108 protein-coding genes, 1 tRNA gene and 1 pseudogene (2 of these 110 cut by a window edge) are annotated in these 112,409 nt (G+C 57.0%); 61 read left to right on the forward strand and 49 right to left on the reverse strand.

Annotation, left to right across the window (positions count from 1 at the left end):
- The 3 genes in view from dapC to map are tightly spaced (at most 56 nt apart) and all read right to left on the reverse strand, a layout consistent with a single transcriptional unit that may run on beyond the window.
- A protein-coding gene (dapC, locus tag HBN68_RS11665) for a succinyldiaminopimelate transaminase (protein WP_169964181.1) crosses the window boundary here: on the reverse strand, positions 1 to 599 show its 5' end (the start). It extends 601 nt beyond the left edge of the window; 599 of the gene's 1,200 nt are visible here — the first part of the coding sequence; its start codon is at positions 597 to 599; its stop codon lies off the left edge, out of view.
- Positions 600 to 625: 26 nt separating this feature from the next.
- Positions 626 to 3,328 carry a [protein-PII] uridylyltransferase gene (locus HBN68_RS11670; RefSeq protein ID WP_169964183.1) on the reverse strand — a complete coding sequence of 901 codons (2,703 nt, stop codon included), beginning with the start codon at positions 3,326 to 3,328 and terminating at the stop codon, positions 626 to 628.
- Between the two features lie 56 nt (positions 3,329 to 3,384).
- Positions 3,385 to 4,167 carry a type I methionyl aminopeptidase gene (gene map / locus HBN68_RS11675; protein ID WP_094992426.1) on the reverse strand — a complete coding sequence of 261 codons (783 nt, stop codon included), beginning with the start codon at positions 4,165 to 4,167 and terminating at the stop codon, positions 3,385 to 3,387.
- 378 nt (positions 4,168 to 4,545) lie between these two features.
- Here map and rpsB point away from each other — a divergent pair, with 378 nt between their 5' ends.
- The 23 genes and pseudogenes from rpsB (at position 4,546) to ispD (ending at position 30,570) form a co-directional block, all read left to right on the forward strand.
- The gene (gene rpsB, locus HBN68_RS11680) at positions 4,546 to 5,286 is read left to right on the forward strand and encodes a 30S ribosomal protein S2 (RefSeq protein ID WP_047277214.1); all 741 of its coding nucleotides are present in this window, start codon (positions 4,546 to 4,548) and stop codon (positions 5,284 to 5,286) included.
- Positions 5,287 to 5,492: 206 nt separating this feature from the next.
- Positions 5,493 to 6,365, forward strand: coding sequence for a translation elongation factor Ts (gene tsf / locus HBN68_RS11685; protein ID WP_169964185.1), 873 nt, complete (start codon positions 5,493 to 5,495; stop codon positions 6,363 to 6,365).
- A 206-nt stretch (positions 6,366 to 6,571) separates the two neighbouring features.
- Positions 6,572 to 7,315: a UMP kinase gene (gene pyrH, locus HBN68_RS11690; protein ID WP_047277210.1), complete on the forward strand. Its 744-nt coding sequence runs from the start codon at positions 6,572 to 6,574 to the stop codon at positions 7,313 to 7,315.
- On the forward strand, positions 7,312 to 7,869 hold the full coding sequence (frr, locus tag HBN68_RS11695) for a ribosome recycling factor (RefSeq protein ID WP_047277208.1): 558 nt from the start codon (positions 7,312 to 7,314) through the stop codon (positions 7,867 to 7,869). Before pyrH ends, frr begins: the two co-directional genes overlap by 4 nt.
- Positions 7,870 to 7,884: 15 nt before the next feature.
- Complete coding sequence (gene uppS, locus HBN68_RS11700) at positions 7,885 to 8,640, forward strand: polyprenyl diphosphate synthase (protein ID WP_169964187.1); 756 nt, start codon at positions 7,885 to 7,887, stop codon at positions 8,638 to 8,640.
- On the forward strand, positions 8,640 to 9,446 hold the full coding sequence (locus tag HBN68_RS11705; RefSeq protein ID WP_094992423.1) for a phosphatidate cytidylyltransferase: 807 nt from the start codon (positions 8,640 to 8,642) through the stop codon (positions 9,444 to 9,446). The genes uppS and HBN68_RS11705 overlap by 1 nt, the downstream gene beginning before the upstream one ends.
- Positions 9,443 to 10,630: a 1-deoxy-D-xylulose-5-phosphate reductoisomerase gene (ispC, locus tag HBN68_RS11710; protein WP_094992422.1), complete on the forward strand. Its 1,188-nt coding sequence runs from the start codon at positions 9,443 to 9,445 to the stop codon at positions 10,628 to 10,630. Before HBN68_RS11705 ends, ispC begins: the two co-directional genes overlap by 4 nt.
- A gap of 44 nt (positions 10,631 to 10,674) precedes the next feature.
- Complete coding sequence (gene rseP, locus HBN68_RS11715; RefSeq protein ID WP_169964189.1) at positions 10,675 to 12,027, forward strand: sigma E protease regulator RseP; 1,353 nt, start codon at positions 10,675 to 10,677, stop codon at positions 12,025 to 12,027.
- A 75-nt stretch (positions 12,028 to 12,102) separates the two neighbouring features.
- A complete protein-coding gene (bamA, locus tag HBN68_RS11720) occupies positions 12,103 to 14,430 on the forward strand; it encodes an outer membrane protein assembly factor BamA (protein ID WP_094992420.1) in 2,328 nt (775 codons plus the stop codon).
- A 43-nt stretch (positions 14,431 to 14,473) separates the two neighbouring features.
- Positions 14,474 to 14,977 carry an OmpH family outer membrane protein gene (locus HBN68_RS11725; protein ID WP_016781988.1) on the forward strand — a complete coding sequence of 168 codons (504 nt, stop codon included), beginning with the start codon at positions 14,474 to 14,476 and terminating at the stop codon, positions 14,975 to 14,977.
- 2 nt (positions 14,978 to 14,979) lie between these two features.
- Positions 14,980 to 16,034 (forward strand): annotated as a pseudogene (lpxD, locus tag HBN68_RS11730) (UDP-3-O-(3-hydroxymyristoyl)glucosamine N-acyltransferase).
- 109 nt (positions 16,035 to 16,143) lie between these two features.
- On the forward strand, positions 16,144 to 16,584 hold the full coding sequence (gene fabZ / locus HBN68_RS11735) for a 3-hydroxyacyl-ACP dehydratase FabZ (RefSeq protein ID WP_047277196.1): 441 nt from the start codon (positions 16,144 to 16,146) through the stop codon (positions 16,582 to 16,584).
- On the forward strand, positions 16,581 to 17,357 hold the full coding sequence (lpxA, locus tag HBN68_RS11740) for an acyl-ACP--UDP-N-acetylglucosamine O-acyltransferase (protein WP_094992419.1): 777 nt from the start codon (positions 16,581 to 16,583) through the stop codon (positions 17,355 to 17,357). Before fabZ ends, lpxA begins: the two co-directional genes overlap by 4 nt.
- 2 nt (positions 17,358 to 17,359) lie before the next feature.
- On the forward strand, positions 17,360 to 18,490 hold the full coding sequence (gene lpxB, locus HBN68_RS11745) for a lipid-A-disaccharide synthase (protein WP_169964191.1): 1,131 nt from the start codon (positions 17,360 to 17,362) through the stop codon (positions 18,488 to 18,490).
- Between the two features lie 11 nt (positions 18,491 to 18,501).
- Complete coding sequence (gene rnhB / locus HBN68_RS11750) at positions 18,502 to 19,119, forward strand: ribonuclease HII (RefSeq protein WP_094992417.1); 618 nt, start codon at positions 18,502 to 18,504, stop codon at positions 19,117 to 19,119.
- A gap of 78 nt (positions 19,120 to 19,197) precedes the next feature.
- A complete protein-coding gene (dnaE, locus tag HBN68_RS11755; RefSeq protein ID WP_094992416.1) occupies positions 19,198 to 22,719 on the forward strand; it encodes a DNA polymerase III subunit alpha in 3,522 nt (1,173 codons plus the stop codon).
- Between the two features lie 184 nt (positions 22,720 to 22,903).
- Complete coding sequence (gene accA, locus HBN68_RS11760) at positions 22,904 to 23,851, forward strand: acetyl-CoA carboxylase carboxyl transferase subunit alpha (protein WP_094992415.1); 948 nt, start codon at positions 22,904 to 22,906, stop codon at positions 23,849 to 23,851.
- Positions 23,852 to 23,907: 56 nt separating this feature from the next.
- Positions 23,908 to 25,224 (forward strand): tRNA lysidine(34) synthetase TilS, encoded by a 1,317-nt coding sequence (tilS, locus tag HBN68_RS11765; RefSeq protein ID WP_169964193.1) that lies wholly within the window; start codon positions 23,908 to 23,910, stop codon positions 25,222 to 25,224.
- Positions 25,225 to 25,496: 272 nt separating this feature from the next.
- On the forward strand, positions 25,497 to 27,128 hold the full coding sequence (locus tag HBN68_RS11770; protein WP_094992413.1) for a CTP synthase: 1,632 nt from the start codon (positions 25,497 to 25,499) through the stop codon (positions 27,126 to 27,128).
- 5 nt (positions 27,129 to 27,133) lie between these two features.
- Complete coding sequence (gene kdsA, locus HBN68_RS11775; RefSeq protein ID WP_094992412.1) at positions 27,134 to 27,979, forward strand: 3-deoxy-8-phosphooctulonate synthase; 846 nt, start codon at positions 27,134 to 27,136, stop codon at positions 27,977 to 27,979.
- A gap of 153 nt (positions 27,980 to 28,132) precedes the next feature.
- Positions 28,133 to 29,422, forward strand: a complete 1,290-nt coding sequence (gene eno / locus HBN68_RS11780) for a phosphopyruvate hydratase (protein WP_094992411.1) — start codon at positions 28,133 to 28,135, stop codon at positions 29,420 to 29,422.
- 168 nt (positions 29,423 to 29,590) lie between these two features.
- Positions 29,591 to 29,869, forward strand: coding sequence for a cell division protein FtsB (ftsB, locus tag HBN68_RS11785; RefSeq protein WP_047277176.1), 279 nt, complete (start codon positions 29,591 to 29,593; stop codon positions 29,867 to 29,869).
- Positions 29,866 to 30,570: a 2-C-methyl-D-erythritol 4-phosphate cytidylyltransferase gene (ispD, locus tag HBN68_RS11790; protein ID WP_094992410.1), complete on the forward strand. Its 705-nt coding sequence runs from the start codon at positions 29,866 to 29,868 to the stop codon at positions 30,568 to 30,570. The genes ftsB and ispD overlap by 4 nt, the downstream gene beginning before the upstream one ends.
- Before the next feature lie 114 nt (positions 30,571 to 30,684).
- Here ispD and HBN68_RS11795 read toward each other — a convergent pair whose 3' ends face one another.
- A complete protein-coding gene (locus tag HBN68_RS11795; RefSeq protein ID WP_169964195.1) occupies positions 30,685 to 31,590 on the reverse strand; it encodes a LysR substrate-binding domain-containing protein in 906 nt (301 codons plus the stop codon).
- A gap of 108 nt (positions 31,591 to 31,698) precedes the next feature.
- On the opposite strand from HBN68_RS11795, the gene HBN68_RS11800 reads away from it, so the two are divergent.
- The 8 genes from HBN68_RS11800 to rpoS all read left to right on the forward strand — a co-directional run bounded on the left by HBN68_RS11800 (position 31,699) and on the right by rpoS (position 38,857).
- Entirely contained in the window at positions 31,699 to 32,811 is a 1,113-nt protein-coding gene (locus HBN68_RS11800) for an S-(hydroxymethyl)glutathione dehydrogenase/class III alcohol dehydrogenase (protein WP_094992408.1), read from the forward strand.
- A 44-nt stretch (positions 32,812 to 32,855) separates the two neighbouring features.
- Positions 32,856 to 33,707 carry an S-formylglutathione hydrolase gene (fghA, locus tag HBN68_RS11805; protein WP_169964197.1) on the forward strand — a complete coding sequence of 284 codons (852 nt, stop codon included), beginning with the start codon at positions 32,856 to 32,858 and terminating at the stop codon, positions 33,705 to 33,707.
- Positions 33,708 to 33,769: 62 nt separating this feature from the next.
- Positions 33,770 to 34,243 (forward strand): 2-C-methyl-D-erythritol 2,4-cyclodiphosphate synthase, encoded by a 474-nt coding sequence (ispF, locus tag HBN68_RS11810; protein ID WP_070412640.1) that lies wholly within the window; start codon positions 33,770 to 33,772, stop codon positions 34,241 to 34,243.
- Positions 34,240 to 35,298 carry a tRNA pseudouridine(13) synthase TruD gene (gene truD / locus HBN68_RS11815; RefSeq protein WP_169964199.1) on the forward strand — a complete coding sequence of 353 codons (1,059 nt, stop codon included), beginning with the start codon at positions 34,240 to 34,242 and terminating at the stop codon, positions 35,296 to 35,298. The genes ispF and truD overlap by 4 nt, the downstream gene beginning before the upstream one ends.
- A complete protein-coding gene (gene surE / locus HBN68_RS11820) occupies positions 35,286 to 36,035 on the forward strand; it encodes a 5'/3'-nucleotidase SurE (RefSeq protein ID WP_094992405.1) in 750 nt (249 codons plus the stop codon). Before truD ends, surE begins: the two co-directional genes overlap by 13 nt.
- 41 nt (positions 36,036 to 36,076) lie before the next feature.
- Positions 36,077 to 36,712 carry a protein-L-isoaspartate(D-aspartate) O-methyltransferase gene (locus HBN68_RS11825; protein WP_169964272.1) on the forward strand — a complete coding sequence of 212 codons (636 nt, stop codon included), beginning with the start codon at positions 36,077 to 36,079 and terminating at the stop codon, positions 36,710 to 36,712.
- A 207-nt stretch (positions 36,713 to 36,919) separates the two neighbouring features.
- Positions 36,920 to 37,747, forward strand: coding sequence for a peptidoglycan DD-metalloendopeptidase family protein (locus HBN68_RS11830; RefSeq protein ID WP_047278248.1), 828 nt, complete (start codon positions 36,920 to 36,922; stop codon positions 37,745 to 37,747).
- 105 nt (positions 37,748 to 37,852) lie between these two features.
- Positions 37,853 to 38,857: an RNA polymerase sigma factor RpoS gene (rpoS, locus tag HBN68_RS11835; RefSeq protein WP_094992403.1), complete on the forward strand. Its 1,005-nt coding sequence runs from the start codon at positions 37,853 to 37,855 to the stop codon at positions 38,855 to 38,857.
- Between the two features lie 683 nt (positions 38,858 to 39,540).
- Here the strand turns inward: rpoS and HBN68_RS11840 are convergent.
- The 3 genes from HBN68_RS11840 to HBN68_RS11850 are packed head-to-tail and all read right to left on the reverse strand — an operon-like array spanning position 39,541 to position 42,088.
- Positions 39,541 to 40,590: an alkene reductase gene (locus HBN68_RS11840; RefSeq protein ID WP_094992402.1), complete on the reverse strand. Its 1,050-nt coding sequence runs from the start codon at positions 40,588 to 40,590 to the stop codon at positions 39,541 to 39,543.
- Positions 40,591 to 40,607: 17 nt separating this feature from the next.
- Positions 40,608 to 41,774, reverse strand: coding sequence for an MFS transporter (locus tag HBN68_RS11845; RefSeq protein ID WP_094992401.1), 1,167 nt, complete (start codon positions 41,772 to 41,774; stop codon positions 40,608 to 40,610).
- A gap of 11 nt (positions 41,775 to 41,785) precedes the next feature.
- Positions 41,786 to 42,088: a metalloregulator ArsR/SmtB family transcription factor gene (locus HBN68_RS11850; protein WP_094992400.1), complete on the reverse strand. Its 303-nt coding sequence runs from the start codon at positions 42,086 to 42,088 to the stop codon at positions 41,786 to 41,788.
- A gap of 156 nt (positions 42,089 to 42,244) precedes the next feature.
- Between HBN68_RS11850 and HBN68_RS11855 the strand changes: the two genes are divergently transcribed.
- Entirely contained in the window at positions 42,245 to 42,823 is a 579-nt protein-coding gene (locus HBN68_RS11855; protein WP_169964201.1) for an ACP phosphodiesterase, read from the forward strand.
- Here the strand turns inward: HBN68_RS11855 and HBN68_RS11860 are convergent.
- Positions 42,805 to 43,650 carry a lysophospholipid acyltransferase family protein gene (locus HBN68_RS11860; protein ID WP_169964203.1) on the reverse strand — a complete coding sequence of 282 codons (846 nt, stop codon included), beginning with the start codon at positions 43,648 to 43,650 and terminating at the stop codon, positions 42,805 to 42,807. The two genes, HBN68_RS11855 and HBN68_RS11860, sit on opposite strands and share 19 nt — an antisense overlap.
- Positions 43,650 to 44,405 (reverse strand): L-ornithine N(alpha)-acyltransferase, encoded by a 756-nt coding sequence (gene olsB / locus HBN68_RS11865; RefSeq protein WP_094992397.1) that lies wholly within the window; start codon positions 44,403 to 44,405, stop codon positions 43,650 to 43,652. Before olsB ends, HBN68_RS11860 begins: the two co-directional genes overlap by 1 nt.
- A gap of 262 nt (positions 44,406 to 44,667) precedes the next feature.
- On the opposite strand from olsB, the gene HBN68_RS11870 reads away from it, so the two are divergent.
- The 4 genes from HBN68_RS11870 to HBN68_RS11885 all read left to right on the forward strand — a co-directional run bounded on the left by HBN68_RS11870 (position 44,668) and on the right by HBN68_RS11885 (position 48,544).
- On the forward strand, positions 44,668 to 45,258 hold the full coding sequence (locus tag HBN68_RS11870) for a YceI family protein (protein WP_094992396.1): 591 nt from the start codon (positions 44,668 to 44,670) through the stop codon (positions 45,256 to 45,258).
- A 1-nt stretch (position 45,259) separates the two neighbouring features.
- Positions 45,260 to 46,414 (forward strand): phosphatidylserine/phosphatidylglycerophosphate/cardiolipin synthase family protein, encoded by a 1,155-nt coding sequence (locus HBN68_RS11875; RefSeq protein ID WP_094992395.1) that lies wholly within the window; start codon positions 45,260 to 45,262, stop codon positions 46,412 to 46,414.
- 122 nt (positions 46,415 to 46,536) lie between these two features.
- The gene (locus HBN68_RS11880) at positions 46,537 to 47,172 is read left to right on the forward strand and encodes a LysE family transporter (protein ID WP_094992394.1); all 636 of its coding nucleotides are present in this window, start codon (positions 46,537 to 46,539) and stop codon (positions 47,170 to 47,172) included.
- 85 nt (positions 47,173 to 47,257) lie between these two features.
- The gene (locus HBN68_RS11885; RefSeq protein ID WP_094992393.1) at positions 47,258 to 48,544 is read left to right on the forward strand and encodes a diguanylate cyclase; all 1,287 of its coding nucleotides are present in this window, start codon (positions 47,258 to 47,260) and stop codon (positions 48,542 to 48,544) included.
- Positions 48,545 to 48,598: 54 nt separating this feature from the next.
- Here HBN68_RS11885 and HBN68_RS11890 read toward each other — a convergent pair.
- From HBN68_RS11890 to HBN68_RS11905, 4 genes are all read right to left on the reverse strand, one after another.
- Positions 48,599 to 48,672, reverse strand: a tRNA-Gly gene (locus tag HBN68_RS11890).
- 101 nt (positions 48,673 to 48,773) lie between these two features.
- Positions 48,774 to 49,622, reverse strand: coding sequence for an alpha/beta hydrolase (locus HBN68_RS11895; protein ID WP_094995182.1), 849 nt, complete (start codon positions 49,620 to 49,622; stop codon positions 48,774 to 48,776).
- Between the two features lie 103 nt (positions 49,623 to 49,725).
- Positions 49,726 to 50,418 (reverse strand): pseudouridine synthase, encoded by a 693-nt coding sequence (locus HBN68_RS11900; protein ID WP_169964274.1) that lies wholly within the window; start codon positions 50,416 to 50,418, stop codon positions 49,726 to 49,728.
- A gap of 33 nt (positions 50,419 to 50,451) precedes the next feature.
- Positions 50,452 to 50,676, reverse strand: a complete 225-nt coding sequence (locus tag HBN68_RS11905) for a cysteine-rich CWC family protein (RefSeq protein ID WP_169964206.1) — start codon at positions 50,674 to 50,676, stop codon at positions 50,452 to 50,454.
- Positions 50,677 to 50,825: 149 nt separating this feature from the next.
- Here HBN68_RS11905 and ung point away from each other — a divergent pair, with 149 nt between their 5' ends.
- On the forward strand, positions 50,826 to 51,518 hold the full coding sequence (ung, locus tag HBN68_RS11910) for a uracil-DNA glycosylase (RefSeq protein WP_094995185.1): 693 nt from the start codon (positions 50,826 to 50,828) through the stop codon (positions 51,516 to 51,518).
- A 96-nt stretch (positions 51,519 to 51,614) separates the two neighbouring features.
- Here ung and HBN68_RS11915 read toward each other — a convergent pair whose 3' ends face one another.
- Complete coding sequence (locus HBN68_RS11915) at positions 51,615 to 51,974, reverse strand: hypothetical protein (protein ID WP_094995186.1); 360 nt, start codon at positions 51,972 to 51,974, stop codon at positions 51,615 to 51,617.
- Positions 51,971 to 52,237, reverse strand: coding sequence for an ogr/Delta-like zinc finger family protein (locus tag HBN68_RS11920; RefSeq protein ID WP_094995187.1), 267 nt, complete (start codon positions 52,235 to 52,237; stop codon positions 51,971 to 51,973). Before HBN68_RS11920 ends, HBN68_RS11915 begins: the two co-directional genes overlap by 4 nt.
- 333 nt (positions 52,238 to 52,570) lie before the next feature.
- Here HBN68_RS11920 and HBN68_RS11925 point away from each other — a divergent pair, with 333 nt between their 5' ends.
- Positions 52,571 to 52,972, forward strand: a complete 402-nt coding sequence (locus HBN68_RS11925; RefSeq protein ID WP_094995188.1) for a helix-turn-helix domain-containing protein — start codon at positions 52,571 to 52,573, stop codon at positions 52,970 to 52,972.
- Between the two features lie 18 nt (positions 52,973 to 52,990).
- On the opposite strand, the gene HBN68_RS11930 is transcribed toward HBN68_RS11925, so the two are convergent.
- The 6 genes from HBN68_RS11930 to HBN68_RS11955 form a co-directional block, all read right to left on the reverse strand.
- Positions 52,991 to 53,344, reverse strand: a complete 354-nt coding sequence (locus HBN68_RS11930) for a hypothetical protein (RefSeq protein ID WP_169964208.1) — start codon at positions 53,342 to 53,344, stop codon at positions 52,991 to 52,993.
- A gap of 118 nt (positions 53,345 to 53,462) precedes the next feature.
- Positions 53,463 to 53,714: a helix-turn-helix transcriptional regulator gene (locus HBN68_RS11935; protein WP_169964210.1), complete on the reverse strand. Its 252-nt coding sequence runs from the start codon at positions 53,712 to 53,714 to the stop codon at positions 53,463 to 53,465.
- A gap of 134 nt (positions 53,715 to 53,848) precedes the next feature.
- Positions 53,849 to 54,880: an AbrB family transcriptional regulator gene (locus tag HBN68_RS11940; RefSeq protein WP_169964212.1), complete on the reverse strand. Its 1,032-nt coding sequence runs from the start codon at positions 54,878 to 54,880 to the stop codon at positions 53,849 to 53,851.
- The gene (locus tag HBN68_RS11945) at positions 54,873 to 56,387 is read right to left on the reverse strand and encodes a tripartite tricarboxylate transporter permease (protein WP_169964214.1); all 1,515 of its coding nucleotides are present in this window, start codon (positions 56,385 to 56,387) and stop codon (positions 54,873 to 54,875) included. The genes HBN68_RS11940 and HBN68_RS11945 overlap by 8 nt, the downstream gene beginning before the upstream one ends.
- A 1-nt stretch (position 56,388) precedes the next feature.
- The gene (locus tag HBN68_RS11950) at positions 56,389 to 56,847 is read right to left on the reverse strand and encodes a tripartite tricarboxylate transporter TctB family protein (RefSeq protein WP_094995193.1); all 459 of its coding nucleotides are present in this window, start codon (positions 56,845 to 56,847) and stop codon (positions 56,389 to 56,391) included.
- 57 nt (positions 56,848 to 56,904) lie between these two features.
- On the reverse strand, positions 56,905 to 57,882 hold the full coding sequence (locus HBN68_RS11955) for a tripartite tricarboxylate transporter substrate binding protein (RefSeq protein ID WP_094995194.1): 978 nt from the start codon (positions 57,880 to 57,882) through the stop codon (positions 56,905 to 56,907).
- Between the two features lie 455 nt (positions 57,883 to 58,337).
- Between HBN68_RS11955 and HBN68_RS11960 the strand changes: the two genes are divergently transcribed.
- Together HBN68_RS11960 and HBN68_RS11965 are read left to right on the forward strand one after the other, a co-directional pair.
- The gene (locus HBN68_RS11960; RefSeq protein ID WP_094995195.1) at positions 58,338 to 59,009 is read left to right on the forward strand and encodes a response regulator; all 672 of its coding nucleotides are present in this window, start codon (positions 58,338 to 58,340) and stop codon (positions 59,007 to 59,009) included.
- Complete coding sequence (locus tag HBN68_RS11965; protein ID WP_094995196.1) at positions 59,002 to 60,393, forward strand: sensor histidine kinase; 1,392 nt, start codon at positions 59,002 to 59,004, stop codon at positions 60,391 to 60,393. The genes HBN68_RS11960 and HBN68_RS11965 overlap by 8 nt, the downstream gene beginning before the upstream one ends.
- 12 nt (positions 60,394 to 60,405) lie before the next feature.
- Here HBN68_RS11965 and HBN68_RS11970 read toward each other — a convergent pair whose 3' ends face one another.
- Together HBN68_RS11970 and HBN68_RS11975 are read right to left on the reverse strand one after the other, a co-directional pair.
- Positions 60,406 to 61,227 (reverse strand): HDOD domain-containing protein, encoded by an 822-nt coding sequence (locus HBN68_RS11970; protein ID WP_094995197.1) that lies wholly within the window; start codon positions 61,225 to 61,227, stop codon positions 60,406 to 60,408.
- A gap of 39 nt (positions 61,228 to 61,266) precedes the next feature.
- Positions 61,267 to 62,208, reverse strand: coding sequence for a folate-binding protein YgfZ (locus tag HBN68_RS11975; protein WP_169964276.1), 942 nt, complete (start codon positions 62,206 to 62,208; stop codon positions 61,267 to 61,269).
- Positions 62,209 to 62,357: 149 nt separating this feature from the next.
- Here HBN68_RS11975 and HBN68_RS11980 point away from each other — a divergent pair, with 149 nt between their 5' ends.
- Positions 62,358 to 62,612, forward strand: a complete 255-nt coding sequence (locus HBN68_RS11980) for a succinate dehydrogenase assembly factor 2 (protein WP_094995198.1) — start codon at positions 62,358 to 62,360, stop codon at positions 62,610 to 62,612.
- Positions 62,596 to 63,048: a protein YgfX gene (locus tag HBN68_RS11985; RefSeq protein WP_169964216.1), complete on the forward strand. Its 453-nt coding sequence runs from the start codon at positions 62,596 to 62,598 to the stop codon at positions 63,046 to 63,048. Before HBN68_RS11980 ends, HBN68_RS11985 begins: the two co-directional genes overlap by 17 nt.
- On the opposite strand, the gene nadB is transcribed toward HBN68_RS11985, so the two are convergent.
- Positions 63,017 to 64,633, reverse strand: a complete 1,617-nt coding sequence (gene nadB / locus HBN68_RS11990; protein ID WP_169964218.1) for an L-aspartate oxidase — start codon at positions 64,631 to 64,633, stop codon at positions 63,017 to 63,019. The genes HBN68_RS11985 and nadB overlap by 32 nt on opposite strands.
- Positions 64,634 to 65,147: 514 nt before the next feature.
- Between nadB and rpoE the strand changes: the two genes are divergently transcribed.
- The 4 genes from rpoE (at position 65,148) to HBN68_RS12010 (ending at position 68,937) form a co-directional block, all read left to right on the forward strand.
- Positions 65,148 to 65,729, forward strand: coding sequence for an RNA polymerase sigma factor RpoE (gene rpoE / locus HBN68_RS11995; RefSeq protein WP_047277106.1), 582 nt, complete (start codon positions 65,148 to 65,150; stop codon positions 65,727 to 65,729).
- Between the two features lie 31 nt (positions 65,730 to 65,760).
- A complete protein-coding gene (locus HBN68_RS12000) occupies positions 65,761 to 66,351 on the forward strand; it encodes an RseA family anti-sigma factor (protein WP_094994207.1) in 591 nt (196 codons plus the stop codon).
- 5 nt (positions 66,352 to 66,356) lie between these two features.
- On the forward strand, positions 66,357 to 67,319 hold the full coding sequence (locus HBN68_RS12005) for a MucB/RseB C-terminal domain-containing protein (protein ID WP_094994208.1): 963 nt from the start codon (positions 66,357 to 66,359) through the stop codon (positions 67,317 to 67,319).
- A 229-nt stretch (positions 67,320 to 67,548) separates the two neighbouring features.
- On the forward strand, positions 67,549 to 68,937 hold the full coding sequence (locus tag HBN68_RS12010) for a DegQ family serine endoprotease (protein ID WP_249275374.1): 1,389 nt from the start codon (positions 67,549 to 67,551) through the stop codon (positions 68,935 to 68,937).
- 98 nt (positions 68,938 to 69,035) lie between these two features.
- Here HBN68_RS12010 and HBN68_RS12015 read toward each other — a convergent pair whose 3' ends face one another.
- From HBN68_RS12015 to arcD (HBN68_RS12070), 12 genes are all read right to left on the reverse strand, one after another.
- Entirely contained in the window at positions 69,036 to 69,527 is a 492-nt protein-coding gene (locus HBN68_RS12015; RefSeq protein ID WP_169964220.1) for an RDD family protein, read from the reverse strand.
- Positions 69,528 to 69,621: 94 nt separating this feature from the next.
- Positions 69,622 to 69,834, reverse strand: a complete 213-nt coding sequence (locus HBN68_RS12020) for a cold-shock protein (RefSeq protein WP_007977299.1) — start codon at positions 69,832 to 69,834, stop codon at positions 69,622 to 69,624.
- A gap of 387 nt (positions 69,835 to 70,221) precedes the next feature.
- Positions 70,222 to 71,346, reverse strand: coding sequence for a glycine cleavage system aminomethyltransferase GcvT (gcvT, locus tag HBN68_RS12025; protein ID WP_169964222.1), 1,125 nt, complete (start codon positions 71,344 to 71,346; stop codon positions 70,222 to 70,224).
- 17 nt (positions 71,347 to 71,363) lie between these two features.
- Positions 71,364 to 72,740, reverse strand: a complete 1,377-nt coding sequence (locus HBN68_RS12030) for an L-serine ammonia-lyase (RefSeq protein ID WP_094994212.1) — start codon at positions 72,738 to 72,740, stop codon at positions 71,364 to 71,366.
- A 90-nt stretch (positions 72,741 to 72,830) separates the two neighbouring features.
- Positions 72,831 to 75,689 (reverse strand): aminomethyl-transferring glycine dehydrogenase, encoded by a 2,859-nt coding sequence (gene gcvP / locus HBN68_RS12035; RefSeq protein WP_169964224.1) that lies wholly within the window; start codon positions 75,687 to 75,689, stop codon positions 72,831 to 72,833.
- 10 nt (positions 75,690 to 75,699) lie between these two features.
- Positions 75,700 to 76,083 (reverse strand): glycine cleavage system protein GcvH, encoded by a 384-nt coding sequence (gene gcvH, locus HBN68_RS12040; protein ID WP_094994213.1) that lies wholly within the window; start codon positions 76,081 to 76,083, stop codon positions 75,700 to 75,702.
- 357 nt (positions 76,084 to 76,440) lie between these two features.
- Positions 76,441 to 77,949, reverse strand: a complete 1,509-nt coding sequence (locus tag HBN68_RS12045; RefSeq protein ID WP_169964226.1) for a sigma-54-dependent transcriptional regulator — start codon at positions 77,947 to 77,949, stop codon at positions 76,441 to 76,443.
- 165 nt (positions 77,950 to 78,114) lie between these two features.
- Positions 78,115 to 78,474 (reverse strand): DUF5064 family protein, encoded by a 360-nt coding sequence (locus tag HBN68_RS12050; protein WP_094994216.1) that lies wholly within the window; start codon positions 78,472 to 78,474, stop codon positions 78,115 to 78,117.
- Between the two features lie 55 nt (positions 78,475 to 78,529).
- Positions 78,530 to 79,459 carry a carbamate kinase gene (arcC, locus tag HBN68_RS12055; RefSeq protein ID WP_070412606.1) on the reverse strand — a complete coding sequence of 310 codons (930 nt, stop codon included), beginning with the start codon at positions 79,457 to 79,459 and terminating at the stop codon, positions 78,530 to 78,532.
- A gap of 84 nt (positions 79,460 to 79,543) precedes the next feature.
- The gene (locus tag HBN68_RS12060) at positions 79,544 to 80,554 is read right to left on the reverse strand and encodes an ornithine carbamoyltransferase (protein WP_070412605.1); all 1,011 of its coding nucleotides are present in this window, start codon (positions 80,552 to 80,554) and stop codon (positions 79,544 to 79,546) included.
- 75 nt (positions 80,555 to 80,629) lie between these two features.
- On the reverse strand, positions 80,630 to 81,886 hold the full coding sequence (gene arcA, locus HBN68_RS12065; RefSeq protein WP_094994217.1) for an arginine deiminase: 1,257 nt from the start codon (positions 81,884 to 81,886) through the stop codon (positions 80,630 to 80,632).
- Between the two features lie 33 nt (positions 81,887 to 81,919).
- On the reverse strand, positions 81,920 to 83,347 hold the full coding sequence (gene arcD / locus HBN68_RS12070; protein ID WP_094994218.1) for an arginine-ornithine antiporter: 1,428 nt from the start codon (positions 83,345 to 83,347) through the stop codon (positions 81,920 to 81,922).
- A gap of 457 nt (positions 83,348 to 83,804) precedes the next feature.
- On the opposite strand from arcD (HBN68_RS12070), the gene arcD (HBN68_RS12075) reads away from it, so the two are divergent.
- Positions 83,805 to 85,232 carry an arginine-ornithine antiporter gene (arcD, locus tag HBN68_RS12075; RefSeq protein ID WP_169964228.1) on the forward strand — a complete coding sequence of 476 codons (1,428 nt, stop codon included), beginning with the start codon at positions 83,805 to 83,807 and terminating at the stop codon, positions 85,230 to 85,232.
- A gap of 49 nt (positions 85,233 to 85,281) precedes the next feature.
- Here the strand turns inward: arcD (HBN68_RS12075) and HBN68_RS12080 are convergent, their stop codons facing one another.
- The 7 genes from HBN68_RS12080 to gap all read right to left on the reverse strand — a co-directional run bounded on the left by HBN68_RS12080 (position 85,282) and on the right by gap (position 92,363).
- The gene (locus HBN68_RS12080; RefSeq protein ID WP_094994220.1) at positions 85,282 to 85,683 is read right to left on the reverse strand and encodes a YbaN family protein; all 402 of its coding nucleotides are present in this window, start codon (positions 85,681 to 85,683) and stop codon (positions 85,282 to 85,284) included.
- Positions 85,684 to 85,741: 58 nt separating this feature from the next.
- On the reverse strand, positions 85,742 to 86,350 hold the full coding sequence (locus tag HBN68_RS12085) for a biliverdin-producing heme oxygenase (RefSeq protein WP_094994221.1): 609 nt from the start codon (positions 86,348 to 86,350) through the stop codon (positions 85,742 to 85,744).
- Positions 86,351 to 86,462: 112 nt separating this feature from the next.
- Positions 86,463 to 89,066: a TonB-dependent receptor gene (locus HBN68_RS12090; protein ID WP_169964230.1), complete on the reverse strand. Its 2,604-nt coding sequence runs from the start codon at positions 89,064 to 89,066 to the stop codon at positions 86,463 to 86,465.
- Positions 89,067 to 89,184: 118 nt separating this feature from the next.
- Complete coding sequence (locus HBN68_RS12095) at positions 89,185 to 90,090, reverse strand: FecR domain-containing protein (protein WP_169964278.1); 906 nt, start codon at positions 90,088 to 90,090, stop codon at positions 89,185 to 89,187.
- Between the two features lie 167 nt (positions 90,091 to 90,257).
- A complete protein-coding gene (locus tag HBN68_RS12100; RefSeq protein ID WP_094994223.1) occupies positions 90,258 to 90,776 on the reverse strand; it encodes a sigma-70 family RNA polymerase sigma factor in 519 nt (172 codons plus the stop codon).
- A 116-nt stretch (positions 90,777 to 90,892) separates the two neighbouring features.
- The gene (locus HBN68_RS12105; protein WP_094994224.1) at positions 90,893 to 91,357 is read right to left on the reverse strand and encodes a methylglyoxal synthase; all 465 of its coding nucleotides are present in this window, start codon (positions 91,355 to 91,357) and stop codon (positions 90,893 to 90,895) included.
- Between the two features lie 4 nt (positions 91,358 to 91,361).
- A complete protein-coding gene (gap, locus tag HBN68_RS12110; RefSeq protein WP_094994225.1) occupies positions 91,362 to 92,363 on the reverse strand; it encodes a type I glyceraldehyde-3-phosphate dehydrogenase in 1,002 nt (333 codons plus the stop codon).
- Positions 92,364 to 92,570: 207 nt separating this feature from the next.
- Between gap and edd the strand changes: the two genes are divergently transcribed.
- From edd to HBN68_RS12130, 4 genes are read left to right on the forward strand one after another with little or no spacing between them, the layout of a single operon-like run.
- Complete coding sequence (edd, locus tag HBN68_RS12115) at positions 92,571 to 94,397, forward strand: phosphogluconate dehydratase (protein WP_094994226.1); 1,827 nt, start codon at positions 92,571 to 92,573, stop codon at positions 94,395 to 94,397.
- Entirely contained in the window at positions 94,394 to 95,350 is a 957-nt protein-coding gene (locus HBN68_RS12120; RefSeq protein WP_094994227.1) for a glucokinase, read from the forward strand. Before edd ends, HBN68_RS12120 begins: the two co-directional genes overlap by 4 nt.
- 42 nt (positions 95,351 to 95,392) lie before the next feature.
- Positions 95,393 to 96,130, forward strand: coding sequence for a response regulator transcription factor (locus HBN68_RS12125; RefSeq protein WP_169964232.1), 738 nt, complete (start codon positions 95,393 to 95,395; stop codon positions 96,128 to 96,130).
- Between the two features lie 19 nt (positions 96,131 to 96,149).
- Positions 96,150 to 97,580 carry an ATP-binding protein gene (locus HBN68_RS12130; RefSeq protein ID WP_169964280.1) on the forward strand — a complete coding sequence of 477 codons (1,431 nt, stop codon included), beginning with the start codon at positions 96,150 to 96,152 and terminating at the stop codon, positions 97,578 to 97,580.
- Positions 97,581 to 97,638: 58 nt separating this feature from the next.
- On the opposite strand, the gene HBN68_RS12135 is transcribed toward HBN68_RS12130, so the two are convergent.
- The gene (locus HBN68_RS12135) at positions 97,639 to 98,283 is read right to left on the reverse strand and encodes an AP2 domain-containing protein (protein ID WP_169964234.1); all 645 of its coding nucleotides are present in this window, start codon (positions 98,281 to 98,283) and stop codon (positions 97,639 to 97,641) included.
- A gap of 349 nt (positions 98,284 to 98,632) precedes the next feature.
- Between HBN68_RS12135 and HBN68_RS12140 the strand changes: the two genes are divergently transcribed.
- From HBN68_RS12140 to HBN68_RS12165, 6 genes are all read left to right on the forward strand, one after another.
- The gene (locus tag HBN68_RS12140; RefSeq protein ID WP_169964237.1) at positions 98,633 to 99,910 is read left to right on the forward strand and encodes an ABC transporter substrate-binding protein; all 1,278 of its coding nucleotides are present in this window, start codon (positions 98,633 to 98,635) and stop codon (positions 99,908 to 99,910) included.
- A gap of 106 nt (positions 99,911 to 100,016) precedes the next feature.
- Positions 100,017 to 100,925 carry a sugar ABC transporter permease gene (locus HBN68_RS12145; RefSeq protein ID WP_094994232.1) on the forward strand — a complete coding sequence of 303 codons (909 nt, stop codon included), beginning with the start codon at positions 100,017 to 100,019 and terminating at the stop codon, positions 100,923 to 100,925.
- Entirely contained in the window at positions 100,918 to 101,754 is an 837-nt protein-coding gene (locus HBN68_RS12150; protein WP_047277053.1) for a carbohydrate ABC transporter permease, read from the forward strand. Before HBN68_RS12145 ends, HBN68_RS12150 begins: the two co-directional genes overlap by 8 nt.
- A gap of 3 nt (positions 101,755 to 101,757) precedes the next feature.
- The gene (locus HBN68_RS12155; protein ID WP_169964239.1) at positions 101,758 to 102,918 is read left to right on the forward strand and encodes an ABC transporter ATP-binding protein; all 1,161 of its coding nucleotides are present in this window, start codon (positions 101,758 to 101,760) and stop codon (positions 102,916 to 102,918) included.
- Between the two features lie 86 nt (positions 102,919 to 103,004).
- On the forward strand, positions 103,005 to 104,342 hold the full coding sequence (locus HBN68_RS12160; RefSeq protein ID WP_262373509.1) for a carbohydrate porin: 1,338 nt from the start codon (positions 103,005 to 103,007) through the stop codon (positions 104,340 to 104,342).
- Between the two features lie 98 nt (positions 104,343 to 104,440).
- Positions 104,441 to 105,304: a D-hexose-6-phosphate mutarotase gene (locus tag HBN68_RS12165; protein WP_169964241.1), complete on the forward strand. Its 864-nt coding sequence runs from the start codon at positions 104,441 to 104,443 to the stop codon at positions 105,302 to 105,304.
- Between the two features lie 33 nt (positions 105,305 to 105,337).
- On the opposite strand, the gene HBN68_RS12170 is transcribed toward HBN68_RS12165, so the two are convergent.
- Positions 105,338 to 106,198 carry a MurR/RpiR family transcriptional regulator gene (locus HBN68_RS12170; protein WP_169835829.1) on the reverse strand — a complete coding sequence of 287 codons (861 nt, stop codon included), beginning with the start codon at positions 106,196 to 106,198 and terminating at the stop codon, positions 105,338 to 105,340.
- A gap of 209 nt (positions 106,199 to 106,407) precedes the next feature.
- Here HBN68_RS12170 and zwf point away from each other — a divergent pair, with 209 nt between their 5' ends.
- The 3 genes from zwf to HBN68_RS12185 are packed head-to-tail and all read left to right on the forward strand — an operon-like array spanning position 106,408 to position 109,260.
- A complete protein-coding gene (gene zwf / locus HBN68_RS12175; protein WP_094994237.1) occupies positions 106,408 to 107,877 on the forward strand; it encodes a glucose-6-phosphate dehydrogenase in 1,470 nt (489 codons plus the stop codon).
- The gene (gene pgl / locus HBN68_RS12180; protein ID WP_169964243.1) at positions 107,864 to 108,577 is read left to right on the forward strand and encodes a 6-phosphogluconolactonase; all 714 of its coding nucleotides are present in this window, start codon (positions 107,864 to 107,866) and stop codon (positions 108,575 to 108,577) included. Before zwf ends, pgl begins: the two co-directional genes overlap by 14 nt.
- Positions 108,578 to 108,594: 17 nt before the next feature.
- A complete protein-coding gene (locus tag HBN68_RS12185) occupies positions 108,595 to 109,260 on the forward strand; it encodes a bifunctional 4-hydroxy-2-oxoglutarate aldolase/2-dehydro-3-deoxy-phosphogluconate aldolase (protein ID WP_070412592.1) in 666 nt (221 codons plus the stop codon).
- An 80-nt stretch (positions 109,261 to 109,340) separates the two neighbouring features.
- Here the strand turns inward: HBN68_RS12185 and HBN68_RS12190 are convergent, their stop codons facing one another.
- Together HBN68_RS12190 and HBN68_RS12195 are read right to left on the reverse strand one after the other, a co-directional pair.
- Positions 109,341 to 110,528 carry an aminotransferase class V-fold PLP-dependent enzyme gene (locus tag HBN68_RS12190; protein ID WP_094994239.1) on the reverse strand — a complete coding sequence of 396 codons (1,188 nt, stop codon included), beginning with the start codon at positions 110,526 to 110,528 and terminating at the stop codon, positions 109,341 to 109,343.
- 12 nt (positions 110,529 to 110,540) lie between these two features.
- Complete coding sequence (locus HBN68_RS12195) at positions 110,541 to 110,777, reverse strand: DUF3820 family protein (RefSeq protein ID WP_019693207.1); 237 nt, start codon at positions 110,775 to 110,777, stop codon at positions 110,541 to 110,543.
- Positions 110,778 to 110,985: 208 nt separating this feature from the next.
- Here HBN68_RS12195 and HBN68_RS12200 point away from each other — a divergent pair, with 208 nt between their 5' ends.
- Positions 110,986 to 111,453, forward strand: a complete 468-nt coding sequence (locus HBN68_RS12200) for a PA2169 family four-helix-bundle protein (protein WP_094994240.1) — start codon at positions 110,986 to 110,988, stop codon at positions 111,451 to 111,453.
- A 57-nt stretch (positions 111,454 to 111,510) separates the two neighbouring features.
- Here HBN68_RS12200 and HBN68_RS12205 read toward each other — a convergent pair whose 3' ends face one another.
- Together HBN68_RS12205 and HBN68_RS12210 are read right to left on the reverse strand one after the other, a co-directional pair.
- Entirely contained in the window at positions 111,511 to 111,981 is a 471-nt protein-coding gene (locus HBN68_RS12205) for a MaoC family dehydratase (protein ID WP_094994241.1), read from the reverse strand.
- 71 nt (positions 111,982 to 112,052) lie between these two features.
- Positions 112,053 to 112,409, reverse strand: partial view of an alpha/beta hydrolase gene (locus tag HBN68_RS12210; protein ID WP_169964245.1) — the end only. It continues 588 nt past the right edge of the window; 357 of the gene's 945 nt are visible here — the last part of the coding sequence; the start codon falls outside the window, past its right edge — the gene reads right to left on this strand; it ends in the stop codon at positions 112,053 to 112,055.

Here is a 112,409-nt window from a genome sequence, read left to right on the forward strand (position 1 = left end):
TCGTGTTCATCGGCCAGCGCAATCAGCTTTTTCAGGGTTTCAAGCGGGATCAGTGCGCCTGTCGGATTGCCAGGTGAGCAAAGGAACAGGATCTGGCAACGCTTCCACTTGTCGGCCGAAACGGCGTCGAAATCGGGATTGAAGCCGTGTTCAGCCAGGCATGGCAGGTAGTGCGGCGTGGCCCCGGCCAGAAAGGCGGCGCCTTCGTAGATCTGGTAGAACGGGTTCGGGCTGATGACCAGCGCGTCGTCGCCACGGTTGACCACGGTTTGAGTGAAGGCGAACAGTGCTTCGCGGGTGCCGTTAACCGGCAAGATGTTGCGCGCCGGGTCGAGCCAGCCCGCGGGTACGTTGAAACGGCGCTCGGCCCAGTGGGCAATGGACTCGCGCAGGGCCGGGATGCCCAATGTGGTCGGGTAGACCGCCATCTGGTCAAGGTTGTCAGCCAGGGCTTTGGCCACGAAATCGGGGGAGCGGTGTTTCGGCTCGCCAATCGATAACGCAATCGGGCGCTTGTCGGCATTGGGCTGCACGCTGCCCAGCAAGGCGCGCAATTTTTCGAACGGGTAAGGCTGCAACTGGTTCAGAGCGTTGTTCATCGGGTGCGGATCTCACTCGGCGGCGCTTAAATGCTCAGGCGCCACGGTTCTGGGGCGGAATCTTTATTGACCGTTAATTGCTCGACGATTGCTTCCTGCAGCCGTATGCACAGTTGTGGGTCAGACAAGGGTTGGTTGTTCTCATCGGTAATGAAAAAAACGTCTTCGACGCGCTCGCCCAAGGTGGCGATCTTGGCGTTTTGCAGGGAAAGATCGAATTCCAGGAAGATCATGCCGATGCGTGCCAGTAACCCGGGCCGGTCGGGAGCGCTGAGTTCGAGCACCGTTACGGGGCGTTGTGCATCGTTATGGATCGTTACCTGCGGCGCGAAGGCAAAATGCTTGAGCTGGCGCGGTACGCGGCGCTGGATGATGGTCGGGTAGTCATCCGGGTTGCGCAGGGCTTCGGTCAGGCCCTTGCGGATCTTTTCGATGCGCTCGGGGTTGTTGCCAATCGAGTCGCCATCGTTATCGAGCACGATGTAGGTGTCGAGGGTGAACTGGCTGCTGGAGGTGATGATGCGCGCGTCGTGGATGTTCAGGTTGAGTTGGTCCATCGCCGCCACCGTCACGGCGAAGAAATCGTGCTGGTCGGGGGCGTAGATGAATATCTGCGTGCCGCCTTCGAAGTCGCGCTGGGTGGTTTCCTTGATCAGCACCAGCGGGCCGCCGTCTGCCGGTTGTTGCAAGATGGCCTCGGTGTGCCATGCCACATCGGAGGAGGTGTGGCGCAGAAAATAGTCATCCCCCAACTGCGACCAGAGCTGCTCGACATCGTCCTGATCGTTGCCATTGCGCACCAACGTGTCGAGCGCGGCGCTTTGGGTCTGGCGGATCTGCTCTTCGCGGTCGACCGGGTTTTCCAGCCCGCGCCGCAAAGCGCGCTTGGTCTCGGTGTAGAGCTGGCGCAACAAGCTGGCCCGCCACGAGTTCCATAGCGTCGGATTGGTCGCGTTGATGTCGGCTACGGTCAACACATACAGGTAGTCGAGGTGGGTTTCGTCGATGACCGTCTGGGCGAAATCGTGGATCACTTGCGGGTCGGACAGGTCTTTGCGCTGGGCGGTGGTCGACATCACCAGGTGGTTTTGCACCAGCCACACGATCAGGCGCGTGTCCCACTGCGGGAGTTGATGGCGGATGCAAAAGGCTTCGGCATCCACGGCGCCAATCTCGGAATGGTCGCCGTGGCGGCCTTTGCCGATGTCGTGGTAAAGGCCTGCCAGGTAAATGAGTTCCGGTTTCGGCAGCTTGGCCATCAACTTGCTGGCCAGCGGAAACTTATCGGACACCTGGGTGTACTGCAATTTGCGCAGGTGTTTGATCAGGTTAAGCGTGTGGGCGTCGACAGTGTAGATGTGGAACAGGTCGTGCTGCATCTGGCCGACGATAAAGCCGAATTCAGGCAAGTAGCGTCCGAGAATGCCGTAGCGGTTCATTCGTCGCAGGTTGCGGTGAATGCCGATTTTGCATTTGAACAACTCGATAAACAGGCTGGTGTTGCGGATGTCGTTACGGAAATCATCGTCGATCAGGTAGCGGTGTTCACGCAGCAGACGAATCGTATCGGCGCGCACGCCCTTGATTTCCGGGCGTTGGGCCATCAGCAGGAAGATTTCCAGCATGGCGAACGGTGTGCGTTTGAACACGTTGTCGCTGGTGGCTTCGATATAGCCGTCATGCAGCTGGAAGCGCGAGTTGATAGGGGTCGGCGGCGCTTCGTCGTCAGGGGCGAGAATCACCTCTTCGAAGTGCTGGATGATCAAGTCGCTGAGCTGCGCGATGCTCATGACCACCCGGTAATACTGTTGCATGAAGTTTTCGATGAGGTGCTTGGTGTCATCGCCGGTAAAACCCAGCAGTTCAGCGATGCTGCGCTGGTGGTCGAACAGCAGGCGGTCTTCGGCGCGCCCGGCCAGCATGTGCAGGGCGTAGCGAACCTTCCATAAAAACTCTTGGGAGGAGGCGAGCAGGGCGTGCTCGCTCTCCACCAGAAATCCCTGCCCGGCCAGTGCGCGCAGGCTCAGGGTGCCGTATTGGCGCCGTGCTACCCACAAGATGGTCTGGATGTCGCGCAGGCCGCCGGGTGAGCCTTTGACGTTAGGCTCCAGGTTGTATTCGGTGTCGTTGTACTTGTGATGCCGGGCTTTTTGTTCGGCATGCTTGGCCAGGAAGAAATCCTTGCTGGGCCACATGTGCGCGGTGCTGGTGACATCCAGCATGCGTTGGCGCAAATGTTCAGGCCCCGCCACGGTGCGGCTTTCCATCAGATTGGTGATGATGGTGAGGTCGGCCCGCGCCTGCTCGGCGCATTCGTCCACCGAGCGCACGCTCTGACCGACCTCCAGGCCAATGTCCCAAAGGAGTGTCAGAAAGCGCTCAATGGAGTCGCGAAAAATTTCGTGATCGGCGTTATCCAGCAGGATAAGCAGGTCAATGTCGGAGTAGGGGTGCAGCTCGCCACGGCCGTAGCCGCCCACGGCCACGAGGGCGATGTCAGCGTCGGTGCTCCAGCTGAACTGATCCCAGGCCTGATTCAGGATGCAGTCGACGAACCAGGCGCGATCTTCGATCAGGCGACGAATGTCGCGCCCTTTGCGAAAACGGTCGTCGAGCACTTCACGTGCCTGGCGGATCGCCTTTTTGAATGCGGCAATGGGGCTTGCCTTTAATGCCAGCTCGGCCTGGAACTGGCCACGGTCAAAAAGTTCGGGATCCACCTGCGGCATCGATTGGCTTTCCTATTGCTGGGTTGTGGCTATCTATAAAGAAGCGACTGCAAACATCAGGCCGAAACGCGCGGGATGGTGTCATCGCTGCGCAGGGTGAAGATTTCGTAGCCGGTGTCGGTCACCAGCAGGGTGTGCTCCCACTGGGCCGACAGCTTGCGGTCCTTGGTGATTGCGGTCCAGCCATCACCCAGTACTTTGGTGTCTGCCTTACCCTGGTTGATCATCGGCTCGATGGTGAAGGTCATGCCGGCCTTTAGCTCCATGCCGGTCCCCGCGCGGCCGTAGTGCAGGATCTGCGGCTCTTCATGGAATACCTTGCCGATGCCGTGGCCGCAAAACTCGCGCACCACTGAAAAACCGTTCTTTTCGGCGTGCTTCTGGATGACTTCGCCGATATCGCCCAGGCGGCAGCCCGGCTTGACGATTTCGATGGCTTTGTACATGCATTCCTGGGTCACTTGCGACAGGCGCTCGGCCCAGACCGGTACTTTACCGACGTGGAACATGCGGCTGGTGTCGCCGTGGTAGCCATCCTTGATCACCGTGACGTCGATGTTCAGGGTGTCGCCGTCCTTCAGGGCCTTGTCGCCCGGGATGCCGTGGCAGACCACGTGATTGACCGAGGTGCAGATCGACTTCGGGAAGCCCTTGTAATTGAGCGGCGCAGGGATGGCCTTTTGCACATTGACGATGTAATCGTGGCAAATGCGGTCCAGTTCTTCGGTGGTAACACCGGGTTTGACGTACTCGGCGATCATTTCCAGGACGTCGGCGGCCAGTTTGCCGGCGACTCGCATCTTTGCGATGTCCTCGGGGGTTTTGAGGGTGACGGTCATACGGGCTCTCTTCGCGCGCTAGCGCTCTTCAACGGGATTGCAGGTGTGAAGTGACAATTGGCGTCCCACACCGCGAAAAAACGAGATTCTAACAGACGGTCGGCGTTAATCATGAGCCTTGCGCCATCGCTTCTCTTAATGGAATGGCGCATTCTGGCGCTATTGCGCTGCTTGCGCAAAAGCGCGTAGAAGAAAGTCAGAATCCGTGTTTCGTTTTTTGGCTGTCTTGTGTTATAAAATGCGCCGCTTTCCGGGTATAGCCCGGTGAGCACAAACCCACACACGTGTCGACACGATGACCTGGGTGCCTTCAGCTCGAAGCTGCTGGTTGGTCATTGGGATACGTGGAGGCCTAACCCGACTTACTAAGGAACTATCATGTCCCAAGTCACTATGCGCGATATGCTGAAGGCCGGTGTGCACTTCGGTCACCAAACCCGTTACTGGAACCCGAAGATGGGTAAATACATCTTTGGCGCGCGTAACAAGATTCACATCATCAACCTTGAAAAAACCCTGCCAATGTTCAACGAAGCTCTGACTTTCGTAGAGCGTCTGGCTCAGGGCAAAAACAAGATTCTGTTCGTCGGCACCAAGCGTTCCGCTGGCAAGATCGTTGCTGAAGAAGCAGCACGCTGCGGTTCGCCGTACGTGGATCACCGCTGGTTGGGCGGCATGCTCACCAACTTCAAAACCATCCGTGCTTCCATCAAGCGTCTGCGTGACCTTGAAGTGCAGGCAGAAGACGGTACTTTCGCCAAGCTGACCAAGAAAGAGGCGCTGATGCGCACTCGCGATCTGGAAAAGCTGGATCGTAGCCTGGGTGGTATCAAGGACATGGGCGGTCTGCCAGACGCTCTGTTCGTTATCGACGTTGATCACGAGCGCATTGCGATCACCGAAGCTAACAAGTTGGGCATCCCGGTAATCGGCGTTGTCGATACCAACAGCAGCCCGGAAGGCGTTGACTACATCATCCCAGGCAACGATGACGCAATCCGCGCCATCCAGCTGTACATGGGTGCGATGGCTGACGCTGTTATCCGTGGCCGTAACCACGTTGCTGGCGGCACCGACGTTTTCGTCGAAGACGCTCCAGCTGCAGCGGTTGAAGGCTGAGTAATAAACGCCTAGCGTTTACTCAGTACGCAAAAAGGGGGCTTGGCCCCCTTTTTGCCACCTCGAAATCCATTTGTTGGACAGGCCTCTGTCGTTGCTGTATCAAATTGCGGCTGGCAGGGTTGCATCGAGGCAGGCTTCACACGAATTGAACGCCCGTTTGGTCGGGTGGAATGGTTGAAAACCTATCCAAGAGGAATTTTGAAATGGCAGAGATTACTGCAGCGTTGGTTAAAGAACTGCGTGAGCGTACCGGCGAAGGCATGATGGATTGCAAGAAAGCCTTGACCAAGGCTGGCGGCGACATCGAAAAAGCCATCGACGACATGCGTGCTTCGGGTGCCATCAAGGCCGCCAAAAAAGCAGGCAACGTTGCTGCTGAAGGCGCTATCGCAGTTAAAGTTGCTGACGATAACAAGTCTGCCGTTATTCTTGAAGTCAACTCGCAAACTGACTTCCTGGCTTTGCAAGACGACTTCAAAAAATTCGTGGCTGACAGCGTTGAAAAAGCGTTTGCAGACAAACTGACCGACGCAGCTCCGCTGATCGCCGCTCAAGAATCTGCTCGTGAAGCGCTGGTTGCCAAAGTTGGCGAGAACGTTAACATTCGCCGTCTGGTGCGTGTTGAAGGTGACGTGGTTGACGCTTACCTGCATGGCAACAAAATCGGTGTTGTGGTTTCGCTTAAAGGCGGCAACTCTGAACTGGCTCGTGACATCGCCATGCACGTAGCAGCTAGCAACCCTGAGTTCCTGCTGCCTTCGGAAGTTTCTGAAGAAGCAATCGAGCGCGAAAAAGCCGTGTTCCTGCAGCTGAACGAAGAAAAAATCAAAGGCAAGCCAGAAAACATTGTTGAAAATATGGTCAAAGGCCGTATCAGCAAGTTCCTGGCTGAAGCTAGCCTGGTTGAGCAGGCGTTCGTCAAGAACCCTGAAATCAAGGTCGGTGAGCTGGCCAAGAAGGCCGGTGCTGAAATCGTTTCCTTCACTTACTTCAAAGTAGGCGAAGGCATCGAGAAGCCAGTTGACAACTTCGCTGAAGAAGTTGCTGCTCAAGTGGCTGCAGCCAACAAGCAATAAGACGGTTTCAACTGTCGACCCCAAGAGGCTGCCCGCTCACGCGCGCAGCCTCTTTTCAAATGGGTGAAGGTTTTACCTTGCCCGGCGGAACCGGTTTACAAAATCGTGATCCGATGGTGCTGTTGTGCAGCACCGAGCTAGAGTAAGCGCAGGCTGAAAACGGCCTCGCACAGATTTTTTATAAAACGCGGCAGGAGAGATTCGCAATGGCTCAGCAGGGCAGTGGTTATCAAGCTCGCTATAAACGCATTCTACTCAAGCTAAGCGGCGAAGCCCTGATGGGCTCTGAAGAGTTCGGGATCGACCCCAAGGTGCTCGACCGCATGGCGCTGGAAGTCGGCCAATTGGTGGGTATCGGCGTTCAGGTAGGTTTGGTGATTGGTGGTGGCAACCTGTTCCGTGGCGCTGCGTTGAGCGCTGCGGGTATGGATCGCGTTACTGGCGACCACATGGGGATGCTTGCGACCGTGATGAACGCCCTGGCGATGCGCGATGCGCTGGAACGTGCGAATATCTCCGCCATCGTAATGTCGGCCATCTCCATGGTGGGTGTGACGGATCACTACGACCGTCGCAAGGCCATGCGTCACTTGAACGCGAAAGAAGTGGTGATTTTCGCTGCGGGCACCGGTAATCCATTTTTCACAACGGATTCTGCCGCTTGCTTGCGCGCCATTGAAATCGACGCCGATGTCGTGCTCAAGGCCACCAAGGTTGACGGTGTGTACACCGCTGATCCATTCAAAGACCCGCATGCCGAGAAGTTCGATCATCTGACTTACGATGAAGTGCTGGATCGCAAGCTGGGCGTGATGGACCTGACAGCTATTTGTCTGTGCCGCGACCACCAGATGCCATTGCGTGTCTTTAACATGAACAAACCCGGCGCCCTGCTCAATATCGTTCACGGCGGCGCTGAAGGTACTCTGATCGAGGAAGGTCAACAATGATCAACGAAATCAAGAAAGACGCACAAACGCGCATGCAGAAATCGCTGGAATCGCTGAGCCATGCATTTGGCCAGATTCGTACCGGCAAGGCTCACCCAAGCATCTTGGGCAGCGTAATGGTGCCGTACTACGGTGCTGATACCCCGCTGAGCCAGGTAGCTAACGTTACCGTTAAAGACTCTCGCACCCTGCAAGTCGTGGCTTTCGAGCGCAACATGCTTCAGGCCGTGGATAAAGCGATTCAAAGTGCTGGTTTGAACCTCAATCCGACCAACCTGGGCGAATTGCTGTTGATCTCCATGCCGGCCCTGACGGAAGAAACCCGTAAGGTATTCGCTAAGCAGGCGCGTGACGCAGCTGAAGATGCGCGTATTGCCGTGCGTAACATCCGTCGCGACGCGTTGAGCCAGTTGAAAGACTTGGTCAAAGAGAAGGAAATCAGTGAAGACGAAGAGCGTCGCGCTGCTGACGAGATCCAGAAACTGACCGACAAGGCTGTCGCGGATATCGAAACGGCTACCAAGCAGAAAGAAGCGGACCTGATGGCCGTATAAGGGTCAGGGCGTTTTATGGAAAAGACCAAGCAGGCTGTGTCGCCATCCGTGCCGCGACATGTCGCGATTATCATGGATGGCAATAATCGCTGGGCGAAGAAGCGCTTTATGCCGGGTGTCGCTGGGCATAAAGCTGGCGTGGATGCAGTCCGTGCCGTGATTGAGGTGTGTGCCGAGGCTAAGGTCGAAGTGCTCACCCTGTTCGCGTTTTCCAGCGAAAACTGGCAGCGTCCTGCGGCTGAAGTCAGTGCCTTGATGGATTTGTTCTTCAAGGCGCTGCGTCGTGAGGCCAAGCGTCTCAACGAAAACAACATCAGCCTGCGTATTATTGGCGATCGCTCCCGTTTTCATCCCGAGCTACAAGCAGCAATGCGCGAAGCGGAGGCGATCACCGCAGGCAGCGGGCGCTTTGTCCTGCAAATTGCTGCCAATTATGGCGGGCAGTGGGACATTGCGCAGGCTGCGCAACGTCTGGCGCGTGAGGTTCAGGCCGGTCATTTGCAGCCTGAAGACATCACGCCGGACTTGTTGCAAACCTGCCTGGTAACGGGTGATCTGCCTTTGCCTGATCTGTGTATCCGCACAGGGGGCGAGCACCGTATCAGCAACTTCCTGCTGTGGCAGTTGGCCTATTCCGAGCTGTACTTCTCCGACCTGTTCTGGCCGGACTTCAAACACGAAGCCATGCGTAATGCACTGGCTGATTTCGCTTCTCGCCAGCGTCGTTTCGGTAAAACGAGCGAGCAGGTTGAGGCTGGAGCCCGGGTTTAATGCTTAAGCAACGCATCATCACTGCACTTATCCTGCTGCCAATCGCTTTGTGCGGCTTTTTCCTTCTTGAAGGGTCCAACTTCGCGCTCTTCATCGGGCTGGTGGTCACCCTTGGGGCGTGGGAATGGGCGCGCCTTGCCGGATTTGCCGCTCAAACGGCACGTGTCGGTTTTGCATTCGTCGTGGCCTTGTTGCTGTTCGGCCTGCACCTGTTGCCTGACCTTGCCCCGTGGGTATTGGTGGCTGCAGTGGTTTGGTGGGCGTTGGCGACGTTTTTGGTCCTCACCTTTCCAGATTCCGCGTCACGCTGGTCCAGTACTGCAGTCAAGCTGGTAATCGGCTTGCTGATCTTGCTACCGGCCTGGCAAGGGTTGGTGATGATCAAGGCAATGCCGCTGGGTAATTGGCTGATCATGGCGGTGATGGTTCTGGTGTGGGGCGCTGATATCGGCGCGTACTTTTCCGGGCGCAAGTTCGGCAAGCGCAAGCTGGCCCCTAAAGTCAGTCCGGGTAAAAGTTGGGAAGGTGTTTTTGGCGGTCTGATACTGAGCTTGCTGATCACGGCGGTTGTCGGTGTGGTGCGCGGTTGGAGTGCGCCTCAGATGCTTGCTGCCTTGGCGGGCGCTGCCATCATCGTATTGATTTCAGTGGTGGGCGACCTCACAGAAAGCATGTTCAAGCGTCAGGCCGGCATTAAGGACAGCAGTAATTTGCTGCCGGGGCATGGCGGTGTGCTTGATCGCATCGACAGTCTGACCGCGGCCATTCCTGTGTTTGCCGTGTTGCTGTGGATGGCTGCGTCATGAGCCGTCCTCAACAGATTACAGTTCTGGGTGCTACAGGTTCGATTGGGCTTAGCACGCTGGATGTCATTGCTCGCCACCCTGATCGCTACCAAGTATTTGGGCTGAGCGGTTATAGCCGTCTCGCGGAACTGCTGGCCTTGTGCATTCAGCACAAGCCTCAGGTTGCAGTGGTTCCTGACGAGCGCTCCGCTCGTCAGCTGCAGGCTGACCTGCGCGCGGCGGGCCTCAACACCGAAGTGTTGGCAGGTGAGCAGGGTTTGTGTGAAATAGCGTCAGCGCCTTCAGTGGATGCGGTCATGGCAGCCATTGTTGGTGCTGCCGGGCTACGCCCTACTTTGTCGGCAGTCAATGCCGGTAAAAAAATCCTGTTGGCGAACAAGGAGGCGCTGGTCATGACTGGCGCCTTGTTCATGCAGGCGGTGCGTCGTAGCGGTTCGGTGTTGCTGCCCATTGATAGCGAGCACAATGCGATCTTTCAGTGTTTGCCGCAGGATTTTTCTCGTGGGCTGAGTCAGGTGGGCGTGCGTCGGATTTTGCTGACGGCCTCGGGTGGTCCTTTCCGAGAAACGCCATTGGCTGACCTTGAGCATGTCACCCCCGATCAGGCGTGTGCTCATCCTAACTGGTCGATGGGGCGAAAAATTTCGGTCGATTCGGCGAGTATGATGAACAAAGGCCTTGAGTTGATTGAAGCGTGCTGGCTGTTCGATGCCAAGCCTGCTCAGGTTGAGGTGGTGATTCATCCGCAAAGCGTCATTCACTCGCTGGTGGACTATGTAGACGGATCGGTGCTTGCGCAGTTGGGTAATCCGGACATGCGCACGCCGATTGCCAATGCCTTGGCGTGGCCAGAGCGTATTGATTCGGGGGTCGCGCCTCTGGATCTGTTTTCTGTTGCACGCCTGGACTTCCAGCGTCCGGATGAACAGCGCTTTCCTTGTCTGCGCCTGGCCCGTGAGGCTGCCGCCGCTGGTGATAGTGCGCCGGCCATGCTCAATGCGGCCAATGAGGTGGCGGTGGCGGCCTTCCTTGATGGGCGAATCCGCTACCCGCAGATTGCACAATTGATTGAAGACGTTTTAAGCACTGAGTCAGTGGTTCCCGTTAATGAGTTAGAGGCAGTATTTGCCGCCGATGCCAAGGCACGGGAGTTGGCTGATCAATGGTTGAGCCGTCAGGGCTGATCAGTGCTGCTTGCCGGAACCGGACAGGATCACGGAGAAAGTAGATGAGTGCGCTTTATATGATTGTTGGCACCCTGGTTGCGTTGGGGGTGTTGGTCACTTTTCATGAATTCGGTCACTTTTGGGTGGCGCGCCGTTGTGGCGTCAAGGTTCTGCGTTTCTCTGTGGGTTTCGGCACGCCCTTGCTGCGCTGGCACGACCGCCAGGGCACGGAGTTTGTAGTGGCAGCCATCCCGTTGGGCGGCTACGTCAAAATGCTTGATGAGCGAGAAGGGGAGGTGCCCGCTGAGCAGCTGGGTCAATCCTTCAATCGCAAAACAGTCGGGCAGCGTATTGCCATCGTTGCCGCGGGCCCTGTCGCAAACTTCATGCTGGCGATGGTATTTTTCTGGATTCTGGCCATGTTGGGCAGCCAGCAAGTCCGTCCTGTCATCGGTGCTGTTGAAGGCGGCAGTCTGGCAGCGCAAGCAGGTCTGGTTGCCGGGCAGGAAATCGTTTCGATTGATGGAGAGCCCACGTCGGGTTGGTCCAATGTAAATCTGCAGCTGGTGCGTCGCCTTGGCGAGAGCGGTTCGATTCAAGTGGCGGTTCGTGAGGCGGGAGGGACTTCCGAGTCCACTCATGAGCTGGTTCTGCATGACTGGTTGAAGGGCGCTAATGAGCCTGATCCAATCAGCTCGCTGGGAATTCGTCCTTGGCGTCCGGAGTTGCCAGCCGTATTAGCTGAGCTTGATCCAAAAGGGCCGGCACAAGCTGCGGGCCTCAAAACCGGTGACAAACTGCTGGCCATGAATGATCAGCCGATCAAGGACTGGCAGCAGGTGGTGGACTGGGTCCGGGTTCGTCCTGAGGCGAAAATCGTATTGCGCGTTGAGCGCGACGGGATGCCGATTGACATTCGAGTTGCACTGGCTGCTCGCGGTGAGGGCAAGGCAGCAACCGGTTATCTGGGGGCTGGGGTCAAAGGTGTGGACTGGCCGCCGGAGATGATTCGCGAGGTCAGTTACGGCCCGCTCGCCGCGATCGGCGAGGGCGCCAAACGGACTTGGACGATGAGCGTATTGACGCTCGACTCACTCAAGAAAATGTTGTTCGGCGAGCTCTCGGTAAAAAACTTGAGTGGACCGATAACCATTGCTAAAGTGGCGGGCGCTTCTGCCCAGTCGGGTGTCGCGGATTTCTTGAATTTCCTGGCTTATCTGAGTATCAGCCTTGGGGTTCTGAACTTGTTGCCCATCCCGGTACTGGATGGGGGGCATTTGTTGTTTTATCTGATCGAGTGGGCGCGTGGTCGTCCCTTGTCGGATCGGGTGCAGGGTTGGGGAATGCAGATCGGTATCAGTTTGGTGGTCGGGGTGATGTTGCTTGCCTTGGTCAACGATCTGGGACGTCTGTAAACGCTTCGCTGAATTGCGAATCTGCCGCATTTTGCGGCAGTTTGTTTATTGCCAGTTGGAATAAGAAAGGACTTCATGAAACGTCTGCTGCTAACTGCGGTTCTCACCGTACTGATGATCGCCGAAGTTCACGCCGAGTCCTTCACTATCTCTGATATTCGTGTCAACGGGCTGCAGCGGGTTTCCGCTGGTAGCGTGTTTGGCGCGTTGCCGCTGAACGTGGGTGAGGTAGCGGATGACCGCCGGTTGGTGGAATCCACTCGTGCGTTGTTCAAAACCGGTTTCTTTCAGGATATCCAACTGGGTCGTGATGGCAATGTGCTCGTCATTACGGTTGTCGAACGTCCTTCCGTTTCGAGCATCACCATTGACGGTAACAAGGCCATTTCCACTGATGACCTGATGAAAGGTCTGAAACAGTCGGGTCTTGCCGAAGGTGAAATCTTCCAGCGTGCCACCCTCGAGGGCGTGCGTAACGAACTGCAGCGTCAGTACGTTGCCCAAGGTCGTTACTCGGCAACGGTCGACACTGAAGTCGTGTCCGAGCCGCGCAACCGTGTTGCCCTCAAGGTCAACATCAACGAAGGCACCGTGGCGGCCATCCAGCACATTAACGTGGTGGGTAATACCGTCTTCCCGGAAGAAGACCTTGTTGACCTGTTTGAACTGAAAACCACCAACTGGTTGTCCTTCTTCAAGAATGACGACAAGTATGCGCGTGAAAAACTGTCCGGTGACCTAGAGCGCCTGCGCTCGTACTACCTCGACCGTGGCTATATCAACATGGATATCGCCTCGACTCAGGTGTCGATCACCCCTGACAAGAAAAACGTCTACATCACGGTCAACGTGAACGAAGGCGAAAAATACAATGTTGGCGAAGTGAAGCTGAGCGGTGACCTCAAGGTCCCTGAAGATCAGATCAAGTCGCTGTTGCTGGTGCAGCCGGGCCAAGTGTTCTCGCGCAAGCTGATGACCACAACTTCCGAACTGATTACCCGTCGTCTGGGTAACGAAGGCTACACCTTCGCCAACGTTAACGGCGTACCTCAGCCAAACCCTGAAGACCACACTGTAGCCATCACGTTCGTGGTTGATCCGGGCAAGCGTGCTTATGTCAACCGTATCAACTTCCGCGGTAACACCAAGTCGGAAGACGAAGTGCTGCGTCGTGAAATGCGTCAGATGGAGGGTGGTTGGGCATCGACATACCTGATCGACCAGTCAAAGGTTCGTCTTGAGCGTTTGGGCTTCTTCAAGGAAGTGAACGTTGAAACGCCGGCTGTGCCCGGTACAGACGACCAGGTTGATGTGAACTACGCCGTAGAAGAGCAGGCTTCCGGTTCGATCACCGCCAGCGTCGGCTTTGCCCAAAGCGCCGGTTTGATCCTGGGTGGTTCGATCACCCAGAACAACTTCCTGGGTACGGGTAACCGCGTCAGCGTAGGTTTGACCCGCAGTGAATACCAGAGTCGTTACAACTTCAGTTATGTCGATCCGTACTGGACCGCTGATGGCGTGAGCCTGGGTTACAACGCGTTCTACCGCACGACCGACTACAAAGACCTTGATGTTGATGTAGCGAACTACTCGGTTGACAGTCTGGGCGCCGGTATCACCATGGGGTATCCGATCAGTGATACCTCGCGCCTGACCTATGGTCTGAGCGTGCAGCAGGATGAAATCAGTACAGGCACTTACACCGTTGACGAAATCTTCGATTTCATCAACAAGGAAGGCGACAAGTTCCTGAACTTCAAGGCCTCTGCGGGCTGGTCCGAATCGACCCTGAACAAAGGCGTGTTGCCGACTCGCGGCAGTTCGCAAAGCCTGACGCTTGAAACAACGATTCCGGGCAGCGACCTCCAGTTCTATAAGCTGGACTACCGTGCCCAGTTGTTCCAGCCGTTGACCGATACCTACACCATGCGTCTGCACACAGAGCTGGGTTATGGTGACAGTTATGGTTCGACCTCGGGTCTGCCGTTCTATGAGAACTACTATGCCGGTGGTTTCAACTCGGTTCGTGGCTTCAAAGACAGTGCGCTGGGCCCGCGCAGCACGCCCAACAAGAGCGACCCGGATCAAGATCCGCTACCGTTCGGTGGTAACGTGCTGATCCAGGGCGGTGCCGAAGTCCTGTTCCCTATGCCGTTCGTCAAAGATCAACGCTCCCTTCGCACGTCGGTGTTCTGGGATGTGGGTAATGTGTTCGACACAAACTGCAAGTCGACCACCAAAGATTGCGATATCAGCTTTAGTAATATGGCCAGCTCTGTGGGTGTTGGCGTAACGTGGGTGACTGCACTTGGCCCGTTGAGCTTCAGCTTGGCCATGCCGATCAAGAAACCGGATGACGCAGATACCCAGGTGTTCCAGTTCTCCCTCGGCCAGACTTTCTAAAAGCCTGACTTTAGATAAACAACGGATTTAGTAGGAGTGCATCGTGCGTAAGTTGACTCAATTGGTTCTCCTGGCTTCGGTTCTGGTAGCAGGTCCGGCGTTTGCCGACATGAAAATTGCTGTGCTGAACTATCAGATGGCGCTACTGGAATCTGACGCTGCCAAGCGTTACGCCGTAGATGCCGAGAAGAAATTCGGTCCGCAACTGACCAAACTGAAGTCCCTGGAAAGCAGTGCCAAAGGCATTCAGGATCGTCTGGTCAAAGGCGGCGACAAAATGCAGCAAGGCGAGCGTGAGCGTCTGGAGCTTGAATTCAAGCAAAAGGCTCGTGATTTCCAGTTCCAGTCCAAGGAACTGAACGAAGCCAAAGCCGTTGCTGACCGTGAAATGCTGAAACAGCTGAAGCCAAAACTGGACAGCGCTGTTGAAGAAGTCATCAAGAAAGGCGCTTATGACCTGGTGTTCGAGCGTGGTGCAGTGATTGATGTCAAACCTCAATACGACATCACTCGCCAAGTCATTGAGCGCATGAATCAGCTGAAGTAATTATGACTGCGACTATAAAACTCGGCCAATTGGCCGAGTTCCTCGGTGCCACCTTGCGTGGCAGCGCGGAGAAAGAAATCACTGGGCTAGCCACTTTACAAGAGGCTGGCCCAGCTCAGTTGAGCTTTCTGGCCAACCCGCAGTACCGCAAATTCCTGGTCGATTGCCAGGCTGGAGCCGTTTTGCTCAAGCCGGACGACGCGCAAGAATATGCCGGTGATGCTTTGGTGGTACCGGACCCTTATCTGGCCTACGCCCGTATTTCCCACCTGTTTGACCCCAAGCCCAAGGCAGTTGCCGGTGTGCATCCTTCGGCTGTGATTGCGGCTGATGCAGTGGTAGATCCTGCGGCCAGCATCGGCGCCTTTGCAGTGATTGAAAGCGGCGCACGAATTGCGGCGGGCGTGACTGTCGGGACTCATTGCTTTGTCGGTGCTCGCTGTGTAATCGGCGAGGGTGGCTGGCTGGCTCCGCGTGTGACGCTTTATCACGATGTTCGCATCGGTAAGCGCGTCGTGATTCAGTCGGGTGCCGTGCTGGGTGGCGAAGGTTTTGGTTTTGCCAACGAAAAGGGTGTCTGGCAAAAAATTGCCCAGATCGGCGGCGTGACCATTGGGGATGATGTCGAGATCGGTGTGAACACTGCCATCGACCGTGGTGCCCTGGCGGATACGGTCATTGGCAATGGCGTCAAACTCGACAACCAGATTCAGATCGCGCACAACGTGCAGGTCGGTGACCATACGGCGATGGCCGCGTGTGTCGGGATTTCTGGTAGTACTAAAATCGGCAAGCACTGCATGTTGGCCGGTGGTGTCGGTTTGGTGGGGCATATCGAGATCTGCGACAACGTTTTCCTCACCGGAATGACCATGGTGACTCACTCTATTACCGAACCAGGCGCGTATTCGTCCGGAACGGCGATGCAGCCGGCAGCTGAATGGCGCAAGAGTGCGGCACGTATTCGTCAGTTGGACGATATCGCGCGACGATTGAAACAACTGGAAAAACGCGTCGAGAAGTGACCCCCGACGGTATCGCTTCATCTGAAAGCTAATACTATTTCCATATCAAGAGCGCAGGGCCAAGGGTTTGCGTTCTTGATTTGCTAGAGGAGCGTGCCTTCGTAGCGCGCGCCCAATCTTTATTACAGGCTTCCCCACGAAATGATGGACATCAACGAGATTCGCGAATATCTGCCTCACCGTTACCCTTTCCTGCTGGTGGATCGAGTGGTGGATCTGGATGTCGAGAACAAGCGCATTCGTGCTTACAAGAATGTCAGCATCAACGAGCCGTTCTTCAACGGTCACTTTCCGGCGCATCCGATCATGCCCGGCGTGTTGATCATCGAAGCCATGGCGCAAGCTGCGGGCATTCTGGGTTTCAAGATGCTGGACGTGAAACCTGCAGACGGGACGCTGTATTACTTCGTCGGTTCCGACAAGCTGCGCTTCCGTCAGCCAGTCTTGCCAGGCGATCAGTTGATCCTGGAAGCCAAGTTCCTGAGCTGCAAGCGCTCCATCTGGAAATTCGAGTGCCAGGCAACAGTTGATGGCAAGCCGGTATGCTCTGCTGAAATTATCTGTGCGGAACGCAAACTATGAGTTTGATTGACCCTCGCGCAATCATCGATCCGACGGCCATATTGGCCGACGACGTCGTGGTCGGCCCTTGGTCGATCGTCGGCGCAGGTGTGGAAATCGGCGAGGGGACAGTGATTGGGCCGCATGTAATTCTCAAAGGCCCAACCAAAATCGGTAAGCACAATCGTATCTACCAGTTTTCTTCGGTGGGCGAAGATACCCCCGATCTCAAGTACAAGGGCGAAGAAACACGCCTGGTGATCGGTGATCACAATGTGATCCGCGAAGGCGTCACTATCCATCGCGGCACGGTTCAGGACCGTGCCGAGACGACCCTTGGCGATCACAACCTGATCATGGCTTATGCCCATATCGGGCATGACAGCGTGATCGGCAACCATTGCATTCTGGTCAACAACGCCGCGCTGGCGGGCCATGTGCACATGGGGGACTGGGCGATTCTCTCGGGTTTCACGCTGGTTCATCAGTTCTGTCACATTGGTGCTCACAGCTTTTCAGGTATGGGCACTGCTATTGGCAAAGATGTTCCGGCCTTTGTCACAGTGTTTGGCAGCCCTGCCGAAGCCCGCAGCATGAACTTTGAAGGCATGCGCCGTCGTGGCTTCAGTGAAGAGGCTATTCACGCCCTGCGCCGAGCCTACAAAGTGGTTTATCGCCAGGGTCTGACGGTAGAACAAGCGCTTGCCGAATTGGCTGAGCCCTCTGTGCAATTCCCTGAAGTCGCGCTGTTTGTGGAATCCATTCGTTCCTCGACCCGCGGCATTACCCGCTGATCATGGCCAAGTTGCGTGTTGCGCTGGTGGCAGGTGAAGCCTCCGGTGACATTTTGGGCTCAGGCCTGATGCGGGCGCTCAGGGCTCAGCACCCGGAAATCGAATTTATCGGTGTGGGCGGTCCGCTGATGGAGGCAGAGGGCATGCGCTCTTACTTCCCGATGGAGCGTCTCTCTGTGATGGGGCTGGTTGAAGTGCTCGGCCGTCTGCGCGAGCTGCTCAAGCGCCGTAAAGAACTGGTTCAGACCCTGATTGCCGAAAAGCCTGATGTGTTCATCGGAATCGATGCGCCGGACTTCACCCTCAACATCGAACTTCAGCTGCGCCGTGCCGGGATCAAGACCGTGCATTACGTCAGCCCGTCCGTGTGGGCGTGGCGGCAAAAGCGTGTGCTGAAAATCCGTGAAGGCTGCGACTTGATGCTCACGTTGCTGCCTTTCGAAGCCAAATTCTACGAAGAGCACGGTGTGCCCGTGCGTTTCGTTGGCCATTCGCTGGCTGACACCATTCCACTTGAAGCCGATAAAGCTGCTGCACGTGCAGAGCTAGGATTACCTGGCGGACCGTTGGTCGCTCTGATGCCAGGCAGTCGTGGCGGGGAAGTGGGCAAGCTGGGCGGTTTATTCCTCGACGCTGCGCAGAAAATTCGCGAAGCACGACCTGAGGTTAGCTTTGTACTACCTTGCGCCAGTGCTGCACGCCGCGAGCAAATCGAGCAGTTGATGGTAGGGCGCGATTTGCCCTTGACCATGCTCGACGGGCGTTCGCACCTGGCATTGGCTGCCTGTGACGCAGTGTTGATTGCCTCGGGCACCGCAACCCTTGAAGCGTTGCTGTACAAGCGCCCGATGGTGGTGGCTTATCGCCTGTCGCGGGTTACGTTCTGGATTCTCAAGCGTCTGGTAAAAAGCCCTTACGTGTCATTGCCCAACTTGCTGGCTCAGCGGATGCTGGTGCCCGAGTTGCTGCAGGATGCTGCAACCCCCGAGGCATTGGCCAGCACGCTGTTGCCACTGTTGGACAATGGTCAGGATCAAACCCGGGGTTTCGACGAAATTCATCGAACATTACGTCTCGACGCGTCCAATCAGGCCGCTAAAGCAGTGCTTGAGCTGATCGCACAATCCAAGTGAGTAAAGTGACTATGCAAATCGGATTGGACTTCAATCTGGTCGAAGACCTTGTGGCCGGTGTGGACGAAGTCGGTCGCGGCCCGCTGTGTGGTGCAGTGGTCACGGCAGCTGTGATTCTGGATCCTGCACGGCCGATCGCCGGTCTTAATGACTCAAAAAAGCTGACAGAAGCCCGCCGTGAAAAGTTGTACGACGAAATTCGCGAAAAGGCCCTGAGCTGGTGCATTGCCCGCGCAGAAGTCGAAGAAATCGACGAGCTGAATATCCTGCATGCCACTATGTTGGCGATGCAGCGCGCCGTAGAAGGCTTGAGCATCACCCCGAAACTGGCGATGATCGACGGCAATCGTTGTCCCAAACTGGCCATGCCGGCTGAAGCCGTAATCAAGGGTGATAGCAAAGTACCAGCCATTGCTGCTGCGTCGATTCTGGCCAAGGTCAGCCGTGACCGCGAAATGGCAGCCTTTGAGCTGCAATACCCAGGTTATGGCATTGGCGGTCATAAAGGTTATCCGACGGCGGTACACCTTGAGGCGCTTGAGCGTCTGGGGCCTACACCGATTCATCGCAAATCCTTCGGTCCGGTGCGTCGTGCCTGCGAAGCGCGCGAGGGCTTGACCGAGGTTTAGCCGCAAGGCTGATGTTTTTGCCAAGGCCCGGTACAATCCGGGCCTTGTTGTTTCCCAAAGCTAATAGACAGGATCACCATGCCGGCTTCATTCGTTCACCTGCGCCTGCACACTGAGTATTCCCTGGTCGATGGCCTGGTGCGGATCAAGCCGCTGATCAAAACCTTGGCGGGTATGAACATGCCTGCCGTGGCTGTGACTGATCAGAACAACATGTGTTCGCTGGTCAAGTTTTATAAAGCGGCCATGGGTGGCGGCATCAAGCCGATCAGTGGCGCGGATCTGTGGCTGTCCAATAAAGACCCGGAAAACCCGTTGAGTCGCATCAGCCTGCTGGCGATGAACGGCGTGGGTTATCGAAACCTGACGGAGCTGATTTCTCGGGGTTTTATTGATGGGCAGCGCAATGGCCAGGTCATCATCGAGCGTGAATGGGTCGCCGAAGCCGCCGAAGGGCTGATCATGCTGTCGGCAGCCAAGGAAGGCGAGATCGGTGTCGCGTTGATCAGTGGTAACACTGAGGAAGCCGAGACGCTGGCTCGCGAATGGATGGATGTGTTTCCTGACCGCTTTTACCTGGAAGTACAGCGTACTCATCGTCCCAACGATGAAGAGCATCTGCACGCCGCCGTGGCATTGGCCGACAAGATTGGTGCACCGTTGGTGGCGACCAACGATGTGCGCTTTCTCAAACAGCAGGATTTTGAAGCCCATGAAACCCGCGTCTGCATTGGCGAGGGACGAGCGCTGGACGATCCGCGCCGCTCCAAGAACTACAGTGACCAGCAGTACCTGAAAAGCGCTGAGGAAATGGCTGAGCTGTTCAGCGATTTGCCGGAAGCACTCGAAAATACCGTCGAAATTGCCAAGCGGTGCAATATTGAAGTGAAGTTGGGCAAGCACTTTTTGCCTAACTTCCCGATTCCCGATGGCATGACCATCGACGAGTATTTCCGCAAAGTTTCGTTTGATGGTCTTGAAGAGCGCCTCAGCGTTCTGCTGCCCAAGGACACTACCGACGATTACGACGCCAGGCGGCAGGTGTATGTCGACCGGCTGAATTTCGAACTGGACATCATTATCCAGATGGGATTTCCCGGTTACTTTCTGATCGTGATGGACTTCATCCAGTGGGCCAAAAGCAACGGCGTGCCGGTAGGTCCTGGGCGGGGGTCGGGTGCCGGTTCTCTGGTGGCTTATGTGCAGAAGATCACCGACCTTGATCCGTTGGAATATGACCTGCTGTTCGAACGATTCCTTAACCCGGAACGGGTATCGATGCCCGACTTCGACGTCGACTTCTGCATGGATGGTCGGGACCGGGTCATTGAATATGTGGCAGAAAAATACGGCCGCAACGCTGTAAGCCAGATCATTACCTTCGGTTCGATGGCGGCCAAGGCTGTGATTCGCGACGTTGCGCGTGTGCAAGGCAAGTCTTACGGCCTGGCAGATCGTTTGTCGAAGATGATTCCGTTTGAAGTCGGCATGACGTTGGAAAAGGCCTACGAACAGGAAGAGATCCTGCGCGACTTCATCAAAGTGGATGAAGAGGCTGCCGAAATCTGGGAAATGGCGCGCAAACTCGAAGGCATTGTGCGTAACGTTGGTAAGCACGCCGGTGGTGTGGTGATTGCACCGACCAAGCTGACTGACTTCTCGCCGATTTACTGCGATGAAGAAGGCGACGGCCTGGTTACTCAGTTCGACAAGGATGACGTTGAAGCCGCGGGCCTGGTGAAGTTCGACTTCCTCGGCTTGCGCACGCTGACCATTATTGACTGGGCGCTGAAAACCATTAACCGCGACCGTGCCAAGGTCGACGAGCCGCCGCTGGATATCGCGTTTATTCCGCTGGATGACAAGCCGACCTACCAGTTGCTGCAAAAAGCCGAGACGACGGCCGTGTTCCAGCTTGAGTCGCGCGGCATGAAAGAGCTGATCAAAAAGCTCAAGCCCGACTGTCTGGAAGACTTGATCGCACTGGTGGCCCTGTTCCGTCCGGGGCCGCTGCAATCGGGCATGGTGGATGACTTCATCAACCGTAAGCACGGTCGCGCTGAACTGGCATACCCGCATTCGGATTATCAGTACGAAGGCCTGAAACCGGTTCTGGCCCCGACCTACGGCATCATCCTGTACCAGGAACAGGTGATGCAGATTGCGCAGGTGATGGCAGGTTACACCCTCGGCGGCGCGGACATGCTGCGTCGAGCCATGGGTAAGAAAAAGCCTGAAGAAATGGCCAAGCAGCGCGGCGGTTTCATTGAGGGTTGCGCCAACAACAACATTGATCCTGACCTTGCCGGTAACATTTTTGACCTGGTAGAAAAATTCGCCGGTTATGGTTTCAACAAATCTCACTCGGCCGCCTACGGGTTGGTTTCATACCAAACTGCGTGGCTGAAAGCGCATTACCCGGCACCGTTCATGGCGGCCGTGCTGTCGGCGGATATGCACAACACCGACAAGGTCGTGACCTTGATCGAAGAAGTGCGCACGATGAAGCTGCGTCTCGACGCACCGGACGTGAATGCCTCCGAATACAAGTTCACGGTGAACGACGAAGGTCGCATCATTTACGGGCTCGGGGCGATCAAGGGCGTGGGCGAGGGGCCGGTCGAGGCGATTACCGAAGCGCGTCAGGACGGGCCGTTCAAGGATCTGTTCGATTTCTGTGCGCGGGTTGACCTCAAGCGCATTAACAAACGCACCCTTGACGGTTTGATCCGCAGTGGCGCGCTGGACCGTCTGGGGCCTTGCTTCCATGACGAGCCAAAAGCCTATCAGGCGAGCATTGATCAGAACCGTGCGGTTTTGCTGGCGGCGCTGGAAGAGGCGATCAAAGCGGCCGAGCAAACGGCGCGTACACACGACAGTGGCCACGATGACCTGTTCGGCGGCGTGTTTGTTGAAGAAGACGCCGATGTTTATGCCAACCATCGCAAGGCCAAGGAACTGACGCTCAAGGAACGTCTGAAGGGTGAGAAAGACACCTTGGGCCTGTACCTGACGGGCCATCCGATCGACGAGTATGAAGGCGAAATTCGCCGTTTCGCCCGTCAGCGCATTATCGATTTGAAACCTGCCCGCGATACGCAGACGGTTGCCGGCATGATCATCGCCCTGCGGGTGATGAAGAACAAAAAAGGCGACAAGATGGGGTTCATCACGCTGGATGATCGTTCCGGCCGGATTGAAGCCTCATTGTTTGCTGAAGCGTTCCATTCCGCTCAGTCGCTGTTGCAGACCGATGCGATGGTGGTGGTTGAAGGGGAGGTCAGTAACGATGACTTCTCGGGCGGCTTGCGCCTGCGGGTCAAGCGGGTCATGAGCATGGAAGATGCGCGTACCAGCCTGGCCGAGAGCTTGCGCCTGAAAGTCCATCACGCGGCGCTCAAGGGTGATCAGTTGCGGCAGTTGGGCGAGGTGCTGAAGAAGCATCGCGGCGCCTGTCCGATCACCATGGAGTACACCGGCGGGGATGCGAAGACCCTGTTGCAGTTTGGCGAGAACTGGAGAATCGATCCGGCAGACAGCTTGATTCAAGCCTTGCGTGACCAGTTTGGGCGAGACAACGTCTTCCTCCAATACCGTTGACGGTCAGGGGCGTGAGACGCGTCCTGATCTCGACCTGAATTTTTAATCTCGACCTGAGAGCGCCTGTCCCTTAAGGTAGGCGCGATACAGATCAACCGGCTGCCCCAGTCGGGTTGAAAGTGCCAGTCAAGACTGGGCTTTCTGCCTGCTGGCATGCTTTGCCGCCGACCCAAGACGGATGCTTATGAACCCGAATTTTCTTGATTTCGAACAGCCGATTGCTGACCTGCAAGCCAAAATCGAAGAGTTGCGCCTGGTCGGTAATGACAATTCGCTGAACATCAGCGATGAAATCTCTCGCCTGCAAGACAAAAGCAAAACGCTGACTGAAGATATTTTCGGCAAGCTGACCAGTTGGCAGATCGCCCGTTTGGCCCGTCATCCGCGTCGTCCTTACACGCTGGATTACATCGACCACATCTTTACTGAGTTCGATGAGCTGCATGGCGACCGTCATTTCTCCGACGATGCTGCCATTGTGGGCGGTATCGCGCGTCTGGACGATCAGCCAGTGATGGTGATTGGTCATCAGAAAGGCCGCGAAGTGCGTGAGAAAGTTCGTCGCAACTTCGGTATGCCCCGCCCTGAAGGTTACCGTAAGGCGTGCCGTTTGATGGAGATGGCAGAGCGCTTCAAGATGCCGATCCTGACCTTCATCGACACGCCGGGCGCCTACCCGGGTATTGATGCTGAAGAGCGCAACCAGAGCGAAGCCATTGCCTGGAACCTGCGGGTCATGGCGCGCCTGAAGACCCCGATCATTTCCACTGTTATTGGTGAAGGTGGTTCGGGCGGTGCGTTGGCCATTGGCGTCTGCGATCAGTTGAACATGTTGCAGTACTCCACCTATGCTGTGATTTCGCCTGAAGGTTGCGCGTCGATTCTGTGGAAAACCGCTGAGAAAGCGCCGGATGCCGCCGAGGCGATGGGGATTACCGCTGAGCGTCTCAAAGGCCTGGGCATCGTTGATAAAGTCATCGGTGAGCCATTGGGTGGCGCGCATCGCGACCCTGTAGCCGCGTCTGCAACGATTCGCGCAGAGCTGATTTCTCAGTTGGACATGTTGAAGAAGCTGGACAACGAAACTTTGTTGCAGCGTCGTTATGACCGTTTGATGAGTTACGGTCTGTAATCAAGGCGAGACTGACAGATGCAGGGGCGATCCCGTCGCTTCTGCAGGATTGTGCGATGTCAAACCTGACAATCCAGTTGCTCGAAGCGCTCAAGCCGTGGCGCAATGCCTCGGCTTGGCGGATTGCCCTTTCCGGCGGTCTCGACTCGACTGTCCTGCTGCACCTTCTCGCTCACCTGCACCCAACCCATTCATTTCCCCCGCTGACTGCCATCCATGTTCATCACGGCCTACAGGCGGTAGCGGATACGTGGCCGGCGCACTGTCAGTTGCTGTGTGATGCCCTGAGCGTGCCGCTCACGGTTGTGCATGTTCAGGTGCCAGCAGGTGCAAGCATCGAGCGGGCGGCGCGGGAGGCACGCTATGGGGCGTTCGAGACCCTTATCCGGCCTCAGGAAGTGCTGTTCACGGGGCAGCATCGCGATGATCAGGCTGAAACCCTGCTGTTTCGGTTGTTGCGCGGTGCAGGTGTTAGCGGGCTGTCTGGCATGCCGCGTGAGCGCAGTTTGGGTCAAGGGGTATTAGGGCGTCCGTTATTGGACATTTCGCGTGCCGATCTTGAGGCTTACGCACAAGCTAACGGTCTGCATTGGGTTGAAGATCCATCCAATGAGTACATCGGTTTGTCCCGCAATTACTTGCGCCATGAAGTAATGCCTGTGCTGTCAAGGCGTTGGCCGCAGGTCACTACTACGTTGTCGCGGGCGGCTGATCATTGTGCCGAAGCGCAAGGGTTGCTGAGCGAACTCGCTGAGCAGGATCTGGCAGCTGCCGCTGTCGAGACAGCGTTTGCCTGGCTGGGTTTGCCATCTCTGACGCTTGATCCTATCGACCGTTTGTCGACTGCCCGTCAACGCAACGCTTTGCGGCATTGGCTGGCCGGTCTTACGCGATTGCCTGATACCGCGCACTGGGCCGGTTGGGAGGCGTTGCGTGATGCTGGCGTTGATGCGCGACCTGCCTGGTGTCTGGCTGACGGCGAACTGCATCGCGCTGGCGGGCGAATTTGGTGGCTATCGGGTCAATGGCTGCGTCAGCCGACTGCGCCAATCACGTGGGACCAGCCCGCTAAACCCTTGTCGTTGCCCGGGAACGGGCTGTTACGTATAGAGGGCGAGGTGCCGGAGGGACCATTGCAGGTGCGCTATCGTCAAGGCGGGGAGGTCATGTCGCTGGCCGAGCGCGGTCATCGTGACCTCAAGCGCTTGCTTAATGAACGTGGCGTGCCGCCGTTTGCCCGTGGCAGATTGCCGCTTCTGTACCAAAATGACCGGTTATTGGCAGTGGCAAACCTCGCCGGACTGGACGCTGACCCCAGTGGACACTGGCAATTGAAGTGGCTGCCAACTTCAAGCGATCAAGGTTTGAGCTGAAAGGGGCTTTCCGGTAGACTACGCTCCCTTCTTGATACAGCTTCTGTAGATTCACCGGAATTACAGAAGTTGCCGATTACCAAGCAGTCTTTGCTGGGCGATTTTAAAAAAATGTGTGGCTTGTATCGCACCGATGGTTGCCATCGGTCTGTTTCAACGCAGCAGTTTTTCGAAAGGTGCACTGTGACTAATGCTGGTGATTGGGGGCTTCGGCCTTCCTTCGCTTTCCCCGGCGGCTCTGACCGCTTTAACGCAGACTTCTAGGGTTTTTCATGACGCGCTACATCTTCGTCACGGGCGGTGTTGTTTCTTCATTGGGGAAAGGCATTGCCTCGGCTTCATTGGCAGCCATCCTGGAGGCGCGGGGACTTAAGGTCACCATGCTGAAGCTGGACCCCTACATCAACGTTGATCCGGGCACCATGAGCCCGTTCCAGCACGGTGAAGTGTTCGTCACACACGACGGCGCCGAGACCGACCTGGACTTGGGTCACTACGAGCGGTTTATCCGCACGACAATGACCCAGAACAACAACTTCACCACGGGCCGTGTTTACGAACACGTTCTGCGCAAGGAGCGCCGTGGTGATTACCTGGGTGCAACCATTCAGGTAATTCCGCACATCACTGACGAAATCAAGCGTCGAATCATCAAGGGCGCCGGCGATGCCGACGTAGCGATGGTTGAGATTGGCGGCACTGTGGGTGACATTGAGTCGCAACCGTTCCTCGAAGCTATCCGTCAGTTGCGCATCGAAGTGGGCGCCAAGCGCGCCATGCTGATGCACCTGACTCTGGTTCCGTACATCGCCACCGCTGGCGAAACGAAAACCAAACCGACCCAACACTCGGTTAAAGAATTGCGCTCCATCGGCCTGCAGCCGGACGTGCTGATCTGCCGCTCCGACCACCACGTGGATGTATCTTCGCGTCGCAAGATCGCGTTGTTCACCAACGTTGAAGAGCGCGCCGTGATTTCGCTGGAAGACGCCGACACCATCTACAAGATCCCGGGCATGCTGCACGCTCAGGGTCTGGATGATTTCGTTGTCGAGCGTTTTGGCTTGCAGTGCAACACCGCCGACCTGTCCGAGTGGGACAAGGTCGTGGATGCCAAGCTCAATCCGGAGCACGAAGTCACCATCGCGATGGTCGGCAAGTACATGGAGCTGCTGGACGCGTATAAGTCGCTGATCGAAGCGATGAGCCACGCCGGTATTTCCAACCGTACCAAGGTCAACCTGCGTTACATCGACTCCGAAGACATCGAGAACAAAGGCACTGAACTGCTGGAAGGCTGTGATGCCATCCTCGTTCCGGGCGGCTTCGGCCTGCGCGGCGTAGAAGGCAAAATCACTGCCGTTCAATATGCTCGCGAGAACAAGGTGCCTTACCTGGGTATTTGCCTGGGCATGCAAGTAGCGGTCATCGAGTTCGCACGCAACGTATTGGGCTGGAAAGACGCCAACTCCACCGAATTCGATCGCAGCAGCGGCCACCCGGTTGTCGGCTTGATCACGGAGTGGGAAGACGCCACCGGTGCAGTTGAAACCCGTACCGAGACGTCGGACCTGGGCGGCACCATGCGTCTGGGCGCGCAGGACTGCCAGCTCCAGGCTGGCTCCAAAGTGCATGATTGCTACGCCAAGGACGTGATTGTTGAACGTCACCGTCACCGTTACGAAGTGAACAACAACCTGCTGCCTCAACTGATCGAAGCAGGCCTGAAAGTCACCGGTCGCTCCGGCGATGGTGCGTTGGTAGAAGTGGTAGAAGCGCCGGATCATCCATGGTTCGTGGCTTGCCAGTTCCACCCTGAGTTCACCTCGACACCACGTGATGGCCACCCACTGTTCAGCGGTTTCGTCAAAGCCGCTTTGGCGCAACACGAGAAGAAGGCGTAAACAGCATGGCGCAAAAGATTATTCGCGTAGGCAATATCGAAATTGCCAACGACAAGCCTATGGTCTTGTTCGGTGGCATGAACGTGCTGGAAAGCCGTGATATGGCCATGCAGGTGTGCGAAGAGTACGTACGTGTTACCGAAAAGCTCGGTATCCCTTATGTGTTCAAGGCCAGCTTCGACAAGGCTAACCGCTCATCTGTCAGCTCTTACCGTGGCCCAGGCCTGGAAGAGGGCATGCGGATTTTCCAGGACATCAAGCAAGCATTTGGTGTGCCGCTGATCACCGACGTCCACGAGCCTGCGCAAGCAGCCGTGGTCGCCGAAGTGTGCGACATCATTCAGTTGCCCGCTTTCCTGTCGCGCCAGACTGATCTGGTCGTGGCCATGGCCAAGACCGGCGCCGTGATCAACATCAAAAAAGCCCAGTTTCTCGCACCTCAGGAAATGAAACACATCCTGAGCAAATGCGAAGAAGCGGGCAACGATCAGTTGATCCTCTGTGAGCGGGGTTCCAGCTTCGGCTACAACAACCTTGTGGTCGACATGCTGGGCTTCGGCATCATGAAGCAATTTGAATACCCGGTATTCTTCGACGTGACCCACGCGCTGCAAATGCCTGGTGGTCGCGCCGATTCTGCTGGCGGTCGCCGCGCCCAAGTGACTGATCTGGCCAAGGCCGGCATCAGTCAAAGCCTGGCAGGCCTGTTCCTGGAAGCACACCCGGACCCTGACAACGCCAAGTGCGACGGCCCTTGTGCCTTGCGCCTGGACAAGCTTGAGCCTTTCCTGGCTCAACTGAAGGCTCTGGATGAGTTGGTTAAGAGTTTTCCGACAATAGAAACCGCTTAACCTTCGATTCTCCGGTAAAGTACCGCACGATTTCTCGGGCCTCAGGGCCCGAGCCTTATCGTCTGCAAGGCTGCCTGTTATTCGACCCTTGCCGACGATGACCAGATTTCCCTCAGCTGCGTCGTTTTCGTCAACTTTGGAGTATTTACAACAATGGCAAAAATCGTCGACATCAAAGGTCGTGAAGTTCTCGACTCCCGTGGCAATCCCACTGTGGAAGCGGACGTGCTTCTCGACAACGGCATCATCGGCAGCGCATGCGCGCCGTCCGGTGCTTCTACCGGTTCCCGTGAGGCATTGGAGCTGCGTGATGGCGACAAGAGCCGTTACCTGGGCAAGGGCGTGCTGAAAGCCGTTGCCAACATTAACGGCCCTATTCGTGATTTGCTGCTGGGTAAAGACCCGGTTGACCAAAAGGCGCTCGACCACGCGATGATCGCGCTGGACGGTACCGAAAACAAAGGCTCGTTGGGTGCCAACGCTATCCTCGCCGTGTCCCTGGCTGCCGCCAAGGCCGCCGCACAAGACCAGGACCTGCCGCTGTACGCCCACATCGCCAACCTGAACGGTACACCGGGTGTTTACTCGATGCCGGTTCCGATGATGAACATCATCAACGGTGGTGAGCACGCCGATAACAACGTCGACATTCAAGAGTTCATGGTTCAGCCAGTAGGCGCCAAGACCTTCTCCGACGCGTTGCGCATGGGCACCGAGATCTTCCATCACCTCAAAGCTGTGCTCAAGGCCCGTGGCCTGAACACCGCCGTGGGCGACGAAGGGGGGTTCGCGCCAAACCTTGCCTCCAACGAAGATGCCTTGAAAGTCATCTCTGAAGCTATCGCCAATGCCGGCTACACCTTGGGCACCGACGTGACGCTGGCACTGGACTGTGCGGCTAGCGAGTTCTATGAAGACGGCAAGTACAACCTGTCGGGTGAAGGTCAAGTCTTCAACTCCGAAGGCTTCGCTGAATACCTCAAGGGCCTGACGCAGCGTTACCCGATTATTTCCATCGAAGACGGTCTGGACGAGTCTGACTGGGATGGTTGGAAAATCCTGACCGATAAAATCGGCGAGAAAGTACAGCTGGTAGGTGACGATCTGTTCGTGACCAACACCAAGATCCTGAAAGAAGGCATCGATAAAAAGATCGCCAACTCGATCCTGATCAAGTTCAACCAGATCGGCACACTGACCGAAACCCTGGAAGCCATCCAGATGGCCAAGGCAGCTGGTTACACGGCTGTGATCTCGCACCGTTCTGGCGAAACTGAAGACTCCACGATTGCCGATCTGGCAGTGGGTACGTCGGCTGGCCAGATCAAAACTGGCTCCCTGTGCCGCTCTGATCGCGTTTCCAAGTACAACCAATTGCTGCGTATCGAAGAGCAGTTGGGGGCGAAAGCCACGTACAACGGCCGTGGCGAGTTTCGCGGCTAAGCGGTAAGTGATAAAAAGACAGCAGATTGTGTAGGAAGGCTCGCCAGCGCGAGTGGTTTGACACTAATCTGGTGGCTACACGTACAAGCCTGGTTCGTCCAGGCTTTGTACTATTCGTGGTTTAGGTTTGTCGGCATGGCTGTCTTTTCACTGGATACCTGATATTCGATGCGCAGTCCCAATTGGTTGTTCCTTATCTTGCTCTTGCTGCTGGCTGGCCTACAGTATCGCCTGTGGGTGGGGAATGGCAGTTTGGCGCAGGTTACCGACCTGACCCAGCAAATCGCCGATCAGCGTGCTGAAAACGAAATTTTGCTTGAGCGCAACCGCGTGCTGGATGCGGAAGTGTCAGAGCTGAAAAAAGGCATGGAAACCGTTGAAGAACGGGCACGCCATGAGTTGGGCATGGTCAAGGAGGGCGAAACCCTCTATCAGCTGGCCCAATGAGCAGTACCTCGCCGGCCTTTTGGGCCGTGATTCCTGCCGCGGGCGTAGGAGCCCGAATGGCCGCGGACCGTCCCAAGCAATACTTGCAGTTGGGCGGACGCAGTATTCTCGAACACAGCCTTGGCTGTTTTCTCGATCACCCCGGTCTTCTGGGGCTGGTAGTCAGTGTCGCCTGCGATGATCCTTTCTGGCCGGGTTTACCTTGTGCGGTTGATCCACGTGTCGTGCGGGTGGACGGCGGTCGTGAGCGTGCAGACTCGGTGTTAAATGCGCTGCTGCATTTGCATGCTCAAGGGGCCACTGACGATGACTGGGTATTGGTGCACGATGCGGCACGGCCCAATCTGGCCCGAGAGGACTTGGACAGACTGCTCAGTGAGCTGTCGGATGATCCAGTCGGTGGTTTACTCGCCGTCCCGGCGCGCGACACCCTAAAACGGGTCGACAAACATGGTCGTGTCGTCGAAACCGTCGATCGCCAGCTCATCTGGCAAGCCTATACACCGCAAATGTTCCGCCTCGGTGCACTGCACCGTGCGCTGGCCGATAGCCTTGTGGCCGATGCCAACATCACCGATGAGTCTTCTGCGATGGAGTGGGCAGGCTTGTCCCCGCGTTTGATTGAAGGGCGTTCCGACAACATCAAGGTCACCCGCCCTGAAGACCTTGAGTGGCTGCGATTGCGTTGGTCCAACCGCTAAGGCCTGATCGTCGCGCCCAGGCCGTTGTTGCCAGGGCGCAAAGGTGGCAATCATTGCCTGATGATGTTCAATCCTTGTCCCTCGAAGCATGTCTGCCCACGGGTGGGTGTAAGCTCACTGCTGGCTGGTTGAGTATTCTTCGCGCTCGGCCAACGCTGTTTTCAGATAATCCACCAACTGCCTGACTTTGGGCGACAAGTGCCGCTGCTGTGGGTAGAGGGCCCAGACTGCCGTATTGGGCGGTTGATGCGACTCCAGCAAAGACACCAGCGCGCCGCTTTTTAAATGTTCCAGCACGTAATAGTCGGGCAACTGACACAGCCCTACGCCCATCAGCGCCGCATCCAGCACCGCCTGCCCACTGTTACAACGCCAGTTGCCTTGCACGCGCTGCGAAAACTCCCGACCGTCTTGTTGCAATTGCCAGAGGTCCGAACTGCCAATCAAACAATTGTGCCGGCCCAGTTCCGACACGCTGTGGGGGCGCCCGTAATGTTCCAGATAGGAAGGGGAGCCGCACAGGTACATGCGCCGTGGAGCCAGGCGGGTGGCTACCAAACTTGAGTCCTGCAAGCGGCCCAGCCGGATCGCAAGGTCCAGGCTTTCGTGCACCAGGTCCAGTGGACGGTTACTCAGTTCGATGTCCACCCGCAATTGTGGGTACAGGGCCATGAACCGCGTCACCAGCGGCACGATAAAGCGTTCGCCATATGCGACGGCGCACGTCATACGCAGCAATCCTTTTGGTTCGCCGGCGAGGTCGCCTATCGCACGTAATGCTTCTTCGCGTCCATCCTGCAACCGCTGGCAATGTTGCAGGAATGTCTGCCCGGCTTCGGTCAGCGTCACGCGCCGGGTGCTGCGGTAGAACAATCGGGTCTGCAACCGTTCCTCCAGCCGTGCTACCTGACGGCTGATATGGGAAGACGAAACCCCGAGACGTTCGGCAGCTGCTGTGAATTGACCGCATTCCGCGACGGCTACAAATTCGTCTATACCTTCCCAGCGGTTCTCGTTCATGGAGGATTGTCCCTGCCTGGCAATAATGTTTTGCTTTTGGCTGGATTATTAATCAGTCAGCGCTGATTTACACTCCATGTCTTGTTTTTACTTTGCTGGAGACGATCGATGATCAAGTCACGTGCTGCCGTAGCCTTTGAGGCCAAAAAGCCGCTGGAAATCGTGGAAGTGGATGTTGCCATGCCCAAGGCAGGCGAAGTGCTGGTGCGGGTTGTGGCGTCGGGCGTTTGCCACACCGATGCGTACACCTTGTCGGGTGCAGACCCGGAAGGCATTTTTCCGTCGATTCTGGGCCACGAAGGCGGCGCAATCGTTGAAGCCATCGGTGAGGGTGTTACATCGGTAGCCGTAGGCGATCACGTCATCCCGCTGTACACCCCGGAGTGCCGTCAATGTAAGTTCTGCCTGTCGGGCAAGACCAACTTGTGTCAGGCGATTCGCTCGACTCAGGGCAAAGGCCTGATGCCTGATGGCACTACCCGCTTCTCCTACAAGGGTCAGCCCATTTTTCACTACATGGGCACGTCCACATTTTCTGAGTACACCGTGTTGCCGGAAATCTCGGTGGCCAAAATCTCCAAGGATGCTCCGCTTGAAAAAGTCTGCCTCCTCGGCTGTGGCGTGACGACGGGCATCGGTGCCGTTATTAATACGGCCAAGGTCAAACCCGGCGATACCGTCGCTATTTTCGGTCTGGGCGGGATTGGTTTGTCAGCAATCATTGGTGCTGTGAAAGCCAAGGCTTCGCGGATTATTGCGATTGATATCAACCCGGCCAAATTTGAAATTGCCAAGCAGTTGGGCGCCACTGAATGCGTCAATCCAAAAGACTTTGATCGTCCAATCCAGGACGTCATTGTGGATATGACGGACGGTGGCGTGGATTTCTCCTTTGAATGCATCGGTAATGTGCAATTGATGCGTGCGGCACTTGAATGCTGTCACAAGGGGTGGGGCGAGTCGGTGATCATTGGCGTGGCGGGTGCCGGGCAAGAAATCTCCACCCGTCCGTTCCAACTGGTGACCGGCCGCGTCTGGCGTGGTTCTGCCTTTGGTGGCGTGCGCGGACGTACTGAGTTGCCGAGCTATGTCGACATGGCACAAAGCGGTGAGATCCCGCTGGATACCTTCATCACCCATACCATGGGGCTGGAAGACATCAATAAGGCTTTCGACCTGATGCATGAAGGTAAAAGCATCCGTACGGTCATCCATTTCTAATCGGCAGCGGCCAGCCTCACGCAATTGGGGCTGGCGGCCTGGAGTTGTCCATGACACTGGAAAATATTTCCTGCCAGAAAAGCTTCGGTGGCTGGCACAAGCGCTACCGGCATCGTTCGCAGGTGCTCGGGTGTGACATGGTGTTTGCCGTGTATTTGCCACCCCAAGCCGAGCAGGGGGCGACATTGCCTGTGCTGTACTGGTTGTCGGGGCTGACCTGTACCGACGAGAACTTCATGCACAAAGCGGGTGCCATGAAAATGGCGGCTGAGCTGGGTTTGATCCTTGTGGCGCCGGACACCAGCCCCCGCGGCGACGGTGTGCCCGGTGACCCGAACGGTGCGTGGGACTTTGGTCTGGGCGCGGGGTTTTATCTGAACGCTACCCAGCAACCTTGGGCTCAGCATTATCAGATGCATGATTACGTTGTGAAGGAGTTGCCCGCGTTGGTTGAAGCGCATTTCCCCGCTTCCCAGCGACGCGGGATTAGCGGCCATTCGATGGGCGGTCACGGTGCTCTGGTTTGCGCACTGCGTAATCCTGGGCGTTATCAGTCCGTTTCGGCGTTTGCGCCCATCAGCAATCCGATGGATTGTCCTTGGGGGCAAAAAGCGTTTTCTTATTATCTGGGCGAAGAACGTTCGCGCTGGCGTGAGTGGGATGCCAGTGCGCTGTTGGCTCAGGCGCGTGAGAAGTTGCCGCTGTTGGTTGATCAGGGGGACAGGGATGACTTCCTGACTGTCCAGCTCAAACCTGACGTGCTGCAAAAGGCTGCTGAACTGGCCGATTACCCGCTGACGTTGCGCGTGCAGCCGGGCTACGACCATAGCTATTTCTTTATCGCCAGTTTCATTGATGATCACCTGCGCCATCACGCCAACGCACTGGGTGCCTAATAGCGCCCAAGGCGGGCCAAAGTAGGTAGAATCACGCCCTGACTTAATCGGGGCGTTTTTTTATGCGTATTGGCCACGGCTATGATGTGCACTGTTTCGCTGAAGGCGACTTTATTACCTTGGGCGGTGTGCGAATCCCACATAAATTTGGCCTTTTGGCTCACTCTGATGGCGACGTGCTGCTGCACGCGCTCAGTGATGCATTGCTGGGGGCTGCGGCACTGGGCGACATCGGCAAGCACTTCCCGGACACCGACCCTACCTTCAAAGGGGCTGACAGCCGTGTCCTGCTGCGTCACGTGGTAGGCCTTATCCACGCCAAAGGCTGGAAGGTCGGCAATGTCGACAACACCATCATTGCTCAGGCGCCAAAAATGGCACCGCATATTGAAACGATGCGCGCGCGGATTGCCGCGGATCTAGAGGTTGATTTGGACCAGGTAAACGTAAAAGCCACCACCACTGAAAAGCTTGGCTTTGTCGGTCGTGAGGAAGGCATTGCCGTGCATTCGATCGCATTGTTGGTTCGCGCATGAATGAACGTGATCTGTTGGGCCCGCGTGCTTATGGCGACGCATTGGGTACGGCTGTGCTCAAAGCCACGGCTGACGATTTTCAGGTCGATGAAGTGCTGGATATTCCCCTGTCCGGGGATGGCGAGCATTTATGGCTGTGGGTCGAAAAGCGGGGGCTGAATACTGAAGAGGCCGCGCGCCGGATTGCCAAGGCCGCTGGCGTGCCCTTGCGTACGGTCAGTTATGCCGGGCTTAAGGATCGTCAGGCGCTAACCCGCCAGTGGTTTAGCGTTCAGTTACCGGGCAAGGCTGATCCGGATCTGTCTTCGGCTGAAAATGACACGCTGAAAATCCTCAAGACTTCGCGTCACAAGCGTAAGTTGCAGCGCGGAGCCCACGCGGCAAACGGCTTCACGTTGCGTCTGACTCAACTGGCGGGTGACAAGGACGCGCTGCAGCAGCGTCTGGAGCTGATTGCCCGCCAGGGTATTCCCAATTATTTCGGCACTCAGCGTTTTGGCTGGCAGGGCGGCAATTTGGGGGAGGCGCGTGAATACGCCGCCCGCAAGGCCTTGCCCGAACAGCGCAATGTGCGTTCACGGCTGCTGTCGACAGCCCGCAGTTATCTGTTCAATCAAGTATTGGCCGCTCGCGTTGCCGACGGAACGTGGCAAAAAGCGCAAGTGGGCGACCTCTTGGCCTTTACCGACAGCCGGAGTTTCTTTCCCGCCGGTGAGGCTGAGTGCAGCGATCCGCGTCTGGCCATTTTGGACTTGCACCCTACCGGGCCGCAGTGGGGCGAGGGTGATTCTCCTACCCGGGGCGCACCCTATGAACTGGAACAGTCGATTGCCGAGCGTGAAGCTGATCTGCGCGATTGGCTGGTCCGTGCGGGCATGAGTCACGAACGACGCATTCTGCGGCTGCCCATTGGCCGGTTGACGTGGCATTATCCAGAGCCTGACATTCTGCAACTGGAATTTGTACTGCCGGCCGGATGCTTCGCCACTGTTCTGGTGCGCGAACTTGTTGATCTGGTGCCGTTGGGTCAAACGGACAGCCTATGCGTATTCTGATTTCTAACGATGATGGGGTGAGTGCCCCGGGCCTTGCAGCGCTTCACGCTGCACTGGCCGATTATGCCGAGTGCGTGGTGATTGCGCCCGACCAGGATAAAAGTGGTGCTAGCAGTTCGCTGACGCTTGACCGTCCGCTGCACCCGCATACCTTGGCCAATGGGTTTGTCAGCATTAATGGCACACCGACCGATTGCGTTCATCTGGGCATTCACGGTCTGCTGGACCCGCAACCCGATATGGTGGTTTCCGGGATCAACCTTGGGGCCAATCTTGGGGATGATGTGCTGTATTCGGGAACCGTCGCAGCCGCGCTGGAAGGACGGTTTCTGCAACGGCCGTCGTTCGCATTTTCATTTGTGTCGCGTCAGCTGGAGAACTTGCCGACGGCTGCTTACTACGCTCGCAAGCTGGTGCAAGCCCATGACCAATTGGTCCTGCCGCCGCGAACTGTGCTCAACGTGAATATTCCCAACTTGCCGTTGGACAAGATTCGCGGTATCCAGCTCACGCGTCTGGGGCACCGGGCGCGAGCAGCGGCGCCGGTGCATGTTGTCGATCCTCGTGGCAAGGCCGGGTACTGGATTGCTGCCGCGGGCGATGTTGAAGATGGCGGACCGGGGACGGACTTTCATGCGGTCATGCAAGGTTATGTGTCGATTACGCCGTTGCAGCTTGATCGCACGTTTGGCGAGGCATTCCAATGCCTCGATGGTTGGCTTGAGGGCTTGGGTTGATGGGGCGTGAACAGAGTGGCCTGATGCATCGCGGTATTGGCATGACTTCCGAGCGTACTCGTGAGCGGCTGATTCAGCGCCTGGTTGACGAAGGTATCGTCAACCAACACGTGCTTGAGGTTATTCGTCGCACCCCGCGTCACCTGTTTGTGGACGAAGCGCTGGCGCACCGGGCTTACGAAGACACCGCATTACCGATCGGCAACAACCAAACGATTTCCCAGCCGTATATGGTGGCGCGCATGAGCGAGCTGCTGCTTGAAGACGGCCCGCTGGACAAGGTCATGGAGATCGGCACCGGCTCCGGTTATCAAACGGCAGTACTTTCGCAACTGGTTGAACGCATCTTCTCGGTCGAACGCATCAAGGTGCTTCAGGACCGTGCCAAAGAGCGCTTGCAGGCGCTCAACTTGCGCAATGTTGTGTTTCGCTGGGGCGATGGCTGGGAAGGCTGGCCAGCGCTGGCGCCTTACAACGGCATTATCGTAACGGCTGTTGCAACCGATGTTCCCCAGGCGTTGCTGGATCAGTTGGCACCGGGCGGCCGTCTGGTGATCCCGGTGGGTGCGGGTGAGGTGCAACAACTGATGTTAATTGTGCGCGAGGAGCATGGTTTTGCGCGTCGCGTTATCGGTAATGTGCGTTTTGTACCGCTTTTGAATGGCCCGTTGGCCTGACCCTCATTCATCTGCGCTGAATTATAGGGGCAGGCGGGGGTCATATAGCCCGACGCCAAGGCTCTGTTTAGCCTTACACGCGCTTTATACGGCGTGTTTAAGCGTCGGCTTTACTGTCTGTAATAGCTGCGTTGCCAGTTATACTTGCGCCACATTTCGGCCGGTACTGGCCATCTAATATTTAGCCACCATCAAAGGGAGCGGCGGGTGAGTCTCACAGTCATTGCGCAGCGTATGAGAACCAATAGCTATCACAGACTGGTGGTCGGTTTACTTCTGAGTGCCACGCTTGCCTTGCTGGCGGCCTGTTCCAGTTCGCCAAAAAACGGCGTGCGTGTTGTCGACCGTAATGGGGTGGCCCAGCGTCCGGCCGTGACCACCGGGCAATACGTGGTCCGGCGTGGCGACACCCTGTTCTCCATTGCGTTTCGGTACGGGTGGGACTGGAAGGCGCTGGCTGCCCGTAACAACATCGGGGCACCCTTTACGATCGTGCCGGGGCAAACCATCCGCTTTGACGGACGAGCCGGCACCCGTCCGACAGCTGTCGCGACCAGTACTGTCACCTCGCCTTCATCGGGCAGTAAAACCACTGTCATCAAGCGCCAGGCCACAGCAACAAAGACCGCGGTCGCCCCGGCGCCATTGCCTGCCGGGCCTGCTCCCAAAGGGTGGGGCTGGCCTGCGAACGGTATTTTGATCGGTAAATTTTCTTCAAACGGTAGTTTGAATAAAGGTATTGATATCGCCGGAGATTTGGGACAGCCTGTTTTAGCTGCGTCGGATGGCTCAGTGGTTTACGCCGGGAGTGGATTAAGGGGCTACGGCGAATTAGTCATCATTAAACACAGCGATACCTATGTCAGTGCCTACGGTCATAATCGCAGGCTTTTGGTTCGGGAGGGGCAACAGGTCAAGGTTGGTCAGACAATTGCCGAAATGGGGTCAACGGGTACAGACCGGGTGAAACTTCACTTTGAGATTCGCCGACAAGGTAAGCCTGTAGATCCACTGCAATTCCTGCCGCGCCGTTGATCAGTTTCCAGCCCGTTCCTTGATGTAGTAAAGGAATGGGCTCCAGCTTTGCCAAGGATCAGGCGACGCTAGAGCTTGAGGTCGAACTCAACAAAGGACTATAAAATGGCTCTCAACAAAGAAGCGCCGGGGTTTGACATCGACGATGAGGTGCTCCTTATGGACCCTGATATCGTCATGGACTCGATGTCAGAAGAAGATGCTTCAACCCCAGCAGTTCGTACCAAGTCCAAAAGCTCATCTGCTTTAAAGCAGCACAAGTACATTGATTACACCAGGGCGCTTGATGCGACTCAGTTGTATCTCAATGAAATCGGTTTTTCCCCGTTACTCTCTCCCGAAGAGGAAGTCCATTTTGCGCGTTTGTCGCAAAGCGGAGATCCGGCCGGGCGTAAGCGCATGATTGAAAGTAACTTGCGGCTGGTCGTGAAAATTGCCCGTCGTTATGTCAACCGTGGGCTATCGCTGCTCGACCTGATTGAGGAGGGCAACCTGGGCCTTATTCGGGCAGTCGAGAAATTTGATCCCGAACGCGGGTTCCGCTTCTCGACATATGCCACCTGGTGGATCCGCCAAACGATTGAACGGGCGATCATGAACCAGACCCGCACTATTCGTTTACCGATCCATGTCGTTAAAGAACTCAACGTCTATCTGCGAGCAGCGCGTGAACTGACGCAAAAGCTCGATCACGAACCTTCCCCTGAAGAAATCGCCAATCTGCTCGAAAAACCCGTTGCTGAAGTCAAGCGCATGCTGGGCCTCAATGAGCGAGTGTCCTCGGTGGATGTTTCTTTGGGTCCTGATTCCGATAAAACCCTGCTCGATACCCTGACGGATGATCGTCCTACAGATCCTTGTGAACTGTTGCAGGACGATGATTTGTCGCAAAGCATTGATCAGTGGCTGTCGGAGCTGACCGATAAGCAGCGTGAGGTGGTCATTCGCCGCTTCGGGCTGCGAGGCCATGAAAGCAGTACGCTTGAAGATGTAGGACTGGAAATTGGCCTGACGCGTGAGCGTGTACGCCAGATTCAGGTAGAAGGATTGAAGCGCTTGCGCGAGATTCTTGAACGTAATGGACTTTCCAGCGAATCATTGTTCCAGTAAGTCTTGTAGCACCCAGAACCCCGGCTAAAAGCCGGGGTTTTTTTATGCGTCACACTCGTTATGTTCATGGACATTCGGAGTGGAGTGGATCTCTTTATCACCTCTATCGGTAGGAAAAAGTCACTAGTTATGGCATGCATTTCCCGCGGAGGTCTAAGACTTTGGTATTTGAAGTGAAGTGTCAGCGGAAAAAATGGTTTTTTGGTTCGCTGTTTTGTAAGCCATTACTTACTCTTTTTGTAAGTGAAAGGTTGGTGAAAGGTTGAGTGATCAGATTTTCTTACGCTGTTTAATATTTAACTATCTGATATTAATAGTATTTTCTGTTTATTCGGGTTCGGCCGTGTAATAAAAATCTATATCTGGTGTGCTTGCAGCAAGTTTGGAAATCTCTAATATCAGAACTGTATCGACGGATCGATACAGCGCTCAAGGATGGACGTTGAAGGACATCGCAGGACGCGATTCATCAGGATGATGAAAGGGAAAAAAGGGATTAGGGAATAAATGTGGGCGGGTCAAACCGCCCCTTTTTTATCTGGTATCAATGCCATAGACGGACGTTTGCACTCTGTGAACCATGTCTGCGTGTTACCCCCCTTATTAAAAGCAAAACGCCCAAGGTCAATCAGGCCTTGGGCGTTTTTTATGGCGTACCTAAAGTCGCAATACGCTTGGGCGGCTTACAACGTCGGGTAGTCGATGTAGCCTTCCGGTCCATGGGAGTAGAAAGTTTGCGGGTGGGCCTCATTGAGCGGGGCGTGCGCCTTGAAACGTTCAGGCAAGTCCGGGTTGGCGATGTAAGGCACGCCAAAGGCCACGGCGTCTGCTTTGCCAGCAGCCAGCAATGCGTTGGCGCTGTCTTGGGTAAAACGCTCATTAGCGATGTAAGGGCCGCCAAAGGCCTCTTTCAATTGCGGGCCCAGGCTGTCGGGACCTTCTGCTTCACGTGAGCAGATGAATGCGATACCGCGTTTGCCCAGTTCCCGTGCGACATAGCCAAAGGTTTCAGCCAGGTTCTCATCGCCCATATCGTGCAGGTCTGCCCGAGGCGACAAGTGCACACCCACACGACCCGGTCCCCAGACGCTGATAGCGGCGTCAGTCACTTCCAGCAGCAGGCGGGCACGGTTTTCCACTGAACCGCCGTACTGATCCGTGCGCTTGTTCGTGCTGCTCTGCAGGAACTGATCGAGCAAATACCCATTGGCGCCGTGAATCTCGACGCCATCAAACCCAGCGGCCTTGGCGTTTTCAGCACCGGTACGGTACGCCTCGACAATATCGGCAATCTCTGCTGTTTCCAGTGCACGCGGCGTGGGGAAATCAACTTTCGGACGCACCAGGCTGACATGGCCTTTAGCAGCAATAGCGCTCGGTGCAACCGGCGTATCGCCGTTCAAATAGGTGGGGTGGGAGATGCGCCCCACGTGCCACAGTTGCAGGAAGATGCGCCCGCCCGCTTGATGCAGTGCTTTCGTGATATTGGTCCAGCCACGTACCTGAGCGTCAGACCAGATTCCCGGAGTGTCCGGGTAGCCAACGCCCATCGGTGTCACTGACGTTGCCTCGCTGAGGATCAGGCCAGCGGAGGCACGTTGTACGTAGTATTCAGCCATCAGCGCATTGGGTACGCGGCCTTCATCGGCGCGGCAGCGGGTCAGCGGCGCCATGATGATGCGGTTGGGCAGTTCCAGCTCGCCCAGTTTGATGGGGTCGAAAAGGGTGGTCATGTCTGTAACCTCTCGTATCAGTGTGTGGCAGTGGCCAGTTCGGGATTACCGCCCTGGCGAAAAGTAATCAGGGTCACCAACAACGCCAGGACCGCCAGCGCTGCGGCAGCCAGCGGCACGCTGGTCAGGCCGAAGCCGTGGGCTATCACGCTGCCGCCTACCCAGGCTCCCAATGCGTTACCGATGTTGAATGCGCCGATGTTCAGGGTTGAAACCAGATTGGGGGCGGCTTTGCCGAACGTCACGACGTTGACTTGCAGCGCCGGTACGGCCGCAAACGAGGCGGTGGCCCAGAGGAACAAGGTGATTTCGGTTGGAATCACGGCCACGCTGGTCCAGGTCAGGACAGTCGATATCACGGCCATGGCGATGAAGACGCCAATCAGTGTGGCCGCCAGCCGCTTGTCAGCCAGTTTGCCGCCGATAATATTGCCGACGGTGAGGCCAAGACCGATCAGTAGCAGGGTCCAGGTCACGCCCCGCGGTGACACGCCAGTAACGTCGCCCAGTAACGGCGCCACGTAAGTGAACAGGGTGAACATCGACGCCGCAAACAAAGCGGTCATGCTCAGGGACAGCCAGATGCCAGCGCCTTTGAGCGCTCTGAGCTCTGCTTGCATGTCGAGTTTTTCTTCGTCACGCCTGGTTGGCAAGAAACGGATCAGGCCAATCAGTGCGACCACACCGATGACGGTGACGGCGAAGAATGTCGAGCGCCATCCAGCGGCTTGCCCCAGCGCGGTACCCAAGGGCACGCCCAGCACGTTTGCCAGTGTCAGACCGGTGAACATCAGGGCGACGGCAGAGGCGCGTTTGTTGGCTGGCACCAGCCCCGCGGCCACGACCGAGCCAATGCCGAAAAAAGCGCCATGGCAAAGTGCTGTGACTACGCGGGCAAACATCAGTACGTTGTAATCGCTGGCCACTGCGCACAGCAGGTTGCCGACGATAAAAATGCCCATTAATGCCACCAGCGCGGCCTTGCGTGGCAGTTTGGCAGTCGCCAGCGCCATGAACGGCGCGCCGATGGCCACGCCCAACGCGTAACCGGTTACCAGCCAGCCAGCACCGGGAATGGACACACCAAGGTCGGCAGCGACATCGGGCAACAAGCCCATGATGACGAACTCAGTGGTCCCGATAGCGAAGGCACTGAGCGCCAGGATAAGGAGCGAGAGGGGCATGAAAATCCTTGTTAAAGCGTTTGGTTGAATTGTTCGAGGAAGGCTCGGATGGTGTCTTCGTTACGTTTGAAAAAGTGCCATTGGCCGTGCTTTTGGCTAGTAATCAGGCCAGCGCGTTGTAACGTTGCCAGGTGTGCTGACACCGTTGACTGAGACAGGCCGCAGTGCTGGTCAAATTGACCTGCGCACACTCCGTGCTCGGTGGAGTGCAGTTGATCGGGAAATGATTTTTCCGGTTCTTTAAGCAGGTGAAGGATTTCTCGGCGTACTGGGTGTGCCAGCGCTTTTATTATTTCGTCGAGGTCGATGTTCATGGTGGCAGTGCTCAATGAGTTACAACGTTATATCGCGATGAAGCGAACTTTAAATCGTAATATCGCGATATACAAATATGATTTTGATCTGATATCAGTACAAATCGGTATATCGGGTTATAACGATATTGGAGGTGCAGTGCTAAACTGCGCGCCATGAATTATCTCGCACATCTGCACCTTGGCGGCCAGCGCCCTGAAGAATTACTCGGCAGCCTGTATGGCGACTTTGTCAAAGGACCGCTGCAAGGCGAATTCAGGCCGGGGATTGAGTCCGGCATTCAGTTGCACCGCAACATCGATGCCTTCACCGACGCTCACCCGCTGGTGACTCAGGCTCTGGCGCGGTTTAGTCGCACGCGGCGGCGGTATGCAGGCATCGTTCTCGACGTGTTCTTCGACCATTGCCTGGCCCGCGATTGGGGGCACTATGCCGACGTGCCGCTGGAGCGCTTCACGGCGGGGTTTTATCGTGTGCTGGGTGCCGAGCCGCAGTTGCCCGGTCGATTGGCCGTCATTGCCCCGCACATGGCAGCTCATGACTGGTTGGGTTCTTATCGGGACTATCAAACGTTGGGACGGGTATTTACCGGGATTGCCCAACGCCTGTCGCGCCCTCAGGAATTGGCGGGTGCCATGCAGGACCTGGATGCGCTGTATCAGCCTTTAAGCCAAGACTTTCGAGCGTTCTACCCTGAGCTACAGGCTTACGCCGCTCATGCGCTGAGCCGCTGAGCCGCTGAGCGGGTGACCGCGCCTTGAGTTAGCGATGCAGTAACAAACCCGCCTGGGCTGTACTCGCAGGCCCCGTCTGTGGGGGGGGCCGCGAGCACGCGTTCGATGGCTTGTTGCGCACGGAAAGCGAGGACTGCCCGTTCCTGATGCAGGCACGCTATGGGTTCGAGCAGGTGGATCTCCACGTCAGCCGTGTCGTGACTGAACAACCGCCTCAGATGCGATAGCAAATCGTCATTGCCTATAAAGGGCGCAATCGGGTCAGTCGTGCCTTCACGCAGATAACGAATCGCTACAGGTTGCAGGTGCGCGCCGCTGTCGATGGCCGCTGACAGCAGTCGGCCATGGAACGTGCGTACGCAGCGGCCATCCGTCGTGGTGCCCTCGGGAAACATCAGCAGCGGCAAGCCCTGACTCAAATGGTGACTCATCTGTTGGCGGATCAATTGGCTGTCGCCAGCACCGCGCCGGATAAACAGACTGCCAGCCTTGACGGCCAGCCATCCTGCGACTGGCCAGCCGCGCACCTCGGCTTTCGACAAAAATGACAGTGGCGTCAATTGGCCGAGCAGGGCGATGTCGGTCCATGACACATGGTTGCTGACCCACAGCATCGAGGCGTCCGGTAACTGGCCGAACACTTTGATGCGAAAGGGCAGGGCATTGCTCAGGCGCGCCATGAAAAACTGCGACCAGCACTGGCGCCTGTGCTGGGTACTGGAGAGTTTCAGGCGTTCCATCATGGCAAACACGCTGGCCATGCCCAGCCCCAGACCCACTACGCTCAATACGCGGATCATTCGGCCATAACGGCGTATGCGGCCCATTACATGGCCGCCTTGAAGTGTCGGGCGTAACGCGGGCACAGCTCGTCTCGTTTAAGCAAAATGAATACATCTGCCACCTGGAAGTCCTCATCCCAGCAAGGTTCGCCGCATATTTTCGCTCCCAAACGCATATAAGCCTTGAGCAGTGGTGGCATTTCGGCGATGACGTTGGTGGGTATTTCCTGTTTAGGAATCGGATTTTTCGGCTCGGCGCGTAGGTGTTCCGTGCACAGGTAACGTTCACGCAAGCGCTGCATGATGGCGTGGGCTTGAACGCCTCCGTCCTGCATCGGGATGCTCGCGCAGCCCATCAGGTAACAGTAATTGCCCTGGTTGAGGACTTCCGCCAATTCGCCCCACAGCACGGCGATGGTCCCGCCATTTCGGTAGGCAAGGTCGACGCAGGTTCGCCCGATTTCAAGGACTGGCCCCTGCAGGTGCGCCAGCCCGTGCAGGTTGAATTCTTCTTCGCTGTAAAAGTGCCCGATACTGCGGGCCGCCGTGTGGTCCAGCAGCCGCGTGGTGGCGACCAGATGGCCGCTGTTCAGATCGCGCACGCCGATGTGTGCGCAATGCCTGTCGAAGTCGTCCTGATCGAGGCCGCCTTCTTCTCCTTTCAGCTTGGCCTTGAGCTCATCACTGAATACCCGGAAACGCAGGGCCTGTGCCTCGCGCAACGCTTCGGGGCCGATCAGGCGTTCGGCCTGCAGGCGTCGTTCTTGAGCGGTGTCGCGAATGCGGGCGATTTGAGACATTGCGAATCTCCATGCAGGCCTGTGCCCGCCGAGGGTGACTGCCAATCGACTGAGGGGTGCAACGTCAGGCTAGGCAGGTGCAATGTCATCGCCATGACAATTGGGTGATGCTTGCATGACAGACGCTGCGCCGCTCTGCGCCTGATGAACTGTTGGAGTCGGCTGGCGTCCTACCCCATAAGCTAAAAAAATCCCTCGCATCGCTTGCATGTGCCCCGGCTCGGGGTAATGTTCGCCCACGTCTAATTGCTGAAGAGTTCTTATGTTTAAAGCGTGTTTGTCTTCTGTGTGCGCGATCTTGCTGACCCTGGGCGTAAGCCTGTCCGCGCAAGCCAATTGGTACCTGGATGGCGAGTCGTCGCGGCTATCGTTTATCACCACGCAAAATGCCAACGTTGCCAATGTGCATCGTTTTTTGGTTTTGCACGGCAAAGTAGATCGCAAAGGGCTGGCGCAATTGAGGATCGAGATGGATTCGATCAACAGCGCGGTGCCGTTGCTGGACGAGCGCATGCGTGATGTGTTGTTCGATTTCAAGCACTTTCCTGAAGCACAAATCACTGCGCAAATTGACCTTCAACCGATTAACGACCTGGCGCCGGGCGCACAGTTTGAGCTGCGTTTGCCGGTCACGGTCAGCTTGCGTGGCAAACAGCACACCTATGATGCTGAGCTGCTGGCCACCCGCCTGGATGAACACCGGTTTCAAGTGGTAACGCTGGAACCGCTGGTGGTGCAGGCCGAGGATTTCGGTTTGCAGCCCGCGCTTGAAACACTGCGCAAACTGGCGGGCTTGTCCGCAATCAGTTTTTCAGTGCCGGTGGGTGCGGTCTTGATCTTCACGGCCCGTTGAGATGGCCGGCGCAGTGTTTCCATGGCGCGACGCCAATCAGTTCGAGTTGCTGATCGACGGCCCGCAATTCTTCCCGCGTATGCTCGCTGCGATGGCCGACGCCCAGACACACATTGACCTTGAGCTTTATCTCGTCGAAAGCGGCGCGTGTGCCGAGGCCATTGTGGTCGCGCTGGAGCAGGCCGCCGCGCGCGATGTGCGCGTGCGTTGCCTGTTCGACGGGTATGGCAGCCTGGCATTTACCCTGGGGCTGCGTCGCAGGCTGATTGATGCCGGGGTAGAGCTGCGCTTCTACAACGGCATCAGTTGGCGCAAAGGCCTGAATAATCTGTATCGCGATCATCGAAAGCTGTTGCTGGTCGATCAACGATTAGCCGTGGTCGGTGGTACGGGTGTGACAGATGAGTTTTGGCAACCCGACACCAACACCTGCGACTGGCATGAAGTAATGGTCGAAATTCAAGGGCCCTTGGTGTTGGATTGGCAGATGCTGTTTGACCGCCAATGGCGCGCCAACATCAGTCGCAAAGCCTGGAAACCCGCCACGCACTTCGGGTTACCTCATTTACCCAGGGTGCCCACCATGGGCGCAGGCATGGGCCGTGTTGCCTACGCGGACGCTCACCAGCATCGCGATATTTTGAAGTCGCTGGTCAGGGCTATTAACAGCGCACAGCAGCGTATCTGGCTGGCAACGCCTTACTTCTTGCCGACCTGGCAAGTGCGCCGGTCACTGCGCCGGGCTGCCAACCGGGGCGTGGATGTGCGTTTGTTGCTCACCGGCCCCCGCACCGACCACCCTTCGGTACGTTATGCCGGGCATCGTTATTACCCGCGCCTGCTCAAGTCGGGTGTAAAGATCTATGAATACCAACCGTGTTTTTTGCACCTGAAAATGGTGCTGATCGATGAATGGGTCAGCATAGGTTCGTGCAATTTTGATCACTGGAACCTGCACTTCAACCTCGAAGCCAATCTGGAGGCGCTGGACCCGGCGCTGACTCAGGCCGTAGCGGCAAGCTTTGTCACGGACTTTGCCCAGAGTCAGGCCGTCAGTTTGCAGGCGTGGCAATCGCGGCCTTTATGGCGGCGCGTCAAACAACGTGTCTGGGGGTGGGTGGATCGGCTCGTGGTGAACCTGGTGGGGCGTCGCTAGCTGTTTTACCCGGCGAGCAACTGTTTTGCTCAATACGGTTACATAACGTTTCAGAACGTGCAAAATCAAGCGGCCTCATGGGCACTTGGAGAGCGTGAGCAGGATTTCTGGAGCGTTTTTGCATGACACCTTCGTTGTTGTTGGCAGTACTGGCCTCGGGCTTCATTTATGGCATCACGCCGGGGCCGGGTGTTTTGGCAGTGTTTGGCATCGGCGCTGCCCGTGGTCGCCGCGCGGGTGCGGGTTTCTTGTGCGGGCATCTGCTGGGCGATGTGATTTGGTGCAGCACCGCACTGGTCGCCATTGTCGGTGCCCGGGAGTTTGGCAGTACCGCATTCAACGTCCTGGGTTTGCTCAGCGGCCTCTACCTTTTCTGGCTGGGCTTGCGTGCCGTGCGTGCACAGCCTGGCAGCGGGGCGCAGCAGGGTCCTGCCCGCCAGCCTTTTGCCCACGGCATTTTCTTCGGCTTGACCAACCCCAAAGCCTATCCCGTTGCCGTTGCTACGTTCACGGCCTTGCTTTCCAGTCGCGCCGAGTTGCTCACTTGGGCGATGTTGCCGTGGTTAATTGCCCTCAGTTTCGTGGGCGGAGCGGCGGCCTATGCCATTCTGGTCGGGATTGTCGGGGCCGGACACGTTCGCGCGCTGTATCAGCGCCATCAATTACTGATTACGCGTTTGTGTGGCGTCATGTTCATCGGGTTTGCGGTCAGCGCATTGGCGCATGCATTACCCGGTTTATGGTTGAGTCTGGTGTGACCTGAGCTGCAAGGAAACAGCCGGGGGAAGTGGTGTGTGAAGAGGATGGAGTGTGAGGTTTTACCTTCTGGCTTAGAGCTGCCCAATGGATATTAAAAGCTACCTTTCTCAATCCAGTTTCATCGACCTGTTGCTTGATGCCGTGTGCGTGGTGGACCGTCAGGGGCGTTTTATCTTTGTAAGTGCTGCCTGCGAGCGCATCTTCGGGTACACCCAGGATGAACTGATCGGAACGTACATGATTGAGCTGGTGTTGCACGCTGATCGAGCGCGCACGTTGCAAGCGGCTCAGGAGGTCATGGGGGGCGAGCCCAAACTTAATTTTGAAAATCGCTACCTGCACAAAGACGGCCGGATCGTGCATATATTGTGGTCTGCCCGCTGGTCCGAGACCTGGCAGATGCGCATCGCCGTTGCGCGTGACATTACCGAGCGCAAGCACGCCGAATCGAGGCAGCAAGCGTTGTTTGATATCTCTGAGGCAGCCCATGGTGCTGAAGATTTGATGCAGCTTTTCAAGCGCGTGCACCTGCTCATCGGGCAATGGCTGCCCGCGTTGAATTTCTCCGTGGCCTTGTGGGATCAGGCTCAAGGTACGTTGAGCTTTCCCTATCACGTGGATGACCACCCGCAACGGCAAAAAAATGAAGCCCTTGAGTTAAGTGAGCACGTTATTCGTACCGGGCAACCGATGTTGCACAGTTTGCCGGATGCGCCTTCGAGGCTGTGTGTGCCGCTGGCGACGCAAAAGGGCATTATTGGCGCGCTGCTGGTTAAAAGCTCGCTGGGCCAAGAGCGCTATACCGAGCAGCATCAAGAGCTGCTGCAATATGTGTCGACTCAAGTGGCTGCAGCGATTGAGCGCAAGCAATTACATGCCCGCTTGCAGTACTTGGCGCAGTACGATCCCCTGACACAACTTTACAACCGCGAATCACTGTATGAACGGCTCGACCGGGCATTGGCCAAAGCGAGGCGAGAGCACGGATTTGTCGGCGTGTTGTATGTCGATCTGGATCATTTCAAGCAGATCAATGATCAATATGGACACGGCATCGGCGATTGCCTGCTGCAGCAGATTGCCAGGCGCATGAAACATTGCGTACGTGAAAGCGACACGGTGGCGAGGATGAGCGGGGATGAGTTCGTGGTCGTGCTGGATAACCTCAAGCATCCGGACCATGCACAGATTGTGTCGCAGAAAATTTGCCTGAACCTCGGTCAGCCATTACTTATCGAGGGCCATACCTTGCATGTGCTGCCCAGCATTGGGGTGGCGGTCTACCCGGATCACGGAGAGGTCGCGCAGCAATTGTTGCACCATGCCGATACGGTGATGTACAGCGTGAAGAAAAGTGGTCGGGCGGTGTAAGAAGGTACTGTACAGACATGTCGCTTTCTGAAGACTGAAAGCGCAAAGAAGAAGTGGAGCGGGTGAAGGGAATCGAACCCTCGTTATCAGCTTGGGAAGCTGGAGTAATGCCATTATACGACACCCGCTCAGAGCGGCTGACTTTGTACCAGAAGCCGGCGCGGATGAGAAGTTTTAATTGTTTTTCCGTGACTCACGCCTTTGCGCATTCACCCGATGGTGGCATTACTCAGCCTGCCAATGAAAGGTGCTGCTCAGCGTTGAGGAAGTTCAGTACGGCGTTTTTTGTGTGGTGACTGGCGCACTTGTGCTCCATGTCCAGAAAATGCCCGGTGTTATCCACGATCACGAACTGGCTCTGGTTGATCGGCCGGGCGAATTGTCGCGCGTCTTTTGCTGCGGTGTATTCGTCCCATTCGCCATTGATGAATAACACCGGGATATCAATGCGTTCAGCGGCCTTGAGCCGACTCGCGTGATCACTGCTGAGCAAATGATCGATGTGGAAGTGCATTTGCGCGTATTCATGATCGGCAAGGGTGCTGATGTGACGAAAGTTGAAGCGTTTGAACAGGTGGGGCAAATGCTTGCCCAGTGTGTCGTTAACCAGATGGCCCAGCAGGGTGCCGTCGCCCGTAGCCAGCCCCTGACGACCCCGTTCCAGATAATCCTGCATGGCTGTATTGATCGCGGGTGAGAACGAACTGATCACGGCCTTCTCTATACGCCGTGGTTGTTCAGCCAGGGCCGCCAATGCAACCAGTCCGCCCCACGAAAACGACAACACGTAACGGGCGTTAAAGTGCTCGATCAATTCCAGCAACACCTGCGCTTCACGTTCATTGGTCAACAGGGACTGATGAGGGTTGTGGGCTTTTGACTGACCGGCATAAGGTTGGTCATACAGCACGACATTCAGCGCGGGATGCAGATTCTTGACTGTCTGGGCAAATGAGGCTGTTGTGGACATCGACCCGTTAACCAGGATGATCGTGCTGTGTGCCGAGTCGGATCGGTAATACTCGGTATGGATTCGGTACTGACCTTGAATATCCAGCACGGCGATTTCAGGCTTCATGGCGTCGGACTCCAGCGAATCGAGTGTCGGTCAATCCTAGAGTGGGCCCGGAATGTGACAGTCAATCGTGTCGGCACTGGTCATGCGTCAGGCGGATGCGGTCTCAAAACAATTCGACTTCTTGCGCTGTCAGTGCGCGGTATTGGCCTGGCGCCAGCTGTTCATCAAGGTTCAGCGACCCAATGCGCTCGCGGTGCAAGCGCACAACCTTGTTGTTGAAGTAGCCGAACATGCGTTTGACCTGATGATAGCGGCCCTCAACGATACTCAGCCGGGCACAACGTGGGCCAAGCAGGTGCAATTGGGCTGGCTGGGTGGTCAGGTCTTCAAATGCGAAATAAATACCTTGTTTGAACGTGACGGCATACGCGTCGGTTATCACATCCTCTGTTTCGACGTAATACACCTTGGGCAGCTTGGTTTCAGGTTGCGTCACCTGACGTGACCAGTGCCCATCGTTGGTAATCAGCATCAAGCCGCTGGTATTAAAGTCCAAGCGTCCGGCGATATGCAGGTCGTCCTTGTCCGGCTCGTCCAGCAAGTCGAGCACGGTGGGATGGTGCGGGTCTTGGGTGGCGCTGACGCAGCCGGGCGGCTTGTGCAGCATGAAATACCGCGCGGGTTTGCCGACTTGCAGCAATTGCCCGTCGCACTCAACTCGACTGAAGGCCCGCACCTCATGATGAGGATCGCTGATGATCCGGTCATCGACCTGAACGCGCTTCTCGATCAGCAACAGGCGCACCTGCTTGCGGTTGAATTGCGGCAAGTTACTGAGGAAACGGTCTAAACGCATAGCCATCGATCACATGAAAACCCGGCGGGTATCTTAACGGCTGGCGTCGGGAATCGTTGCGGGAAGTTGTTCAAGCACACCGGCGCACCGCGGGCATAGACAGGCCGCATGGCGCAGTTCGGCAGGCAAAGCCTCAATGACGCAGGGATCGAGGGTGACGCCAAAACACCAACATGCGTTTGTCGGCACTTCGTTGTTGCTGACCATCGAGCAATCATTGCTGGCGCCGCAGGCGGGGCACAGAGCGGGTGTTGACATGGCAAGTCCAGTAAAACCGAAGGGGCTGGTCGCTCTTTATACAGCAGTTGGTCAGCCTTGATTGCCATCAGCGACATACTTGCCTGATTGCATTGACAAGGCGGGTGGGCTTTTTTAGTGTCCGCACCATTGTTTTTCGAGATGTAGCCATGACGCTGGACGACCGTATAAAACTTGAACCTCTGTGGAAGCAAGCGTTGCGCGAGGAGTTCGAAAAACCCTATATGGGCGAGCTGCGTGAATTCCTGCGTCAGGAGCATGCTGCGGGCAAAGAAATTTATCCGCCGGGGCCCCTGATTTTCAATGCTCTGAATTCAACGCCGTTGGACAAGGTCAAAGTCGTGATTCTGGGGCAGGACCCTTACCATGGCCCGGGTCAGGCTCATGGGTTGTGTTTTTCGGTGCAGCGCGGCGTGCCTGCGCCCCCTTCGCTGGTCAACATCTATAAAGAACTCAAACGTGATTTGAACATCGATATTCCTTCGCATGGCTGTTTGCAGTCATGGGCCGATCAGGGGGTGTTGCTGCTCAACACAACCATGACAGTGGAGCGCGCGAACGCGGCTTCTCACGCCAAAAAAGGCTGGGAGCACTTCACCGACCGGATTATCCAGGTCGTCAGCGAAACGCAGCCCAAGTTGGTGTTTCTGCTGTGGGGGGCACATGCGCAGAGCAAACAAAAACTGATTGATGCCACTAAGCATTTGGTGCTGACCTCTGTGCATCCTTCGCCGCTATCGGCTTACCGAGGCTTTATTGGGAACGGACATTTTAGCCGCACCAACAAGTTTCTAACGCAAAACGGTTTAACGCCCATTCATTGGACATTACCCGCCGATTGATCAGCGACGAGTGAATTGAGTGGTCAGATGCCCACGACATGACACACCAGGTGTGACGCCTGGTGTGTAAGTAATAACCTTTGAAGTTAGCGCGAATTACACCAGTCGCATTCGACAATTGTCGGGTGCCTCAATGACTCTATCTACAATGGCTTTAATCGGTACGGCCCACGTCATTCCGTTTTCAGGATCTGTAATAACGGCCAGATGTTCAGTACTGGCGCCCAAATCCAGCCGGCACCGCTCATCATTTATCTTGAGTTCACCGTACGCACGGCTGACCAGTTTCTGTGCTGTCGGAATGCTAAGGGCATATGCACTGATCAGATAGTTAACGGTTTTACAAAATAAAATTTGATCGTTTTCCGGGTGCATCGGTTGAAACTTGCGCAGGTAACTCAATGCCGATGCTTGTATCTGTTGCTCATCATCTTCGGTTGAATAGGCCGCCGTCATGGTGTTACTCCAGACGTGATATCGACGTTCTGAATAGCTGCGCGACGCAGGTCCTGATCGACATGCGGAAGACGTACATCAGGGTTGGGCATCCCGCTGGGTGATAGCTCATGGGTCATTTCGAATTCAGCTCGGACAGACCAGCCACAGGCTTCGGTGGTGCATTGCAAATAGGCAACACGTAAAAAAATATGTCGACCTTCACTGGTGCGAATCCGCATTTTGCTTAAGCAATGTGGGCAAACCATTTTATAGGTGCTCATGAGTGACTCCGATTAAACGTTGTTAAGTGCCAGTCGTTGTTGGCACGCGTATAGAAAAGACCACTCCTTTGATCTCGATGAGTGAGTGTCGGAACTAGTTTTAAAGAATGGTTCCAGAATTAAGTAAGTTTTTTATTATTGGCTTGTAGGACGTTTGATTTGTTTTTGTATGTGTTGTGATTTTTGTAGCGTAAAGCGGTTTGTGCGAGGGGGGAGTTGGTGTTGTCATTTTCGAAATATTTATAAGGTTGCAATTTTTTAATAATTTTGAAGTACTCAATGTGAGTAGATATTGAAGCAAAATCGCGCTGAGTCAAATTTGGATTATTCAAAATGAGTAACAAGAAATCAATTGAAGTACTTTTTAGGTTGAAACAAGTATTCGACGTCAAAACGGACTCTGATCTTTCAGGCGCCATGGGGGTTAGCCCTCAAACGCTGAGCACCTGGAAAGGGCGCTCAAAAATTCCCTATGCGCACTGCATAGAGCTGGCAGAGAAACATGATGTTTCTCTGGATTGGTTATTCAATGGTCGCGGTCCCATGCTGCTGTCGAATTGCTATCAGTCAGCGTCAGAAAATGACGTATTTAATGCCAGTGAGTTTAAGGTCTTAAAACTGTACCGCGCGTTGAATACCTTTAACCAAGGGTTGGCGCTGAGCGCTATGCAGGATCGTCAACACGTGCAGGGTTTGACGGAGCGCATAGAGATTTTGTCACAGCGCGTGGAGTAGTCAGTCCAGCCCATCGGATTACTTTCCCCCTCGTAACCGCCGTATCAGGTCGACAATATCGGTCACCTGAATCCAGTCAGTCAGTTTTCGGCTGAGGGGGATTACCACCAGGGCACATATAAACCCGCATACCCCTGGAGGAATGACGGGCAGGTAAAGTAACGCTACCGGTGAAAATAAATACCCCACACTGGCGCTGAGTAAAAAGCTCACTATTTTTTTGAATACGTTCTTGTTGCTGCGTGAACTTGCCACGAGCCATCCACCCAGGCATGCCCCCCAAAACATTTCATTGTTGATCATGTTTTCCAGCACAGGCAGGAACAGTTCAACGTATTTATTAATTAAATAAGTTACATGCTCGAGGGTCATGTCGGGACGCTCCTTGGTCGTGAAGAGGCAGATTCTCAGAACATCGTTTTAATGGTTTTCGTTAAATTAATGTATGGGTGTGTATTGTGAGTGGACCTTTGTTTGCGTTGTGACAGTGTTACAGGATGCCGAGTTGCAGTGCCTTTAATACTGCCGCGTGGCGGGAGTGGGTTCCGAACTTTGTTCGTAAGTTAAAAAAATGAAAGTTGATAGTGCTTACTGATCGGTGCATGACTTTGGCAATCTCTGCGGAGGTCATACCCTTGGCACAGCATTGCAGGATTTGTTGTTCGCGCGCTGTGGTTTTAGGGATGCAGGTGGCGTAATCATTGTTGCGTGACAACGATGGGTTTAACTCGTCCTGTTTCATTTGAAGGCCCGCACTGCTGAAGGAATTGAACTTCACAATAAATGTTGAGTGCCTGGTGCTCAATGTAATAAAGCTGTAAGACTCATTCTTACATTGAGTATATTTTCCTACATGAAGCGTGCGTTTCTAGAAGCTCAGGCCTTATTGCTTGCCCAGTATCGGTACAAGGGTTCGGCCAGAAACAACACAAACAGCAGGCGCATCACTTGCAATGCGGTAACCAGAGGTACAGAGAGCTGTAATACCTCGGCAGTAAGGCTCATTTCCGCGATGCCACCCGGCATCATGCCCAATGTCATGGAGCGCAGGTCTAATTGAGTGAGGGTGCTTAACCCTGCAGCGCATGCACTGGCGATCAACATTGTTAACGCGGTGCCCAAGAGGGTGCGGCCGATAAAAGAAGGGGCTCGGCGAAAGAACTCGCGGTTAAAGTGACAGCCCAGGCCGCTGCCGATCAGCCATTGGGCAGCCTGGCTGCTGCCTTGAGGAAGGCCGATGTGCAAGTTCCACAGGATACTGACGCCAGCGCTGATAAGCAGCGGGCCGAACAACCAAGGGTTCGGCTGGCGCAATCGTTGCCAGATCCAGGCCAGCAATGCGCCTGCCGGAAGCAACAGGGCAAGCCAAAAATAATCAACCGGGGCCGCCAGCAAGGTGGGTGGGCCGTCTTCCAGCACATAGGTGAAGGCGGCGGGTACGCAGAGCACGACGCTCAGCACGCGCAGACTTTGGCCTGCGGCCACGCTGCTCAGGACGGCGCCATTGCGTGCGCCCAGGTTAACCATTTCGCCAGAGCCCCCCGGCATACTGGAGAAAAACGCTGTGGCGCGATCTTCACCGCTGCGGCGCATGATCCACACATTAATGATGCTCGACACGCTGGTGAGCAGTGCGCCAAAAAAAATCAGCCAGAAATGCGCGAGCACCTGTTCCATGACCTGCGCAGTGAAGTGCAGGCCGATGCCGATGCCGATCAGCCATTGCCCGCATTTTCTGCCGCCGGGAATTTCGGCCAATTGCCAGGGTGTCAGGCAACGTACCAGGATGATTGCCAGCAATGAGCCGACCATCCAGGGCAACGGCCAGCCGATCAGGCTGGCCAGGTAACCGCCGGTAAACCCGACCAGCGGCGTCCCCCACCATTGTTTGAAACGGCTGTCAGGCATTGGCCAGCGCGCGCCGTTGAGCGTTGCGCTTGCGCCAGATTCGCACGATGGGCAGTAGTAACATCACGACCGTCAGTACCCAAACACCCAGCGTGATCGGGCTGGACCACAAGATTTCCAGCGCACCATTGGAAATTGACAGTGCCCGGCGCAAATTCTGTTCCATCAGGCCGCCCAGAATGAAGCCGAGCAACACGGGTGACAGCGGGAAGTCGAGCTTGCGCAGGATGTAACCGAAGATGCCAATGCCGATCATCAGGAAGAGGTCAAAGGTGGTCGCATGCACCGCGTACACGCCAATCGCGGTAATGATGGCAATCACAGGCACCAGCGCCCAGTTCGGCACCGACAAAATGCGCGTGAAGATACGGATCATCGGGATGTTGAGGATCACCAGCATGATGTTGGCGATAAACAGCGAGGCGATCAGGCCCCACACGATATCCGGCTGCTGCTGGAACAGCAGTGGGCCGGGCGTGATGTTGTAGAGCGACAAGGCGCCGATCATCACCGCCGTGGTGCCAGAACCCGGCACGCCGAGGGTCAGCATGGGGACCAGTGCGCCACACGCCGAGGCGCCGATGGCCGTTTCAGGTGCCGCCAGGCCGCGCATGTCACCCTGACCAAATGTGCCGGTAGCGCCAGCCATGCGCTTCTCGGTCATATAGGCCACAGCACTGGCCAACGTCGCGCCTGCACCCGGTAGCACGCCCATGATGAAGCCCAAGAGCCCGCAGCGGATATTCACGACAAACACCGCAGACGCTTCTTTGAGGTTAAACATCATGCGTCCTGTGGCTTTTACCGCCTCCTGGCCTCGGTGGGTCTTTTCCAGCAGCAACAGAATTTCGCTGATGGAGAACAAGCCCAACACCAGGACCACGAACTGAATGCCGTCAGTCAGGTGGATACTGTCGCCGGTGAAACGGTACACCCCGCTGTTGGCATCGATCCCTACACAAGAAAGAAACAAGCCGATCAACGCTGCGATAAAGGTTTTCAGGGGGCGGTCACCCGCCATCCCGCCCAGGCAGACAATCGCAAAGACCATCAGCACGAAATACTCGGCAGGCCCGAATGCAATCGCCCACTTGGCGAGCAGTGGCGCGAACAGCACCATGCCGCAGGTCGCGATAAAGGCGCCGATGAACGAACTCCACGCGGACAGCGACAGGGCCACCCCCGCCAAGCCTTTGCGGGCCATTGGGTAGCCGTCGAGGGTGGTCATGACGGTTGACGCTTCGCCGGGGATATTCAGCAGGATCGAGCTGATCCGCCCGCCGTATTCACACCCCAGGTACACCGCAGCCAGCAGGATGAGTGCGGACTCTGGCGGCAGGCCCAGTGCAAATGCAATCGGGATTAACAGCGCGACCCCGTTGATGGGGCCAAGGCCAGGCAACAAACCAACGACCGTACCGATCAACGTCCCGCACAGCGCAGTGACCAGGTTATAGGGGCTGAGCGCGACCCCGAAACCCTGGCCCAGATAGCCAAAAGTGTCCATATCAGTTCTCCAGTACGTCGAGCAGGCCGAGGGGCAGTGGAACGTCCATGGCTTTATCAAACAACAGATAAAGGCCGACGCTCATCACGCTGATGATTACGACACTGGGCAGCCAGCGTCCGCCATACAGGCGTGCCATCGGAATGCCGATCAGCAGGCTGCTGAGGATAAAACCCAGGGATTCGAAGGTGCCTGCAAAGATCAGCAGCAGTACGACACACACGGCGATCTTGGTCAGGGTGTCGCGATCCAGTTGCGGGTCTTCTTCGCTGTGAACCACCGGCGTCGGGCGAAAAATCATGTAGATCAGGCCCAGCCCCATCAGGCCCAGCATCAATAGCGGGAAGGCGCGTGGGCCAACGGGTTCGTAGGAAAAAGCTGCCTGATAGGGCCAGGCCATCAGCGCCAGACCGACGCAGGCCAGTAGCAACACCGAGGCAAAAATACGTTGTAAGAGCATGGTTCACTCCTGCGTTGCGCTCCGATTGCACGGAACGCAATCAACTGACAGCGGCGGTTACTGGATCAGACCGAACTCTTTGGCCAGTACTTTGTAATCGCTGACTTGTTTCTTCACGTAGGTGTCCAGCTCGGGGCCGGTCATGGCGAAGGGGAAGAGCTCGCGCTGATCGCGCAACGTGGCGAACTCGTCAGAAGCCAGCAACGTGTCGAAAGCACTTTTCCACCAGGCGTAGTCCTCATCGCTGACTTTTGGCCCGAGGTAAAAGCCGCGCACCACTGGCCAGACGATGTCGTACCCTTGCTCTTTTGCGGTAGGAATGTTCTTCATCTCGGGTTCATCCAGTCGGGTGTCGGAGAACACCGCAAGGATGCGCATGTCGCCACTCTGAATGTGCGGCATGGAGTCGGAAATGTCCGTGCTGCCGACCTGAATGTGGCCTCCGAGTAATGCGGTAGCAATTTCTCCGCCGCCTTCCAGTGCCACATAACGTAGATCGCGCGGGTTGATACCGGCGGCCTTGGCAATCAGCGCGGTCTGCATCCAGTCCTGACTCCCGACGGTGCCACCGGAGCCGATCACCACTTTGCTCGGATCTTTCTTCAGCGCTTGAACCAGATCGTCGAGATTCTTGTAAGGCGAATCGCTTTTTACCGCAATCGCGCCATAGCTGGTGCCCACAGCTGCGAGCCAGCGCACGGCGCCTTCGTCGAAGCGTCCGAATTTGCCCTGTGCCAGGTTGAGCAATGAGCCACTCGACCACGCTACCAGCGTGCCCGCGTCGGCGGGGCGCTGGGCGACCACTGCGTTATACGCCACAGCGCCTACACCGCCTGGCATGTACGTGACGCGCATCGGTTTGCTGAGTAGCTTTTCGTTCACCAGCGCGCTTTGCGCCAGTTTACACGTCAAGTCAAAACCGCCACCGGGCGAGGCAGGGGCGATGCATTCCGGGCGTTTGGGTTCAGCGATGGCGTTGCTTGCCAGCACGAAGCAGCTGGCAGCTAGGGCAAGGGCGCGCAGTGATGGTTTCATGGTGTCTCCTGGGGGAGTTTTTGTTGTTAGGGAAGGTGCGAGGCCGTGTCACGACACGGGGATGCCGCAACCTGTGAGCAACCGGATGTCAGCAGGGCTGAGTGTCAATGGGGGGCGAGGGCATAGGTGACGCAGACGCAACGTTGCGCAGATCGAAGGCATTGGGCAAAAAAGGAGTAAACGGGCAGGCCAGAAGGGCCAAGGCTTGAACGCCGGCATGCAGTGGTGCTCCGTTATTGTTCTTATTGGCGAAAACGCTTCGAGGCGTTTTTCGGGTCGTTACGTCAGCCATCGTGCAGACAGTAGAAACGGTCTGTTTTGAGATCCTAGTCGGCCAACCTTTCACCAACCTTTCAGCTCGGATTCATGTTGTATCGGGCTTCACAGGCGGGCTGGCGTCTGTACACTCCCGGCAAAGAAAGGCGTATGCCTATAAAAATAATGAGGACGATCCGATGCGTGTGCTCTTGGTCGAGGACCAGCCGCAACTGGCCGAAAGTGTTGCTCAAGCGTTGAAAAGTACCGGTCTGACCGTCGATGTGTTGCACGATGGCGTGGCTGCCGACCTGGCGTTGGCCAGTGAAGAATATGCCGTGGTAATTCTGGATGTGGGGTTGCCGCGCATGGATGGTTTTGAAGTGCTGGAGCGATTGCGTGCCCGGGGTAAAACCCTGCCGGTGTTGATGTTGACGGCCCGCAGTGACGTGAAGGACCGGGTTCATGGGCTTAACCTGGGCGCGGATGATTATCTGGCCAAGCCGTTTGAGCTGAGCGAGATGGAAGCCCGGGTCAAAGCCCTGTTACGGCGCAGTGTGTTAGGTGGCGAACGTCAGCAGCAGTGCGGGGACTTGGTATACGACTTGGAAACCCGGCGCTTCACCCTGGGCGATGAACTGCTGACCCTGACGTCCCGCGAGCAAGCGGTGCTGGAGGCTTTGATTGCCCGGCCGGGCCGGGTCATGAGCAAGGAACAACTGGCGGCGCATGTGTTTGGTCTCGACGAAGAAACCAGCCCCGATGCCATCGAAATTTACGTTCATCGATTGCGCAAAAAACTGGATGGGCAACGCGTGGCCATCGTGACGTTCCGGGGGTTGGGTTATTTGTTGGAAAGCCGTGATGCATAAGCTCGGCAGCTTGCGCTGGCGACTGCTTTGGCACCTGACCCTGATGCTGGTGGTGTTGATGCTGGCGAGCAGCTTGAGTGCCTACTTCAATGGCCGCGAGGCGGCTGATACGGCGTATGACCGAACATTGCTGGCGTCTGCGCGCACCATCGCGGCGGGCTTGTCGCAGCGCGATGGCAGCTTGAGCGCCGATGTGCCCTACGTCGCGCTGGACACCTTTGCCTATGACAGCGCGGGGCGAATCTATTACCAGGTTAATGACATTCATCAGCGCCTGATTTCAGGGTATGAAAACTTGCCAGCGCCTCCGCCCGGTACGTTGCGTACGGATGATTACCCCGCGTTGGCGCGTTTTTATGATGGCCAGTATCAGGGGCAAAACGTGCGCGTGGTGAGTTTGCTCAAGGCGGTCAGCGAACCCGACATGAATGGCATGGCTGAAATTCGGGTGGCCGAAACCGATGAGGCTCGGGTTTCAATGGCGCGCAGCCTGATGGCAGACACTGTGCTGCGTCTGGGGATGCTCGGGCTGGGTGCGATGTTGGTGGTGTGGTTTGCCGTCAGCGCTGCATTGCGTCCGCTGGAGCGGTTGCGCACGGCAGTGGAGGAGCGTGAAGCGGATGACTTGCGGCCTTTGCCGCTGGTGCCGGTGCAGCGTGAGCTGTGGCCGCTGGTGCAGGCGCTCAATCACTTCACAGAGCGTTTGCGCGGGCAGTTTGAGCGTCAGGCGCAGTTTATTGCCGATGCCTCCCATGAACTACGGACTCCGCTGGCGGTGCTCAAGGCTCAGTTGGAACTGGGCCTGCGGGCCCGTGATCCGAATGTGTGGCGCACGACCCTGACACAGGCGGTACAGGGCACCGACAGGGTTACGCATCTGGCCAATCAATTATTGTCGCTGGCGCGGATCGAGAATGGGGCGCGGGCGATTGCCGAAGGGGGCGCGCAGTTACTGGACTTGAGCCAGTTGGCACGTGAACTGGGCATGGCGATGGCGCCCTTGGCGCATGCCCGTGGCGTAGCGCTGGCGCTTGAGGCGGATCAGCCTGTGTGGCTGCACGGCGAGCCTACGTTACTCAATGAGTTGCTCAGTAACCTGATAGACAATGCGCTGGCCCACACCCCCTCCGGGGGCAACGTGATCTTGCGCGTCATTGCACCTGCCGTGCTGGAAGTTGAGGACGATGGTCCGGGGATTCCCCATGAAGACCGTGAGCGGGTATTCGAGCGGTTTTACCGGCGAAATCCTTCTGTGGCGGGTTCCGGGCTTGGATTGGCAATTGTCGGGGAAATCTGCCGCGCTCACCTGGCACACATTTCCTTGCATGATGGCGCGCAAGGTGGGTTGAAGGTGCGGGTCAGTTTTGTGCACGTCCAGCACTGAAGGGGGCGTCGCTCAAATAAACATGCCGCGTGCGGCGTTAAGCTCTTCCTGCAGTGTGCTGCTCAGGCCATCAAGGCCTAGCCTTTTAAAGGCGGGAAGGGTGCTCAGCTCAATGTTCAAGAGGGCGCAATCGCTGTGCTTAAGGCAGAAAACTGTGGCGATCTGCACCAGGTCGATGTAATCCACTTCAGCTGTTTCGCGAGAAAAGTCCAGATACTGACCCGGAAGTTTGACCAACATTTCAGGGAATTCCCACACGCTCAGCAGTTTGTCGCCAATGAGCGGGTGGATATTTTCGATGACATGGTTAAGGGAGACCGGATCCGAGAGCAGTTCGTTGTGTTCTTCGGCGTAGGTCAGGATCGGCAGCACACCGATTTGATGCACCAGTCCGCCCAGGGCCGCCTGATCCGGTTTGAGCGATGTGCAATGCCGGGACAAGGCGTAACAAATGCCGGCTATTTCCAGGCTTTGGCGCCACACGTCACGCATTTTGTTTTCAACCACCTCGGAGCGGGCATGGAAGATTTGCTCCATGACCAGCCCGATCGCGAGGTTGCTGCTGTAGTTGACACCCAGCCGGGTGATGGCCGTGTGCAGGTTGGTGACTTCCTGAGTGGCGCGCAGCAGCGGGCTGTTGACCACTTTGATCAGGCGCGCTGACAGTGCGGTGTCACGGCCAATGACTTTGCTCAGGTTGCTGACGCTGATATCGGGATTTTCGGCGGCCTTGCGAATGTTCAACGCTACTTCGGGTAGCGTGGGCAGAACCAGGTCATCTTTGGTAATGGCCTGAATCAAATCCTTTTGGACCTTATGCGCCAGGTTGCTCATTTCTGTTCTCTAGGATGCTGCGTTTCAAGGTGTTGCAATTCAGCGCTGGATTTCGCGATCACGGTCCAATTGATAAGGCAGATCCAGAAGGGTTAATTCAGGGCCTTGCGCATCACCCAGATGCACATTGCCGGCTTGCGCTGCTTCAGATTGCAGGACAGCCAGCACTTCAACGCCGTGCTCACTGCGGGCGCCGATTACGACTTCGCCAATGGCGCTGCTATGAGTCGGGGCGTAGAGAGGAGTTCCCGGTAATGGCACGTCATTGATCGCGAGCGACAAGCGGTAGAGGTGGCGCTTGAGTTTGCCCAGGTATTGCATGCGCGCCACGATTTCCTGACCTGTGTAACACCCTTTCTTGAAGCTCACGCCACCGACGGCCTGCAAGTTGATCATTTGCGGGATGAACAGCTCGCGTGTCTGTTCCATCACTTGACCGATACCGGCACGTACTTGCCCGAGCAACCAGTCGTTGAGGGTTGCTTGAGGCAGGTGGGCTTGCAATTCGCGGGTCAGGTTTTCGGCTTGATCGACCGGCGCCCAGAGTTCGGCACGATCCTGGCTGGCGCGAATTGCGATCAGACCGTTGGCACGCGCGACGCTGTCGGTTTCGGCTGGCAGCTCGAGACCGAGCCGGGTCAGCACGGCGTCTGCCCCGGCGAGGCCGAAGCGTACCCAGTTAGCGCTGTCATCAGTGAGTATGGACTTTGAGAAGACGGCGTATTTTTTCAGGTCGGCCAGTTGCGGCTCAATCAGTTCGCGGGCCATGGCCAGCAAGCAGCCGTCGGGTTGAAGCAGGATGCGAAAGCTCGATTGCATGCGGCCTTTTTGCGTGCAGCGTGCGCCCAGGCTGGAGCGGGTGTCGCTCAGGTAGTTGAGGTTGCAGGTCAGTTGCCCTTGCAAAAACTTGCTGGCGTCGCTGCCGATCACAGCAAGAACGCCTTCGTGGGTCAGGGTGCAGAAAAAAGCAGAGTCGGCCATGGTTGTTCGCAGGTCAAAAAGTCTGACTGACATCATAGAGGGGCGATCCTTAAATGGATAGTTCGCGCAGGACCTGCGGGGCCCGACCAAAGCCGACTGGCCTATGTTGGATCGGCCTGTATACTTGCGCTCTATTTGAGGAGCGCTCCATGGTCGAAGATGTTGAACTCAATCGTCTTTACTGGCACAGCCGTCGCGGCATGCTTGAACTTGACGTGTTGCTGGTGCCTTTCGTAAAAGAGGTGTACGCCACCCTCAATGATGTTGACCGCGAGTGCTATCGCAGGCTGCTGGAATGTGAGGATCAGGACATGTTCGGCTGGTTCATGGAGCGCAGCGAGTCGTCTGACCCTGAGCTGCAGCGCATGGTTCGCATGATTCTGGACCGTGTCCAGCCCAAATAATTATTTCGAATGCCGCTGGCGTGCTTCCGGGCACCTGCTGGCGGCGTATCTCGCAGCCCAGGCGCTGGCGCTGATCTCAATTGGCCTTCTGTCGATTCCCCTCTGGGCCCGTATGCTCGGTGTTTTAGCGTGCCTGTCGCATGGGGTTTGGGTGTTGCCGCGGCATATTCGCTTGACGCATCCGACGGCTATCACGGGGTTGCGCCGTACTGCCGAGGGCTGGCAGCTATGGAGTCGGACCTCGGGTTGGCAAGCGGTGCAGTTGCGCCGTGACAGCATGGCGTTGCCGATGCTGGTGATTGTGCGCTTCAGCCTGCGCGGTGAGCGCCGCGTGCGGGCTGTGTGCATTCCCCGCGACGCGTTGGCGCCCGATCAGCATCGGCGCCTGCGCGTTCGGCTCAAGTTCAGTCGGCGTAGGTGGTTGGCACCAGAATAGTGTCCAGTGCTTCTGGCAGCATGTGCGGGTAGTCGAGCGTGTAATGCAAGCCTCGGGACTCTTTTCGGGCCATGGCGCTGCGGATCATCAGCTCGGCCACTTGCGCCAGATTACGTAACTCGATCAGGTCGCGGCTGACTTTGTAATTGCTGTAAAACTCGTCGATTTCATCGAGCAACAAACGCACGCGATGCTGGGCGCGTTGCAGGCGCTTGTTGGTGCGCACGATGCCCACGTAGTCCCACATGAAGCGCCGCAACTCATCCCAGTTGTGGGCGATGATCACGTCTTCATCCGAGTCGGTAACCTGGCTGGCGTCCCAACTTGGCAAGGCCACTGGAATGGCCACTTGTTGCAACTGCGAGAGGATGTCGTCAGCGGCTGCACGGCCATACACAAAGCATTCCAGCAGCGAGTTGCTGGCCATGCGGTTGGCGCCATGCAGGCCGGTGAAGCTGGTTTCGCCAATGGCATACAGGCCCGGGACGTCGGTTCGGCCATGGGCGTCCACCATCACCCCGCCACAGGTGTAATGCGCAGCCGGTACTACCGGGATAGCCTGGCGGGTGATGTCGATGGAAAAGCCGAGGCAGCGTTCATAAACAGTCGGGAAGTGGGTTTTGATGAATGTTTCGGACTGATGGCTGATGTCCAGATAAACGCAATCAATGCCCAGGCGCTTCATCTCGTGGTCAATGGCACGGGCGACGATATCGCGAGGCGCCAATTCACCTCGAGGGTCGAAGCGGTGCATGAATCGCTCGCCATTCGGCAGTTTCAAATGAGCGCCTTCGCCCCGCAGGGCTTCGGTGATCAAAAAGCTTTTGGCTTGCGGGTGGTACAGGCAGGTGGGGTGAAACTGATTGAACTCCAGGTTCGCCACCCGGCAACCGGAGCGCCATGCCATGGCAATGCCATCGCCACAGGCGCCATCGGGGTTGCTGGTATAAAGGTAGACTTTGGCAGCTCCGCCGGTCGCCAGAATAGTGAAGCGCGCCCCGAACGTGTCAACTTCCCCGGTACTGCGATTGAGAACATAGGCGCCCAGGCAGCGATCGCCTTCCAGCCCCAGTCTGCGCTCGGTAATCAGATCCACAGCGACCCGTTGCTCGAGCAGCTCAATGTTGGGCCGCTGCTGTGCTTGTTCGAGCAAGGTTTTGAAAATGGCGGCGCCTGTGGCATCGGCTGCGTGGATGATGCGCCGGTGGCTGTGACCGCCTTCGCGGGTCAGGTGGAACTCAAACCCGGCATGTTGCGGGTTGGCAGGTTCATCGCGGGTAAAGGGCACGCCTTGATCGATCAGCCACTGGATGGCTTCGCGACTGTGCTCGACGGTGAAGCGCACGGCGTCTTCATGGCACAGGCCGCCACCGGCGTTAAGGGTGTCTTCGACATGGGATTGAACGGTGTCGGTGTCATCCAGCACGGCGGCCACGCCACCTTGTGCCCAGAACGTCGAGCCATTGGCCAGATCGCCCTTGCTGAGGACTGCAATGCGCAAGTGGCTGGGCAAGGTAAGCGCGAGGCTCAAACCGGCAGCGCCGCTGCCAATCACCAGCACATCATGTTGAAAATGTTGGCTCATTCTTCTGACGTCCGCAAAAAAAGCGCCCACTAGTATATAGAGGGGGGGATCGGCACAATAGCCGGGCCTTTATGGCATTGTGAAACTACAGCGGGCACGAAGTGTGCCTCACTCGTGAGGCATCTGTATGCCGATTTGCAGAATAAATCTGCCAGCATCGGCCGGGCTGAACGCTTGCAGGGCTCCATGTCGATGCAGTCAAACAATGCGCGGCACCTCTGTCGGATTATTGAACTTTTTCTATAGGCCAATGTTCCATAGAGGGTTGCCCATCATGAAGGGGAGCAGCGTTGGCTTTGAAGCGGAGCTTGCGGTACGGCTTCAGCAGGTAAATTCAACGACAAGATTATCGACGCAGCCGGCCTGGCCCGTGCTGCGTTTTCGTGCGTGCCAAATCCGAGTGCGCAGGAAACTTGCCAGGGGGGAGAGAACTTTTGCGTAAAGCCCGAGTCTATGTTTGCAAGCCTGATCAATTAGCAAAGCAATCACCCTCTCGGTCTTATGAGGAGTATTCATGCTAACCCAGGAAGAGGATCAGCAGCTGGTCGAGCGCGTACAGCGTGGCGACAAGCGTGCATTTGATCTGCTAGTGCTGAAATACCAGCACAAAATTCTCGGGTTGATCGTGCGTTTTGTGCACGACACCCATGAAGCCCAGGACGTTGCACAAGAAGCCTTTATCAAGGCTTACCGGGCACTTGGTAATTTTCGCGGTGACAGCGCCTTTTATACATGGCTGTACCGAATCGCCATTAACACGGCGAAGAATTACCTGGTTTCACGCGGTCGACGTCCGCCTGACAGTGATGTGAGTTCTGAGGACGCTGAGTTTTACGATGGTGACCATGGCCTGAAAGATCTTGAATCACCGGAGCGCGCATTGCTCCGTGACGAGATTGAAGGAACCGTTCATCGCACGATTCAGCTATTACCAGAAGATCTACGAACGGCGTTAACTTTACGCGAATTCGACGGTCTGAGTTACGAGGACATTGCGAGCGTCATGCAATGTCCGGTGGGTACCGTGCGCTCCCGGATTTTCCGCGCTCGGGAAGCCATCGATAAAGCCCTGCAACCTTTGTTGCAGGAAACCTGAGACAGCGGCGACAGCCAAGAGAGGAACCGCCATGAGTCGTGAAGCCCTGCAGGAATCGCTGTCCGCGGTGATGGATAACGAAGCGGACGAACTGGAATTACGTCGGGTGTTGAACGCCTTTGACGATGCGCATACACGTGATACCTGGTCCCGTTACCAGGTAGCCCGTGCGGCGATGCACAAGGATTTGATGATTCCCAAGCTGGACATCGCATCTGCCGTATCGGCCGCCTTGGCCGAAGAACAAACCCCGGTCAAAGTGGCCCGTGGTCCCTGGAAGAGCATTGGCCGTCTGGCTGTCGCGGCTTCAGTGACCGTGGCAGTTCTGGCGGGCGTAAGGCTTTATAACCAGGATGACATCGTGGGTGCTGAACTGGCCCAGCAAGGCACTCAGCCAAGCATGAGCGCACCGATGGTCAAAGGTCCGGCAGTGCTGGCTAACTACAGCGAAAGTGCTGATCAGGCCACAGGCCCGATGGCTAACGGTGTATTGCAAGGTCAGTCGGGCTGGCAGGATCAACGTTTGCCTGGCTACTTGCGTCAGCATGCCCAGCAAGCTGCGATGAAAGGCACTGAAGGCGTACTGCCGTACGCACGTGCAGCCAGTCTGGAAAACCGTTAAGCCCCATGCGCGTCCTCCCTCTGTTACCGCTGTTGCTCAGTGGCTGGTTTACAGTACCAGCCCATGCCGATGAAGCTCAGGACTGGCTCAAACGTCTTGGGCAGGCCGAGCAACAGCAGAGCTATCAAGGCACTTTCGTTTATGAACGTAACGGTAGTTTTTCTACCCACAGCATTTGGCACTTGGTGCAGGATGGGAAGGTTCGTGAGCGTTTGTTGCAACTTGACGGTGCTGCTCAAGAAGTGGTGCGCACGGATGGCCGCACCGAGTGTGTTACCGGCAAGTTAGTGTCGGGTCTTGCAGGTGTGTCGGCTGCCTCGGCACGCATACTGGATGCCGATAAAGTCAGCAATTGGTATAGCGTTGCCAAAGCGGGTGATTCACGTGTGGCGGGACGGCCGGTTGCTGTTATTTCACTGACCCCGCGCGATCAGCACCGGTATGGCATTGAACTGTATCTGGATCGCCAGACAGGCTTGCCGCTGAAGTCATTGCTGCTCAATGACAAAGGGCAGTTGTTGGAACGTTTTCAGTTCACGGACCTTGATCCACGGACGCCCGATGCCGAGTTGCTCAAGCCGACTGTTCAATGTCGTCCGATCAACCTTGCTGAGTCCAAAGACCAAGGCGTCAAAGCGACTCACAGTTGGCATTCGGAATGGCTTCCGCCCGGTTTTGAGTTGGTCAACAGTACTGCACACCGAGATCCGAAGAGCAAATCCGAAGTCACCAGTCTCCTGTATGACGATGGCCTGACTCGATTCTCTGTCTTTCTTGAGCCTCTGAATGGCGCTTCAGCCCCCGACACACGGGTTCAGCTAGGCCCTACTGCGGCGGTTTCACGGCATCTTACGACCAGCGATGGCGATATTCTGGCCACTGTGGTCGGGGAGATCCCGATCGGAACTGCTGAACGCATTGCCCTGAACATGCGTGCCGGTCAGGCACCCGCACAGGCTAAGCCATAGTGGTGCGCAGAAATGTCTGGTGATGAATTTCATTTGCCAAACCTTTCATCTTTTTCTATAGGTCAGAGCCCTAAAGGCTCTGGCCTTGTTTGTTTTCGGGTATCCAAAAAATGGGTCTATGCTTTGACCTGGACCTTTGGATACCAGCCGCTTAACTCTGCTTGCTATTAACGGGAGCTGTATGTCGATGCCTCGATTGAAAAATTATTTACCCATTTTTGCGGCCGTGATGATGTTAGGGCAGGCAGTTCCGGCCTTGGCAGATGCGCCCTTGGTGCAGCTGCCGGACTTTACGCAATTGGTGGAACAAGCCTCCCCGGCAGTCGTGAACATCAGCACCACGCAAAAACTTCCCGAGCGTCGGGTCTCCAACATGGGGCAAATGCCTGATCTGGAAGGCTTGCCGCCAGGCCTGCGTGACTTCTTCGAACGCAGTATCCCGCAGGCACCGCGCAGCGGCGGCGGGCGTCAACGTGAAGCCCAGTCCTTGGGTTCGGGATTCATCATTTCTCCCGATGGCTACATCCTGACCAACAATCACGTAGTGGCGGATGCGGATGAAATCATCGTTCGTTTGTCTGACCGCAGCGAAATGAAAGCCAAATTGATCGGCACTGACCCGCGTTCTGACGTGGCGCTGCTGAAAATCGATGGCAAAAACCTGCCTGTGCTCAAACTCGGCAAGTCGCAGGACTTGAAGGCTGGCCAGTGGGTGGTTGCAATCGGTTCGCCGTTTGGCTTCGACCACACCGTGACCCAAGGCATCATCAGCGCCATCGGGCGCAGCCTGCCGAACGAAAGCTACGTACCGTTTATCCAGACCGACGTGCCAATCAACCCGGGTAACTCTGGTGGTCCGTTGTTTAACCTGGCCGGTGAAGTGGTCGGGATCAACTCCCAGATCTACACCCGCTCAGGCGGCTTTATGGGTGTTTCGTTCGCTATCCCTATCGATGTCGCGATGGACGTGTCCAACCAGCTTAAAAGCGGTGGCAAGGTTAGCCGTGGCTGGCTGGGCGTAGTGATTCAAGAGGTCAACAAAGACCTGGCTGAATCCTTCGGTCTGGAAAAACCCGCTGGCGCGCTGGTGGCTCAGGTATTGGAAGACGGACCGGCTGCCAAAGGCGGGCTGCAAGTGGGGGATGTGATCTTGAGCATGAACGGTCAACCGATCGTCATGTCAGCTGATTTGCCGCATTTGGTAGGCGCACTCAAAGCCGGGAGCAAGGCGAGCCTTGAAGTCGTTCGCGACGGCAAGCGTAAAACCCTCGACCTGACCGTGGGTGCGATTCCTGACGAAGGCAAGGAAATGGATTCCCCAAGTGGCGCAGAACGCAGCAGCAACCGTTTGGGTGTATCTGTGGCGGACTTGAGTGAAGAGCAGAAGAAAGCCAATGACATCAAAGGTGGCGTGATCATCAAGGATGTTCAGGATGGCCCGGCTGCCCTGATTGGTCTGCGTCCTGGCGATGTCATCACGCACCTTAACAACCAGGCGATCAGCGATGCCAAGCAGTTCACTGAAATTGCCAAGGCATTGCCTAAGAACCGTTCGGTGTCGATGCGCGTACTGCGTCAAGGTCGTGCGAGCTTCATCACCTTCAAGTTGGCAGAGTAAGCCGTCAGATTGTATCGGTGGCGACGATGATCGAAACCTGACGCAACCGCTGTAATGAAAAAACCCGTATCGAGAGATACGGGTTTTTTTGTGATGGCTTATTTCTTTTTTTGCTTGGGAATTCTGACTAATTGCGTGCCGGAGTACATGTCATGCCAGGTGCGTTTTTGTTTATCGAAGAGTGACCAGACGAAACCGAGCCCGAAACATAGCCACGAACCGATCGACACAATAAACCGCAGCAGCGCCTGCCACAGGCTGATAGCCGTTCCGTCTGCATTCTGGACACGAACGCCCCACACCTGCATGCCAAGGGTTTGCCCGGAGTGCGTCCAGAACTTGGCAAAGAACCCGAACAATACAAAAAACAGAATAGTTGATAACAAGGGGTCGCCGTCCAGTGCGCCGGTTTCGGACAAGGCACGCATTTTGGCCTCGCCGATAAACGCCATCATGATCAGTTTGTAAATGAACGTGGTAACGATCATCAGCGCCGTGCACAGCAAAAAATCGTAGAACATGGCTGCCAGGCGGCGCCCCAGTCCAGCGGCGGGAAACGCGCCTTGAGGGCTTAAAGGTTGTTTCGACATGGCAGGGTCTCTGAAGGAAAAAAGCCATTTTACGGAATTACGCCCATAAAAAAGCCTCTGATGTCACCATCAGAGGCTTTTCTGTACGAGAACGTTAAGCTTCGGCTTGAACTTCGTCAGCCTGCATGCCTTTTTGGCCCTGCACAGCGATGAAGGTCACTTTCTGGCCTTCTTTCAGGCTTTTGAAACCGTTGCCCTGAATGGCACGGAAGTGCACGAACAGATCCGGACCGCTTTCCGGCGTAATAAAACCAAAACCTTTCTCATCGTTAAACCACTTAACGGTACCGCTCTGACGTTGGGACATTTCTTAATTCCTTGACGCTAACAATTAATGACAGTCTCTTTCACAGGAAAGAGTACTGGTGCTGGGTTGCAGGAAAGTAAGAGACGTCGAACGGGTTGTAGCAAACTTAGAGCTACTGCCCAGGTCACGATTCCAGCGACCCATGCAAACACAGTGGGCAAACTCTACGACAACTTAGATGATAAAAACAAGCCCCGAAAATAAACCGTCCATCCCTGCTTTTCAAAGGCTATGACGGTTTTTTAAAAGCGCTTGCGGTATAGAACGGTTCAATTGTTTTCATAATTAAACGCGGGGTTTCACTATCGAAAGTGTGCACACTTATGTGGCAGTTGCATGACGCGCCGGTGGGCTGAACATGCAACTGTGTAACTTTCAGTGAAGCGTTTAACCTCTGTAATAACGCTGTGGCACAAACGGCATTTTCGACACTTTCATCGCGACTCGCTTACCGCGCACGATTGCCCATACATCGGTGTCCACGGGCGTATAGGCGAAGTCCAGATAACCCATGGCCAGCGGTGCGCCCAGCGTAGGACCAAACCCTCCGCTGCACACATTGCCAATCACATTGCCCTGCGCATCTACAATCTCGGCCCCTTCGCGCACGGGTGTTCGTTCTTGGGGCAGCAGGCCGACCCGTTTGCGTGCAACGCCGTTCTGTTGTTGGGCGAAGATCGTTTCGGCCCCCGGGAACCCTCCTGCACGGGGTCCGTCTGCGCGGCGGGCCTTTGAGATGGCCCATAGCAGACTGGCTTCAATCGGAGTGGTGTGCGCATTCATGTCATGACCGTACAGACACAGCCCTGCTTCCAGTCGCAGCGAGTCACGTGCGCCAAGGCCAATGGCCTTTACTTCGGGTTGGTCGAGCAGATGACGCGCCAGTGTTTCAGCCTGTTCGCGGGGTACTGAAATCTCAAAACCGTCTTCACCGGTATAGCCGGAACGACTGACGTAGCAGTCCGCGTCCATCAGGTTGACCGGGGCGAATTGCATGAACGTCATCTTCGCCACTTCCGGGGCCAGACGCGCCAGCACCGTGACGGCTTCGGGGCCTTGCAAGGCGAGCAGGGCGCGTGACTCAAACAGCGGCTCAATCTCGCAGCTATCACCCAAGTGCTGACGCAGATGCGCGAGGTCCTGCGCCTTGCAGGCTGCGTTGACCACCAGAAACAGCTCATCATTGCCCAGGTTGGCCACCATCAGGTCATCCAGAATGCCGCCTTGTGGGTTGGTAAACATGGCATATCGTTGCATGCCCACCGGCAGGTCGAGGATATCCACCGGGACCAGCGTCTCAAGGCCTTTTGCCGCCTGGGCGCCGCGCAGGCGGATCTGGCCCATGTGCGACACATCAAACAATCCGGCGTGTTCGCGGGTGTGTTGGTGCTCCTTCATCACGCCCAGCGGGTACTGCACCGGCATGTCATAGCCGGCAAACGGCACCATGCGCGCGCCGAGCTCAAGATGCAGGGCGTGCAGCGGGGTTTTAAGCAGTTGTTCGGTAGACATTCATGACTCCTTGAAAATCAGCACTCAATAATGTTGACGGCCAGGCCACCGCGAGCCGTTTCTTTGTATTTGCTTTTCATGTCGGCGCCGGTCTGGCGCATGGTGCGGATCACCTTGTCCAGCGAAACAAAATGCTGACCGTCGCCGCGCAGGGCCATGCGCACGGCGTTGATGGCTTTCACTGAACCCATGGCGTTGCGCTCGATGCAAGGCACTTGCACCAGCCCGCCAATGGGGTCACAGGTCAGCCCCAAGTTGTGCTCCATACCGATTTCAGCGGCGTTTTCGACTTGCTGCACAGTACCGCCGAGTACTTCGCACAGGGCTCCTGCGGCCATCGAGCAGGCCACCCCGACTTCGCCCTGACAGCCAACTTCGGCCCCTGAGATCGATGCGTTTTCTTTGTACAACATGCCAATGGCCGCCGCCGTCAGCAAAAAGCGCACGACGCCCTCTTCATTGGCGCCCCCGATAAAGCGCATGTAGTAATGCAGTACCGCCGGAATAATGCCGGCCGCGCCGTTGGTAGGGGCTGTGACCACCCGGCCACCGTTGGCGTTTTCTTCGTTAACGGCCAGCGCGTACAGGTTCACCCAGTCGAGTACTGACAGCGCGTCGCGCAATGAGGCTTCAGGGTTGGTGCATAACTGGTGATGCAAGGCTGCAGCCCGGCGTTTGACCTTCAACCCGCCTGGCAGGATGCCTTCATGACGACAGCCCGCGCTGACACAGTCCTGCATCACTTGCCAGATCTTCAGCAAACCGCTTCGGGTCTCGGCTTCAGGCCGCCACGCACGTTCATTGGCCAGCATGACCTGGCTGATCGACAGGTTGTGGGTGACGCAGTGGCGCAACAGGTCTTTGGCTGTCTTAAACGGGTAGGTGAGTTCGGTACTGTCCTCGACGATCCGGTCAGCCCCCGCCGCCCCTTCGTCCACCACGAAGCCTCCCCCCACCGAGTAATACTCGCGGCTGCGGACCTGAATACCCGCCGCGTCAAGGGCGCGAAAAATCATGCCGTTCGGGTGGTAGGGAAGGGGTTTGCGAATCATCGCCAAGTGCAATTTTTCGTTGAATTCGATGCTGTGGCAGCCCAGCAGGTTCAAGTGTCCGCTGTGGCGAATTGTGGCCAGACGTTCGTCCACGGTGTCCGTATTGACGGTATCCGGGTGTTCGCCTTCGAGCCCCAGAAGTACGGCCTTGTCGCTGCCGTGACCTTTACCGGTGGCTCCGAGCGAGCCATACAATTCCACTTTGACGCAGGCTGTTTGCTGCAAGAGTTCATCACGCTGCAACCCTTCAACAAACCGTGCTGCAGCCCGCATGGGGCCGACAGTGTGTGAGCTGGAAGGGCCGATGCCAATTTTGAACAGGTCGAACACGCTTAACGCCATGGGGTTCTCCGGTTTCTTATAAAGGTATTGGCATAAAGTCGATAAGCCCGCCGGATCGGTTTAACCCGCTCCGGCGGGGGATGGGTGATGTCAGGCCTCCTGATAGCTCTCGATGGATGGGCACGCGCAGACCAGATTGCGATCGCCAAACACGTTATCGACACGACCAACCGGCGGCCAGTATTTGCCATCGATCAATGACTCGACCGGGTACACCGCCTGTTCGCGGCTGTACGGGTGGGTCCATTCGCCGACCATTTCCGCCGCCGTGTGCGGGGCGTTTTTCAACGGGTTGTCTTCTTTGTCCAGCGTACCGTTTTCAACCGCGCGGATTTCTTCGCGAATGCGGATCATGGCGTCGCAGAAGCGATCCAGCTCGTGTTTGGACTCACTCTCGGTAGGTTCGATCATCAGCGTGCCGGCCACCGGGAACGACATAGTGGGCGCATGGAAGCCGAAGTCGATCAGGCGCTTGGCCACGTCATCTACGCTGATCCCGCTGCTGTCCTTGAGCGGGCGCAGGTCGAGGATGCATTCGTGCGCCACCAGCCCGTTGCTGCCCGAATACAGCACGGGGTAGTGCTCTTCGAGGCGGCGGGCGATGTAATTGGCATTGAGAATGGCCATTTGCGAAGCGCGCTTGAGGCCTTCGCCGCCCATCATGCGGATGTACATCCAGGTGATGGGCAGAATGCTCGCGCTGCCAAACGGTGCGGCGCACACCGCACCCTGTTTGCGAGGCAAACTGGCATGGCCTGGCAAGAAGGGGGTCAAGTGCGACTTGACGCCAATCGGGCCGACGCCCGGGCCGCCGCCGCCGTGGGGGATACAAAAGGTTTTATGCAGGTTGAGGTGAGACACGTCGCCACCGAACTTACCCGGTGCGCATAAGCCCACCATCGCATTCATGTTGGCGCCGTCGATGTACACCTGACCGCCGTTGTCGTGAATGATGCCGCAGATTTCACGGATACCCTCTTCGAACACACCGTGGGTCGACGGGTAGGTAATCATCAGTGCTGCCAGATGTTCACGGTGTTCGATGGCCTTGGCACGCAGGTCTTCAATGTCAACGTTGCCGCGCGCATCGCAGGCCGTGACCACCACGCGCATGCCCGCCATGTTGGCGGTCGCCGGGTTGGTGCCGTGGGCGGAGGACGGGATCAGGCAGATGTCGCGGCGCTCGTCGCCACGGCTCTGGTGATAGGCACGAATGGCCAGCAGCCCGGCGTATTCGCCCTGTGAGCCTGCGTTGGGTTGCAGGGAAATGGCGTCATAACCGGTGGCGGCGCACAGCATCGCTTCCAGTTCAGCCGTGAGCTGCTGGTAACCCTGACTTTGCTCGGCCGGAGCGAACGGGTGCAGGTTGCCAAACTCGGCCCAGGTCACCGGGATCATCTCGCTGGCCGCGTTGAGTTTCATGGTGCAAGAGCCCAGCGGAATCATGGTGCGATCCAGTGCCAGGTCCTTGTCTGCCAAACGACGCAGGTAGCGCATCAGTTCGGTTTCAGAGTGATAACGGTTGAACACCGGGTGGCTGAGGATCGGCGATTGGCGCAGCAGGGCGGCGGGCAGGGTGCCGTTCACGTGGGCGGCCAGGGTGTCGAAGTCCGGCAGTGCTTGCCCTTCTGCAGCGAGCAGGGCCCACAGCGCAGTGACATCGGACGGGCCGCAGGTTTCATCCAGCGACACGCCCAGACGCTCGTCATCCACCACGCGCAGGTTGATGCGTTTGGCATGCGCGTTGGCATGCAGGGCCGCTGTGTGGGCGCCTGTGTGCAGGGTCAGGGTGTCGAAAAACTCGATCTGCTCCACGCTCAGCCCCAGTGCAGTCAGGCCCTTGGCCAGAATGGCCGTAAGCTGATGGACGCGCCGGGCAATTTGAGCCAGGCCCTGAGGGCCGTGGTAGACGGCGTACATGCTGGCGATGTTGGCCAGCAACACTTGCGCGGTGCAGATATTGCTCGTGGCCTTCTCGCGGCGGATGTGCTGCTCGCGGGTTTGCATGGCCAGACGCAGCGCAGGTTTGCCGTGACGATCCACCGACACACCCACCAGACGCCCCGGCATGTCGCGTTTGAACGCGTCACGGGTAGCGAAATACGCTGCATGCGGGCCGCCGAAACCCAGTGGCACGCCAAAACGCTGTGCGCTGCCGATGGCCACGTCGGCGCCGAATTCGCCCGGAGGCGTCAGCAGGGTCAGGGCCAGCAAGTCTGCAGCCACGGCCACCAGGGCGTGGGCGGCGTGAAAGCGCTCGACCAGCTCGCGGTAGTCGAACACATCGCCGTTGCTCGCCGGGTATTGCAGCAGTGCGCCGAAGAACGGGGACAGGTCGCTCAGACTGCGTTCGTCGCCTACGACCACCTCGATGCCCAGCGGTTCTGCACGGGTGCGTAACACGTCGAGGGTTTGCGGGTGGCAATGGCGCGATGCAAAGAATGCACGGCCGGATTTGTTTTTGCTCAGGCGCTTGCAGAAGGTCATGGCTTCAGCCGCAGCGGTGGCTTCGTCGAGCAACGAAGCGTTGGCAATCGGCAGGCCGCTGAGGTCGCTGATGAGGGTCTGGAAATTGAGCAGCGCTTCCAGACGCCCTTGGGAAATTTCCGGCTGGTATGGCGTATACGCGGTGTACCACGCCGGGTTTTCCAACAGATTGCGCAAGATCGGCGCGGGCGTGTGGCAATTGTAATAGCCCTGGCCGATGTAGGTTTTACAGAGCTGGTTTTTACCGGCGATGGCTTTGATCGATGCCAATGCATCGGCTTCGCTTTGCCCGGCGGGCAGGTTGAGCACGCTGGTGCCCTTGATGCTCTCAGGGATCACACTGGCGCTCAGGGCCTCCAGCGAGTCAAAGCCCAGCGTGGCGAGCATGGCCTGTTCATCGGCGTGATGAGGGCCGATGTGGCGCGCGATGAATTCGTTGGCGGTACTCAGATTAACGGTCATGGCGCTGTCCTCAGGCTTGGGCATTGGCTTTGATCAGGCGGTCATAGGCGTCCTGATCCAGCAACTGGCCGACAGCGCTGGCGTCTGCAGGGATGAAGCGGAAGAACCAGCCTGCGCCCAGTGGATCTTCGTTGACCTGTTCGGGGCTGCTTTCCAGTACCGGATTAACCTCCACCACCTCGCCGTCCAGGGGCATATACACGCCGCTGGCGGCCTTGACCGACTCAACGGTGGCGGCTTCTGCGCCTTTTTCGTAAACCTGCAACTCGGGCAATTGCACAAATACCACATCGCCCAGAGCGTTTTGCGCAAACGCGGTAATGCCCACGGTCACGCTGCCATCGGCTTCGGCGCGTAGCCATTCGTGGTCTTCAGTAAAACGCAATTCGCTCATGGAAACTCCTCAAGGCCAGACTCGTCTGGTGGTCGCAGGTAAGTACTCGTGCATGGACGAGCGCATTGAGGATTGCTTTGCAAGATAGTTGCCACTATTAAAAAGCTGTTATTTATCAAGCTGTTGCGTGATTGATAAAGTGCGTGGCGCGGTGAGGCTGTAGCGAAATCGCTACACGGGGGGCGGGTTTAAAAAAACGAAGTGGATCAAAGCCTTGCAGCAGTGCGTCATCCTTGGTGTGTATCGAATTCGCTACAGTGGAGTGAAATCAATACAGTCAGGCGCGGTCGTCAACCACGTCCCGTGGCCTCTGCTGTCATTGCCCGGGCAGCGCGTGCGATGAGTACATCGCAACCTTCACGCCTTACCGGGGATCCCGTATTTGCGCAATCGATGGGCGATGGCGGTGTGGCTGGTTTGCAGGCGGCTGGCCAGTTGGCGGGTCGAGGGGTAGCTGACGTAAAGCTTCTCCAGCAAGGCTTTTTCAAAACGTTCAATGGCGTGTTCCAGGGTTTCAACGTCCCCGTCGCTTTGCCGCGCGACGGAGGTTCCGGCAATGTCGAGGTCGCCAATGTCGACCACGCTGCTTTCGCATATGGCAGCGGCGCGGAAGATCACGTTTTGCAACTGACGAACGTTGCCTGGCCAGCGGTTACCGAGCAACGCCGGGTATGTCCCCGGCGCCAGGCGACATACGGGGCGCTGTATTTGAGTGCAGGCCTGCTGCATAAAAGTGCGGGCCAGCAACAGGATGTCCTGCCCGCGCTCGCGCAGGGGTGGCACTTCGATGTTGAGCACGTTCAGGCGATAGAACAGGTCTTCGCGAAACGTGCCCTCGTTGACCATTTTTTCGAGGTTGCGATGGGTGGCGCTGAGGATGCGGACATTGACCTTCACTTCCCGTTCGCCGCCGACACGGCGAAAGCTGCCGTCATTCAAAAAACGCAGCAATTTGGCCTGGAGGTAGGGTGACATTTCCGCGATTTCATCAAGGAACACGGTGCCGTTGTTGGCCAGTTCCATCAGGCCCGGTTTACCGCCGCGTTGTGCGCCGGTAAAGGCGCCGGGGGCATAGCCAAACAGTTCGCTCTCGGCCAGGTTTTCCGGTAATGCCGCGCAGTTCAGGGCCAGAAACGGCGCGCTGAAGCGATCACTGATGGCATGGCAAGCGCGGGCCACCAGTTCTTTGCCGGTGCCGGTTTCGCCCTGAATCAACAATGGCGCATCCAAAGCCGCGACGCGCTGTGCCCGGGCCTTGAGGGTTCGGATCGCGGGAGACTCACCCAGCAACGCGTCAAAGCCTTCGGCGTGGTCGTGATGCAGCGCGGCCAGCCGCTCGCCAATACGGCTGGGCTGATACAGGGTCAATAAGGCGCCCGCATCGGTGATCGGCGTGGCATCGAGCATCAGCGGATGGCCGTTGAGCGTGACTTCACGCAGGGGCAAGCGGAAGCCGTTCTCCAGCAAGGCGGTCAGCAAGCTGGGGTCGGTGAACAACTCGGCAATACTTTGGCCAGCAGGTTCGCGGCCATAGAGCGAGACCAGCGCCGGATTGGCCAACAACACATGGCCTTCGCTGTCCAGTGCCAACACCGGATCGGTCATCGCGGCCAGCAGCGCATCGAGTTGCAGATGCCGTCGCTGACCGGGAAGGATGTCTACCACCATCACCGACTGCACGCCCTGAACCCGGAACAGTGCCTCGCGCAATTCATCGAGCACGTGCGGGCTTAAGGTTGGGGCATCGATATAGACGTTGGGCGGGACCATCTCCACGGCATCGAGATTGAGGTTGCGTGCCCCCAGCAGTGCCAGCACTTCCTGGGTAATACCGACGCGGTCAATAAAGCTGACATGGATACGCATGAGAACGGGGAACACTGTTGGCCGTAAGATGGCCAGTATGCCTTGGGCGCGGCAGCAGGACAAAGAGGTACGTCCTGTAGCGGCTGGCGCTGCCTTCGATGGCGCGCGCAGCGCTGCTGTGCGAGGGGAGGGGGAAGCGGTTCAGGCTGTGGCGTACAGGGCGAATCAGTCCAGATGATCGAGGTTAATCGGATCGCCAGGTTTGTGATTGAGCTGGGCCATCACGTCCAAATACATTTTGTCGTAGTAACCGTGCATCGAACGGATGTCAGCGGTCTTGGGAATGCCATGTTTGACGGCAATCTGAAAGGCATCGTGGGCAAAATTGAAGGCCACGTCTTTGGGCAGCGTGAATGAGTCTTTGAAATCCTTTCCGTTGATCTGACCATGCATGTCGAACTGCATCGACTTGCCTTCCTTGGGATCCTGAACGACCTGGTAATCGATCTTGATGTCATACCCGAAATCGCCAGGTTGCAGCGGTTCGCGGTGGATATGCAGGTGACCGGGTTCGAACGAGGCCATAGGGTGACTCCTTGAGCAAAGGTAAAAGGGCAGACCCTGAGGCCTGCCCCGCAGTTCAGAAGTAGGTAATACCAGATTTTTCAGTGCTGACGCGAGTACCGGCTTTGCCTTGCACGATGGCCTCAATATCTGCCAGGGCACCGATAACAGCAGTTTTGCCTGTTTTACGCGCGAATTCGCAGGCAGCTTCAACTTTTGGCCCCATGGAACCGGAGGCGAAGCCGAGTTTTTCGAGCTCGTCGGGGTGCGCTTGGGCAATGCCCTTCTGGGTCGGTTTGCCCCAGTCAATGAAGGCTGCATTGACGTCGGTCGCAATGACCAGCAAGTCGCTGTCCAGTTGCTGTGCCAGCAGGGAAGAGGCCAGATCCTTGTCGATCACCGCTTCGATGCCTTTGAGATTGCCGTCTTCGCCGTACATGGTCGGAATACCGCCGCCCCCCGCGCAAATCACAATGGTGCCTTTCTCCAGCAGCCATTTGATCGGACGGATTTCGAAGATGCGTTTTGGTTTAGGGCTTGGCACCACGCGGCGGAATTTGTCGCCATCGGGGGCAATGTTCCAGCCTTTTTCAGCCGCCAGGCTTTTGGCTTCGGCTTCGCTGTACACCGGGCCGATGGGCTTGGTCGGGTTCTGGAAAGCCGGGTCTTTGGGGTCGACTTCAACCTGGGTCAGCAAGGTGGCAAAAGGCGCGTCCTGCGGCAACAGGTTACCCAGTTCTTGCTCGATCATGTAACCGATCATGCCTTCGGTTTCGGCGCCCAGCACGTCCAGCGGGTAAGGGCTGACGGCGGTGTAAGCGGCAGCTTGCAGCGACAGCAGGCCCACTTGCGGGCCGTTGCCGTGGGCAACGACCAATTCGTTACCGGGGGCAATACGGGCAATTTGAGCAGTAGCGGTGCGGATGTTTTCGCGTTGATTCTCGGCAGTCATGGGCTGACCGCGACGCAAGAGGGCGTTACCGCCCAGTGCAACGACGATACGCATAGGTAATTCCTTATAGAAGGGAAGTTCACATACAGCCGGGTTGTGCCGGAGCAGGCGAGCCCGCTCCGGCAGCCATGCGCGTCCTTAGATATCAGCCAGGGCTGCGACCAGGATTGCCTTAATGGTGTGCATGCGGTTTTCGGCTTGTTCGAAGGCAATGTTGTAAGGAGACTCAAACACCTCTTCGGTCACTTCAATGCCGTCCTTCAGGTTTGGATGGTGCTCTGCCACGTCCTTGCCGACCTTGGTTTCACAGTTGTGGAACGCTGGGAGGCAGTGCATGAATTTCACGCGGATGTTACCGGCGGCTTTGATCAGGTCCATGTTGACCTGGTAAGGCAGCAGCAATTTGATGCGCTCGTTCCAGGCTTCAACGGGTTCGCCCATCGAGACCCAGACGTCAGTGTGGATGAAGTCCACGCCTTTGACGGCAGCTTTAGGGTCTTCGGTCAGGGTGATTTTGGCACCGCTTTCCTTGGCGAACTCTTCGCACTGTTTGACGAACGACTCTTCTGGCCACAGGGCTTTAGGGGCGCCGATGCGCACGTCCATGCCCAATTTGGCGCCGATCAGCAGCAGCGAGTTACCCATGTTGTTCCGGGCGTCGCCCAGGTAGGCGTAGCTGATATCGTGCAGAGGCTTGTCGCTGTGTTCGCGCATGGTCAGCACGTCGGCGATCATTTGCGTCGGGTGGAATTCGGCGGTCAGGCCGTTGAACACCGGTACACCAGCGTACTTGGCCAGCTCTTCAACGATTTCCTGCGCAAAGCCACGGTATTCAATGGCATCGAACATACGACCCAGAACGCGGGCGGTGTCTTTCATGCTTTCTTTGTGACCGATCTGCGAGGAAACCGGGTCGATGTAAGTCACGTGTGCGCCTTGATCGTGGGCCGCCACTTCGAACGCGCAACGGGTACGGGTCGAGGTTTTTTCAAAGATCAGCGCAATGTTTTTGCCTTTGAGGTGCGGCTCTTCCGTGCCGGTGTACTTGGCGCGTTTCAGGTCGCGGGACAGGTCCAGCAGATAGTGCAGTTCGCGTTGGGTGTGGTGCACCAAGCTGAGCAGGCTGCGGTTTTTCATGTTAAACGCCATGGGGATCTCCTGGGTTTCTGGTAACCGGCTTGCGCCGCCCGGATAAGGGCTGGCGCAAGCATTCAAAGGGATGAATTAATAGTCAATCGGGTCGCGGATGATTGGGCAGGTCATGCAGTGACCGCCGCCACGGCCGCGTCCCAGCTCAGAGGCGCTGATGGTGATGACTTCCACGCCCGCCTTGCGCAGCAGGGTGTTGGTGTAGGTGTTGCGGTCGTAACCGATCACCACACCAGGTTCCAGCGCTACAACGTTGTTGCCGTCGTCCCACTGCTCGCGTTCTGCCGCGAAGGAGTTGCCGCCGGTCTCAACCACACGCAGGGTTTTAACGCCCAGTGCTTTGGCGACCACATCCAGGAAGCTGCTTTCTTCACGTCGAACGTCGATGCCGCCCTGTTTGCTCTCGTCGGGGTACAGCGAGAAGGCGACAATTTGGTTCACAACTTCAGGGAAGATCGTTACCAGATCGCGGTCGCAGAAGCTGAACACGGTGTCCAGGTGCATCGCGGCGCGGGATTTAGGCATACCGGCCACGATCACACGTTCCACGGCTTTGTTCTTGAACAGGCTCTGCGCCAGTTGGCCGATGGCCTGACGCGATGTCCGCTCGCCCATACCGATCAGTACCACGCCTTTGCCGATTGGCATGACGTCGCCGCCTTCCAGGCTTGAGTTGCCATGGTCCACGGTTGGGTCGCCGTACCAGATCTGGAAGTCAGCGTTAGTGAACTCAGGGTGGAACTTGTAGATCGCGGTGGTCAGCAGGGTTTCCTGACGACGCGCAGGCCAGTACATCGGGTTCAGCGTCACGCCACCGTAAATCCAGCAAGTGGTGTCACGGGTGAACTGAGTGTTTGGCAGCGGTGGCAGGATAAAACTGGTGTGGCCGAGGAAATCACGGAACATCTCGATGGTTTTGCCACCGAAGCTGTCTGGCAGATCGTCAGCCGATACGCCGCCAATCAGGTATTCAGCCGCTTTACGGGGCTCCAGGCTTTTGATCCAGGCTTTGACTTCGTGCACCAGGCCGACACCCACCTGATCCGGCGTCACTTTGTGATCGAGGATCCAGTCCAGTGCTTCAGGCATTGCCACGATGTCGGTCAGCAGGTTGTGCATTTCCAGAACATCGATGCCGCGCTCGCGCATCTTGGTCACAAAATCGAAGTGGTCGCGCTTGGCCTGATTGACCCACAACACGTCATCAAACAGCAGCTCGTCGCAGTTACTGGGTGTCAGGCGCTGGTGAGCCAGGCCAGGGGAGCAAACCATCACTTTACGCAGTTTGCCGGCTTCGGAATGTACGCCGTATTTCACTTTTTCTGTGGTCATTACAGTCAACCTCCAAAGTACATAATCAGGGACTTACAGGGTCAGGAAGCCGTCATAGAGCCCATAGGCCGCCACCAGGGCGCCGATGATCACGGCAGCAAAAATCACTTTTTCAATGTTGGTAAATACTTGTTGGCCTGTCTCGCGTTTAGCCTTGGCGAAGAAAATTGCGCCAGGTGCGTACAGCAGGGCCGAGAGCAGCAGGTATTTCAGGCCGCCGGCATACAACAGCCACACGGCATAGATCAGGGCGATACCGCCGATGATCAGGTCTTTCTTGCGTTCAGCCAGTGCGTTCTCGTAAGTCTCGCCGCGCACCGCCAGCAGCAGGCCATACGCTGCTGACCAGAGGTAAGGCACGAGGATCATTGAGGTCGCCAGGTAGATCAGCGACAGGTAAGTACTGGCCGAGAACAGGGTGATGACCAGGAACAGCTGCACCATGGCGTTGGTCAGCCACAACGCATTGACCGGTACATGGTTGGCGTTTTCCTTTTTCAGGAAGGCCGGCATGGTGTGGTCCTTGGCGGCCGAGAACATGATTTCCGCGCACAGCAGGACCCACGACAGCAGGGCACCCAACAGCGAGATGATCAAGCCGACACTGATCAGCACTGCACCCCAGTGACCGACCACATGCTCAAGCACGGCCGCCATTGAAGGGTTTTGCAGTTTGGCCAGTTCAGGCTGAGTCATGATCCCGAGCGACAGCACGTTCACTAGCACCAGCAACAGCAGCACGGTGATGAAGCCGATCACAGTGGCTTTACCCACGTCCGAACGCTTCTCGGCACGGGAAGAGAAGATGCTCGCGCCTTCGATACCGATGAACACCCACACGGTGACCAGCATCATGTTGCGCACCTGGTCCATCACGCTGCCCAGATCCGGGTTTTTCAGGCCCCAGATGTCACTGGTGAAAATGTCCAGTTTGAAGGCGAAGACGGCAATCAGAATGAACAGGATCAGCGGCACGACCTTGGCAACCGTGGTCACCAGGTTGATGAACGCGGCTTCCTTGATACCGCGCAGGACGAGGAAGTGAACCGCCCATAGCAGGACCGACGCGCCGATGATCGCGGCCGGGGTGTTGCCTTCACCAAAGATCGGGAAGAAATACCCCAGGGTGCTGAACAGCAACACGAAATAACCGACGTTGCCCAGCCAGGCACTGATCCAGTAACCCCAGGCTGACGAGAAACCCATGTAATCGCCAAAACCGGCCTTGGCGTAGGCGTAGACGCCACCGTCGAGGTCGGGTTTGCGGTTGGCCAGGGTCTGGAAGACAAAAGCGAGGGTCAGCATACCGACAGCGGTGATTGCCCATCCAATAAGAACGGCTCCAACATCGGCACTTGCTGCCATGTTTTGTGGCAGCGAAAAAATACCGCCGCCAATCATTGAGCCGACTACCAGAGCAACCAACGCACCCAATCGTAGTTTTCCGGGAGTATCAGACATTTGTGTTGACTCCAATCTAGGAGAAGTGAGGCCTTACGTTAATTCCGTTGGTATTTCAGCCATTTGACTTAGATCAGGGCATTACTACATTCCATTGTTAGAAGCGGGGAAAGGTCGCAATCACGTATTATTTTGACGCTTCCCGAAAGGCCCACTCCAGAGGACTTAAAGGGTTTTAATACGCAACTTGCCGCGGGGTCGTGGAGATTGAAGCTAGTCACTATTTTCAATTTTGCAAATGTCACTTTCATGTTTCATGAGCCGCGGCATGAAATTAAACCGTGATGTACATAAGGTGAATTTTTGAGGTTTCAATAGACATTCTTGCGATTAAAAAGAGGGGGCTTATTGCGCGGTACTAATAGACGTTTAACCGGTGCATATATTTAGTCAGTGAACATCTGTAGCCTGTGGCCTGTGTATCAAAAAATGTCCAAGACCGTATAAAGAGGTGGCGATGACGCAACAAACCCAGAAGCTTCGGCTCAATGCTCTGATCGCGTTAGTCGTCGGTTCAATGATTGGCGGCGGTATTTTTTCCCTGCCGCAAAACATTGCCGAACGGGCAGCGGGCGGGGCCGTGTTGATCGGATGGGCAATCACCGCCGTCGGCATGCTGGCATTGGCGTTCGTGTTTCAGACCCTGGCCAACCGCAAGCCGGAACTCGACTCGGGTGTCTACGCCTATGCCAAGGCTGGTTTTGGCGATTACATGGGCTTTTCGTCAGCCTGGGGTTACTGGATCAGTGCGTGGATGGGTAACGTCGGTTACTTCGTACTCTTGTTCAGTACGTTAGGGTATTTCGTGCCAATGTTCGGGCAGGGCAACACCCCCGTAGCCATTGGCTGCGCCTCGCTGTTGCTGTGGGGGGTGCACTTTCTGGTGCTGCGCGGCATCAAGGAAGCCGCGTTCATCAACCAGTTGACCACCATCGCGAAAATCGTCCCGATTGTGATGTTCATCGTGTTGACTGGCGTGGCGTTCAAGGCCGACATTTTTACCCTGGATTTCTGGGGGACCGAAACCCCCAGCCTTGGCAGCGTGATGGACCAGGTGCGCAACATGATGCTGGTGACGGTGTTTGTGTTTATCGGCATCGAAGGCGCCAGTGTGTATTCGGGACGCGCCGAAAAACGCTCCGACGTGGGCAAAGCCACGGTAATCGGCTTTCTGGGAGTGCTGGCGCTGCTGGTGCTGGTGAATGTGCTGTCGCTGGGGATCATGACTCAGCCGGAGCTGGCCAAACTGCAAAACCCGTCCATGGCTGGCGTGCTGAAACATGTGGTGGGGGAGTGGGGCGCGATCTTGATCAGTATCGGGCTGGCCATCTCGTTGCTGGGTGCGCTGCTGTCGTGGGCGTTGTTATGCGCCGAGATCCTGTTTGCTACGGCCAAGGACAACACCATGCCGGCTTTCCTGAAAAAGGAAAACGCCAACCATGTACCGGTCAACGCGCTGTGGCTGACCAACAGCATGATCCAGATATTCCTGCTCATCACCCTCGTGTCCAAAGGGACTTACACCAGCCTGATCTACCTGGCGTCGTCGATGATTCTGGTGCCTTACCTGTGGTCGGCGGCTTATTCGGTGTTGTTGTGCATCAAGGGCGAAACCTACTCGCACGCCAGCCGCTCGCGGTTCAAAGACCTGTTGGTGGGGTTGATCGCCCTGGTTTACGCCATGTGGTTGCTGTATGCGGCGGGGCCCAAGTACTTGCTGCTCTCGGCGTTGCTGTACGCGCCGGGGGTGTTTTTCTTTGCCAAGGCCAAGCACGAACAGGGTGAGCCGCTGTTTGTGGCGGCAGAGCGGGCGATATTCGGTGCTGTGGTGGTGGCTGCGCTGGCGGCGGCTTATGGGCTCTATGGCGGTGTGTTGACGTTGTAAGAAAGATAAAGCCTTGGCCCGTGCGGGGCTGAACCTGTGGAGCAGCCTTCTACAACGCTGGGGGTAAACGTTCCGGCCGGGACCAAATCCACGCATTGCCCAGGCCCATGCCGGCAATGGCCAGAAACAACGGCCATTGATGCTCAAGCACATACAGCATCAACCCCGCGCAGATCAGCATGCTGAGGGTGGCGCTGACTTTGGCTTTGCGTTGAATGATTTTCCCATTGCGCCAATTGCTCAGGATCGGGCCGAACAGGCGGTGGTTTTCCAGCCAGGCACTTAGCCGCGGCGAGCTTTTGGTTGCGGCCCAGGCCGCCAGTAATATGAATTCGGTGGTCGGCAGCCCCGGCACCACAATGGCGACCAATCCGATACCCAGACTGACGTAGGCCAGCAAGCCGAAGAGGATTTGGGCTATTTTCGACGGGGATTGAGTTTGGCGGGTCATAAGCTCAAGACGCAAAAAAGAGTGCTCGGCCAGCGCGCGCCGACCGAGCGGGTCTAGCTTAAGCCAGTTCTGGCTGAGCAGCGTAGGCGTGTTCCAGTAATACGGTGAAACGCTCGAAGGCGGCTACTGCACCTTGGTCTAGATCGGCCTCTTCTTCGGCGCTCAGTTGCAGGCTATCAAGGGTTTTGACGAAGCTTTTCCAGCCTTCGGCGCGGCCACCGGCTGGCTCGCCCAGGTGACGGGCGCCGAAGGTTTCGCTCAGTTCCAGTGCCACGGCACGTTTGATCAGGAAGGCGGCGCCCAGCTTGGAACCTTCCGATACAAAGAGCCAGCCCAGTGCTTGTGCCTTGCTTGGCGCGTTCACCGCGCCCGCGACAGGGGCCGGGACGTCTGTGTTGAGGTCAGCGAGGTCAGCTTTGGCTTGCTCTGCGCGGCACCGTGCAGGCAAGTCCGGGACGATTTCTTGGAGGGCCGGGTCGGTGTACAGCGCTTGCAGCTCTGATTGAAAGAGGTATTGAGCCACTACAAAACGGGCAAAGTTTTCCCGTGTCTCAAAGGGCTTGTGGGCCTTGACCAGCGCGTCGAGTTTTTGATGAGGCTCGTTGGTGATCTGGTTCAGGCGTTGTGAACGCAGGGCAGGACGCTGTGCAGTGTCTTGGGAGGTCATGAAGATGTCCTTGAGAATGAGATGCGCTTGGTAACTAGACGAACAAGAAGACGCGTGACAGTAAAAAATCCTCACTGCTCAGTGAAAAACACCGCGCAGTGAGGAGGCTGGCTCAGATGTCCCAGGCCAGGTTGATCGCGAAGTTGCGGCCCGGCTGAGTCAGGCGATCGAGGTTGGCCGGGTTCACGGTGGACGCTTCACCCACCCCGTCGTAGCTGCGTACGTCATCCCACAGCCAGTATTTCTTGTCGGTCAGGTTGTACACGCCTGCGCTGACGGTCACGTCACGGGTCACTTTGTAGTAGGCGCTCACGTCCACAATCCCGAACCCCGGGGTTTCGAATCGCTTGCCCTGAATGTCTGGCGCCTTGAAGGCCGTGTCGTCGATGCGGTCTTTTTTCTTGACCAGCGTCCAGCTCATCAGGCCGCCGTAGTTGTCGCGGTCATACCCGAGGCCAAACACACCGGTCAGTGGGTTGACGCTGTTGAGCGGCTGGCCGTTGTCGTCGTTGCGGCCATAGGCGTAAGCAATCGAACCTTTGGTGTACAGACCACGCGGTGCACCGAAGGCGTCCAGTTGCAACTGGCCTTTGAGTTCGATGCCCTTGATGGTGGCGTGCTTGATATTGCGGCTCTGGAAGCTGTTCAGGTCATAGCCGGGAGTGACGTTGTCTTCATCGATGAAGTCGCGGTATTTGTTGTAGAACACAGCCAGGTCAAACGAGCCTTCGTCGAAATTGCCGCGCAGGCCGGTTTCGTAGCTTTTGCTTTTTTCCGGTTCAAGGTTCGGGTTGGGCTCGACGACGTAGCCTTCCTGCAGGTTTTCGAAACGGCCATACAGCGCTTTGGCGGTTGGCGTGCGGAAGCCTTCGGAGTATTGGCCGAACCAGGTGTAGTGGTCGTTGAACGCGTAGGTCACGCCCAGTTTTGGCGAAAGGCGATGCCAGGTTTTTTCAGGGTCGCTGACAGAGTACTTGCCATCCGGGTTTACTGCGTTCAGGAACTCCTGGGTGATTTTGGGCTTGAGGCGCGTGTAGTCGTAGCGTACGCCGGGCATGAACGTCCATTGGTTCCAACTGATTTCATCCTGTGCAAACAGGCTGTAGGTGTCGATGGTCGGGTCCGGGAAGTCGCTGACTTTGGCGAACACATCGCCTTTGGCCGTGCTCAGCGCGCCCACTGCTGCGCAGTTCCTCCCGACAGCAAGGCACACCGCGCTGCCGGAACGCGAGCCGGTGACTTTGTCGTGTTTGACAGTGGTGCCGTAGGTCAGCAAATGGTCGGTCGGGCCGACCGCGAAGGCTTTGTCGAACTGTGCATCGAACACCCATTGCTGCTCTTTATAGCGGGTGTCGCGGGTGCGGTACACGTCGCGACTAAACGGGAAGTAGCGCTCTTCGGTGCTCTGGTCGGTCTTGGCCACTTGATAGTTCAGGCTCAGCTTGCCGTGGTCAGCTAGCAGGCTGTCCAGCGCGAAGGTGTTCTCAAGGCCAAAACGCTCGCGGGTGACGGTGTCAGTGCCGTTGCGCGACTTGTACATGCCCATCGGTACGCCGTAGTTAAACGGGCCACCGACCACGCTTTTCAAGTTGATGTCGCGTTCGTCCCGGTAGTTTTCGTAAGTAAACGCCAGGCGGTCGTCATCGTTGTAGTTCCAGCCAGCCTTGGCCAAGACGTTGGTGGTGTTCACGTCTTCAGGGTTGGCCGCAGTGCGGTTCAGGCCGGTGCCGCCGTGGTTGCCATAGGATTCGGTTTCGTGGCCGTCCCGGCGGCTCACATGCAGCAAACCGTCGAACTGGTCGGCACGGCCTGCCACGGTGGCGGACTTGAGCCAGCTGCGGTCGGCCGAGCTGTAACCGGTCTTCAGGCGTGCGCCTGCATCCTGACCCGGTTTGATGATGTCGTCCGGGTTGAGGGTGAAGTAGCTCACCGCGCCGCCGATGGCATTGCTGCCGTACAGCACCGAGGCCGGGCCGCGCAGAATTTCAACACGCTTGACGATCTCCGGGTCGACGTAATTACGCTGGGTTTTAGCGAACGGGCCGTTGAAGAACGAGTTGGGGATTTCAACGCCATCGACCTGCGTCAGAATCCGGTCACCGTCGATGCCGCGAATGTTGTAACCGCTGATGCCTCCGCGCAGGCCGCCTCCGCCCACGGACACGCCCGGTTCATAGCGCACCAGTTCCTTGATGGTGTTGACGTTCTGACGGTCGAGTTCTTCGCGGTCATGCACGGTCACGGTGCTGGGCACGCTGATGACGTCTTGCGCCTGGCGCGTGGCGCTGATGGTCACTTGCTGCAAGGCGAGGGTGCCGCTGCCGGGGGCGCGTTTTTCGAGGACGATGTTATTGCCGCCCAGTTTGCGATAGCCCAAATTGGTGCCGATCAACAGACGGTCCAGGGCCTTTTCTGCTGGCAGAGACCCGCGTACACCCGGGGAAGAAACGTTCTGCCCCAGCTCTGCCGGCAAACCGACTTGCCAGCCAGTGACCGCCGTAAAGTCGTTGAGCGCAGCCACCAGCGGTTGCTGGGAAATCGCAAATTTATAATTGCCCACAGCGCGGCTTTCAGATGGCGTATCGGTCGCAGCTATTGCCGGAACGGCATGTACGCCAGCCATCAGCAGGGCGACGGTCAACAACGACAAAGTACGCGGGTGCGTAGGGCGGGTGCGACCCTTGGATGAAGACCGGCTGTTGAAACGTGTGGGCATTGATAGCGCTCCGTGGTGAACGACTCTTATAGTTGCGAAGCTGACTCAAAATGCGAATCAGTTGCATTGACTAAAACGAGACGTATGACCTTGGGCTATCGCGTAAAAAAAACCGTATTCAGTTGAAAATAACCAGTGCCGGGAATTCGGAGAGGCTGGACGAGGTGATGTGGGCGAGGGAGCGGACGATGTCCAGAGGCTGGTCCAGACGGTAATTGCCGGTCACTGCGATGCTGGCCAGTTGCTCGTTATTGTTGACGATCCAGCCGGGGTAATAGCGCCGCACTTCATCCAGCACTTTGCTCATGGGGCAATTTTCAAACACCAGTCGTCCCTGAACCCACGCCAGATCGGTTTGCGGATTGAGCTTGACCGGTTGGCCAAAACCATTGGGGCCGATACTCACACTGTTACCGGCAGACAACCGCATCTGCGTGCCAATGCTGTTCATGCGTAAATCGACATCACCCCGTTGTACGCGTACTTGAGCCTGCCCGTTGAGGTAGCTGACGGCGAAAGCAGTGTCGCGCACGCTGACGCGCACCGGCCCGGCATCGAGAACCAGCGGGCGTTCAAGATTGGCTGGCACCTCGAAAAATGCTTCGCCCTGATACAACCGCGCATTACTTTGCGCATTGATCCTGTCGCTGGAGAACGCCGAATTGGTGTTGAGCAACACTTTTGAACCGTCTTCCAGCTCCAGGTGCTGGCGCTCGCCCACCACGGTCAAGTGATCGGCCTGCAAGCGCAATGGCACATTGCTGTAACTGCCCACAGCAATGACCAGTACCGCGGCAGTGGCCACGTGCTTCCAGTGACGGCCAATACGTCGCAACAGCGTAGGCGCACGCCGGGTGTTCAGGGTACGTGCCGCTTCAATCAGCGGCTGGCTGTTCCATGCGGCATTGGCTTTGGCAAACGCTTGGGCATGGGCCGGATCTGCCTTGAGCCACATTTGGAACGCTGCTTTTTCGGACGCGTCGGCACACTCCAGGGTGATCAGCCAGTCCAGCGCCTGATCCATGGCGCTGTCTTGCAGAGCATCCTGCGCCAGTTCCGGCACGGCAGGGGGTGGAGTGTCCTTCACGGGTGATCCTTGGCAGTCTCAGGCACAGTGTTGTTCAACGTCTCGGAATCCATGGCGTGAAAGCTGCCATATCGGAATTTTCTTACGGGTGTGTCCCGGCAAGATTACGGCCGATTGATTCGATCGGCTACCCCGACACAGATTGCCATGATCAGTTTGAGTTCCTTTTGAACCGTGCTCAGAGACACCTCAAGCGCCTGGGCGATCTCCTGGTAACTGCAACCATGCAGGCGACTGAGTATGAAAATCCGCTGCTGGCGTGCGCTTAGCTGGCTAAGGCTCACACTCAAACGCTCCAGTAGTTGTGCGGCTTGATGGGCTTCTTCGGGGGTGCTGAGAGAGGAAGGGACGCCTTCGATGACGTCGGTGGGCACGTCTTCGAGCACCGTACGCGACTGAATGCGCCGCGAGCGCAGGTGGTCGAGTGCCAGGTTGCGTGCGGTCTGGAACACAAACGGCTCAAGATGCTCGACCGTGCGTTCGTTCAACGCGCGGGTGACGCGCAGGTAAGTCTCGTGCAACAGGTCCTCAGCGGTACTCGGGTTGTTGACCATGCGCTGCAAGGTGCGCAACAGGATCACCCGTTGCGTCAGGAAGACGTGATTGAAGTGGGACTGACTCACAGCACTACCAGACCAGATATTAGCGAATGATAATGCTTATCATCTATGGGCTGGGTCAAGCGCTGTTTTTGTTACCGGCTGTTTAAGCGGCCAATAACGCCAGCAGCGCTGCGGGTTTACACACGTCCCTTTAAATACGCAGCGTAATCAGGGATCCGGTGATCGTGGGGCTGGCTCATGAGCGGGCTGCTGAGCAGGTAATCCGCGCTGCATTCATTGCACGCCACGGGGATGTTCCAGACTGCTGCGACCCGCAACAGGGCCTTGATATCCGGATCATGGGGCTGCGGCTCGAAAGGGTCCCAGAAGAACACCAGCATGTCGACCCGTTGCTCGGCGATGCGTGCGCCCACTTGCTGATCCCCGCCCAACGGGCCGCTGATCATGCTTTCGATCGGCAGCCCAAGGTGCTGGCTCAGCAGCAGACCGGTGGTGCCGGTGGCGCACAGGTCATGCTGGCTGAGGGTGGCCTTGTGGCGTTCAGCCCACTCCAGCAGAAACCCTTTGCAGTGATCGTGAGCCACCAGGGCGATACGCTTGCGCGCCGCCAGGGTGGCCGTCGTAAAGCTGATACCGATCATCGCGTCACTCCGCGTTGCACAGCGCCAGGCAGTTATCGAGCATGCGGTTGGAGAAGCCCCATTCGTTGTCGTACCACGCCAGCACTTTGAGCATTTTGCCGCTGACCTTGGTGTGGTTGGCATCGAAAATCGACGACAGCGGGTTGTGGTTAAAATCGCTCGATACCAGTGGCAGGCTGTTATAGCCCAACACTTTGGAATGCTGGCTGGCCTCCTTAAACAGTGCGTTGACTTCAGCGGCCGTGGTTTCGCGCTTGAGCTCAACGGTCAGGTCAACCAGCGACACGTTGATTACCGGGACGCGTACCGCCATGCCGGTCAATTTCCCCGCCAGTTCCGGCAGTACCAGGCCCACCGCTTCAGCGGCCCCGGTTTTACTCGGGATCATGTTCTGCGTGGCCGAGCGCGCGCGGTAGGGGTCGCTGTGGTAAACGTCGGTCAGGTTCTGGTCATTGGTGTAGGCGTGGATGGTGGTCATCAAGCCGTTTTCGATGCCCAGTTCGCGGTGCAAGATGTGTGCGACCGGCGCCAGGCAGTTAGTGGTACAGGAAGCACTGGAAATAATTTGATGCGATTGGCGCAGGATGTCGTGGTTCACGCCATACACCACGGTCGCATCAGCGTTTTTGCCCGGTGCGGAGATGATGACCTTGCGCGCGCCAGCGCTAATATGTGCTTGAGCTTTGCTGCGTTCGGTGAACAAACCGGTACATTCGAACACCACGTCGATCTTCAAGGCAGCCCACGGCAGTTCAGCCGGGTTACGAATGGCAGTGACGGCAATGCGGTCGCCATTGACAGTCAGGCTTTCCTGATCGTGTTCAACGGTGGCATCGAAAGTACCGTGAACGGTGTCGTACTTGAGCAGGTGGGCGTTGATTGCGCTGTCACCCAGATCGTTGATGGCGACGATCTGCAGGTCCTGACGGTAGCCTTGGGTATACAGTGCGCGCAGGACGTTGCGGCCGATCCGGCCAAAACCATTGATTGCGATTCGTAGAGTCATGGAAAGCGCCTGCCATCGATTTGTTGTTGGAATTACAAGATTATTCGCATAGAAATAGAAAACAAGCCATTTTGGTGGCAATATTTTGTTTTATCTACAACGAGTGACCTGAATCAACGGGTCCAAATGATCGAAGTGCGTGTCTGGCCCCTCGATCAGCATAGGACACGCACAGGTCGCCACATCCGTTAGCCTGGAGTTCAACACATGCATCCCCGCGTTCTTGAAGTCACCGAGCGTCTTATTGCCCGCAGTCGAGCAACCCGTGAGGCATACCTGACACTCATTCGCGGCGCCGCCAGTGACGGCCCGCAACGCGGCAAGCTGCAATGTGCCAATTTCGCCCATGGCGTGGCCGGATGTGGCACAGAAGATAAAAACAACCTGCGCTTGATGAACGCCGCCAATGTGGCGATTGTTTCGTCATATAACGACATGCTGTCGGCGCATCAGCCGTACGAACACTTTCCCGAACAAATCAAAAAGGCCCTGCGTGAAATGGGCTCTGTGGGTCAATTCGCCGGCGGAACCCCGGCGATGTGCGATGGCGTGACCCAAGGTGAGGCGGGCATGGAGCTGAGCCTGCTGAGCCGCGAAGTGATCGCCCTGTCGACGGCGGTCGCGCTGTCCCACAACATGTTCGACGCCGCGCTGATGCTGGGCATTTGCGACAAGATCGTGCCGGGCTTGATGATGGGCGCCCTGCGTTTCGGTCATCTGCCGACGATCTTTGTGCCGGGCGGGCCGATGCCATCAGGCATTTCCAACAAGGAAAAAGCCGACGTGCGCCAGCGCTACGCCGAAGGCAAAGCCAGCCGCGAAGAGCTGTTGGAGTCGGAGATGAAGTCTTACCACAGCCCCGGCACGTGCACGTTCTATGGCACCGCCAACACCAACCAGCTGTTGATGGAAGTGATGGGACTGCATTTGCCGGGTGCCTCGTTCGTCAATCCCTACACACCATTGCGTGATGCGCTGACACGCGAGGCCGCGCATCAAGTCACCCGTCTGACCAAGCAAAGCGGCAACTTCATGCCGTTGGGCGAGATTGTGGATGAGCGCTCGCTGGTCAATTCGATTGTGGCGCTGCATGCCACCGGCGGCTCCACCAACCACACGTTGCATATGCCCGCCATCGCACAGGCCGCAGGTATTCAACTGACCTGGCAAGACATGGCGGACCTCTCCGAGGTGGTGCCTACCTTGTCCCACGTCTATCCCAACGGCAAGGCCGACATTAACCACTTCCAGGCTGCGGGGGGCATGGCGTTCCTGATTCGCGAGCTGCTGGAAGCCGGCTTGCTGCATGAAGACGTCAACACTGTCGCTGGCCGGGGATTGAGCCGTTACACCCGTGAACCGTTCCTGGTGGACGGTGAGCTGGTATGGCGTGAGGGCCCGATTGAAAGCCTCGACGAGAGCATCCTGCGCCCTGTGGCGCGTGCCTTTTCGGCAGAGGGCGGCTTGCGCGTAATGGAAGGCAACCTGGGCCGTGGGGTGATGAAAGTCTCGGCCGTGGCGCCCGAGCATCAACTTGTCGAAGCTCCGGCACGGGTGTTTCAGGATCAGCAACAACTGGCGGATGCGTTCAAAGCCGGTGAGCTGGAACACGATTTTGTCGCCGTGATGCGTTTTCAGGGACCTCGCTCCAATGGCATGCCGGAACTGCACAAAATGACGCCCTTTTTGGGGGTATTGCAGGATCGCGGTTTCAAAGTCGCGTTGATTACGGACGGACGCATGTCGGGCGCTTCGGGCAAAATTCCGGCGGCAATCCACGTCAGTCCCGAAGCCGCCGTCGGCGGCCCGCTGGCCCGCGTGCAGGATGGCGACATGATTCGCGTCGACGGGGTCAAAGGGACGTTGCAACTGTTGGTGGATGAGGCAGAATTCGCCGCGCGCACCCCGGCCATCGGCACCCTGAGCGACGCGGTAGGTACCGGGCGTGAGTTGTTTGCGTTTATGCGTCAGGCCTTCAGTTCGGCCGAGCAGGGCGCCAGTACCTTTACCTCGTCTCTGGAAAACCTTAAATGAAGCTTGCTTTGGTCGGTGACATCGGCGGCACCAATGCGCGGTTTGCGTTGTGGGAAAACGATCAATTGCGCGCTATCAGCGTGCTGGCCACCGCCGACTTTGCATGCCCGGAAGACGCCATCGCGCTCTACCTGCAAGGCCTGGACTTACCGTTGGGCGCGGTAGGTGCGGTTTGTCTGTCGGTGGCCGGACCGGTCAGCGGCGATGAATTCCGCTTTACCAATAATCACTGGCGCCTGAGCCGTTCGGCGTTTTGTCAGACCTTACAAGTGGACAACCTGCTGCTAATCAATGATTTCAGTGCCATGGCGCTGGGCATGACGCGCTTGCAACCCGGCGACGTGCGCCAGGTGTGTGCCGGTCTGGCAGAACCCACGCGACCTGCGGTGGTGATCGGGCCCGGCACCGGGCTTGGCGTTGGCACGCTGTTGAATCTGGGCGAAGCGCAGTGGAGGGCTTTACCGGGGGAGGGGGGGCATGTCGACTTGCCGATGAGTACGCCGCGTGAAGTCCAGTTGTGGCAGCACATTTATAACGAAATCGGCCATGTCAGCGCCGAATCTGTGTTGAGTGGCAGCGGACTGCCGCGTGTCTACCGTGCCATCTGCGCCGTTGATGGCCATACGCCGGTGCTGGACACCGACCGGGCGATCACCGCTGCAGCTTTGGCAGGTGATCCGATTGCTTTGCAAGTGATCGAGCATTTCAGTTGCTGGCTGGGTCGGGTGGCGGGCAATAATGTCCTGACGCTGGGCGGACGGGGTGGGGTGTACATTGTCGGTGGCGTAGTGCCACGTTTCGCCGATCTTTTTCTGGCCAGCGGTTTCGCCCACAGCTTTGCTGATAAGGGTTGCATGAGCGACTACCTCAAGGGCATACCGGTGTGGCTGGTGACGGCGCCGTATCCGGGGTTGATGGGGGCGGGCGTAGCACTGCAACAAGCGTTCGCCTGACCGCGAAACCCCGGACTCACAAAAATAATAAGGAACACCGCTGTGAGCTCACTCGGTAAATCCATTTTGCTGGTCGACGACGATCAGGAAATTCGTGAACTGCTGGATATCTACCTGACCCGCGCCGGTTTTCAGGTGAGCACGGTGGGTGATGGCGCAAGCTTTCGCAACGCCCTCGAACACACACCCTGCGATTTGTTGATTCTGGACGTCATGTTGCCCGACGAGGATGGCTTCAGCCTGTGTCGCTGGGTCCGGCAGCATCCGCGTTGTGCCCGCACGCCCATCATCATGCTCACCGCCAGTTCCGATGAAACTGACCGCGTGCTCGGTCTGGAACTGGGCGCCGACGACTACCTTGGAAAACCGTTCAGCCCCCGCGAATTACAGGCGCGAATCAAGGCGCTGCTGCGGCGTGTGGAATTTGCCACTGCTGGCGCAGGGGCAGGCCATGAAATCATGGCGTTTGAAGCGTGGCGCCTGAACACCGTTACCCATCGGCTATTTCACACGGACGGCGAAGAGGTGATTCTGTCGGGGGCCGACTTTGCCTTGCTCAAACTGTTTCTCGACCACCCGCAACAAATTCTGGACCGCGACACCATCGGCAATGCCACCCGTGGTCGCGACCTGATGCCGCTGGATCGAATTGTCGACATGGCAGTCAGCCGTTTGCGCCAGCGCCTACGCGATACGGAAAAGCCCCCGCGATTGATCCGCACCATTCGCGGCAGCGGCTATCAGTTGGCTGCCGAGGTCACGACAGGTCATGGCCATTAAGTACTGGCGCACGCCGCGTATGCCCCGTTCATTGCTTGGCCGCATGCTGTTGCTCACGTTGATCGCCATCTTGCTGGCACAAACCTTGTCCAGCGTGATCTGGCTGTCGCAACTGCGGGCGACGCAACTGCAAGGGCTCGTCACCAGTGCGCGCAGCCTAGCGCATTCGATGAATGCCACCGTCAGTTATATGAAGTCACTGCCGCTGGCCTACAGGCCGCTGGTCCTGGACCAGATGCGCAGCATGGGCGGCACGCGCTTTGTTGTGAGCCTCAATGAGCGGCCCCTGGAGATGCGCGCGTTGCCGCTGACACAGCGCAAACAGGCTGTCCTTGAGGCCGTGGACCAGGTGCTGCGTGAATCCTTGGGCCCCGCTGTCGACATGTCGGTGAAATTCGTCAGCCCGCAAGACCTGCGGATTTTCAATGCCGGCCTGACGCTGGATGAGCTGCCACGTTCCTGGGCGCACTTTGCCCTGACGCTGGAACCGGTCAATCCCCCAGTTCTGGTGACGCAAATCCAAATGTCCCCCGGAGAGTGGCTGTACATCGCTTCCTTACTGCCCCAGCCTTACACCAGCCTCGAGGAAGAAGGCCTGCCCGCGATGCAGTTATGGTTTATCGCGCTGAGCAGCGGGTTCTTGTTGCTCTCCATCGGTTTGCTGGTGCATTGGCAAAGTCGTCCCCTCAAGCGTCTGGCTCGCGCTGCGCGGGATTTGTCGCTGGGCGAGGAAGACGTCGAGCCGGTCGAGATCGGGGGCGGCAGCGAGGTGGCTGAGGTCGGGCGAGCGTTTAATACCATGCGGGTACGCATCAGCCGTTACCTCACGGAGCGCAGCCAATTGTTCAGCGCAATTTCCCACGACCTGCGGACCCCGATCACCCGATTGCGCTTGCGCGTCGAGCTACTGGAAGACGAGGCGTTACAACACAAGTTCGGGCGGGATCTTGATGAGCTTGAGTTGCTGGTCAAAGGTGCTTTGCAATGTGTGAAAGACACCGATATTCACGAGAACATCGAATCGGTGAACCTGACTCTTTTGCTGGATTGTCTGATCGAGCCCTACGTGCTGCCGCACGGTAATGGTCGCGTCACAGTGACCGGGCGCGCGTTGCGGCCCTTTTCCGGCAAACCCCTGGCCTTGCGGCGCTGCATGGGTAACTTGATCGACAATGCGCTCAAGTACGGCAAGCACGCGCATTTGGTGATCGAAGACCATGCGCACACGTTCGTCTTGCATGTAGACGATGACGGCCCCGGGGTTCCTGAGCAGCGGCTGGAACAAGTGTTCGAGCCGCATTTTCGGCTGTCCGGGCATCAGCAGGGCTATGGTTTGGGGCTGGGTATCGCCCGCAACATCGCCCATAGCCACGGAGGGGAAGTCAGCTTGCAGAACCTGCGCGAGGGTGGCTTGCGGGTCACGTTGTCGATACCGCGAGCGGCGGATTAAAACGGGCCCGGGGAGTTCCCGGCCCAAGACTGCAAGAGCAACATCGCAAACCTTCGGGTCATTTGCCGCTTGCCGCCAAATGCCGACTGATGGACAGGCTTGCCTGTTCTGGCGTAATGGGCAGCACGGGCTCCAGGCAAGAACTGGCAGCGGGCTCGGTTTCGGGTTCTTGAACCTTTTTGCTCATGGCCGCTTTGATACGATTTTCTCGAATGCGTGCGCTGGTTTGACTGAAGTGCTGCTGCAGCTTTTCCATGGCCACGTCGTAAGGTTCGTTACACAGCGTTAACTGCCGCTCGCGCTCTTGCAGTGCCATCATTTTGGCCTGCTCGTCGCCATAACGGTCGATGCGAAAACTTTTGCTCAAGTTGTAACCGTGAATGCGGGTTGTGGCCCGCCAATATTCAATATTGTTGGACTGGATCCGGTAAACCCCGGCATGGCCGCTGGTGTTGTGAGGCATCAAGCGTTGACGGCTCTCATAGCTAAAGGTCTGCGGCATTTTCAACACCCATTGATTGCGCGCATGCTCAGCGGCCTGTAACGCTGCGTCTATACCGCCATACTCGTTCGCATCGAACACTTGAACGTGTACTTTTCCTGCACGCTGGATATCGACTTTCCAGGCGTAAATCTCACCGTTCTGATGTTTAAGCGGGTAGATGAAGTGCTGGTTGGGCAGAAAAGGGTTACTTCTGGACATGGCTGTTATCTCCTGATGGGTGTCGACATCCGTTCATAAGTTGTAACGATGTAGAGAAGATTCGCCGATGTATTTAATGGGTACAACGTGGGAAAGGGACTTAGGGATGCGTCCTACAGGCAATGCGGAAATTGCTTTACACGTCTGATGGAAAAGAATCTTCTTTTTTTCAGATTCACCAGCTTGTAGTACGTGAATGCTGTTTAAAACGATCGTATTTACGTGCTTTGTCACTGGATGGTGACAAAGACGCATCTCTTCGTTACGTGCGGCCAATGCCGGATGACTACACTCGACCCAAGCGCAAGCACCAGACTTGCCCCGTCATAACAACAAGAAAGGTCTACCGATGAACGCGTTCAATCGCCTCGCCCTTGTTATTTCTCTCGCCTCCATTTTCCCTCTCAATGCCTATGCAGCCGACACCAACGGTAACGTTGAAGTGGTGCACTGGTGGACGTCAGGTGGCGAAGCCAAAGCAGTCGATGTGCTGAAAAAGCTGGTCGAAAAAGACGGCTACACCTGGCAGGACAGCGCGGTGGCAGGGGGCGGTGGCGCAGCGGCCATGACCGTGCTCAAGACCCGTGCCGTGTCGGGTAACCCGCCGTCTGCCGCGCAAATCAAGGGACCCGATATTCAGGACTGGGCCTCCCTCGGCTTGCTGACCAACGTGGATGAAGTGGCAAAGACCAACAACTGGGAAAAGCTGCTCCCCAAAACGGTCTCCGACACCATGAAGTACGACGGCCACTACGTAGCCGTACCGGTGAACATCCATCGTGTGAACTGGCTGTGGATCAACCCTGAAGTCTTCAAGAGCGCCGGTATCGAAAAGGCGCCTACCACCCTGGATGAACTGTATGCCGCAGGCGACAAGCTCAAAGCGGCCGGTTTTATTCCATTGGCCCACGGCGGACAACCCTGGCAGGACAGCACAGTGTTCGAGGACCTGGTGCTGAGTGTTATGGGGCCAGAGGGCTACAAAAAGGCTTTTGTAGACCTCGACGAAGGGACGTTGACCAGCCCGCAGATGACCGAAGTCTTCACCCACCTGAAAAAGCTGAAGGGCTATATGGATCCGGACGGCACGGGGCAGGACTGGAACCTGGAAGCAGCCAAGGTCATTAACGGCAAGGCCGGTATGCAGATCATGGGCGACTGGGCGAAAAGTGAATGGACGGCGGCCGGCAAAAAAGCCGGCACGGATTACCAATGCGTGCCATTCCCCGGTACCGACGGCAGCTTCAGCTACAACATCGATTCACTGGCGATGTTCAAGCTGGCCAAAAAGAATGACACCCCCGGCAACAATGCAGCACGTGACGATCTGGCCAAAGTCGCGCTGGAACCTGAGTTCCAGTACGTCTTCAACCAGAACAAAGGCTCGATTCCGGTTCGCAATGACCTGGACATGAGCAAGTTCGACAGCTGTGCTCAAGCCTCGGCCAAAGACTTTGCCGGCGCGGGTGAAAAAGGCCAGGTGCCAAGCATGGCCCACAACATGGCCACCTCCCTGGCGGTGCAGGGGGCGATCTTCGACACCGTGTCCAACTTCATGAGTGACAAAAACGCCGACCCGTCAAAGGCAGGCAAGAAACTGTTTGCAGCGATCAAGGCAGCCCAGTAATCCGCTGACATGAACCGCCGCACGCCCGTGCGGCGTCCTCTTATTTACCCGGCTTGTGCGGCATTTGCAGTGGCAGATGCCGGCATACCCTCTCGGGAGCAATTCGATGAGTGCCGTGGCTGTTTTGAGTAAAGCCTCGCCGTTTGATGCGCTGCAACGCTGGTTGCCCAAGTTGGTATTGGCACCCAGCATGCTGATCGTATTGGTTGGCTTCTATGGCTACATTCTGTGGACCTTTGTGCTGTCGTTCACCAACTCCAGTTTCATGCCCAGCTACAAATGGGTGGGCATGCAGCAATACGTGCGCCTGATGGAAAACGATCGCTGGTGGGTGGCCAGTAAAAACCTGGCAGTGTTTGGCGGTTTGTTCATTGCCATCAGCCTGGTGTTAGGCGTGTTTCTGGCCGTGCTACTCGACCAGCGCATCCGCAAAGAAGGCTTCATTCGCACCATTTACCTGTACCCGATGGCGCTGTCGATGATCGTCACCGGTACCGCCTGGAAATGGCTGCTCAATCCCGGGCTCGGCCTCGACAAGATGCTCCGCGACTGGGGGTGGGAGGGCTTTCGGTTCGACTGGCTGCTGGATCAGGACCGTGTGGTGTACTGCCTGGTGATCGCCGCCGTGTGGCAAGCCTCGGGGTTTGTGATGGCGATGTTTTTGGCCGGGTTGCGCGGTGTGGATCAATCTATCATTCGCGCCGCTCAAGTCGATGGTGCAAGCCTGCCGACCATCTATTTACGCATCGTGTTGCCCAGCCTGCGTCCGGTCTTTTTCAGCGCGTTCATGATTCTGTCGCACATCGCGATCAAGAGTTTTGACCTGGTGTCCGCGATGACCGCAGGTGGGCCGGGTTACTCGTCTGACTTACCGGCCATGTTCATGTACTCCTTTACGTTCAGCCGTGGGCAAATGGGCGTCGGCTCTGCCAGTGCAATCATGATGCTGGGGGCGATCCTGGCCATTCTGGTGCCGTACCTGTATTCCGAACTGAGGAATAAACGCCATGATTAATGCGCAGCGTTTTACCTTCAGCCGTCTGGCGATTTACGCCACGTTGATCCTCGCCGCAGCGGTGTATCTGGTGCCTCTGGTGGTGATGTTGCTCACCAGTTTCAAAAGCCCGGAAGACATCCGCACCGGCAACCTGCTGAGCTGGCCGCAGGTGATCGACGGGATTGGCTGGATCAAGGCCTGGGACACGGTGGGCGGCTATTTCTGGAACTCGGTCAAAATCACCGTTCCGGCGGTGCTGATCTCCACGTTCATCGGCGCCCTGAACGGGTATGTCCTGTCGATGTGGCGCTTTCGCGGCTCGCAGCTGTTTTTCGGATTGCTGTTGTTCGGCTGCTTCCTGCCGTTCCAGACCGTCTTGCTGCCAGCCTCGTTCACCATCGGCAAGCTGGGGCTGGCCAACACCACCACCGGTCTGGTGCTGGTGCACGTCGTCTACGGGCTGGCCTTCACTACGCTGTTTTTCCGTAACTACTACGTAAGCATCCCCGACGCACTGGTCAAGGCGGCGCGTCTGGACGGTGCGGGGTTCTTCACGATTTTCGGGCGGATTCTGCTGCCGATGTCGGTGCCGATCATCATGGTGTGCCTGATCTGGCAGTTCACTCAAATCTGGAACGACTTTCTGTTCGGCGTGGTGTTTGCCAGTGGCGACGCGCAGCCCATCACTGTGGCGCTGAACAATTTGGTCAACACCAGCACCGGGGCCAAGGAATACAACGTCGACATGGCTGCGGCCATGATTGCCGGGCTGCCGACACTGCTGGTCTACATTTTTGCGGGCAAGTATTTCCTGCGCGGGCTGACGTCCGGCGCGGTCAAGGGGTAACGCATGGCAACGCTCGAATTACGCAACGTCAACAAAACCTATGGCAAGGGTTTGCCGGACACGCTGAAAAACATCGAACTGAAAATCGACGACGGCGAGTTTCTAATTCTGGTTGGCCCGTCGGGGTGCGGCAAATCCACGTTGATGAACTGCATCGCGGGGCTGGAGAGCATCAGCGGCGGGGCGATTCTGGTGGACGATGCCGACATCAGTGGCATGAGCCCCAAGGATCGTGACATCGCCATGGTGTTTCAGTCATACGCGCTGTACCCGACGATGAACGTGCGCGACAACATCGCTTTCGGCCTCAAGATTCGCAAAATGAGCACTGCAGCCATTGATGAAGAAGTGGCGCGGGTGGCCAAGTTGCTGCAAATCGAGCACCTGCTCAATCGCAAGCCGGGCCAACTGTCGGGCGGGCAACAGCAGCGCGTGGCCATGGGCAGGGCGCTGGCTCGCCGGCCGAAGATCTATCTGTTCGATGAGCCGTTATCCAACCTCGACGCCAAGCTGCGGGTCGAGATGCGTACCGAAATGAAGTTGATGCATCAACGCCTGAAAACGACCACCGTGTATGTCACCCATGACCAGATCGAAGCCATGACCCTGGGTGACAAAGTGGCGGTAATGAAGGATGGCATCATCCAGCAGTTCGGCACCCCCAAACAGATCTACAACGATCCGGCTAACCTGTTTGTCGCCAGCTTTATTGGCTCGCCACCGATGAACTTCATCCCGTTGCGTTTACAGCGCCAGGAAGGGCGCTTATTGGCGTTGCTCGACAGCGGTCAGGCGCATTGCGAGTTGCCGTTGGGCACGCGTGACGCGGGTCTGGAAGACCGTGACGTGATCATTGGTATTCGCGCCGAACAGATCGTGCTGGCGGCAAGCGAGCCCAATGGGCTGCCGACCATCCGCGCTGAAGTGCAGGTGGTAGAGCCCACCGGGCCGGACACGCTGGTGTTTGTGAACCTCAATGGCAGCAAAGTGTGCTGCCGTCTGGCCCCTGATGATGCGCCTCAGGTCGGTCAAAGCCTCAACTTGCAGTTCGATCCTGCGAAAGTGCTACTGTTTGATGCAAACACAGGTGAGCGATTGGGGGCAATGAGTGCGCCCCCCGCGCAGAACCGGGCGGATAACGTGGCGCATTTCAAGGGGCGTTGAATCTGTACAGGGAGCCTGTCATCAGGTGCTTCTTGAGCGGTGCCGCGTTAAACAAAGCCAATAAGAAACCAACGAGGATCCAAGGGATGAACAACACAATGACCCGCACCCGTCTGGCCTGCCAGTTGTCGGTGATTGCCGCACTCAGCTTGGGTGCGACCGGCAGTTATGCGGCCGAAGCCTTCAGCGCCGACTCGAAATGGATGACAGGCGACTGGGGCGGCGAGCGGACCAAATTGATCGAGCAGGGTATCGACATCAAGGCGGATTACGTTGGTGAAGTGGGGGCCAACCTGCATGGGGGGGACAACCACGACAAGACGGCGCGTTACAGCGATCAGTTTGGTTTGGGCGTGGCGTTGGACCTGGAAAAACTCTGGGGATGGGATAACACCCAGGCCAAGATTCAGCTCACAAACCGTAATGGCCAAAGTATCTCCAATGACCGCGTAGGCGATCCGCGGGCAGGCACGTTGAGTTCCTCGCAGGAAGTCTACGGCCGTGGCCATATGGTGCGTTTGACCCAATTGTGGATCCAGCATCAGTTCCTCGAAGGTAAGCTGGACGTCAAAGCGGGGTACTTTGGCGAAGGCGAGGATTTCAATACCTTCCCTTGCGAGTTCCAGAACCTGGCGTTCTGCGGCTCCCAAGTGGGCAACTGGGCCACCAACATTTGGTACAACTGGCCGGTCAGTCAGGCGGCGTTGCGGGTCAAGTACAACATCACGCCCGAGCTTTATGCGCAGATCGGCGCCTACAACCAGAACCCGTCGCAGCTCGAACACGGCAATGGTTTCAAGCTGAGTGGCAGCGGCACCAAAGGCACCGTCTTGCCGGTTGAATTGGTCTGGTCGCCCAAGGTCAACGATTTGCCGGGCGAGTACCGGGTCGGTTACTACAAGAGCACCGCGCCGGCTGATGACGTGCGGGTCGACCTCACCAATGACGGTCAAAGCTACCGCGTGCGCGACAGCAAGCATGGTTACTGGTTTGTCGTGCAGCAACAGCTCACGCAACACAACGGTGACCCGTCTCGCGGCCTGCACGTAGCTGCCAATGCTACCTTTCACGACAAGGCCACCAACATCGTCGACAACTACCAGTCGCTGATGTTCGTGTACAAAGGGCCTTTCGATGCGCGTCCTAAAGATGACATCGGCATCGGCGCAGCCCGTATCCATGTCAACGATGACGTGAAGAAAAGCGCTGAGCTGATTAACGCGTCCATCGGCGCTACCGATTACAGTGATCCGCTGTACTCGCCTTTGCGCTCCACTGAGTACAACTACGAACTCAACTACGGCTTCCACGTGACCAATTGGTTGACCGTGCGTCCAAACCTGCAATACATCGCTCATCCGGGCGGCGTGGACAACGTTGATAACGCATTGGTCGCCGGGCTGAAAATTCAGTCGACGTTCTAATTGCGCTAAGCTTGCGCTTTATCTAGCGGGTAGCCTCGGCTATCCGCTTTTTTTCGGGTCGGCCCAACCCGACGCATGATTTTTCAGGACTGCGGCACATGCACGAGCATCCACTTCATCGCTTTTTCAAATCCAAACGTGAACAGCCTGTTTTTCAGTGGGAACGCTTTCAGCAACGCGACGTGCTGGTAATCGACCATCCCCATTGTCAGGCCGTGTTCAGTCGTCAGGGCGCGCAGTTGCTGCACTTCAAGCCGACCGGGCAAAAGCCTTGGCTCTGGTGTGCAGCGAAATGGCCGCAAGTGGGCGCCATTCGCGGAGGTGTGCCGATCTGCTGGCCCTGGTACGGCCGTCATCCAAGCGAAAATGCGTGGCCGTCCCATGGTTGGGCGCGGTTGATCGACTGGAAGTTGCTGGACAGCCATGCGGACGAAGAGGGCGTAAGCCTGCACTGGCGTTTGCAGTTGTGCGACTGGCAAGTGGATTTGCACGCCCGGTTGGGTGAGAACATGGAATTGCGCCTGAGTACTGAGCATCAAGATGATGAACCCTGCCACATGAGTCAGGCGCTACGCGCTTACTGGCGTATTGGTGACGTTGCTGAGGTAGCGCTGTCCGGGCTGGACGGGGTGGTGGGGTATGACCAGTTGAATCGTGAGCCGTGTAAACAAAAAGGCGAGTTGCGGGTGGAAGGCGGTTGCCAGCGCGTGTTTCACCACGACGGTGAAATGCAGCTCAACGACCATGCCTGGCAGCGTGCGTTGAGCATTGATACCGGCGACAGTGGCAACACCGTGGTGTGGCACCCTGGCAAACGCCCGTTGCTGGGCGTCAGCTGGAGCGAAGTCATGGGGTTTGTGTGTGTCGAGTCCACCAGTGGCGGCACCCGGCATCAGAGCCTGGCGCCGGGTGAACAGGCGCATTTAAGCCTGCATGCGCGAGCGGGGTTGTGTGCCGGGTAATCGCCCGGGATCAGGCCGCGATCTGGAGGCCATTCACTCCAGCTCATCGCCCACCGGGTAACGGCTGGCGTTGAGACTTTCTTTGATTTTGCGCAGGTGCGGCTGGAAATCCACACCACGGCGCAGGGTCATGCCGGTTGCCAGCACGTCCAGCACTGTCAGTTGGATAATGCGTGAGGTCATGGGCATGTAGATGTCCGTGTCCTCAGGCAGCGGAATGTTCAGGCTCAAGGTGCTGGCCTTGGCCAATGGTGAGTTTTCTGCCGTCAAACCCAGCACGGAAGCGCCATTGGCCCGTGCAATGCGGGCCACTTCCACCAGTTCGCGGGTGCGCCCGGTGTACGAAATAATCACAAACAGTTCGCCCGTGTGGGCCACGGAGGCGATCATGCGTTGCATCAGCACATCCGCGTGAGCCGTGACTGCCAAATTGAAGCGAAAAAATTTGTGCTGGGCGTCCAGTGCGACCGGGGCGGAGGCGCCGAGACCGAAAAAGTGGATCTGCCGGGCTTGAATCAACAGGTCCACGGCGCGGCTGATCAGGTTTGGGTCCAGTGCCTGGCACGCACTGTCCAGCGAGGCGATGGCGCTGCCAAAAATTTTCTGGGTGTAAGCGGCGGGGTTGTCGTCCGCTTCCACGGCGCGGCTGACATACGCGGCGCCGCTGGCCAGGCTTTGCGCCAGTTGCAGCTTGAGCTCGGGGTAACCGCTGACGCCGAATGAGCGGCAGAAACGGTTGACGGTCGGTTCGCTGACCGACGCGGCCTGGGCCAGCGCCGCGATGCTGAAACGGGTCGCCTGCTGCGGGTTTTGCAGAATGACTTCGGCCACTTTGCGCTCGGCCTTGTTCAGCTCTTCGAGGCGGCCTTTGATTTGTTCGAGTAAATTGCGCACGCGGTCCATTTATGTTCCTTGGGGCGTCGATGCAAAAGAGCCGCACGTGAATGCGGCGCTGGAAGGTGGCCTATCCTACTGTTGGCCCGATACCACCACTAGTAGCAATCTGCATTTAGAGAAAATGTTGTGTTTATTACTACATTTCTCCTTGAGTGATGCCTTGAAAAAAGGTATTTGTAGCTTAACTTGATAAAAGAACCAACATCATGTCTTCGATTACGGTTGAACCGTGCACCTTTGCCTTGTTTGGCGCCCTTGGCGATCTGGCACTGCGCAAATTGTTCCCTGCTTTATATCAACTGGATCGTGCCGGTCTGTTGCATGACAACACGCGCATTCTGGCACTGGCCCGCGAGCCGGGTGACGCCCTCACGCATCTGGCCCATATCGACAGCCAGTTGCGCCAGTACGTGGGCGACAAGGAAATCGAAGACCAGGCCATCAGCCGCTTTCTGGCCAGATTGAGCTACCTGCATGTGGACTTTCTCAAGACGGACGATTACGTGGCATTGGCCGAACAGGCCGGCGCTGCACAACGTTTGATCGCTTATTTCGCCACCCCGGCGTCGGTGTACGGGGCCATTTGCGAAAACTTGTCCCGCGTCGGCCTGACCGAAAATACCCGTGTGGTGCTGGAAAAACCGATCGGTTCGGACCTCGAATCTTCGCGCAAGGTCAATGATGCCGTTGCGCAGTTCTTCCCCGAGAACCGTATCTACCGTATCGACCACTACCTGGGCAAAGACACCGTCCAGAACCTGATCGCTCTGCGTTTTGCCAACAGCCTGTTCGAAACCCAGTGGAACCAGCGTTACATCTCCCACGTGGAAATCACTGTGGCGGAGAAGGTCGGGATCGAAGGGCGCTGGGGCTATTTCGACAAGGCCGGTCAACTGCGCGACATGATCCAGAACCACCTGTTGCAGCTGTTGTGCCTGATTGCCATGGACCCGCCGGCGGACCTTTCGGCCGACAGCATTCGTGATGAGAAAGTCAAGGTGCTCAAGGCGCTGGCACCGATCACCCCGGAGGGTCTGACCACCCAGGTTGTACGCGGCCAGTACATCGCCGGGTACAGCGAAGGGCAGTCGGTGCCGGGCTATCTGGAGGAGGAGAATTCCAACACCCAGAGCGACACCGAAACCTTCGTCGCGCTGCGTGCCGACATCCGTAACTGGCGGTGGGCGGGTGTGCCGTTTTACCTGCGCACCGGTAAACGCATGCCACAGAAGCTGTCGCAGATCGTCATTCACTTTAAAGAACCCTCGCACTACATCTTCGCCCCTGAGCAGCGTCTGCAAATCGGCAACAAGCTGATCATTCGCCTGCAACCGGACGAAGGCATTTCTTTGCGTGTGATGACCAAAGACCAGGGCCTGGACAAAGGCATGCAGTTGCGCAGCGGTCCGCTGCAATTGAATTTTTCCGACACGTATCACAGTGCGCGGGTCCCGGACGCTTACGAGCGTCTATTGCTGGAAGTCATGCGCGGTAATCAAAACCTGTTTGTGCGCAAAGACGAAATTGAAGCGGCATGGAAATGGTGCGACCAGTTGATCGCCGGCTGGAAGAAGTCTGGCGATGCGCCCAAGCCTTACGCGGCGGGCTCCTGGGGACCGATGAGTTCCATTGCCCTGATTACCCGAGACGGGAGGTCCTGGTATGGCGACATCTGATTTGAAACTGCCTGAAGGCGTCCATGCGCACACCTTCACGGCTCCGGCCGTGTTGGCAGATACATTGGCCGCGGCAGTGGCCCTGCAACTGAACAACGCGATTAAAAAGCAGGGCGTCGCCACGCTGGTGGTGTCGGGCGGGCGTAGCCCGGTGGCGTTTTTTCACAGCCTGATTGAACAGCCTGTGGACTGGTCACACGTAGTGGTCAGTCTGGCCGATGAGCGTTGGGTGCCGGTTGAACATGCCGACAGCAACGCAGGCCTGCTTAAAAAGCATTTACTGCAAGGCCCGGCAGCCAAGGCGCGCTTTGTGGGTTTATACAACGTGGCGGCCAATCTTGAGGAGGCCGCACAACAAGCGGATCGCCAGTTGGCCGAGTTGCCGCCGATTGACGTGCTGATCCTCGGCATGGGCGATGACGGTCACACCGCCTCGTTGTTCCCGGACAGCCCGAATCTGGCCAGCGCTTTAGACCTGGATAACCCGCGTCGTTGCTGGCCCATGTTGGCGCCTACCGTGCCCCATCAGCGCCTGAGCATGAGCCGTAGCCTGCTGAGCAGCGCAAAGCACACCGTGCTGTCGATTCAGGGGCAGGCCAAATTGAACACCCTTGACACGGCATTGGCCGGCACTGATGTTGCTGCCTTGCCGATTCGTGCCTTTCTGCAACCCACGTTAGAGATTTACTGGTGCCCATGAGCCAAGGATCAGCTGCCATGCAAACAACCACCCCGAACGTTTCGATGGCTGAGAAAGTCGCCCTGATCGATGCGCTGTGTGCCAAGGCCCGGATCCTGCCGGTCATCACCATTGCGCGTAAGCAGGACATTCTGCCGCTGGCCGATGCGCTGGCAGCGGGCGGTCTCACTGCCCTTGAAGTCACGCTGCGTTCGGCGTTTGGCCTGGAGGCGATTCGCATCCTGCGTGATCAGCGCCCTGAGCTGGTGACCGGTGCGGGCACCATTCTGGACCGTCATATGCTGGCTGCTGCAGAAGAAGCGGGTTCGCAATTTATCGTGACGCCGGGCATCACCCGCGACCTGCTGCAAGCCAGTGTGGCCAGCGATATTCCACTGCTGCCCGGTATCAGCAACGCGTCGGGGATCATGGAAGGTTACGGGCTGGGTTATCGCCGTTTCAAACTGTTCCCGGCAGAGGTGAGCGGTGGCGTGGCGGCCATCAAGGCACTGGGCGGGCCATTCGGTGAAGTGAAATTCTGCCCGACCGGTGGCGTCAGCCCGGCCAATATCCGCAGCTACATGGCGTTGAAAAACGTGATGTGTGTCGGCGGCAGCTGGATGCTCGACAGCGAGTGGATCAAAAACGGCGATTGGAGTCGCATTCAGGAGTGCACAGCTGAAGCCCTGGCCTTGCTGGACTGATTCTTTTGTAACGAATGTGTTGTGTGTTCTACGGTTTTTCGGTGCGCTTGGTCGGCGCACCTTTTTTTTGCCTGTGATATTTAGCCCTGCGCCATCTCTCGCAAGGCCCGGATCAACTGATGGATGTCATCCAGCGTCGTGGCCAACCCTACGGTGATGCGAATGCAACTGCCACACGCCGAGCCATTACGCGCCACGGTAAAAATGTTGTAGTCCTTAAGCAGGCGCTCAACCATCGGCTGCTGATCGTCCACGTGGGTAAAGCGCATCGAAGTAATGGCGCAATACAGCCGCGGGTCATCCGGCGTCAGTACTTCGATACCCGGCAATCTGCGCGCTTCACTGACCCACAGATCACGCAGGTACTTGAGGCGTGCGCCCTTGACCGGTGCCCCCCCCAGGTCGATGTGTTCTTGCAGCACCTTGGGCAAGGTCAACCAGGCCGGAATATTAGGCGTACCGTAAGGGGCGCGGTTGCGGATGTCTGGCTCGGGGTAGTGCTGGCTGCCCATGTCCGGTTCAATGTCGGCCAGCCGTTGCGGGTCGATGTACATAAACCCCAGTGTCAGCGGCGCCCCGATCCATTTGTGCAGGTTGAACCCGGCAAACGCGACACCCATGGCAGGCAGGTCAAATTCGATCTGCCCCAGCGCATGAGCGCCGTCCAGGATGACCTCGACACCATGCTCTCTGGCCAATTCGATAATCGCCTGCACTGGCATCACCAGCCCGGTGCGATGGGTGACATGGGTCAGGGCCATCAGTTTGATGCGCGGGTTTTGCGCAAAGGCTTCGCGGTAGCTGTTCAGCAGGCTCTCGTACGTGGCGGGATGGGCATGGGTGATCTCAATGACGTCCAGCCCTCGTTGTTGCGCCACCCAGCGCATGGCGTACTCAACGCTGTGGTATTCGAGGTCGCAGATCAGCAGCTGATCCCCGGGCTGCAAGCCCTTGTAGTTGCGGATCAGCGATTGCAACGCATCTGATGCGCGGTTGGTCAGGGCAATGCTGGCAGGACTGACCTTGAGCACGTTGGCCAATTGATCGCGGATTTCCAGGTTTTGCGTGTTATCAAACCGCTGGCGTACATGCACTGCGTTGCTGCGGTTAATGAAGTCGACCTGACGCTCATAGTCCTGCGCGACGCCACGGGTCATGCGCCCAAAGTAGCCGTTCTCCAGATTGATCGGGCCGGGGGCCAAGTCGTAGCGTTGTGTGATGGCGTGCCAGAAGTGTTCGTCGCGGGCGTTATCTTCAATCCTTGGCATAGAGGCGCTCTGTCAATGGCGGGGTTTGGGTTTTCCGTGTTTGGCACGCAACGGGTCAAGCAGGTCGGACAACCCGTTGTGATCGATTTCTTGCATCAAGGCCAGCAAACCACCCAGCTCTCCATGAGGGAACCCTTCGCGCGCAAACCAATTGAGGTACTGGCCGGGCAAGTCGGCAATGATTCTGCCTTTATATTTGCCGAACGGCATTTCGCGGGTCACCAGCAGTTCGAGTTTTTCGGGGTTCATGGTTCGGCCTTTCTTACGTGAAACGTTGAACAGGAAAATACAGGCATTCTGCATGCAGGCCAATTGACAGATCATGCAAAAAAACCGGATACAGAAGTTCAGTTAATTACTAAGTCATTGTTTTTAAAGGTATTTTTAAAAATAAAAAGTCTGGCACGGGCCATGCAATCTCTATTGCACGATCCTCAACCTTGTAAGGAATTGAACAATGACTGACATCAATAAAGAATCCATCAAAGTTTTGAACGATCTGATCGAAACCAGCAAAGACGGCCAGGAAGGTTTCAAAACCTGTGCAGAAGACATTAAGCACCCTGAGCTAAAAGCCTTGTTCGCCAAGCGCTCCGCTGATTGCGCCGCCGCAGCGGCAGAACTCCAGGCTGCCGTGCGCAGCATGGGCGGCGACCCGGAGACCAGCACCAGCGTTGCCGGTGATTTGCACCGCCGTTGGGTGGACGTGAAGTCCATGTTTACCGGTAAGGATGAAGAGGCTGTGTTGAATGAAGCCGAGCGCGGTGAAGACCATGCGCTGAAGGCTTACAAAGACGCCATCGAAACAATCAATAAGCATAATCTGGTGGGCATCCGTGACCTGGTAGAGCGCCAGTACCACGGTGTACAACGTAACCACGACCAAGTGAAAGCGTTGCGCAATCAGGCCCGCGCTCAGTCTTGAGTGCAGCCTGAAATGAAAAAAAAACGCCGGTTAGCCGGCGTTTTTTGTGCGCGTCATTTAACCAATGCTGATTGTTGGCAATGTCGGCAGGGTGACGGTCTGTTGTTTACGTGGGGCGAGGATTTCTGCCTCACCGTCCACCACCAGTTCGTCGCGCTGGTTGAATACGCGGGTAGCAATACGGACGCGAAACTTCGGTAGTTTTTCCAGAATTTCCAGGCGAACGGTGAGGGTGTCGCCAATTTTTACCGGTTTTTGGAAGCTCATTTGCTGGCCGATATAGATGGTACCGGGGCCGGGTAACTCGCAGGCGACGGCTGCGCTGATCAGCGCTCCGCTGAACATGCCGTGCGCAATGCGTTCCTTGAACATGGTGGCGGCGGCGAACTCGGGGTCAAGGTGGACCGGGTTGTGGTCGCCGGACATGGCCGCAAACAGTTGAATGTCACGCTCTTCCACAGTCTTGCTGTAGCTGGCCGTCTGGCCGACTTCGAGAGCTTCGTACGGGGTGTTGGTAACCTGAGTCATCTAGCGCATGTCCTGTGCCGGGTATTTAATTTCAAGTGTTTGATTTTAAAGGCTTTTTAAATAAATGGTGTTCATTCGCTGCGAACGGGCCGCGGGCGGCTCAGCGCCTCTTCCAGCCAGGCAATTACGTCGTCCATCACCGCGTTGCGGTTGGTTTCATTAAACAGTTCGTGCCGCGCCTGCGGGTACACCTTCAGTTGCACAGACGGATTGCCCGATTGGCGTAATGCATTGGCCAGGTCAGTGAGACGCTTGCCTGCACTGACCGGATCACATTCTCCGCCGATGACCAGTATTGGCAGGCTCGCGTCGATCTGTGACAGGTTCGCGGGTTTGCTGATTTGCTGTAAGCCGTCCAGCAGATCGATCCAGAGTTGATTGGTACAGCGAAACCCGCACAGCGGGTCTGCCGCATAGGCATCGACCTC

Origin of the sequence: Pseudomonas sp. WS 5078, from assembly GCF_012985745.1 — a bacterium.
In the GTDB taxonomy this organism is placed as follows: domain Bacteria; phylum Pseudomonadota; class Gammaproteobacteria; order Pseudomonadales; family Pseudomonadaceae; genus Aquipseudomonas; species Aquipseudomonas lundensis_A.

What these genes read in the sequence shown, in the direction of transcription:
- HBN68_RS12005 (WP_094994208.1), top strand. Translation starts at nt 66,357, where the DNA reads ATGCGCGTCCTCCCTCTGTTACCGCTGTTGCTCAGTGGCTGGTTTACA.
- HBN68_RS11850 (WP_094992400.1), bottom strand. Translation starts at nt 42,088, where the DNA reads ATGAACATCGACCTCGACGAAATAATAAAAGCGCTGGCACACCCAGTA.
- HBN68_RS11795 (WP_169964195.1), bottom strand. Translation starts at nt 31,590, where the DNA reads ATGAACGAGAACCGCTGGGAAGGTATAGACGAATTTGTAGCCGTCGCG.
- edd (WP_094994226.1), top strand. Translation starts at nt 92,571, where the DNA reads ATGCATCCCCGCGTTCTTGAAGTCACCGAGCGTCTTATTGCCCGCAGT.
- HBN68_RS11880 (WP_094992394.1), top strand. Translation starts at nt 46,537, where the DNA reads ATGACACCTTCGTTGTTGTTGGCAGTACTGGCCTCGGGCTTCATTTAT.
- pyrH (WP_047277210.1), top strand. Translation starts at nt 6,572, where the DNA reads ATGGCTCAGCAGGGCAGTGGTTATCAAGCTCGCTATAAACGCATTCTA.
- pgl (WP_169964243.1), top strand. Translation starts at nt 107,864, where the DNA reads ATGGCGACATCTGATTTGAAACTGCCTGAAGGCGTCCATGCGCACACC.
- olsB (WP_094992397.1), bottom strand. Translation starts at nt 44,405, where the DNA reads ATGTCTCAAATCGCCCGCATTCGCGACACCGCTCAAGAACGACGCCTG.
- HBN68_RS11955 (WP_094995194.1), bottom strand. Translation starts at nt 57,882, where the DNA reads ATGAAACCATCACTGCGCGCCCTTGCCCTAGCTGCCAGCTGCTTCGTG.
- HBN68_RS11965 (WP_094995196.1), top strand. Translation starts at nt 59,002, where the DNA reads ATGCATAAGCTCGGCAGCTTGCGCTGGCGACTGCTTTGGCACCTGACC.
- HBN68_RS11895 (WP_094995182.1), bottom strand. Translation starts at nt 49,622, where the DNA reads ATGAAGCCTGAAATCGCCGTGCTGGATATTCAAGGTCAGTACCGAATC.
- rseP (WP_169964189.1), top strand. Translation starts at nt 10,675, where the DNA reads ATGAGTGCGCTTTATATGATTGTTGGCACCCTGGTTGCGTTGGGGGTG.
- HBN68_RS11855 (WP_169964201.1), top strand. Translation starts at nt 42,245, where the DNA reads ATGAATTATCTCGCACATCTGCACCTTGGCGGCCAGCGCCCTGAAGAA.
- accA (WP_094992415.1), top strand. Translation starts at nt 22,904, where the DNA reads ATGAACCCGAATTTTCTTGATTTCGAACAGCCGATTGCTGACCTGCAA.
- frr (WP_047277208.1), top strand. Translation starts at nt 7,312, where the DNA reads ATGATCAACGAAATCAAGAAAGACGCACAAACGCGCATGCAGAAATCG.
- HBN68_RS12015 (WP_169964220.1), bottom strand. Translation starts at nt 69,527, where the DNA reads ATGTCGAAACAACCTTTAAGCCCTCAAGGCGCGTTTCCCGCCGCTGGA.
- HBN68_RS11920 (WP_094995187.1), bottom strand. Translation starts at nt 52,237, where the DNA reads ATGAGCACCTATAAAATGGTTTGCCCACATTGCTTAAGCAAAATGCGG.
- HBN68_RS12205 (WP_094994241.1), bottom strand. Translation starts at nt 111,981, where the DNA reads ATGACTCAGGTTACCAACACCCCGTACGAAGCTCTCGAAGTCGGCCAG.
- lpxB (WP_169964191.1), top strand. Translation starts at nt 17,360, where the DNA reads ATGGCCAAGTTGCGTGTTGCGCTGGTGGCAGGTGAAGCCTCCGGTGAC.
- dnaE (WP_094992416.1), top strand. Translation starts at nt 19,198, where the DNA reads ATGCCGGCTTCATTCGTTCACCTGCGCCTGCACACTGAGTATTCCCTG.
- zwf (WP_094994237.1), top strand. Translation starts at nt 106,408, where the DNA reads ATGTCTTCGATTACGGTTGAACCGTGCACCTTTGCCTTGTTTGGCGCC.
- HBN68_RS11845 (WP_094992401.1), bottom strand. Translation starts at nt 41,774, where the DNA reads ATGCCCCTCTCGCTCCTTATCCTGGCGCTCAGTGCCTTCGCTATCGGG.
- gap (WP_094994225.1), bottom strand. Translation starts at nt 92,363, where the DNA reads ATGACTCTACGAATCGCAATCAATGGTTTTGGCCGGATCGGCCGCAAC.
- rpsB (WP_047277214.1), top strand. Translation starts at nt 4,546, where the DNA reads ATGTCCCAAGTCACTATGCGCGATATGCTGAAGGCCGGTGTGCACTTC.
- nadB (WP_169964218.1), bottom strand. Translation starts at nt 64,633, where the DNA reads ATGAGCCAACATTTTCAACATGATGTGCTGGTGATTGGCAGCGGCGCT.
- HBN68_RS11885 (WP_094992393.1), top strand. Translation starts at nt 47,258, where the DNA reads ATGGATATTAAAAGCTACCTTTCTCAATCCAGTTTCATCGACCTGTTG.
- HBN68_RS11770 (WP_094992413.1), top strand. Translation starts at nt 25,497, where the DNA reads ATGACGCGCTACATCTTCGTCACGGGCGGTGTTGTTTCTTCATTGGGG.
- HBN68_RS11825 (WP_169964272.1), top strand. Translation starts at nt 36,077, where the DNA reads ATGACTTCCGAGCGTACTCGTGAGCGGCTGATTCAGCGCCTGGTTGAC.
- gcvH (WP_094994213.1), bottom strand. Translation starts at nt 76,083, where the DNA reads ATGAGCGAATTGCGTTTTACTGAAGACCACGAATGGCTACGCGCCGAA.
- arcD (WP_169964228.1), top strand. Translation starts at nt 83,805, where the DNA reads ATGACGCAACAAACCCAGAAGCTTCGGCTCAATGCTCTGATCGCGTTA.
- HBN68_RS12000 (WP_094994207.1), top strand. Translation starts at nt 65,761, where the DNA reads ATGAGTCGTGAAGCCCTGCAGGAATCGCTGTCCGCGGTGATGGATAAC.
- HBN68_RS11870 (WP_094992396.1), top strand. Translation starts at nt 44,668, where the DNA reads ATGTTTAAAGCGTGTTTGTCTTCTGTGTGCGCGATCTTGCTGACCCTG.
- surE (WP_094992405.1), top strand. Translation starts at nt 35,286, where the DNA reads ATGCGTATTCTGATTTCTAACGATGATGGGGTGAGTGCCCCGGGCCTT.
- HBN68_RS11905 (WP_169964206.1), bottom strand. Translation starts at nt 50,676, where the DNA reads ATGTCAACACCCGCTCTGTGCCCCGCCTGCGGCGCCAGCAATGATTGC.
- ung (WP_094995185.1), top strand. Translation starts at nt 50,826, where the DNA reads ATGACGCTGGACGACCGTATAAAACTTGAACCTCTGTGGAAGCAAGCG.
- HBN68_RS12030 (WP_094994212.1), bottom strand. Translation starts at nt 72,740, where the DNA reads ATGGCGTTAAGCGTGTTCGACCTGTTCAAAATTGGCATCGGCCCTTCC.
- ispC (WP_094992422.1), top strand. Translation starts at nt 9,443, where the DNA reads ATGAGCCGTCCTCAACAGATTACAGTTCTGGGTGCTACAGGTTCGATT.
- HBN68_RS12160 (WP_262373509.1), top strand. Translation starts at nt 103,005, where the DNA reads ATGAACAACACAATGACCCGCACCCGTCTGGCCTGCCAGTTGTCGGTG.
- HBN68_RS12045 (WP_169964226.1), bottom strand. Translation starts at nt 77,949, where the DNA reads ATGCGTATCCATGTCAGCTTTATTGACCGCGTCGGTATTACCCAGGAA.
- HBN68_RS12130 (WP_169964280.1), top strand. Translation starts at nt 96,150, where the DNA reads ATGCCCCGTTCATTGCTTGGCCGCATGCTGTTGCTCACGTTGATCGCC.
- rpoS (WP_094992403.1), top strand. Translation starts at nt 37,853, where the DNA reads ATGGCTCTCAACAAAGAAGCGCCGGGGTTTGACATCGACGATGAGGTG.
- map (WP_094992426.1), bottom strand. Translation starts at nt 4,167, where the DNA reads ATGACCGTCACCCTCAAAACCCCCGAGGACATCGCAAAGATGCGAGTC.
- HBN68_RS12200 (WP_094994240.1), top strand. Translation starts at nt 110,986, where the DNA reads ATGACTGACATCAATAAAGAATCCATCAAAGTTTTGAACGATCTGATC.
- ispF (WP_070412640.1), top strand. Translation starts at nt 33,770, where the DNA reads ATGCGTATTGGCCACGGCTATGATGTGCACTGTTTCGCTGAAGGCGAC.
- HBN68_RS11900 (WP_169964274.1), bottom strand. Translation starts at nt 50,418, where the DNA reads ATGCGTTTAGACCGTTTCCTCAGTAACTTGCCGCAATTCAACCGCAAG.
- HBN68_RS12190 (WP_094994239.1), bottom strand. Translation starts at nt 110,528, where the DNA reads ATGCCAAGGATTGAAGATAACGCCCGCGACGAACACTTCTGGCACGCC.
- HBN68_RS11945 (WP_169964214.1), bottom strand. Translation starts at nt 56,387, where the DNA reads ATGGACACTTTTGGCTATCTGGGCCAGGGTTTCGGGGTCGCGCTCAGC.
- HBN68_RS12145 (WP_094994232.1), top strand. Translation starts at nt 100,017, where the DNA reads ATGAGTGCCGTGGCTGTTTTGAGTAAAGCCTCGCCGTTTGATGCGCTG.
- HBN68_RS11860 (WP_169964203.1), bottom strand. Translation starts at nt 43,650, where the DNA reads ATGGGCCGCATACGCCGTTATGGCCGAATGATCCGCGTATTGAGCGTA.
- HBN68_RS11705 (WP_094992423.1), top strand. Translation starts at nt 8,640, where the DNA reads ATGCTTAAGCAACGCATCATCACTGCACTTATCCTGCTGCCAATCGCT.
- HBN68_RS11935 (WP_169964210.1), bottom strand. Translation starts at nt 53,714, where the DNA reads ATGAAACAGGACGAGTTAAACCCATCGTTGTCACGCAACAATGATTAC.
- HBN68_RS12010 (WP_249275374.1), top strand. Translation starts at nt 67,549, where the DNA reads ATGATGTTAGGGCAGGCAGTTCCGGCCTTGGCAGATGCGCCCTTGGTG.
- uppS (WP_169964187.1), top strand. Translation starts at nt 7,885, where the DNA reads ATGGAAAAGACCAAGCAGGCTGTGTCGCCATCCGTGCCGCGACATGTC.
- fabZ (WP_047277196.1), top strand. Translation starts at nt 16,144, where the DNA reads ATGATGGACATCAACGAGATTCGCGAATATCTGCCTCACCGTTACCCT.
- HBN68_RS11670 (WP_169964183.1), bottom strand. Translation starts at nt 3,328, where the DNA reads ATGCCGCAGGTGGATCCCGAACTTTTTGACCGTGGCCAGTTCCAGGCC.
- arcA (WP_094994217.1), bottom strand. Translation starts at nt 81,886, where the DNA reads ATGACCACAGAAAAAGTGAAATACGGCGTACATTCCGAAGCCGGCAAA.
- HBN68_RS12060 (WP_070412605.1), bottom strand. Translation starts at nt 80,554, where the DNA reads ATGGCGTTTAACATGAAAAACCGCAGCCTGCTCAGCTTGGTGCACCAC.
- HBN68_RS12135 (WP_169964234.1), bottom strand. Translation starts at nt 98,283, where the DNA reads ATGTCCAGAAGTAACCCTTTTCTGCCCAACCAGCACTTCATCTACCCG.
- bamA (WP_094992420.1), top strand. Translation starts at nt 12,103, where the DNA reads ATGAAACGTCTGCTGCTAACTGCGGTTCTCACCGTACTGATGATCGCC.
- HBN68_RS12020 (WP_007977299.1), bottom strand. Translation starts at nt 69,834, where the DNA reads ATGTCCCAACGTCAGAGCGGTACCGTTAAGTGGTTTAACGATGAGAAA.
- HBN68_RS12105 (WP_094994224.1), bottom strand. Translation starts at nt 91,357, where the DNA reads ATGATCGGTATCAGCTTTACGACGGCCACCCTGGCGGCGCGCAAGCGT.
- HBN68_RS12085 (WP_094994221.1), bottom strand. Translation starts at nt 86,350, where the DNA reads ATGACCTCCCAAGACACTGCACAGCGTCCTGCCCTGCGTTCACAACGC.
- tsf (WP_169964185.1), top strand. Translation starts at nt 5,493, where the DNA reads ATGGCAGAGATTACTGCAGCGTTGGTTAAAGAACTGCGTGAGCGTACC.
- HBN68_RS11940 (WP_169964212.1), bottom strand. Translation starts at nt 54,880, where the DNA reads ATGCCTGACAGCCGTTTCAAACAATGGTGGGGGACGCCGCTGGTCGGG.
- HBN68_RS11975 (WP_169964276.1), bottom strand. Translation starts at nt 62,208, where the DNA reads ATGGCCGACTCTGCTTTTTTCTGCACCCTGACCCACGAAGGCGTTCTT.
- lpxA (WP_094992419.1), top strand. Translation starts at nt 16,581, where the DNA reads ATGAGTTTGATTGACCCTCGCGCAATCATCGATCCGACGGCCATATTG.
- gcvP (WP_169964224.1), bottom strand. Translation starts at nt 75,689, where the DNA reads ATGACCGTTAATCTGAGTACCGCCAACGAATTCATCGCGCGCCACATC.
- tilS (WP_169964193.1), top strand. Translation starts at nt 23,908, where the DNA reads ATGTCAAACCTGACAATCCAGTTGCTCGAAGCGCTCAAGCCGTGGCGC.
- HBN68_RS11875 (WP_094992395.1), top strand. Translation starts at nt 45,260, where the DNA reads ATGGCCGGCGCAGTGTTTCCATGGCGCGACGCCAATCAGTTCGAGTTG.
- HBN68_RS12120 (WP_094994227.1), top strand. Translation starts at nt 94,394, where the DNA reads ATGAAGCTTGCTTTGGTCGGTGACATCGGCGGCACCAATGCGCGGTTT.
- HBN68_RS12140 (WP_169964237.1), top strand. Translation starts at nt 98,633, where the DNA reads ATGAACGCGTTCAATCGCCTCGCCCTTGTTATTTCTCTCGCCTCCATT.
- ispD (WP_094992410.1), top strand. Translation starts at nt 29,866, where the DNA reads ATGAGCAGTACCTCGCCGGCCTTTTGGGCCGTGATTCCTGCCGCGGGC.
- arcD (WP_094994218.1), bottom strand. Translation starts at nt 83,347, where the DNA reads ATGTCTGATACTCCCGGAAAACTACGATTGGGTGCGTTGGTTGCTCTG.
- HBN68_RS12155 (WP_169964239.1), top strand. Translation starts at nt 101,758, where the DNA reads ATGGCAACGCTCGAATTACGCAACGTCAACAAAACCTATGGCAAGGGT.
- kdsA (WP_094992412.1), top strand. Translation starts at nt 27,134, where the DNA reads ATGGCGCAAAAGATTATTCGCGTAGGCAATATCGAAATTGCCAACGAC.
- HBN68_RS12150 (WP_047277053.1), top strand. Translation starts at nt 100,918, where the DNA reads ATGATTAATGCGCAGCGTTTTACCTTCAGCCGTCTGGCGATTTACGCC.
- arcC (WP_070412606.1), bottom strand. Translation starts at nt 79,459, where the DNA reads ATGCGTATCGTCGTTGCACTGGGCGGTAACGCCCTCTTGCGTCGCGGT.
- HBN68_RS11970 (WP_094995197.1), bottom strand. Translation starts at nt 61,227, where the DNA reads ATGAGCAACCTGGCGCATAAGGTCCAAAAGGATTTGATTCAGGCCATT.
- HBN68_RS11800 (WP_094992408.1), top strand. Translation starts at nt 31,699, where the DNA reads ATGATCAAGTCACGTGCTGCCGTAGCCTTTGAGGCCAAAAAGCCGCTG.
- eno (WP_094992411.1), top strand. Translation starts at nt 28,133, where the DNA reads ATGGCAAAAATCGTCGACATCAAAGGTCGTGAAGTTCTCGACTCCCGT.
- HBN68_RS12165 (WP_169964241.1), top strand. Translation starts at nt 104,441, where the DNA reads ATGCACGAGCATCCACTTCATCGCTTTTTCAAATCCAAACGTGAACAG.
- rpoE (WP_047277106.1), top strand. Translation starts at nt 65,148, where the DNA reads ATGCTAACCCAGGAAGAGGATCAGCAGCTGGTCGAGCGCGTACAGCGT.
- HBN68_RS12080 (WP_094994220.1), bottom strand. Translation starts at nt 85,683, where the DNA reads ATGACCCGCCAAACTCAATCCCCGTCGAAAATAGCCCAAATCCTCTTC.
- HBN68_RS11925 (WP_094995188.1), top strand. Translation starts at nt 52,571, where the DNA reads ATGAGTAACAAGAAATCAATTGAAGTACTTTTTAGGTTGAAACAAGTA.
- HBN68_RS11840 (WP_094992402.1), bottom strand. Translation starts at nt 40,590, where the DNA reads ATGACCACCCTTTTCGACCCCATCAAACTGGGCGAGCTGGAACTGCCC.
- ftsB (WP_047277176.1), top strand. Translation starts at nt 29,591, where the DNA reads ATGCGCAGTCCCAATTGGTTGTTCCTTATCTTGCTCTTGCTGCTGGCT.
- truD (WP_169964199.1), top strand. Translation starts at nt 34,240, where the DNA reads ATGAATGAACGTGATCTGTTGGGCCCGCGTGCTTATGGCGACGCATTG.
- rnhB (WP_094992417.1), top strand. Translation starts at nt 18,502, where the DNA reads ATGCAAATCGGATTGGACTTCAATCTGGTCGAAGACCTTGTGGCCGGT.
- HBN68_RS11980 (WP_094995198.1), top strand. Translation starts at nt 62,358, where the DNA reads ATGGTCGAAGATGTTGAACTCAATCGTCTTTACTGGCACAGCCGTCGC.
- HBN68_RS12050 (WP_094994216.1), bottom strand. Translation starts at nt 78,474, where the DNA reads ATGGCCTCGTTCGAACCCGGTCACCTGCATATCCACCGCGAACCGCTG.
- HBN68_RS11930 (WP_169964208.1), bottom strand. Translation starts at nt 53,344, where the DNA reads ATGACCCTCGAGCATGTAACTTATTTAATTAATAAATACGTTGAACTG.
- HBN68_RS11960 (WP_094995195.1), top strand. Translation starts at nt 58,338, where the DNA reads ATGCGTGTGCTCTTGGTCGAGGACCAGCCGCAACTGGCCGAAAGTGTT.
- HBN68_RS12090 (WP_169964230.1), bottom strand. Translation starts at nt 89,066, where the DNA reads ATGCCCACACGTTTCAACAGCCGGTCTTCATCCAAGGGTCGCACCCGC.
- HBN68_RS12095 (WP_169964278.1), bottom strand. Translation starts at nt 90,090, where the DNA reads ATGGATCAGGCGCTGGACTGGCTGATCACCCTGGAGTGTGCCGACGCG.
- gcvT (WP_169964222.1), bottom strand. Translation starts at nt 71,346, where the DNA reads ATGTCTACCGAACAACTGCTTAAAACCCCGCTGCACGCCCTGCATCTT.
- HBN68_RS11915 (WP_094995186.1), bottom strand. Translation starts at nt 51,974, where the DNA reads ATGACGGCGGCCTATTCAACCGAAGATGATGAGCAACAGATACAAGCA.
- HBN68_RS12185 (WP_070412592.1), top strand. Translation starts at nt 108,595, where the DNA reads ATGCAAACAACCACCCCGAACGTTTCGATGGCTGAGAAAGTCGCCCTG.
- HBN68_RS12195 (WP_019693207.1), bottom strand. Translation starts at nt 110,777, where the DNA reads ATGAACCCCGAAAAACTCGAACTGCTGGTGACCCGCGAAATGCCGTTC.
- HBN68_RS11950 (WP_094995193.1), bottom strand. Translation starts at nt 56,847, where the DNA reads ATGCTCTTACAACGTATTTTTGCCTCGGTGTTGCTACTGGCCTGCGTC.